Source organism: Pseudomonas crudilactis, from assembly GCF_013433315.1.
Lineage (GTDB): Bacteria > Pseudomonadota > Gammaproteobacteria > Pseudomonadales > Pseudomonadaceae > Aquipseudomonas > Aquipseudomonas crudilactis.
In genome coordinates, this window is sequence record NZ_WXVV01000023.1 from 1 (window position 1) to 115,343 (window position 115,343).

Below are 115,343 nucleotides of genomic sequence, written 5' to 3' on the forward strand. Positions count from 1 at the left end.
TCGCACTAGCCCGCAAGCTTGCCCGGGTGGTATTTGCTCTGTTGAAAAACCAGAGCGAATACTCACCTAAAGCCGTTTAGGGGCTAGGCATGAACCATAGAATCTCCCACATTGGATATTTGTCACACCACAAATCCCAAGCCAACCACAAATCCCCTGTAGGCCTTCGCCTGCTCGCGATAGCGTCCGTACAGTCGACATCCCCGTTACCTGACCCACCGCCATCGCGAGCAGGCTCACTCCTACATTGGCTATCTGTCGCCCCCAAAATCCTGGAGCAATCCCGAATCCCTGTGGGAGCGAGCTTGCTCGCGAAGGCGTCAGCCCAGTCAGAATCATCATTGCCTGACCCACCGCCATCGCGAGCAAGCTCACTCCCACAGGTCTTTGTATCCCTCCACAATCCACTCCCGCTCCCAAATCCCACGCACAAAAAAGGGGACTTTCGTCCCCTTGCGGTATACAGCTTCGAACCTCAGTAAATATCCTTCGACAGCAACGTAAACGGCGTCTTCACCAGGATCTTCAGATCCAGCCACAACGACCAGCTGTTGATGTACTGCAGGTCAATCTCCACACGCTTCTGCATCTTGTCGATGGTGTCTGTCTCACCGCGGCAGCCGCTGATCTGGGCCAGTCCGGTGATCCCCGGTTTAATCCGGTGACGCGCCATGTACGCGAGGATTTTCCCCGAGTAGTAGTTGTTGTGCGCGACGGCGTGCGGGCGCGGGCCGACCAGGGCCATATGCCCCTGCAGCACGTTGAACAGTTGCGGCAGTTCATCCAGCGAAGTGCGGCGGATAAAGCGACCGACTGCGGTAATGCGCGAATCATTACGGCTGGCCTGCTTCACATCACGGTCATCGTGAACACGCATCGAGCGGAACTTCCAGACCTTGATTACCTTGCCGTTCCAGCCATGGCGATCCTGCTTGAAGAACACCGGACCAGGCGAGTTAATCTTCACCGCCAAGGCAATGATCAGCAGGATCGGACTCAGCGCGATGATCGCCAGAAACGCCACGGTTTTCTCGACCAGGCTCTTGCTCAAAGCAGCGGTAGGGCGGCTGGTCAGCGGGCTCTCGTTCAAGTAGATCGCCGGCAAGCCGTCCACGACCTTCACCGAGTGATTGAGCAGGGTCAGACTGTTCAAGTCCGGCACCCACACCACATCAACGTTGGCCCCTAGCAAGTCACCATAAATCGCCTCGATTTTCGCTGCTTCACACAGCGGCAGGGTGATGTACAAGCGACGGATGTCATGCGCCTCGATCAGTTCCAGCAACTGCTCCTGATCGCCGACCACGCGCGGTGCATCCGAACCCAGCGCAGACACATCACCATTGCTGACCAAACCTACCAACGGCAGATTCTCCAGTTGGCTGAGCTTCTTCGCCAGACCCAGCGCCAGTTCGCCGGTGCCGACGATCAGCGTCTTGTGCTCGCTTTTGCGCGAGCGCTGGTAGTACTTGGAAAACGCATGCAGTGGAGCGTAGAGAAATGCCTGACCGAGGAAGCCATACACCGCCCAGCTCAGGATCACCTGCCGCGAAAACAGCTCATCAGCCTGGCAGACAAAAGCGATGCACGCCAGCGCCGCCATGGTCATCGACCAACCCATGAACAGTCGACCGAGCCCGGTCAGGTAGTTGTCACGCTTGCGATAAACACCGCTGAACGTATAAGCCGGCACCGACGCCAGTACCGCCAGCGTTGCACACATCCGGTAGTAAAACGCGACCGTCCCGGTGTGCTGCTCGGCGAGTATGAACAACAGCGTCACCACAAAGCCTTGTGCCAGCGCCCATTGGCCCCAAAAGGTCAGTCCCTTGAGGCCTGTGCTTCGATTGATACTTAAAGAAAGATCCATACGGTATCCCCAAAAGACGTCCATTCAGGTTTCAACAGTTGAAATCCGAGTTGTTATGCAGACTTATTGTTTTTGTTCTAACGAGTGTCCTGAGGTAACAACATCGATATGCCGAACTGTCGTCAGTCAATAGACTAAGTTATTGGCTGGAATGGTGTCTGACGAGTTCTAACAAGATGGCACAGTGCCAACTTTTTAATAATTAAATAGAAGGGTGTTAGAAAAGGTCGTAGAGCGAGGGGTGAATAAAGTATGTTGTATTTGTTACTGTTGGAGGGGTGGAGGCAGGGAATGTTTAATTCAGGGAGGAAAATCTAGCCAAACAGAGTGCTCTTGTTGTTTTTGTAATCGCACTTTTTCTGTTTGTTCTGTTCGTGGAGGTCTTGCGGGTTACGCGACGACTTCCTGAATCAGGCAATAACCGCGATTTCTGACGGCACGAAACAGTCGCTCACCATTACTGGCGCTTTTGAATTTGTCTTGCAGGCGACTCAGGCACATTTCCAGACCGCGATATTGTTCCGGTTCTCGACCGATGCTGAGAATCAGCTCGTCACGACTGACAACACGTTCTTCATGGCTGAGCATTTTCCTGACCAATGCTGTTTCCAGGCCAGTCAGGTTGATTTCGACACCCTCTTTGACCAGTGCGCCCTGAGTCGGATCAAGATGCCAGGTTTCATTGCCGGGCATATCACCTTCAATGGCAGGCGGCATATTGCGGGTTTCCCCGGTAATGGCCGGGACATTCTGGAAAGGATTGGCCGATTGCGCTGCCCGCCATTCGGACTCGAGCGTGGCCAATATTCGCTGAGTATCGTGTTCAATACTGCGCGGGGCATTTTTGCGACTGATGCCTGGATATGTGAACTCCATCACCATTGGAGCGGAAGAGGGCGAATCCACCCCTTCAAACGAATTGAAACGTTCACTGGACAGCATGCTCTCCAGTTCACGTTGCGACGTTGTACTGTGAGTCACGACAACAAAATATTTCCTTGGGAGGGTTGTACTAGTTTCCATGTCTCTCTCCTAAATACACACCAAAATTGGCTAAAAGAAAAATCGGCAGGCGAGCAATGACTTCCTCGGAAGTAATCGATAGGCAGGGTCTGGGCCCAAGATTGGCCCTCGATAAATTCCACTCGATCTGCTGCTATGTTATGGAGTTTTATTGTTATGGGTCGTGTTGTCGCGCTCATTCAATTGCTTGATTTCAAACAGGCGTGAAGCAGAACGGGAGCTATATGGTTGCATCAGACGATCCTTCGTACGTATGCAAAAGGGAAGGCTGCCCGAGAGTCAGGCAGTCGATATCAGACCCCGCAGCAGGCGATAGCCATAGCCGCGAATGCTCTGAATCGCGTTTGTACCATACATGTCCTTGATTTTTCCACGCAAGCGACTGATTGATTTTTCCAGTGCTCGAGGGTCGTAGAAATTGGTGTTGAGGCCCATGATGCTGGCGATTTCATCATGGCTCAGAATGTGATTACTGGTTTGCGCGAACGCTTCGAGGATTTTCATTTCGGCAAACGAGATGTCGAGCTTCTTGCTGGTGCCCATCAGGCAGATACGGGTTGGATCAAGCGTCAGATCGATATCGCGTTGCCATTCTTCACTGTTGAAGAACTCGCCCAGCAACTCGGCGCCATCGTCGGAAAGGGTATTGAGCTTGATACAAACATCCGCGCCAGCCAGATAATATTTGATCTTGTTGAAGGCGCCGCGACCGGTGATGACCGCACAAATGATCGGCTTCAAGTTGTCGCTGCGCAGGTTCTCGATCAGGGCAAGATTGTCTTCGAGGGCCTGAGGGCTGTCGATAACCAGGAAGATCGCTCGATACGAACCAGACTGTTCATTCAACTGATATGAACTAGTGTACGCATCGGCTTCGAGCGCCATATCAGTGCGTAAATGCTGGGCGACTAGCGCTTTGAAATGTTCAGCCACGCCACGGGTACGACCCAGAGTAAGAACACCAGGTTCGTCGTTTGTCGGGCGCGGGCTTCTAGTCGCTAAGTTCCCTGAGAGCATCATGCATTGACTCGAATTAAGTGCTGACATCGGGATGTTAAAGCACCGGTTCTCATCTGTGACTGACAATTGGTAACATTCACGCGATTTTTAGACGTGGCTCCCGAGTTTTCTAACAATAATTAAGCTTTTCAAGCTTTTAGTTGATTTTCTCGGAGGGGTGAACTACTGCTTAAATGGTGGCGATATGCAATGGTGCCACTATTTTGAGCTTATTGCGATAGCCATGTCCATGTCTAATTGCCACTGTCTGGCCATCGCTGAATAATGTGATATTGATCACACTTTATTGCCAGAGCAACTTTTTTCTGCAAAAAGGCCTAAATATTTTCTGCGTAGTTCGTCAGCCGACGATTACTAACATGGCTTGAGTGTGTCTTTTAATAAGACGTAATCTTTATGGCTGATGAACTTTTGCGTTTATGTATGTCAATGGTCTCACTGCAGATACTCAACCCCTGAGTGTTATTACCCGGTCGCTCGCCAAGAGCGCTCTGACGGAGGATTAATGGATTTCTGGACCCTTTTCCAGGTGTTGATATTAGGAGCGGTAGAAGGCCTGACCGAGTTCTTGCCGATCTCGAGTACCGGCCACCAGATCATCGTCGCCGACTTGCTGGAATTCGGCGGTGAACGCGCCATGGCCTTCAACATCATTATTCAACTGGGTGCCATACTTGCCGTCGTCTGGGAGTTTCGACCGAAGATCTTCGACATCATCAAAGGCCTGCCCACTGAACGTAAAGCCCAACGTTTCACCCTCAACTTGCTGATCGCCTTTCTTCCCGCCGTGGTCTTGGGTGTGTTGTTCGCCGACGCCATCCACGAATACCTGTTCAACCCGATCACCGTCGCCGTGGCACTGGTCGTCGGCGGCATCATCATGCTGTGGGCCGAACAGCGCAGTCATGTGATCAGCGTCGAACACGTCGACGACATGCGCTGGTCTCACGCACTGAAAGTCGGATTCGTACAATGCCTGGCGATGATTCCCGGCACCTCACGCTCCGGCTCGACCATCATCGGCGGCCTGCTCTTCGGCCTGTCGCGCAAAGCCGCCACCGAGTTCTCGTTCTTCCTCGCCATGCCAACCATGGTCGGCGCCGCCGTGTACTCCGGCTACAAATACCGCGACCTGTTCCAGCCCGACGACCTGCCAGTCTTCGCCCTCGGCTTCGTCACCGCGTTCATCTTCGCCATGATCGCCGTGCGTGGCTTGCTGAAGTTTATTGCCAACCACAGCTACGCCGCGTTCGCCTGGTATCGGATCGCGTTTGGTTTGTTGATTCTGGCAACGTGGCTGTTTGGCTGGGTCAACTGGACCGCCGCAGCGGCCGCCTGATCACTGAGCGCTGATCAACGCCGCAATGGCGAGATCGTTTAACGCCGAATCCGGCGACTCCTGTCGATAGCGCTGCAAGGCCGAGGTGAAATACGCGGCCTGCAGCATGCCGTCGCTGGCCAGATAGAGTCGCGCGTCTTCTTGCTCCTCGGCGGAGTAAACGCGTTTAAAGCTTTCCGTGGTGTTATTGGTGGCAGAGAAGGGCGTCAGCAACAGCACCATGATCGACAGGCCAGAGAACTGCGTCACCTCCCACGGCGTTTCGGTCCGGCCCATACAAAAGCCATCGCAGTGCGCATAAACGTCGGAAGTGAAGCTGAACAAGGCAAGAAAGGCGTAACGCTTGAAACCGGAAAAACTAAACGCGGGCATAAACAAAAGACATCCTGTCAGTACAACAAAACGCCGGGCAACGCTCATGCGTCGCCCGCACACTCAAACCATCAATCAACGACCTTCAAGCAACTCAGCCGCCTGATCCAGCAACGCCAGCGGATCCTTGGCCTTGTGAATATCCACCGACAACAACTGACGGAATTTCCGTGCCCCCGGGAACCCCGTGCCCAGGCCCAGCACATGCCGGGTGATGTGATGCATCGCACCACCGGCCTGCAAATGCTCGGCTATATAAGGACGCAACTGCGCCAACGCCTCAGCCCTACTGATCACCGGCGCCGAACTGCCGAACAACTGCTGATCCACCTCCGCCAGCAAATACGGATTGTGATAAGCCTCACGCCCCAACATCACACCGTCGAACGTCTGCAAATGCTCATGGCAAGCCTCCATCGTCTTGATCCCGCCATTCAGCACAATCTCCAACTCCGGAAAATCCGCCTTCAACTGCGCCGCCACGTCATAGCGCAACGGCGGAATGTCACGATTCTCCTTCGGCGACAACCCCTCCAGAATCGCAATCCGCGCATGCACGGTAAAACTGGTGCACCCGGCATCACGGACGGTGCCGACGAAATCGCATAACTCCGCGTAACTGTCCCGACCGTTGATGCCGATGCGGTGCTTAACCGTCACTGGAATCGACACTGCGTCTTGCATTGCCTTCACACAATCCGCCACCAGTTGCGGGTGACCCATCAGGCACGCGCCGATCATGTTGTTTTGCACACGATCGCTTGGGCAGCCGACATTTAGGTTTACTTCGTCGTAACCGTGTTCCTGAGCCATGCGGGCGCAGGCGGCCAGATCCAACGGAACGCTGCCACCTAACTGCAAGGCGAGAGGGTGCTCGGCTTCGTTGTGACGTAGGAAGCGTTCGTGATCGCCGTTGAGCAGCGCGCCTGTGGTGACCATTTCGGTGTAGAGGAGGGCGTTCTTCGACAGGAGGCGTAGGAAGAAACGGCAATGGCGGTCCGTCCAATCCATCATTGGGGCGACGGAGAAGCGGCGGGAGAGTGGGGCGGGTTGTAGAGACATTGGGGGAATCTGGATCAGAGAGGTGAAGGTTGGGGAGTTTATCAGGATTAGATAGGACGGAGGCTTACGCGTCTTTACCACGTGCTCTTGCTTGCAGCTGAAGCGAGACAAATCGACTGAATATTGTGGTCTGGCCCCTAATTTCCTGCAGCGATCTTTCCGGCTAGAACTTTGGCGGTGAGTTTTCTCATGTCCCCTAGTTTCGGTGTGGTGGGGTAGTGGCGAGCCAGAACCACCGAAGGGAGGGTTCAGTCTCCGCGAACCAAGCTGCGCGCATGCATAGCGGGCACCAAGCGACCGAAGCCGCCTCGATGCCGCTGCACACGCTTCCGTAGGTGATCGGCATTGATATAATCCCTTTTTCGAACGATGAGTAGCGACATGGAATCCGCAGAAGTAGTTGAGCTAAAAGAAAAGTTGGCGAATATTGAAAGTATTCTAAAGGGGCGAACCGAACAACTTCATCGTGTGGATTTGGATGAGCGCAGGTATGAGCGAAGAGTAAGATCTGTAAAGATTGCAGTCACACTTTCTCTACTCATCATGCTCGTCTTTTCGATTATTCCAGTAGGGTATAATCTTTTTAGGAGTAATCCTTCTCTTCGTACCGCAGAGATAAATGGCGATTCAAAGTTGAATGAGCTTTTCAGGAATACGACTGCTAAAGAGTTGCGTGAAATTAATGCGTTTGTTGCTAAGCTCCGAGCTGATAGCGACAAGTCGAGCCCAGAAGAAATATCTCGCGCGCTCTTTGAGACTGATCTCAGGCTTCTCAAGGAACGGATCATCTTGTTGGAAAAATCTATTTCAGATTCTCCTGAGAAGGCTTTGTCTATTCCGCTTCTTAGGCGGGATCAAGAAAGTATGAGCAAATCAATTGAGGCGAATAAATTTGCTATTAGTAATGAGCTTTCTAGGATTTACGACCAACAAAAATGGATGTTGACGGGGATCGGAACGGCTTTGCTTGCAGCTCTCACTGCATTGGCTGGAGCTTTGTATAAAACCGTCGGCCGTGCGCCTGATTGACCGCATTTGAAATGGACATTATTTGGGAGGGAGTGAAATTGCGGATAGATGGGTTAGTGATTGTTCTTTGTGTGCTGCTTTTTATGGCTGGTGTTGTATGGTCGCCAATTCTCATCAATGTTCCAAGTGCAGCCTTCAAATGGCAGTCGATAAAGGATTTTTTTGAGATGTTGAGCTTTATTGCCACTATTGGCGCTGCGATATATGCAATATCTTCATTTAACTCATGGCATAAACAGTTTCATCACGATAAAAGTTTCGATGCGTTAGAGCAGCTTGGTGCTTCATCTGAGCAACTTCTTGCTGTGGGTGAGGTGATTTATAGCGAAAGTACTTTTGAGTTTCTCAGGGCGTATGAAGTTCGGGGGAATTTTAAGTTTGAAGAGTTAAGCGCTGCGTGCGATGAGGCAAAAAGAAGGTGGGCTCTTATCGAAAGAGGTGTAAAAACCCGAATCGAGGAACTTTCTGTTTTTGTGAGTGAGGATGATCTTGAGCAACTATCAACTGCATTTTTTAATCTTCAAAAAAAACATCGAAACTGCAGGGAGATTTTTCGCGCGCACCTTGTTCGTGATACCCCGATTGAAAAAATAGAAGCGGGGGCATATCACATCGAGTGGATAAAAATCATGTACGCTGAGGTTAATGAATTTAGAGATGTAATAAGGAAACTCAAAAAGCGTAAAGTCTGATGTAGGTGGCGTGTTGAGTCGCCTCCGGTTTTCTAGGCGCTCTCTAGGCTCGCTGCGTAACGCTTTTCAAATGCTACATGTGATAGCTGGTTGTTGAAACTGTGGCGTCGTTTTGGGTTGTAAAACATCTCGATGTAATCGAAGACATCATCCCGAGCCATCTTGGCGGGTAGGGTAGATTTTACGCCTGATCCGTTCTCGCTTTAGCAACTGGAAAAAGCTTTCCGCCCCAGCTTTGTCGTGGCAATTACCTCGACGACCGATGCTGGCAACCAGGTTGTTAGCTTTCAAGACGGTTCGCTAGTCAGAGTTGCTGTGTACTGACTGCCTTGATCCGAGTGGATCATCAGCTCTCGCTTCGGCTTGCGTCTTCAAACCGCCATTAGCAGCGCATCAATGGCTGCGTCGCTGGTCATCTGCGACTTGATTGACCAACCAATGATCTGGTGTGGAAAAAGGTTGAGCACCACTGCTAAATACAGCCAGACTTCATATGTTCGGATGTAGGTAATGTCTGTGGCCCAGACTTTGTTGGATTCTCTTACATCGAATTGGCGCTACAATAAGTTTGGTGAGGCAGCGGCTGGTTAACCGGCATATTTCCCCGGCCTTCGTCGATACACAGTCTGAGACCGTAAAGGAAAAGGTGACGGGTTTATATAGAAGAAAGGGGCTTGGAAGTAAATAAGTCCGCCCCTTTTTTCGTCCCCTTTTTTGAATCCGGAGGACGCTTTGGCTCTCAGGAAGAAGGCTATAACGGCTTTGTTTTTGGCAAAAAACTTAATATCATCACGCTATAGTCGATTAGCCCACACCTTCCAGCTACTAATAAATAAACTGGCATAGTAGTAGCCATAATCAAGTGTGGCTAAATGGTGGATATTGTAGTTGTGAACTACTTACAGGATGTCGTTGATGTCTATCTTGTAACCGGAGCTCTTTAACTCTTTAGCGACTGAAAAATGCCAGGCAGAGTTTTCGTCGAGAGGTACGTATACAACGCCGCTAATGTCGTTCGGTATCTCTATATCACCTTTGACTAGGGCGCAAACATTTTTTCTACCCAGCTTTGCTGTTAAATATCCGTGCTCGAATACCACATTTTGGCGAGCTCTCAATTTCTGAACGGTTTGATCAGCAAGGCCGCCAACATCGCATGGCGTGTATAGTACTAATGCAAATCCGACATTGGTATGTTCTTCTATTTTTTCAATAATAGTTTTCCCAGAGTTGGGTTGCTCATGGAGGATGACCGCAGTCAACCCAAGTTTCTCGATAAATCGAGCTGCCTCGATTTTTGAAAGATTGTCCCTTCCATGTACGATGAAAACTTTGGATTTGTCGGCTGGAGACTTTTTCTCCACGGTCGCCGGGGTGGCGGTGGCTATAACCGCTCTAGCACGGGCAAAAACTTCAGTGGTTATGTCTCTGGTAAGTCTTTCGTAACTAACAATGCTGCTAGGGGATACATACATAAGTATATTCGCCGGCATGTTATCATTTTCGTATTTGGCTAATTCAGATGTTGTTTTTTGCGTTTCCTTGATGGTGAGCCTTTTTATTTCATTAGGACTCAAAAAATAGCCATTAAATTGAAAATCTTCTTTGCGGAGGAATGGCAGGACAATTCGTGCTTCAATCTCAGCGAGATCTGTGCCGTCTAGCTCAAAGAATTGTTTGTACTTGTCGCTCTTTGAAAGCTTTTCCTTTGTCTCAATAAGGACGTGGTAATACATGATTTCCCCTGCTTATTTAATGGCGTGAGGTTATGCGCCTCTACCTACGAAATTGTACTTGTTATAATTTTTTAGGTTTCTTGGTTTGATTTAAAAGTTTGATCGGGCGGTAAAGAAACGGTTTATTGTTTCAAGGCTGTTAGTACATGCCCCGGATCATTATGTATAGCCCATAACAGCGCTCGCGCGGTCCCTCTGGGGCGCGGCGACCTTGCTCTCAATTACGTAAACAACCAACAGCCACATCAATGGTTTCGGCGAAGCAAGTTTGAGAGAGCCCTGTTGCCATACGTATTTTATTGACCTGCGCGGCATCGTTATAGAATTCGCGTGATGGTTAACGCTCACCACGATTAATCTCGTCCAATCGGCTTAAGCTTTCTACAAGACGGTTGAAGAGATTCTTTTCTCCCGACGTCCTCGGTAAAAATTAGTGTCCCGGTGAATATCATACAGTCCCTTGCATGCGTCATTGACGTAGCCTGACTATAGCTCTGCATCCTAGACCACGCAATGGATGATGTTAAAAACCTGCCGCCAAATGATCGATAGCAATATTGATGGAAAAAACCTTCTACTAAGGAAAAATCGACCAAGAAAAGTACTTTTCCCGTTCCCTCCGACGGGCTTTGCGTCCTTTTTCTGTGCAACTCCAGACGTAGCGTAAACGAAAAGCTGCAGCCCGAGCGAGCATTGGGGCTTCGCTGGGAATCGGCCATTGCACATAGTGCAAGGTTTGGAAGGGAAATGCAGCGCGGTTGGATAACGTCTAGCGGGGGGCATTGGAGGGGGCGTTGAAGCCCCCGGTTTCATTGGGGGAGAATTCCGAAAACCTTTAATGGGATGGATTTTCAGACTCCTGATCGGTCTGTCTGAAGAGATCAGCTAGGAAAAGGTGACGGATTTATATGGAAGAAAGGGGCTTGGAAGTAAATAAGTCCGTCCCCTTGTTTGTCCCCTTCTTTCGGCTCCCTTGTTCCGAATTTTTTAAGGGTGACTAATCTTGGTTGGACTTTATTGTAAATTTTTCAAGTTTTATGATTCTTATGCCTTTAGCCCCTTTAGTAATCAATCCGTTGTTTTCTAGCTTTACGAAGGCGTCATTAATAAAGCCTTGCCATTGTTGAAAAGAAAAATCATGGAGTTTTTTATTCCAGCTGTATGTCTTCTTTGAAATCTCACTTATCTTGAATTCGGTTTTGTTTTTATTGTGTCCAATCGTCAAGTCCCTAATTGCCAATGCCATGGCAACTCTGCCTTCAAGGCTCAATTGGCTAAAGGCTGTAATTAACTCGCTTTGGGTGGTGTCGTATTTGCTTTTTAATAGTGCGCCTATTGAATATATTTGAATGGGAAGATTTTCAACGGATTCAGTAGAATGCTTTGTTCTATTGGTAAGTATGCCTATTATTTGAAGTGTATGGTTTTCAAAATCTGAATTTCGCTCATTGCGAGGATTTATGCACGCATTGCATATTCCAGTTGACGAATTACCTACATTGTGAGGGGTTAGTTCAAGGCATGTGTGGCAGTATTTTAGTTCTAAGGTCAATGAGTAGGTGTTCTCTTCTGCACCTATCATCGAGACTGTATTTCTTGAGTCCGGTCTCCAAGTATATATCGTGGGAGTGTCGGAATGGATAAGAAAGGCTTCAACTAGGAGCCTGGTTATTTCGCATTTCTGAACGGGTAATATGTATGCGTGCCAGGTTTTCGACCATGCAATGTGGAATACGGAATTTTGCGGAGTGATATCGATAGTTGAATGGCTTTCGATCATTGTATTTGTTAGTGACTTGGATGCTTCAGAATCAACATGTTCCATGTTTTTCAGATAAAGTTCTCTACCTAAATTTTCGTATTTTCCTTTTTGGACATCATAGGCATCTAAAATTACGATGCAGCGCGATGTTGAGCGTGAGTAGGCGCAAAAGAATTCTATATTTGACATGTCTGTAGATGCCAAAATAATTATAACAGGGCTTTCCATTCCCCTGAATCGTCCTATGGACTCAACTTTAATGCCTTGAGGAACTAAGCTTTCGGGGATTCGCATGTAAGTGGGTGTTAGTACGATAATATGCGCGGGCAGCAACCCTTGAGCTAATGTTTGGGCGATTATTTGGCGCAGAATGTTTGTTTGGTTGCTGGTGATTATCTCTGTAAGGGTGTCTTCATCATTTTGTCTTGAGTTTATAATGGAGTGCGTAGGATGTTGAAAAATTTTTAACCGTTCGCAAACGCGTTTAGGCATGCGGAGACTTTCAGTAAGAAAGTATGCTTGCACCTCAAGATATTCTTCTATCTGTGCAAGGCTGACTGGTTTTTCGTATGGAAATGCTTGCGCTGCATCACACATGGCGATAATTTTTTTAGTTGAGAAATTCTCTATTAGTATTTCCCAAAGTTCTCTCCGGATTACTTGACCTTCATCAATGATTAGAGCTGAATATTTATTCAGGAATCCACTATCGCAAGCTTTTTTTAGACTAGTTGCTGCTTGCTTCTCAAACCACTCGGCCGTAAAAACCGCTTTTTCACCATTGTAAGTTGAGGCTTTTGAGCATAAAGAGTAGATAGTTGTTGCATAGGTGTTGGAGTGGTCAAGTAATTCGCTTGATATTTTTTTGGCAAGGAGCGAGTTGAATGTAATGCAGAGTACTGATGCTTCTGAAGTGGATAGCCTTCGTGCCGTTTCAATTGCTATAATTGTTTTTCCCGTACCTGGCCAACCGCTAATTAAAAACCGATCCTTTTCCAATGCCCAATCGATGCACTCTTGTTGTTCGGGCGTCAGCCGAAGCCATAATTTGTTGTCGCTATTTATTTTTGAGTGCCAACAAGGCGTATAGTTGGCTGTCGGGATCAGCATTTCAATGATTGTTTCAATTTTGAGCTTGCTGGTCGGTGCGGTGTTTAGAAGCCTTTGAAAGTAATTCATGATTGAGCGGATTCTTTCGTCAACTCGATCTAGATCTTTAATGTCCAGGATTAATTTGATTGGCATTAGGTGGTTATTGTCTACCACGCTGGGAGGCAATTGTGAGGTATTCGTTTCTGAGCCTGGAAAGAAATAAGCACGTCCAATTTGAACCGTCACGCCATTGTTTCTCATCCATTCTTGAATGGCAAATATACCGCGGTTCAACTGGGCTACAGGGTCAACGCTTGTTTTACTGTAATAAAATCCTGATGAGTTATGCCCGATCACACCTCCTTTTACCTCAAGCGCAAGTATTCCGAGGTCTGGATGTAGTATGAGGAAATCAATTTCTCCAACTGGGCTTTTGTTGTTTTGTAGCTCATCTATAAATGAAGATAGCCATGGAATGCTATGGATAATATGGAAATCATCATTTAACTGCTCTTCAAGTAGACGATAAACAATAGGCTCTGCCACATGGCTGTCGTTGAATTTTGGTCCGTGGGGGGATGCATTATTGCCATGTGATTATCCGTATCAATAAATACAGCGTCATTTGTGCGGGGTTGTTTGTTTTGTTCGGGGGTAAGCAACTATTTGCACGACTCGTTGAATTGCGTTGTTTGCATTCGTAGAATTTCGAATTGCTCGTATCTTAGTCAGATTTCATGTGATTCTATGTTGCTTGGTTTTCATCGTCCAGTCGAAAGTGTTTTTGTCATTTTAACGGGAATTGTAACTCGTAAGGAGATGCTGGATTTTTAGTCTCTACATGTAATCGCCCAGAGGCTCATGAATGGCTGGCAAACGTTGGCTGGATCAGTGAAGTACCACGATATCTCAATCTAAACAGAAAACAGGTTATGTTTAAGCTGTGCCAGTCTGCTCGGCCTCTACCCTACACAACCTTGCGCCACCCCCTACACCTAAGACAGAATCCGCCGGCTTGTACGTCTAGCCCGCAGGCTCTATCGTCCCCACATCACTGAAAACCAGTGATCGGGTTTGGTAGCCCGCTTCGTGTCTAGATGCATCGCATCACCAATTTCAGTCGCTTTCGCAGGACTCGGATTTCATGGTGGTCATGCGTGGGGCCCATTCGTGGGCGCCGGGTTCTAGTGCGACCGGTCTACCAACCCGCGTATGGCCGCCACCCATCGTTTGGTAGCGTGGGTGATGGCTCCTTTTAGTAATCGCGCTAGAGGTACCATCTATGTTCAAAGTAACGCCCAATCCACCAGAAACCGATCCCGCATCCCCCTACGAATCCCTCAACTCCAAAAAACTCCACGAAGCCGCCGAACGCGCCCTCGATCACTACCTCCTTCCCGCCGGCCACATCATGGCCAGCGTCAACGAGCCCGAGCGCATGTACATCGCCAACCCAAGGTACGACTCGGAATCCCTATTGGCCAATGCCAGTGAAACGCTGAGTTCTGCCTCGGAAATGCTCAACAACTTTGCCGCAGTGCTCGACCCCTCGCACCGCAAAACCGCGCTGGGCATTGCGCAGGTGGTGATGTTGGGTGAGTTGGCGGTGAATCAGGCGTTGGATAACGTTGAGGTGAAAGCTTAAATCCTGTCCCACTGTGGCGAGTGGTTTAACCGTCGCCACGGTGGGACTGGTAGCGCGCTGTGATCGAGAGGGTTCACATGTCACTGCTCGGTGGTAACCGGGGGCTGTCGAGCACGGCAGCGCTCACTTTCGGTAATGCTTGGAGATCTCTTTCCATATGTATTTGTATCGAAACTCAAGCCAGCGAATCAGCAGTTTGTCTAGCTGACGTCTGAAACGGCTTCGTTCTCGCGCTTTTAATGATTCTGCGATGTCAGCCTTCAATTGCTCCAGGTTGAACGCCGACCAAATCATCGGGATCACGGTCTCGAGATTCGTATGGCAAACCGGTGCTACTTCTTCATAGAGGATTCGCTTGATCTCTTGCCGATCGTAATCCTCGGTTTGGCGCGCGATGAATTCGTAGTTGACCTCATTGTCGACAAACGCGTCGGATAACGACCAATAGACATCGGAGCGTTCTTTTTCAGTCGCCGATGCCCAGCTTCGCTTGGCGGGGGCAGTGTTGGAGGAGGTTGGTTTGTCCATGTTTGACTTCCTGTCTCAATGGGAGCGAGCGTATCAAGCCTGAGCGACCCACACCCCAATAAAACAATCTTTGGTATGTCCATACTCGCGCAGTTAAAGCCAACCGTCAGGATGACGGTCAGCGCGAGAGCGTGGTCAGCGGATTATCCAAACCGGATGGCATGGTGGCGGCTCGGGGTGGCTGGGTGTTCAGTCTCAAAGCACCACAATTGATCGTCGCCAGTGGCCGGGGGACTTATCTATTGGCCGAGGACAGGCGAGATCGGTAGTTGGAGCTGATTCCGCCCTCTGATCATGCGGGTTAAAACATGCACTGAAAAAAGCCGTCACTTCCAAGTGACGGTTTTCGCTTGCAGATCTAGCCAAACTGCCCCGCCGATTCAACCGCAGATTTCGGCTTCCTCAACCGCGTCAACTGGTAAGCAATCGCCAACCAGACAAACCACCCCGGCATCACCATCAGCGCAATCCGCGTATCAGGCCGCAACGCCAGCAGCCCCAGCACAAACCCCAAAAACGCCAACGAGAACCACGCCATCGGCACGCCGCCGGGCATCTTGTAAGCCGACTTCGCATGCAGATCCGGGCGTTTTTTCCGGTAGGCGATGTAAGACGCGAGGATGGTCGACCAGGTGAAGATCACCAGAATCGCCGACACGGTGGAGACGATGGTGAACGCGGTCATGACTTCCGGCACGATGAACAGCACCAGCACACCCACCAGCATCAACAGCGTGGTGAACGCCAGGCTCAGCAGCGGCACGCTGTTGTTCGACAGTCGGCGGAATAGGCTGGGGGCGTTGTCCTGATTGGCCAGTCCGAACAGCATGCGGCTCGATGAGAACACGCCGCTGTTGGCCGATGAGGCCGCTGAGGTCAGGACCACGAAGTTGACGATACCGGCCGCTGCGGGGAAACCGGCGACGAGGAACAGTTCGACAAAAGGGCTTTTGACGGGGGAGACCTGCTGCCACGAGGTCACGGCGATAATGCAGGTCAGTGCCAAGACGTAGAACAGGATGATCCGCAGCGGAATCGAGTTGATCGCTTTGGGCAGGGTCTTCTCCGGCGAGCGGGTTTCGGCGGCGGCGGTGCCGATCAGCTCGGTGCCGGCGAAGGAGAAGATCGCCATTTGAAATCCGGCGAAGAAGCCGAACAAGCCGTTGGGGAACGCCGCCTGTTTGTCCACCAGGTGACTCAGGGACGCGGTGACGCCACTGGGCGAGACGAACGAGCTGGCGATCAGCACGGTGCTGACGCCGATCAGGGTTACGACGGCAATGATCTTGATGATCGCGAACCAGAATTCCACTTCACCGAACAGCCTGACGGTCAGCACGTTTAGCGCGAACAGGGTTGCCAGCATACCGACGGCGGGTATCCACGCCGGTACGTCGGGGAACCAGTACTGGAAGAATCCGCCGACCACGACGGCGTCGCCGATCACCGCCACGCTCCAGCTCAGCCAGTACGACCAGCCGAGGAAGAACGCCGCGCGCGGGCCGAGGTAGGCGCCGGCGAAGTCGGCGAAGGTTTTGAAGTTGAGGTTGGACAGGAGCATTTCGCCCATGGCGCGCATGACGAAAAACACGAACAGACCGATGATCATGTAGATGAGGATGATCGACGTCCCGGAGAGCGCGATGATCTTTCCGGAGCCCATGAACAGGCCGGTGCCGATGGCGCCGCCCATGGCCATTAACTGGATGTGGCGATTGCTGAGCGTGCGCTGCAGCGCGGGCTGTTCAGGCAGCCCGGAAGGGGTCGATTTCATTGCAAAACCTCTTGATTTTATGTTTTTGAGTTTTGGCAGAAAGTAGGTGTCGAGCGTTCTTGTTAGAGGTGCAGCGGCTAATCACAAGGTGAATCGCCCCCTGTGGCTGGGGGCAGTCATTAGCGATCAACTGACGGTGCGCAGACGCGAGGCTTTGGCCGGTTGCGGATCGAGCAGTTGAAAGAGGTTTTTGATGTTGGCCGGCGTCGGCACCAGGTGGATGCGCTGGCCGATTTGCTGTGCCTGCGCCAGGTCTTTCAGGTAGCGCAGTGAGGAAAAATCTTCCAGGGCAAAACCCACCGAATCGAACACCGTCACCTGCGCATCGTTCTCGCGCCCGGCGACGTCACCCTGCACAATCCGGAAAAATTCGATCACCGGGGAATCGCCTTCCAGTTGCTGAATGTCGCCCTCAATGCGCGTTTGCGGCTCGAACTCGACGATGACCCGGGCGTTGCGCAGGATGTCGGCGTGCAGTTCGGTTTTACCCGGGCAGTCACCGCCGACCGCATTGATGTGCATGCCGGGCTCGATCATTTCGGGCGTCAGAATGGTTGCGTAAGCTTTGTCGGCGGTGACCGTGGTGACGATGTCCGCACCCTTGACCGCGTCCTTCACCGAGCTGGCCAGAATCACGTCGATGTCAGGGAACGCCGCGAGGTTGTGCTTCAACTTGAGTGAAGCGTCGCGATCGATATCGAAGATACGGATTTCGTTGATGCCCAACATTTCATGAAAGGCCAGCGCCTGAAATTCACTCTGCGCACCGTTACCGATGAGGGCCATCGAAGTCGCACCCGGACGAGCCAGCGATTTCGCCACCAGCGCCGAGGTTGCGGCGGTACGCACGGCGGTGGTCAAGGTCAGTTCGCTGAGTAGCGTCGGATAGCCACTCTGCACATCCGCCAGAAGACCGAAGGCCATGACCGTCAGCAGGTTCTGCTGGCCGTTGTTCGGGTGGCCGTTGACGTATTTGAACGAGTACTGCTGGCCGTCGTCGGTGGGCATCAACTCGATCACGCCGTCTGCCGAGTGATTGGCCGTGCGCGGCGATTTATCAAACTGCGCCCAGCGTGCGTAGTCCGCTTCGATGTAGCCGGCCATTTCGCGAATGGCGCGGCGGATACCGACTTGGGTGAACAGGCGTTCAGCATCATCGACATCAATAAAAAGCGTCATGGTCTTATTCTCCGATCCAGTCATTGAAAGGTTGTAGAGCGGGGCCGGCTCAGCTGCGTTTGCTCTCGAAACCGTGCAGCACGTTGACGGCATTGATGCCGATTTCATCGACCATGTAACCGCCCTCCATAACGAACAGGGTCGGGCAGCCGACGCTGGCGATCAGTTCACCGATGCCGATGAAGTCCTCGCTTTCCAGCAGGAAGTGGCTGATGGGATCGTCCTTGAACGTGTCGACACCGAGGGAAATCACCAGCACTTCAGGCGCGAACTGCTGGAGCTTTTTGCAGGCGTGGAGCAGGGCGTTGCGGTAGCTCTCCCAGGTGGTGTTTTTCGGCAGGGGATAGTTGAGGTTGTAACCCTCGCCGACACCCGCGCCGACTTCGTGGCTGTAGCCCGAGAAGTACGGATAGGACACCGCCGGTTCGCCGTGCAACGAGACGAACATGACGTCACTGCGCTGGTAAAAAATGTTCTGCGTGCCGTTGCCGTGATGGAAGTCGACGTCGAGCACCGCGACACGTTTGGCGCCTTGGGTGATGGCTTGTTGCGCGGCAATGGCGGCGTTGTTGAGGTAGCAATAACCGCCCATGTATTCGCGCGCGGCGTGATGGCCGGGCGGGCGGCACAGGGCGAAGGCGCTGTCGTGGCCTTCGTCGAGCAGGGCCAGGCCGGTGAGGGCGATGTCGGCGCTGGTTTTCACCGCTTGCCAGGTCGTCGCGGTGATCGGCGAGCCGGCATCCATGGCATAGAAGCCGAGCTTGCCGTCGATGAACGTCGGCACGTGCTCGTTGGCCAGATCGCGCACCGGCCACACCAGCGGCAAGGCGTCGTGGGTGCGACCGGTTGCGCTCCATTCGGCCCAGGCAGTTTCGAGAAAACTGACGTAGCGCTCGCTGTGTGCGTTGACGTAGCACGAGCGATCAAAGGCGCGCGGTTCGACGATCTGCCCGAGGCCGACTTGCTTGACGCGGTTGTGCACGGTGTCGGCCCGACTCGGTTGTTCGAACGACGGTTTGAGCACGCCGTCTTTCAATTCGGTGCCGTGGTGCAACCGGTGGGAATCACTGAAAACTGTAAACATTGTGCGCATCCGTTATTGTTGGCCAGTGCAAATATTCTGTTCCGGCTGGGCTGCGCTTTCTTTGCTTTGTGTTCGTGGTTTTGTCGATTAATCGGGCGTTTTTACTCAGGAATAGCGTCATGCAGAAAAAAATATCCAAACGCATCAGCCTCGACGAAACCGACTTGGCGATTCTTGAGTTGTTGCAGGAAGACGCCAGTATTTCCAACGCTGAACTCAGTGAGCGGCTGTCGCTGAGCCTTACGCCGTGCTGGCGGCGGCGCAAGCGCATGGAGGAAGCCGGGGTGATCAAGGGCTATCAGGCCAACCTCGATCGGCGAATGCTCGGGCTGGATATCATGGCGTTCGTGCACATTCGTTTTTCCACCCATGCCGACCACGCACCGGACGCCTTCGAGGCGGTGATTGCGCAATTGCCGCAGGTGGTGGCCTGCCACAAGATCACCGGCGATGCCGATTATGTGTTGCAGGTGTTGGCCGAGGATCTTGATAGCTACAGCGACTTCATTGAGCAGGTGCTCAGGCGTCAGGTGGGGATTGCCTCCATTCAGTCGAGTCTGGCGTTGCGCGAGGTCAAGACTGGGAGCCGGATTGCGATTCCCAAGCCAGTAAGGGACTGAGTCGGCAGGCGCCTGAATCAGCATTTTCAGCCTGGTTTTGCGCCAGTAGCGATGTGCCATAAATCATGATGGCAATGCGTCATCACGCCGCTCAAAAAGTTCAACGATTGTACAAAAATATAAAGTTGTACAAGTTTTCGCAAAATTACTAGCATCCCTCCAGACACCTTTGCTGAAACGATAAATCCAGTGTGCAGACGCCCTGTCTGCGACGTGATGGGTTTGTCTGCCGGTGCTCGCGTCGGGTGTTTCTCGACGCTTCAACAGCATCTGCATTTGCATTTCCGGGACAGTTGGAGCGTCCCGTATTACGCCTTGGATGACGACCCCCGAATGTCTGGACGGTGACTGTGGTTACCAGAGATCAATTTTTTGTGCCTGGCGTTTCGCGTCAGGGCATTTGAGGCTGAATATGGCAGTAGCATCGAATTTCCTGGGTGACATCAAAGTTTCCCGCAAGCTGGGAACCGGCTTCGGCATTCTTCTGCTGGCCGTTTTGGCGGTTGCCTTCATTGGCTATAACAGCAACAGCGTGCTGGTTGATCGCTTGAGTACGACGCGTCTGATCGGCACGTTGAATGACGCGACGCAAGATATGCGTCTGTCTGAGAAACAGTACGAAGCCGCGGCTGACGCAGCGTTCGCCGAGTCCTATAACGCGCAGTTGAATGTCTTGCAGGGCCTTGTGAGCAAGGCGCTGGACACGTTGACGCGCGCTGAAAACCAGCAAGCCTTGAAGGCGTTGCAAACCACGATTGTCACCTACGACCAGAAGGTCAAACGGCTGATCGCTGCTGATCAGTCGACCACCGATGCCCTGAAACCGCTGACTGCGCTGTCGGACAAGTACGCGCAAACTTTTGCCGGCATGCTTGAAGCCTCCACGACCAGTGCGCTGGCGTCTGCCGATGGCGAACGCGTTCGGGATCTGCGCACGGTGGCCGACTTGCGCAATGGCATGACCACGTTTCGCCTGATGTTGCGTCGTTACATTGCGGTGCCTAACGACGCGAACAAAAAACTGATGATGGAAACCATCGATACCTTCTTGAGTGATATCACCAACGCGCGTAGCAACTTGCCGGCGACCCTGTCGAGTCAACTGGAAGATGCGCATGCCGGGATGCGTCGTTATCGCGAAGTATTGGTGGAAGTGGCCGGGCTGTTTGAGCAGAAACAGAACATGCGCGACCAGGTCGACCAGGAAAGCAAGGCGATGGACAAGATCATGAATGGCCTGATGGACACCCAGCAGCGCCTGGCGCGTGAAGATCAGCACTCAGCCTTTGTTCAGATCGCCGTATTGACCGTGTTGGCGCTGGTGATCGGGCTGTTTGCTTCGGTGGTCATCTCGCGCCAGATCACTGCACCGCTGGCGCTGACGGTTGAACTGGCTCGACGGATTGCCAAGGGCGATCTGACGGTACAGGCCAAATCAAACCGCAAAGACGAGTTGGGCGATCTGCAAAATGCGATGCAGGACATGGCGCAAAACCTGAACACACTGGTGCAAGGTATCGGCAATGGCGTGACGCATATTTCCACTTCTGCGGAAAAGCTCTCGGCCATGAGCGAGCAGACCAGCGCTGGCGTGCGTCAGCAAAAAAGCGAAGTGGATCAAGTCGCCACGGCGATGCACGAAATGGCTTCGACGGTGCAGGAAGTTGCGCGTAACACGACCGATGCGTCCGCCGCCGCGACCCTGGCCGATCAACAGGCGCGCCACGGCAGTACGGTGGTGAAGCAGGCGACGTTGCAGATCAGTGAACTCGCGGTGGCCATTGAAGAGTTGGGCGGCGCGATGAACGTGCTGTCTCAGGACAGTGAGCAGATCGGCAAAGTGATCGATGTGATCAAAGCCGTCGCCGAGCAGACCAATCTGCTCGCGTTGAACGCCGCAATCGAAGCCGCGCGGGCGGGAGAACAGGGGCGTGGGTTCGCCGTGGTGGCAGACGAAGTGCGCTCGCTGGCGCAGCGGACACAGGACTCGACCAAGGAAATCGAAGCGCTGATCGTCACCCTGCAACAAGGCGCGCAAGCGGCCTCGACACTGATGGCCTCCAGCCGCGAGCGCACCCTCGATACGGTGGTATTGGCGCAGAAGGCCGAGTTGGCGATTACCGAGATCAATCAGTCCATCGGCACGATCCAGGAAATGAGCCTGCAAATCTCGGCCGCTGCCGAGCAGCAAAGTGCCGTGGCCGACGAAATCAATCGCAGCATCGTCAGCGTACGGGATGTGGCTGACCAGTCGGCGGTTGCCAGTGAGGAGAGTGCGGCTGCGACGGTCGAGTTGGCGTCACTGGGGCAGGACCTGCAGCGAATGACCGCGCATTTCCGCACCTGATTATTTGTATGTAGAGCACGCGGCGCCTTCGAATATTCAGGCGCCGTCGGGCTGCAGTTGTCGCCTGGTTTGCAGATGAGTCAGTCCTGCGGCTGTTTATTAACCGCCATGGAAGGTTACAACCCGTTATCAGAGGGTGTCATGACCGACTTTCCAAAATCATTCACGTCTGCCGGAGGCTGCCTGGGCTGTAAGAGCAACGGCATGCCGGACATGGATTTTGCCTTCGCCTTTCAGCCCATTGTGGATCTGCGCGATCAAACGACGTTTGCCCACGAAGCGTTGGTTCGAGGCGTAAAGGGTGAGGGCGCCTTATCTGTCCTGGAGCAGGTGGACGATCAAAACCGTTATCGATTCGACCAACTGTGTCGAGTGCGGGCTATTTCCACGGCGGCTGAGTTAGGGATGACGCAGTACCTGTCGATCAACTTTCTGCCGAATGCCGTTTACCGTCCAGAGATGTGTATTCGCAGCACGCTGGAGGCAGCACGCACTTACGGCTTTCCGCTGGAGCGGCTGATCTTCGAAGCGGTGGAAGGCGAGCACGTTGAAAGTAACAAGCATTTGATGGCGATCTTGCGTGAGTATCGTGAGTTTGGGTTCAAGACGGCGATCGACGACTTTGGCGCAGGCTATTCCGGCCTTAACTTATTGGCGGATTTTCAACCGGACTTGATCAAGCTGGATATGGCGCTGATCCGCAATATTCACCGTGACCGAGTGCGCCAGATCATCGTGCGTAACGTGGTGAACATGTGTAGAGAGTTGGGCGTGGAGGTGATCGCCGAGGGCATAGAAGATGCCGAGGAACGAGATTTTCTCGCCGATTGCGGTATTTACTTGATGCAGGGTTACTGGTTCGCCAGGCCTGCTTTCAAATCATTGGCGCAGATCCCGACGAGTGCGTGGCTGAAGAGCTGATCGCTTTCAGCTCGCACTGATCCGCTCGATAACTTGGCTCAGCGCCGGACGTTTGTTGAGCCATTCAGCGTTGGTAATCTCCCTGGCGATGAGCAAAGTTTCATCTTGCCGGGTGCGGCGCAGGCCTAGGATGTTCAGACAAGATCGTCGCTGTTCATCCCGAGGGGAATCGTGCCATGCGGCTTAATGTCGTCAAAGTGCTGTTGATTGCTGCTGCAGTATCGGTGTTGAGTGCCTGTTCGGGCACGGGTGGTTTGACCACCACCAGTTGTTTCTCCAGCGACTGTCAGTCGCCGGAGGGGCGCAACGCCAATACGTTGAAGTTTGGTGGCAACAGTATCGGTAGCAGTCTCAATCAATACAGCTCCGGCATGTTGCATGACGATTGAGGATTACTGCGCGGCCGGTACGGCAATCCACTCGCTGAGGGTTTGCTGATACTTGCCGGTGACTTTGCTCAAGTGCAGCCACTGATCGACGTACAGTTTCCAGCTGATGTCATCGCGCGGCAGCAGGTAAGCCTTCTCGCCGTACTGCATGTACTGATGCGGATTCACCGCGCACAGGCCCGGTTTGAGTTTCTGCTGATACAGCGCTTCCGAGGCGTCGGTGATCATCACGTCGGCCTTGTTGTCGAGCAGTTGCTGGAAGATCGTCACGTTGTCGTGCAGGGCCAGTTGCGCCTTGGGCAGGAAGGCGTGGACGAAGGCTTCGTTGGTACCGCCGGCGGGTTCGACCAGGCGCACGTTGGGCTGGTTGATCTGTTCGACCGTCTGGTACTTGCTGACATCGGCGCAGCGCACCAGCGGGATCTTGCCGTCGGTGTCGAGGGTGTTGCTGAAGTAGGCTTTTTTCTGCCGTTCCAGGGTCACCGAGATACCGCCCATACCGATGTCGCACTTGCCGGCCTGCATGTCCGGCATCAGGGTTTTCCAAGTGGTTTGCACCCATTGCACTTTGACGCCGAGGCTGTCGGCCAGCAAGCGGGCCATGGCGATGTCGATGCCTTCGAAGTCGCCGTCGGGGCGTTTGAAGGTGTAGGGCTTGTAGTCGCCGGTGGTGCACACGCGCAGTTCGCCCTGTTGTTGGATGGTGTCGAGGTGTGAAGGGTTTTGTTCGGCGTGGGCAGCGCAGGACAGGGCGAAACCAGCACCCAGCACCATGATTTTTCTTATTGATGATTGCATGTCGTTTTCTTCAAGCTGATTGCAGGAGCAACCGATTTTAGTAGCACGAGCGCACGGTGCAATGAGCAGTTGGTACGCTGATCGGATCAGCGTGGGTTGATGGCGATTTAAGCGTGACTTGGTTACTCTTCATTTTTTCTGCCCAAAAGGGCTAAGGACGGCGTGAGTATGAAGAGTCGGCTACGGTCGTGGCTGCATCAAGCCATTGCAGTTGTTTGTTGCGGCTGTGCAGACCGGGTGTCCGCCAAAACGGACTATTACTATCGATTTGAGACGGCAAAAGGTTGGTCGAATTTTTTCAAAACTGGTTTTACGATAACCGAGCGAAAAGGTAATGCCGGAGATCTCAGAAACTCTCCCGAATACGCCAAGAATCTGAAGAACACCGGAAACGATCGGGCGTTTTATTTCTACGATACGTACGAAAACGCCCTGCTCCAGTTGAAGCAAAGATTACCGCTTGGCAGTACCGCGTATAACCGCGTTCATGATGAGTTTCAATTGGCCTTTCTCAGTCGAATCAAAAAATGTACGCCAGCACTAAAATGGCGAAAGTCCCACGTCGATCGTTCCGACGAACGGCGGGGAGCCAAATACATTCTTCCCTCCTTGAAATGTTTTGAGATCCCCGCTTCACATATTGAAATTTACCTGGACGGTCAGTGGTGGCCGAAGAATGGGGATGCTGAACACGTGATTTTGAATGCATATGAGAACATTCAATCTATGCCATATGAGGAGTTTTGCTCCCGATTACGTCCGCTGTCTTAATTCTGACCTGAGTGCTATTAGGGTCATGCATCAATATGTATGAGCCCGGTCACGTGTTTCACCAGCGCGGGGACGCCAATTTCGCTTACAGCCCCAACCCTTCTTGCACCGCCAACAACAGATTATTTTCCGTCAGCGCAATGGCATCCAACTGCTGCCCGGTTTCAATCGACTGCACCCACCAATGGCTTTCACCGTGTTCATCCACGGTGCGCAGCAGATAGGTGTCCGTGGCTGACGGGATGATCTGCACCCGCCCGGCGCCATCCTCGGTAAACCGCGCAATGGGATCAAATGTCAGGCTTTGATGATTGGCTTCGATCACCAGTTGGTCGATGGCGTAATCGTGGGATTCACCATCGGGTGAGGTTTCACAAACGTGGGTCGGATTGCGCCGAATCTTCAACCCAACCTCGGTGACCGGCTGCAGCCACGCCTCGATGCGGTGGTACAAGTCGTACACCTGCGCCGGCCAGCAATCGATCTCCAGCGCGGCATCCGCGTGGGTGTGCCGGGTTTGCTTGAGTTTGGCGGCGAGTTCGTCTGCTTTACTCATTTCGGATCCCTTGGTTTGATGTCTGCCTGTTAATCGTAGACCTTTCAACGGCGTACGGCGTTGCCTTGCGTCATGCGCTTGCAACACAAGCGTGTCGAAATCAGCGCTGGCCAAGTCTGGTCAGGATCGAAAACCACGGACGCAGGCGTCCCAAGGAGCGGGTAGATGAAAAAGCTGTTTACAATTTTGGCAGTGATTGCGCTGACGGCCGGTAGCATCGGTTTGAGTTCGGCGCGCCAATCGCAATCGAGCAACGCGCAGGCGGAATCGGTGGCGGGGGTGTTCGATTACTACCTGCTGGCGTTGTCCTGGTCGCCGACCTTTTGTTTGACGCACAAGGACGACTCGCAGTGCACGGGCAAGGGCTACGGCTTCGTGCTTCACGGTTTGTGGCCGCAATACGCCAAGGGCGGCTGGCCGGAATCCTGCCCGCCGCTGACCACGCTGAACGCGGCGCAAACCAGCCAGGGCCTGACGCTGTTCCCGACCAAAAAACTGCTCGACCACGAATGGTCCAAGCACGGTACCTGCAGCGGCCTCGGCGCGATGGGTTATCTGGATGAAGCGGACAAAGCCGTGGCGGCGGTGAAAATCCCCGATGAACTGCAACCGTTCAGCAGTTCCTATTACTTCGAAGCCCAGGAAATCGCCGACCTGTTCCGCAAGGCCAACCCGGGCATTCCGGCGGATGGCATCGCTGTCATTTGCAGCGGCCCGGAGTTGTCGGAAGTGCGCGTGTGCATGGGCAAGGATTTGCAGTTCGGCGCCTGTGGCAAAGGTGTGAAATCCCAGTGTCGCGCGGGGGATATCCGGGTGCCGCCGTCGCGCTAACCTGAGCGGTTTCCACGTATCAAAAAGGCGCCCGATCGGGCGCCTTTTTTGGTCTGAAGATTTGAAGTACCCGGCGAACTCCCGCATGCTTGCGCTCCCGAAAGGATGACCACGTTACATTGCAAGGAGCTGTTCATGAGCGGAAAACCCGCCGCCCGCGTCACCGATCCAACCGCCTGCCCATTGCCGGGACATGGCACCAATCCCATTGTCAGTGGCTCCCCGAATGTGAATTTCGACGGCTTGGCGGCTGCGCGGATGACTGACAAATCCGCCTGCGGCAGCCCGATTACCGGCGCTGTGGCGTCGACGGTGTTCATCAACGGTTTGAACGCCGCGACACTGGACAGCACCGGTGGGCACGGCAACGTCGTCATCGGCGGTTCAGGCACGGTCATCATCGGTGACACGGTGACGTCGGCTCCCTTCAGTGGTTTGCTGCCGATGCCGGTGCATTTCACTGACCGGTTGAAACTGGTCAATGACGTGACCGGTGAGCCCATGCCAGATCATCCTTACGTTATTCAGCGCGCTGACGGGCGTCTGGAACATGGAGTGTCTGACGCGAACGGATTCACCCACCAAGTAAGCTCGCATCTGCCGGAAACCATCAAGTTGTTTTTGGAGGAGTGAGGCATGCCTGCTGAAACGGTAACGTGCGCGAAGGGCAACAATTACAAGCTGCACAAGGAACATGCGCTGACGGACAAGAAGGATGTCAGTGACAAGCCGGTACCGGTGGAGAGTACCAAGGCGATTGTTGTATTTGTTGGTGGGGCTGGCGACAAAGAGAGTTATTACTTTTCCGGACCGTATAAAAATATCCGAGAGGCATGGGTGACATTTGATGACCGCACCCGAAAGTTGCAAGAGCAGGGTAGATATAAGTCAGATTGGTTGGGCTACAACGAGGTCAGAGGTAAACAGGATATTCAGCGTCATGTCTTGAGCCTTATTCCTTACAAGAGTTGTCCTGTTTATATCGTCGGACATAGCCTCGGTGGATGGAATGGCGCTCATCTGACAAAAATCATGTCGGAATGGGGCTACCGGGTTCAGATGCTGATCACTCTTGATCCGGTAGGAGAGGGGGCTTTGGTTTGGCTGGGGTCGGATATTTATCGCGAGCGACCTGAGCCAATTACCAATGACTGGATAAATATCAAGGCTGCACCCACTCAGAGAGACCCGTCAGATGGGGTGGCTGACTTTGGCGAGAAATGGCTTGTTTCATGCGGTCCCTCGGTGAATGTCAGTGTTGATACGAACCATGCCAATGCATTCGGGCTATTCAATGCGCCCATAGCAGGCAGGAAATCGGCGAGCGACTTCTTGTTTGAATCCATCATGAAGGAGTTTCCGGGTGAATAAGTTTTTACTTTGCATATTTCTATGTATTTGTTCCGGGTGTGCTAAAGATCATATAAAACCACCTGCGAACTTGGTCTTCCGTTCTGTTGAGAGGGATGATAGTTCGCTTTTGTATGTCATTCGGTATCAGTCGGATGTCGATGTCCTTAATCTTTTTGATCGAGGAGAAAGGGTGGGGATGGCGTCAGGCATGTTTGAGTGCGGTTTGTCGGATGACCAAGATTTTTCTATTAAGAAATTCATGCGATTTACTGCATTTGGTGTAATAGAACCCGAAAAAGACGTCAGCAGAAAAATGGGGTTCTCCTACTTGACCCGTACTTTCATGAGTGAACTTTCAAACGGTGGCGGTTCGCGGCGAGACTTGTCAGTGGCAGAACTGAACCAACTCCTCTCCAACAAACAACAGATCCCCTGCAAAGTCGTCGTCACCGCCTACGGCTACAAGCCCTACTACTCAAACACCATGAACATTCCCGTCGCGGACCTCCTACGGGAAATCAACAAACCCCAATGATAAAAACGGGAGGATTTCAGGCGAATCCCCCCGCATCCACCCCCAACTCCCCACGCAAAAACTCCACCAGACCGCGCTGTAACCCGCTCAACACACCCTCACGACTAACCAATGCCAATTCCGTCGGCGCCAGTTCCGGCAGATCCGTACACACCTGATGCTCAGGCAATACCGCCGACACCGGCAGCACCGACACCCCCAATCCCGAAGCCACCGCTGCTTGAATGCCGGTCAGGCTGTGGCTGCCAAACGCGACCCGCCAGGGGCGCTGGGCAACATCGAGCAAACGAATGGCGCGCTGCCGATACAGGCAGCCTTGCGGAAACAACGCCAACGGCAACACGCCGATCGACGAATCAAACTCCGCACCTTTGACCCACACCAGCCGCTCCGGCCAGGTCGCCCACGCCGGGCCGCTGTCGGGTTCGCGTTTGATCAGGGCGATGTCGATGTCGCCGGCATCGAGGCGCTGGCGCAGATCAAGGCTCATGCCGCTGAGGGTTTCCAGCCGTGCTTGCGGATGGCTGCGGGTGAAGCCTGCAAGGATCAGCGCCATGCGCCGCGCGTCGAAGTCTTCCGGCATGCCGATACGGAGGATTTCCAGATCGAGGTCGCTGGCCAAGGCTTCAGTGGCTTCGGCAGACAGCGCGAGCAAACGGCGCGCATAGTGGATCAGCAGTTCGCCGTGCTCGGTGACGGCGACATTCAGCCCGGTACGGTCGCGCAGCAGCAGGGCGTGGCCAACGAGGTCTTCGAGTTTGCGTACCTGCTGGCTGACCGTCGATTGGGTGCGGTGCACGCGATCGGCGGCGCGGGTGAAGCTGCCTTCGTCGACCACGCAGACAAAGGTTTTCAGCAATTCCAGGTCCAGCATGGCGGTGCTCTCGATAGTGGTTTTTCAACTGACGATTGGCTATTTATTTAATTTCACACTATCACCGTGCGCTCATAAGCTGAAGTCCTCACCACGGAGGATTCGACCAATGACACTCATCAACACACCGCGCCCGCAATGGCTGACCTTCGATTGCTACGGCACGTTGATTCAATGGGACGAAGGCCTCAAAGCCGTCGTTGGGGAAATCCTCAGCGAGAAGGGCGAGCATCAGGTCGACGTCGGGCACCTGATCGAAGTCTATGATCGCCATGAACATCGCCTCGAACAAACGCCGCCGCACCGTTCGTTCCGCGAGCTAAGTACCCTCGGCCTGCAATTGGCCCTGGAAGAATTGGGCCTGCCCAGCCTGCCCGAAGACAGCCAGCGTCTGGCCGCTGCGATCCCGAAAATGCCGCCGTTTGCCGAGGTGATCGAGACCCTGCGTGAATTGAAAAACATGGGTTTCAAACTGTGCATCGTCTCCAACACCGACGACCAGATCATTGCCGGCAACGTCGCGCAACTCGGCGGCCACATCGACCGCGTGATCACCGCGCAACAGGCTGGCGCCTACAAGCCGGCGCCGCGCCTGTTCGACTACGCTCATGAGCAGTTGGGCGTCAGCCGCACAGAGGTGGTGCACATCTGCGCCAGCCCGATGCTCGACCACACGGCTGCGCGGGACATGGGCTTTCGCTGTGTATGGATCGATCGCGGCACCGGTCGCCAGTTAATGCCGGACTATCGCCCCGACGCGATCCTCAACAGCCTCGATCAAGTGTTATCGCTGTTCAAATCCCTCGGTTGGTAACGGAGAATCGTCATGGCTCACACCCTGACTGCCAGTGCGCGGGCCTCACGCCTGACAGCGCTGAACCTCGACACGGAAGCGATCATCACCGCCCGCAACGAACTCGCAGCGTGTTTTCAACTGGCCGCGCTGCATGGCCTGGAGGAGGGCATCTGCAATCATTTTTCGGCGATGGTGCCGGGGCATGACGATCTGTTTCTGGTCAATCCCTACGGTTATGCGTTTGCTGAAGTGACCGCGCAGAATCTGCTGGTCTGTGACTTTGACGGCAACGTGGTTGAAGGCAAAGGCCAACCGGAAGCCACGGCGTTTTACATTCATGCGCGTCTGCACAAGCAACTGCCGCGAGTGAAAGTCGCCTTCCACACCCACATGCCCCACGCCACGGCGTTGTGTCTGCTGCAAGGTCCGCCGCTGTTGTGGCTGGGGCAAACCGCACTGAAGTTCTACGGGCGCACGGCGGTGGACGAGGACTACAACGGCCTGGCGCTGGACGCGTCCGAAGGCGACCGTATCGCCAGTGTCATGGGCGATGCCGACATTCTGTTCCTGAAAAACCACGGCGTGATCGTCGCCGCCCCGACCATCGCCGAAGCCTGGGACGACCTCTATTACCTGGAGCGCGCCGCCCACGTGCAACTGCTGGCGATGGCCACGCAACGGCAATTGAAACCGCTGCCCCACGCCATTGCGCAACGAGCCTATGAGCAGATGCGCGAGGGCGACCCGCAAAGTGCGCGGGCGCATTTGCACAGTGCGATGCGGCGCCTGGGCCTTCACAACTGACTAACCCGAAAGAGGCAATCGAAAATAAATCGGCGAACAGCGATCATCCAAACTCGTTGTGCGCCGATATACCTGGGCGGAAGCGGGGCGTTTGCCCCGTAGATTCCGGTGGGCTACGCTCACAAACATAAGGGTTTCCCCGCTGGCGCCCTTGTCGTACCTGCCCAGGACTTGCTTTTGCCTATCCCTATTCACGACCCGCAACAGGCCCCCGGAGGCACCCTTAAACGCCTGCCGCTGCGCAAAGCGGCGGTGCTGTTTATCGTTGCGGTGGGGCTGTGCCTGTCCGGTTTGCTGTACCTGCAACTGGAGCAGTCGCGGCGTCAGGATCTGGCGGTGGCAAAAGTGGCTTCAAGCAACCTGACCCGGGCCATGGCGCAGCAAGCGGAGGACACATTCCTTGCCGCCGATCTGGTAATGACCAGCCTGGTTGACTGGATTCAGGATGACGGCTACGGCGCGGCGCAGCGACCGCGCCTGCAGAAAACCTTCGCCCGGCGCGTGCAGCAACTGGATCAGTTGCACGGCATGTTCCTCTTCGACACGCAGGGCCAATGGGTGATTACCTCGTTCGCCGATCTGCCCCGTGGCAATGGCGTGGCCGACCGCGAGTACTTCAGGTTTCACCAGCAGAACGCCTCGACGCTGGCGCACATCGGCCCGGCGATTCGCAGCCGCGAGAACGGCGAGTGGATCATCCCGATCTCCAAGCGCATCAATGATCACGCCGGCAATTTCCAGGGTGTGCTGCTGGCCGGGATCAAGATGTCGTACTTTGATCGTTTCTTCGAAAGTTTCAGCCTTGATGACCAAGGCATCATGTTTCTGGGGCTGAGCGATGGCACCTTGCTCGCTCGCCGTCCGTTTGATGAAAACCTGATCGGCACGTCGCTGGCGCAGGGGCGGATTTATCGCACGTTGCTCCCCGAAGCCTCGGCCGGCACCGCAATGATCGATTCGGTGGTCGATGGGGTTGTGCGTTTGTACGGCTATCGGCGCTTGGCGGCGTATCCGTTGGTGGTGTCGGCGGCGACCTCGCGCGACACGATTCTCGAGGGTTGGTACGCCCGCGCATTCCAGTCGAGTGTGATCGTCGCCTTGGTGATTCTCGGCATCGGCCTGTTTGGCTGGGTGTTCATTCACCAGGTGCGCGACGGCGAACGGATCGAGAAAAATCTGCGCAAGGCCCAGCGCACACTGGAGCAGATTGCGACCCACGACAGCCTGACCGGGCTGGCCAATCGACGTCTGTTCGAGCGTTCGCTGGAGATCGAATTCGCCCGTGGCGCGCGGCAGGTCAGCCCGGTCAGCCTGATCATGCTCGATATCGATTTCTTCAAGCGCTACAACGATGCCTACGGTCATGTCGCCGGGGATCATTGTCTGACCCAGGTCGCACAGGTGCTGCAGACGTGCTGCCAGCGCAAGTCGGATCTGGCGGTGCGCTACGGCGGTGAGGAATTTGCGGTGCTGTTGCCGGACACTGACATCAACGGCGCGCTGGCAATTGCCGGGCAGATCCGCCGCAGTGTGATCGATAAGCACATCATCCACAGCGGCTCGCCGACCGGGTATCTGACGGTGAGTCTGGGTTGTTATTCGTTTATCCCCAGCGGCAATGACAGCCCGGAAGTGTTTATCCAGCGCGCCGATGCAGCGCTGTATCAGGCGAAAAATGCCGGGCGCAATCGTGCGGCGGTGCTGTCGCTGGACAGCGGCCTGGCCGAGTTGATGCGCTCTGATCGCTGATCCAATCGCTGACACAAACCCTGTGGGAGCGAGCTTGCTCGCGAAAGCGCCGTGTCAGCCGATGAAGATATTGGCTGATCTACCGCCTTCGCGAGCAAGCTCGCTCCCACAGTGATTTTCATCAAGCCAAGGTTATGTGAGTACCCATACAACCGAGGGTTTTCACCACGGGTGGCTCTTGTTCGTTCAGCCGCCAGTGCCACCGCCCGCACCGCCAGTGCCGCCTCCGGCCGAACCGGTGCCGCCGCCAGCCCCCGATCCCGAACCGCTGGCGCCGCCATTGGTGCCAGTCCCGGAACCGGCACCGTTGGAGCCATTACCGCCCGAAGGCGCGCCCGGCGTGTTATCGGGTGGCATGGTCGAACCGCTCGTCGCACCGGATTTGGTGCCGGTGGCGTCAGCGCCATCGTTGGCGGCGAAGCTGGCGGCCGATGCCGTGGCCAGCAGGCCGGCGAGCAATAACGAGGTGAGTTTGCGCGTGATCATGATCCGTCTCCAGAAAGGGCATGTACCTGATATTGGTCTGATGCGCAGAACCCTTGGTGCCGATTGGCTGACGAGCGGTCAGCCGAGAAAACCGAAGTGGCCTCCTGATCTTCGGGAATATTGGCTATTTGCCGAACCGGGTGTGAGGGCTAACGTAGCCACACATTCACTTGTTGCCCGGAGCCACCATGAAACCTCGTACCGATTTCTATACCGCTTCCCCAGACGCCCTGAAAGCGATGATCGCGCTGGAAACCGCGGTGTCCAAACTGCCGCTGGAGAAAAACCTGATCGAACTGGTCAAGCTGCGTGCTTCGCAAATCAACGGCTGCGCGTTCTGCATCGACATGCACACCACCGATGCGATCAAGGGCGGCGAAACCCCGCGCCGGCTGTTCGCGGTGACTGCTTGGCGTGAAGCGCCGTTCTTCAGCGACCGCGAACGCGCCGCGTTGCTGTGGACCGAATCGCTGACCCAACTGAGCCTGACCCATGCGCCGGACGAAGATTACGAAGTGGTCGCGGCGCAATTCACCCCGAAAGAAATGGTCGACCTGACTGTGGCGATCAACACCATCAACAGCTGGAACCGTCTGGCGGTGGGCTTCCGCAAAATCCCACAGGCTTAAGCTGCCCACAATCCTCTGTAGGAGCTGCCGAAGGCTGCGATCTTTTGACTTTGCTTTTAAAAGACAAGATCAAAAGATCGCAGCCTTCGGCAGCTCCTACAGGGGCCGGGAAAACTTCAGAAAGCTGGATCAATGCCCATCCGCACTCGGCGCCGCCGGTGGTTGCACCTTGCGCATCAAGGGCACCATCGCGGTGGCGATGACGAAGCACGCTCCGATCATCAGAAAGGTGTCGCCGTAGGTCTGCGTCTGCGCCTCACGGTAAGTGAGCAACCACAACTGGCGCAGGCTGGCGGTGACGCCGACGTCGCCGCTCTGGCCCAGACTCGCGAGGTTGCCGCCGACCTGCGACAGCCACTGATTCATCGCCTCATTGCTGCTGTTCAGATGCTCGGCCAACCGCGTGAAGTGCAGGTTGGTGCGGTCATTGAGAATCGTCGCACACGCCGCAATACCGATGGCACCGCCGAGATTGCGCATCAGGTTGAACAGGCCCGACGCATGCTTGAGCCGTGCGGGTGCCAACCCTCCCAAGGTCAACGTCACCGCCGGCGGCACTGCCAGTTGCTGAGCAATCCCGCGCAACGCTTGCGGCAGCATCAACTCGCCGGCGCCCCAGTCGTGGGTGATCGGGCTGAATTCCCACATCGACACCGCGAATAAACCCAGGCCGATCATCATGATCCAGCGCAGGTCCATGCGATTGGCCAGAAAGGCATACAGCGGAATCGCCATGATCTGGAACACGCCGGTGGAGAAAACCGCCAGACCAATGTCCAGCGCGTTGTAGCCGCGTACGCGGCCGAGGAACAGTGGCGTCAGGTAAATCGTTGCGAACAGGCCAATGCCGGTGACGAACGAAAAGAAGCAACCGAGGGCGAAATTGCGATCTTTCAAAGCACGCAGATCGACGATCGGATTGGCCACGTGCAAGGTGCGGCCAATGAACGCCAATCCTGCCAAGCCACTGATCCACGCGGTGGTCAGAATGGTCTGGTCGCTGAACCAGTTCCAGCGCGGGCCTTCTTCCAGGGTGTATTCCAGACAACCGAGAAACAGCGCGAGAAACACCATGCTCAGGTAGTCCGCGCCTTTGAGCAGGGACAATTCCGGCTGGTCGATTTTCACCAGCATCGGCACCGCTACGGCAACGAAAATCCCCGGCACCAGGTTGATGTAGAACAACCAGTGCCACGAGGAAATATCAGTAATCCAGCCACCGATCACCGGCCCCATTGTCGGCGCCAAGGACGCGACCGCACCGATGGTCGCGGCGGCGATCACCCGTTGTTTGCCGGTGAAGAAAAAGAACGCCGTGGTGAACACCAGCGGAATCATCGAACCGCCGAGAAATCCTTGCAGCGCGCGAAAGGCAATCATGCTCTGGATGTTCCAGGCCACGCCGCAGAGCAGGCTGGCGAGGGTGAAACCGACTGCCGAAGCACAGAACAACCAGCGCGTTGAAAACACGCGCGACAGCCAGCCCGACAATGGAATCACAATGATTTCAGCGATCAGGTAACTGGTCTGCACCCACGCGGTTTCATCGGTGCCGGCAGACAGTCCGCCGCCGATATCGCGCAGCGACGCCGAGACGATCTGGATATCCAGCAGCGCGATGAACATGCCGATGCACATGGTCGCGAAGGCGAACACCTTGGTCACGGTCGCCATGTCCGCCGGGTTGAATGGCTGTGCAGGGGCGGCGAGGGTGCTGCTCATGGCGCGACGGCCACGGCGCTGGTTTCCGGTTGCGCGCGGGTGTCGACTTCCGCGGTCACCGACAGGCCCGGACGCAAGTGCCCGAGCACGCCGTCAGCCGGGTCGAGGAGGATGCGCACCGGCACACGCTGGACGATTTTGGTGAAGTTGCCGGTGGCGTTTTCCGGCGGCAGCACGCTGAACTGGGAACCGGTGGCAGGGGCGAGGCTGTCGAGACGGCCGTGGAATTCCTGACCGGACAGCACGTCGGCGCGGATGCTCACGCGCTGGCCGGGTTTCATCCGCGCCAATTGGTCTTCCTTGAAGTTGGCATCGACCCATAAACCGCTGGCCGGTACCACGGACAATTGTTGCGAACCGGCCTGGGCATAGGCGCCGACCCGTGCGCGACGGTTGCCGATCACGCCGTCGACCGGTGCGCGCAGTTCGGTGTAGCCGAGGTTCAGTTGCGCCAGATCACGCTCGGCTCGGGCTTGTTGAAGGGCGGCGCGGGCCTGTTGTTTCTGAGTGTCGATCACCGCCAGTTGGCGTTGTGCGGCGAGCAGTTCGGCCTGGGCGCGGGCGCTCAAGGCTTGTGCAGTTTTGAAGGTGGCGTCGGCGCGTTGTGCGCTTTCTACCGACACCGCGTTGGTGGTCACCAGGCGTTTGTAGCGCGCGTTGTCATCCCGCGAGCGCGCGGTCTCCGCACCGGCGGCGTCGATGCCGGCGCGGGCCTGACCGATCACTGCTTGTTGCAGTTGTTCGGTGGCGTCGAGGTTGGCCAGCAGGGCTTCTTCGGCGGCCACGGCGCCTTCGGCCTTGGCGAGGTTGGCGCGATAGTCGCGGGCGTCGAGGCGGATCAACACGTCGCCGGCCTTTACGTGCTGGTTGTCGCTGACCAGCACTTCGTCGATGTAGCCGGCGACTTTCGGCCCGATCACCGTAACATCGCCACCAATATAGGCATCGTCGGTTTCTTCAAGAAAACGCCCGGCGCCCCACCAGTGCACGGCGTAGACCCCGGCGAAGATCAGCGCGAGCAAACCCGCGCCGGGAAGCAGCAAGCGTTTAAGCAGGGGCGGCTTGGACTTCACCACAACAGGTTCGAGGTTGGGCATGCTGGTCATGGCGGATTACCTGGGTAAACGGGTAGTTATTACGGCTGTAATATGACGCAGGTAATATTTAGTCGCAAATGATTTCTGACGCCGATCGTCAGTTGTTCATTTGAGCCAGTGGCCCGGTGTGCTGCCGGTCATGGATTTGAAGAAGGCGATGAAGGCGCTGTCGCTGGCAAAACCCGTTTCAAAAGCGCAGTAACTCAGGCTGCGTCCGGTGGCGAGCAATTCCATCGCGCGCATCAAGCGCCACTGCTGGCGCCATTGCTGATAACTCATGCCGGTTTCGCGCTGGAAGATTCGCCCGATGGTGCGGCTGCTGGCGCCGATCTGCTGTTCCAGCACTTGCAGTTCCGGTGGCAGTCGATCCGGCGTTTTCAGCAGCGGCGCCAGGCGCTTGTCCTGAGGTAACGGCAACAGCATCGGTTGCTGCGCCGCTTCGACGATTTCGCTCAGGCACAGGCCGAGCAGGTGGGCGAATTTGCCTTGCTGCCAATCGGTGGCGAAATCCGCCAGCGCCATCGGTTCCAGCACCGCACGCAACAACGGGCTGACTTCGATCACGCAAACCTGCTGCGGCAGTGCAGCGCACAGTTCGGCGATCAAGTAGATGGAGCGGTAATCGACACTCTGCTGCATCACCGCCCGATGGCTGACACCCGGCGGAATCCACGCCGCCCGCGACGGCGGCAGCAGACACAATTGCTGCGCCAGGGTAATTCGCGTACAGCCTTGTCGCGTGTACAGCAGTTGCCCGCGTTGATGACGGTGCAGGCCGGAATCGTGATCGCCCAGGGTCGAGGCGATACCGATCACCGGTGCCTGAAAGCGATCAGCGTCAAACGTTGCATGGGCGTCGAGCCAGACCATGGGTTGTCCGATTTCAGCGATTAGTTGTCAGGGTTCGGATAATACGCCACTCCTCGATTCTTAAACTCCTCGGCGGTTTATGTGAGGAGTGATGAACAATGAACAACAGACATTTCCTGTGGCTGGCGATTGCGTTGCTGATGTTTCCGCAGATCGCGCAAACCCTGTACAGCCCGGCGCTCGGTGATATCGGACGTGTGTTTAACGTTGGCCCGCAAGCAGCGGCGCAGACGTTATCCGTGTATTTCCTCGCGTTTGCCGCCGGGGTGGTGGTGTGGGGGCGTTTATGTGATCGCATCGGTCGGCGCCCGGCGATGCTCGCTGGCCTGGCAATCTATGCGATTGCCACGTTTTTAGGCCTGCGGGTCAGCAGTTTCAACGGCTTGTTACTGGCGCAGATGTTGGCGGCGTTCGGTGCGGCGGTGGGCTCGGTGGTCACGCAAACCGTGTTGCGCGACCGCTTCAAAGGCGCCGAACTGGCGCAGGTGTTTTCGTTGGTGGGCATTGCGCTGGCGGCCAGTCCGGCGATTGGTTTGTTCAGTGGCGCCGGTCTGGTTCAGGCCTTTGGTTATCGCGGTGTGCTCGGCGCCTTGCTGTTATTGGCCACGCTGCTCTGGTTGTGGAGTGTGTACGCCTTGCCGGAAACCCGAGCGGAACAACCACCGCACGTCTGCCTGTTCGAAACGTCAGGGCGCATGTTGCGTGACCCGGGAATCTGGCGCTCGGCGCTGTGGATCGCGTCATTCAACGTGGCGCTTTTCAGTTATTACAGCCTCGGCCCGTTCATGTTTCAGCGGCTGGGGGTGGACGCCAGTGTGTTCGGTTACAGCGGTGTGATCCTCGCGCTGGGTTCAGGTTTTGGAGCATGGCTTAACCGGCGTTTATTGACAGCCGGGTTCAAGGCATTGCAGTTGATTCGCCTCGCGGGTGGCATCGCGTTGCTCGGTGGCGTGGGCGTGTGGTCGCTGCAGAACAGTGTCGCGTTCGTCCTGCCGATGTTGTTGGTGGTATTGGCGTTCGGCTTGGCGATCCCCAACATTCTCGGTGCGGCGCTGGCCGATTACGCTGATCGATTGGGCACCGCCGGGGCGTTGTTGGGCTTGATGTATTACTTGCTGATCGGCACAGGGCTGATGCTCGCCGGCTGGTCTCAAGCTCTCGGGGAAACCCTGATAGTGTGCAGCGCCGTGGCCTTGCTACTGACAATAAAGCCAGGCAAAGCAATTGTTTAAGAAATGTAAGCGCTGTAGGAAGCGTCTTGCATTTGTGTAGGAGGGCTCCGACTATCACGATCATTGATGACATGGCATTACGCCATTTTATGATCGCAAGGATGTTGCGTGCCGTATCCGTTTCGCGCTGTTTTCCGTCGTCGTTCCACGCTTTGCCCGCTGTTGTCGGCCTTTGTGTTGAGTGTCTGTGCCTCCTCGATTGACGCGGCCGAACCTGTCGCGCCGGGTCAGGAAGTGCTGCGCCAGCAGCAACAGCAACAGCGCGATCTGCAACAACTGCAACTTGAGCAAAGAAAACGGCAATTGGAGCGCGGCGCGTTCGGCCCGACGCCGATCATCCCGGCCATCCCGCAAACAGTTGCTCCCGATGAACGTTGCTGGCCGTTGAGCGGCACGCGGATCGGCGGCGTTACGCTGATCGACAGCGACAAACTCAACGCGCGGATCAAACCGCTGCTGGCGCCGTGCATGGGCGTCGGCCAGATCAATCATCTGCTGGCGACCATCACCGCGAGCTACGTCGACAAGGGCTACATCGCCAGCCGCCCGTATCTGCTCAGCGCACCGGTAGCGGGGCAGTCGCTGGATATCCGTGTTGACGAAGGCTACATCGAGTCTATCGAACTGGCCGATCAAAGTCTGCCGGTTTCGTTGGGTGGCGCGTTCCCGGGAATGCTCGGCGAGCCGTTGAACCTGCGCGATCTGGAACAGGGCCTCGATCAACTGAATCGCCTGCGCTCGATCGATCTCACCGCCGACATCGCCCCCGGCAGCCAGCCCGGCGCCTCGCGAATCATCCTGCGCTCACGCACCTCCGCGCATTCGCGCTGGGCCTTGAATGCCGGTTTCGACAACCTCGGCAGCGCCAGCACCGGACGCGACCGCGATACGGTCAGCCTCAGTCTCGACAGCCCGTTGCAACTCAACGACTTGTTGAGCCTCAGCGCCAGCGACACCCTCAATCAGGGTGACCGCTACAGCCGCAATGCCAGCCTGTATTATGCGATCCCTTACGGCTACTGGACCTACAGCGTGTTTGCCAGCCATGCCGAATATCGCGCGCCATTCAAACTGCCGAGCGTGACCTTTCACAGCACCGGCATCACCGACCAGGTCAGCCTGCGCGCCGACCGTGTGTTGTGGCGCGACCAGAGCCGTCAACTCAGCGCCAACCTGCAACTGGCGCACAAGGATGTCGACAGCTATCTGCAAGACGTTCGCCTCGGCATTCAGAGCCCGACCCTGACCGTGGCCGAGGCCGGGCTCAATCTGTTCTGGCTCGACCGCGCGGTGTGGAACCTCGACGTCAATTACGCCCAAGGCCTGCGCTGGTTTGGCGCCGACGACGATTCACAGCAGCAGATCAACAATTTGCCCAAGGCGCAGTTTCGCAAGTACCGCGCCGGCCTCAGCCAATGGCGTAACGGTCAGTTCGGCGCGCAGGCCTGGCAGTGGCAGAGCCAACTCAATGTGCAGTACAGCCCGGACCCGCTGCCAGCGATTGAACAGTTGCTCGGCACCGACGATTCGGCGGTGCGCGGCTACCGGGTCAGCAGTGCCTCCGGCGCCAGCGGCGCGATCTGGCGCAACACCTTGCGCCTGCCGATGCGCATTGAGTGGCCGCTGCAGATCACCCCGCGTGTGGGCCTCGACCACGGCTGGATCAAGGCTGATCACGGCGCGCAGGGCCAACGCCTGAGCGGCGCCAGTGTCGGCCTGAATCTGGGCTGGAAGAATCTGCAAGTCGACGTCGATTACCAGCGCGCCCTCAACACCCCGAACGGTCTGCAGCACGAGCCAGAGACCTGGCTGATGCGCGTGGGCCTGCAAATCTGAACAACGCAGTGAACAAACAGCCGTCGGATCTGAGCGCGTCAGCCACGGCCAAGACTAAACGCGCAACGTGATGCCGTACTCACATGGAGACGTTTTTATGCCAGCACACACCTTTGCATTTCATCTTTCCCCTCGGGGCAAATTGCGCTGGGCGATTGCCAGCCTGTTCTTCGCCGTGCATCTGCCGAGCGCGCTCGCCGGCGGCGTCGTGGTCGCACCAGGACCCGGCGGCACTGCGCAATTGCAGACCCAGGGCGGTGTGCCCATCGTCAACATCGTCGCACCCAACGGTTCGGGCCTGTCGCACAACCAATTCCTCGACTACAACGTCGACCGCCAAGGCCTGGTGCTGAACAACGCCCTGCAGGCCGGGCAGTCGCAACTGGCCGGGCAACTGGCGGCCAACCCGCAACTGCAAGGCCAGGCCGCGAGCGTGATCCTCAATGAAGTGATCAGCCGCAATCCGTCCGCCATCAACGGCGCGCAGGAAATCTTCGGCCGGCCTGCCGATTACGTGTTGGCCAACCCCAACGGCATCTCGGTCAATGGCGGCAGTTTCATCAACACGCCGAATGCCAATCTGGTGGTCGGTCGCCCGGAACTGAATGACGGCAAACTGCAAAGCCTGAACAGCCGCGACGCCAGTGGTCAGTTGCAGATTCAAAATGGCGGCCTGCGCAACGGCGAGGGCTCGATCAACCTGATCGCCCCGCGTATCGACAGTCAGGGCGCGATCACTGCGCGCGATCAATTGAACCTCACGGTCGGGCGTAATCAGGTCGACTACGGCAGCGGCCAGGTGAAAACCGTTGATCCGGCGGGCAACACCGCTGATCAACGCATCGACGCCAGCCTGTTCGGCGCGATGCAGGCCGGGCGCATCAACATTGTCAGCACCGCCGAAGGTGCCGGCGTGCGGGTGGGCGCGGTGCAAGTGGCCGGGCGTGACGGCGTGCAGATTCGCTCGGCCGGTGACTTGAGTGTCAGCGGTGAAGCGCTGGCCAACAGCCTCGACGTGACCCGCGCCGGTATCCGCAGCAGCCAGGGCGATGTCGCTTTGCACAGCGGCAAGGATCTGGCCCTGGCTGCCACCGATGTCAGCGGTCGCGACGTCACCGTCGACGCGAAACGCAATCTGACCCTGTCCACGGTCGAAAGCCGCAAACTTCAAGAGAAGCGTGAAAACTGGAACAACAGCACCATCGGCATCACCTGGGAAACCTACGATCGCACCCAGACCGACAGTGAATCGCGCCAGCACGGCAGCCAGATTATCGCCAGCCGCGACGCCAAGTTGGCGTCCGGCAAAGACACTGAACTGAAAGCCGCCAAAGTCGAAGCAGCGAAAAATCTCGACGTGCAAAGCAGCGGCGATCTGCGTCTGACTGCTGCCACTGAAAGCCATACGCAAACCGATCAAGGCAACCACCGCAAACACCTGTGGAAAGCCGATTGGAACAGCAGCAGCGAAGAGCAGCGCAGCGTCACCAGCCAGTTGAAGGCTGGCAATATCGCCCTGCAAACCGCCGCGCTGTTGCGCTCCGAAGGCGCCGAATTGAGCAGCGCCGGAGACGTGCAACTGGCCGGCAAACAGGTGGAAATCACCACGGCAACTCGTACCAATCGCAGCAGCGACAACCGATATTCCGGCGATCTGGTTGGCGGTGGTTTCTTCGGCAAGACCGGTGATGCCGACAAGGGCAAGACCCAGCATCAGGGCAGCAAGGTCAACGCCAGCGGCAAGTTGATCGTCAAGGCTGACGACGTGCGCATCAGCGGCAGTCAGGTGCGGGGCGGCACCGACGCCAGCGTAATCAGCGACAAGGGTTCGTTGATCATCGACGGCGCGCAGGACACCTCGCACAGCAACAACCACGACAAGGACAGCAAGTTCTTCGGCATCACCAAGGACGAGTCGCGGCAGAACAGCCAAGACAGCAGCACCGTGCGCAGTGAACTGGTATCTGACAGCAACCTCAAGCTCAAGAGCGCCAAGGATATCGAGGTCGCGGGCTCGACGGTCAAGGCTGACGGTGCGCTGACCGCCGACGCGGCGGGTGACGTCAATGTGCATGCTGCGCAGAACACTCACGACAGCACTGACACCACACACACCCGTGGCTTCGATGCGTACGCCAAAGAGCAAACGCCGGAGCAGTATCGCGCCGGGGTTCACTACCAAGACAAACAGCAAACCGTCACTAGCAACGACGTCACCCAGCAAGGCTCCAGCCTCAGCGGCGGCAGTGTGCAGGTGAGGGCGGGCGGTGACGTGACGCTCAAAGGCGCGCAAGTGAAATCCACTGCTGGCGATACCACGCTGAGCGGCAAAAACGTCTCGTTGCTCGCGGAAGCAGACAGCCATAAAACTTCGACCGATACCTCCAGCACTGGCGGTGGTTTCTACTACACCGGCGGCCTCGACCGTGCTGGCAGTGGCGTCGATTTCGTCCACAGCACGGCACAGGATTCGACCAGTAAAACCACCGCGCAAACTACCAGCGTAGAGAGCAGCGCTGGCCTGACGATCAATGCCGACAAACTCGCCACCGAAGGTGCGCAACTCAAGGCCGGCAACGGTCTGAACGTCGCCGCCAACGAGATCGACAATCGCGCGGCCAGCAACAGCGAAAGCAGCACGCACAACGACAGCAATTGGTCGGCGGACATCGGCGCCAACGTCGAGTACAAGGACATCGCCCGGCCAATCGCGGGCGCGGTCAAGGACGTGCTCAACGGCAAGGTGCCGGACAAGGACGCACTGGCCAATCTCGGTCAGCCGAATGTCGGTATCGACGTCGCGGTGGGTCACGGCAGCGCCAGCAAAACTGAGCAGAGCAGCAACGCTGTGGTCAGCCGTTTTGACGGCGGCACTGTCGATGTGAAAACCACTGGCACGCTGCATGACCAAGGCACTCAATACAACGCCAGCGCCGACCAAGTGAACATCAGTGCAGACAAACTGCTTGCCGATGCTGCGAGCAATACGCATAGCAGCAGCGCCAACGCGGTGGATGCCAAGGTCGACGTGCGCGTCTACACCAAGACCGGTGAAGACGTGAACGTCGCCGGCAGCGGCGCGGGTGGCAGCAGTGCGTCGAGCAAGGACAGTTCCACCGCCGTCGTCGGCGCTTATGCCGGCAGCCAGGGCGTGAACATCAAGGTCGGCGGCGATGCGCAGTTCGCCGGCAGTCGTTTCGACGGCGGGCAGGGCGGTGTAAGTATCAAGACGGGCGGTGATCTGGCGCTGAATCAGGCCAACGACCGCCAGACCAGCAATGACAGCAGCCTGCGTGGCAATGGCTCGTTGACGGTCGGCACCTTGCCGGGCACCGATGGCACCAACGTTGATCTCGGCGCCGGTTTCCAGCTCGATCAAACCGGCAAGCAGACCACTGATACGCAGGCCCACGTCGCGAGCATCACCGGTAACGGCCCTGTGCAGTTGAGCAGCGGCGGCAATCAAGTCCAGCAAGGCACGAAAATCGACAGCGCCGGCGCCATCGATTTGCACGCCGACGGCAAGCTCGATCTGCAAGCGGCCACCGACACGCACACCGCCATCGGCAGCAACCTCGGCGGTGGTTTGAAGGGCGGCGGCAGCAAAACCAGCAGCGAGAAGAGCCGTGATCAGGGCGGCAATCTGAGCGGCAACTTCAACATCGGCCGGGTCAACGAGGATTCGAAAACCCTCAGCGGTGGCCAGCTCAACAGCGAGAACGGCATTGTCCTGAACGGTGATTCGGTTCATCTGCAAGGCACGCAAGTCAGCGCACCGAACGTCAGCATCGACGCGCAGAAGGGCGGTTATGTGCAGGAATCGGCGCAGTCCAGCGACAACCGCAATAACTGGAATGTCGCGTTGAACGCCGGCGGCAAACTGAGCAGCAAGACCCCAACGGCAGCCGATGAAAAGGCCAGCAGCGATCATGATTTCAACGCCGGGGCCAAAGTGGGCGTGGATTACCTGCAAGGCGGCACCCAGCAGAACAGTCAGATCAAGGCTGACAGCGTGGTGTTGAACAGCGCCGGTGATGCACAGCTTTCGGGTGCGCAGATCGACGCGAAAACTGTCAGCGGCAAGGTCGCGGGTGATCTGACCGTCGAAAGCCGTCAGGACAGCAGCAACCACGCCAAGGTCGATGTCGATCTGGGCCTGACTGCGAAGAAAAATCCACCGAGCGACAAAGAGAAGCTCGCCGGCACCGACTACAAACCGACGCTGAAAGTGCAGGGAGAGTACGCGCACAAGGACAGCGTTGCGCAGGCGTCCGGTATCAGTGCCAGCCAAGGCTTGAACCTCGCGGTCGACGGCGCAACACAACTGACCGGTGCGCGCATATCGGCGACGCAAGGGAAGGTCGATCTGGGTGGTTCGAAGGTCAGCAGCACTGATCTGAGCAACCGTGACTACGGTGTGAAAGCGGGCCTTGATCTGCCGCATAAAGCCGAGGAAAACGCACCGAAGGTTTCCCTGGAAAACGGCAACCTGAAAGTCGGTCCGGTCACCCTCAGCGGGCATCTGGATACCCAGACCCTGCAAGCCGGGATCGACGAAAAAGGCTAAAACCAACGGTAGTGGATGTGCCAGATCGGCCATCCACCACCGAACCCTGTGGGAGCGAGCTTGCTCGCGAAAGCGTCCGTCCAGTCACTGCAACCAGTGCCTGATGTACCGCCTTCGCGAGCAAGCGCGCTCCCACTTTGTTTTGCGCCAAGCGTTGAATCTCGCGCATCATGCGCGACCTTAAGACGCCATGGAGGCAAACAATGAAAACAGCATTCGTCGCTGTACTCGGGGCTTTGTTGATCGCTCAACCCTCCGTGTCGTTCGCGGATAACAGCAACGGCAAAAACCTCTATTCACAGCGCTGTGCTGTGTGCCACGGCGCCGATATAAAGGGCACCGGGCCGTTGGCGCATAAAAGCAATCCGCCTACACCTGACCTGACAACGTCCGCTTTCAAGCAACGACTGAATGAATATCCGGGCGTGATTGTGTCGTCGATCATCCTTCGCCCGAACGGCAACCTGATTCCGAAAACGTTGCAGGAGAACGGGGTAAAGATACCGCCACACGCCTGGAGCATTAAGGATCTGCGCGATCTGCATGAATACATGAGCGGCGTGATTGCGCTAAAACGCTGATCTTCAGTTGCTGCGCGGACAGTCGGTCGAGGAATCCATTGCTTCGGCTTAATGGTAACCATTACTATTCACGCCCTTTTCTTTAGCACGCCGCCAATACCCCCATGCGTCCTCGCAGACCCGGCTTTTTCGAGCATTACGAAGAGTTGATCGGCACCTGGACTCGTCGCCTGCGCAATCGCGCGCAGGCCGAGGATCTGGCGCACGACACCTTTGTGCGCGTGCTTGAGTCGGATTCGGCAGCGGTGCAGCAGCCACGGGCGTATTTGCACCAGACCGCGCGCAATATTGCGGTCGACGGTTATCGGCGTGAGGATCGGCGCGGCGCCATGGAGTCACAGGCCCTTGATCACAGTGAGTCGTCATCCGGCGACCCGGAGCATTACATGCAGGCGATCCAGTTGGCCGATTCCATCGAACGGGCGCTCAGCGAGCTGCCGGTCAATTGCCGCAAGATCTTCGTCTGGCAGAAGATCGAAGGCCTGACCCAGGCCGAAATCGCCGAACGCCTGGGGCTGTCCAAGAACATGGTCGAAAAGTATATGATCCGCACCCTGCGGCATCTGCGCGATCGCCTCGACGGGTTGCAGTCATGAGCCGCTGCGACATTTCTTCCCCAGCCCAACAGGACATTCCATGATGGATACGCGTGATTGCGCGTGCGGGCAAACAACGGTGCGCGATGACGCGGCTCGCTGGTTTGTGCGTTTGCAGGAGCCGGCTATTGATGGCGTCGAGCAGCAGCGCTTCGACGCCTGGCTGAATCAACATCCGCAGCACCGTGACGAATTCCAGTTGCTCCAGGGCTTGTGGTCGGCGGCCGATCTGCTCCCGGCGCCACGCCTCAAAGCCCTCGCTGAAACACCGCCAACCCGCCGCGAACGCCGTCCGATGCTGCGTTATGCCGTGGCCGCGAGTGTGCTGGCGGTGGCGCTCGGGCTGGGACTGTTCAGTGGTTTGAATCATCCGGGCGGCTACAGCGCCGAGTTCGCCACAACGTTGGGCGAGCGCAAACATGTGGCGCTGCCGGACGGTTCGGTGATTGATCTGAACAGCCGCAGCCGTTTGCAGGTGCGTTTTGAACAGGATCGTCGCGTCATCGAATTGAGCGAAGGCGAGGCAATGTTCAGCGTCGCTCACGACACCTCGCGGCCGTTCGTGGTCGAGGCGGGCAACGGCAAAGTCACGGTCACCGGCACGCGTTTCGATGTGCGCCGTGATGTCATGCAAACCCGCGTGGCAGTTGAGCAGGGCACAGTGAAAGTGCAGGGTCGTGATGCAGCAGATGATCAGTTCATCAGCCTGACCGCCGGCCTCGGCACCTATGTCGACGCGCAGGGCAAAGTCGCCGCCGCCTATGCGGTCAACCCGTCGGAACTGACGGCGTGGCGCGGTGGCAAACTGGTGTTCAACAACGCCAGCCTCAGCGAAGTGGCGGCCGAAGTGTCGCGTTATCGTGAGAAGCCGCTGACCGTTGCCAATCCGGCAGTGGCCAGTCTGCGCCTGACCAGCGTGTTCAAATCCGACAACACCGACGCCTTGCTCAAGGCCTTGCCGAGCATCCTGCCGGTGGCCGTTCGCACCCTTGCGGATGGCAGTCAGGAAATAATCGCAAAATAAAATTCAGGTTTTTTTCGAGTTCATCGTCTTCCTGTTCAACTGCAACTGGTTTGCATTAACAGCCGCACACTCTTGCGATCCACAGGACTACGTACGACGTGAAAAACACCCCTGCCAACAACAAAAAATCCCCTTGGTTGCCGCTGGCCCTTGCGCTGGCGGTCAACGCGGCGATGCCGCTGGCGTATGCCGGCGAAGCCATTCATATCCGCGCGCAGCCACTGGGTCAGGCCCTCAGCGAACTCGGTCAGCAGACATCGCTGCAAGTGTTTTTCAGCCCGGACCTGGTCGCCGGCAAACAGGCGCCGGCGGTCGACGGCGATATCTCCCCGGAACAGGCGTTGCGCCAATTGCTGCAAGGCAGTGGTCTGGATTATCAGATCAACGAAGGTTCGGTGACGCTGTCGCCGGCCGCGACTTCCGCCGCCAGCAATGGTCCGCTGGAACTGGGCGTGACCGACATCAAGGTGGTCGGCGACTGGCTCGGCGATGCCAATGCCGCCGTGGTGCAGAACCACCCCGGCGCGCGTACGGTGATCCGCCGCGAAGCCATGGTCGAGCAGGGCGCGATGAACGTCAGCGACGTGCTCAAGCGCGTGCCGGGTGTGCAGGTGCAGGACTCCAACGGCACCGGCGGCAGTGACATTTCCCTGAACGTCGGCGTGCGCGGTCTGACCTCGCGTCTGTCGCCGCGCTCAACCGTGTTGATCGATGGTGTGCCGGCGGCATTCGCCCCGTACGGCCAGCCGCAACTGTCGATGGCGCCGATTTCCTCGGGCAACCTCGACAGCATCGACGTCGTGCGTGGCGCTGGTTCGGTGCGTTACGGGCCGCAGAACGTCGGCGGGGTGATCAACTTCGTCACCCGCGCGATTCCGGAAAAAGCCACCGGCGAAATCGGCACCACCCTGGAAACCACTCAGTACGGTGGCTGGAAACACATCGACACCGCGTTCCTCGGCGGCACTGCCGACAACGGCATGGGCGTGGCGCTGCTGTATTCCGGTGTCAACGGTAACGGCTACCGCGAGCGCAACAACGGCAACGACATCGACGACGTGTTGCTCAAGACCCACTGGGCGCCGACCGATCAGGATGATTTCAGTCTCAACTTCCACTACTACGACGCTACTGCCGACATGCCCGGCGGTCTGACACAGAAGCAGTACGACGCCAAACCGTACGACTCGGTGCGGGACTACGACCAATTCACCGGTCGGCGCAAAGACGTGTCGTTCAAGTGGATCCGCCAGATCGACGAGCGCACCCAAGCGGAGATTCTGACGTATTACACCGACAGTTTCCGTGGCAGCACCATCGCCGCCCGCGACCAGAAAACCCTCAGCTCCTACCCGCGCTCGTATTACACGCTGGGCATCGAGCCAAGGGTCTCGCGGGTTTTCGATGTCGGCCCGACCACCCAGGAAGTCAGCGTCGGTTATCGCTACCTGAAAGAGGCGATGCACGAATCGTCGAGCCGTGTGGCGCTGGTCAACAACCAGCCGGTGCTCACGCCGACCTCTGATGGCCATGTGTTCCAGGATCGTACCGGCGGCACCGAGGCCAACTCGGTCTACATCGACAACAAAATCGATGTCGGCAACTGGACCATCACCCCGGGCATTCGCTTCGAACACATCAGCACCGACTGGCATGACCGCGCGGTGCTCGACACGGCCGGCAAACCGGTGCAGGCGAAAAACCGCAGCATCGAAAGCAACGAACCGCTGCCGGCGCTGAGCGTGATGTATCACCTGTCAGACGCGTGGAAACTGTTCGCCAACTACGAAACCTCGTTCGGCAGCCTGCAGTATTTCCAGCTCGGCCAGGGCGGTGCGGGTGATCAGACCGCCAACGGTCTAGAGCCGGAAAAGGCCAAGACCTACGAGATCGGCACGCGCTACAACGACGATGTGTGGGGCGGTGAAGTGACGCTGTTCTACATCGACTTCGATGACGAGCTGCAATACATCAGCAACGACGTGGGCTGGACGAATCTCGGCGCGACCAAGCACCAGGGCATTGAAGCCTCGCTGCATTACGACATGGCGGCGCTGGATCCGCGTCTCGATGGCTTGACCGCCAACGCGGGTTTCACTTACACCCGCGCTACTTATGAAGGCGAGATTCCGGGCTTCAAGGGCCGTGATCTGCCGTTCTATTCGCGGCAGGTGGCGACCGTTGGTTTGCGTTATGACATCAACCGCTGGACCTACAACCTCGACGGTTTTGCCCAGTCGAAACAGCGTTCGCCGGGCACCGGGGTGAACGCCGATGGCAGCTTCAACGGCAATTACATTACCGACGGCACGGCGGACGGGCAGTACGGCGACATTCCGGGTTACGTGACCTGGAACGTGCGTGGCGGGTATGACTTTGGGCCACAGGTGTCGAATTTGAAGCTGGGCGCGGGGGTGAAGAACGTCTTCGACAAGCAGTACTTCACCCGCTCCAGCGACAACAACTCGGGGATGTATGTTGGCGCTCCGCGCACGTTCTTTGTGCAGGCCAGCGTCGGCTTCTGATAGACCGCGTCAGCTTCTTCGCGAGCAGGCTCGCTCCCACATGGACCACTGAAATCCTGTGGGAGCGAGCCTGCTCGCGAAGCTTTTAGACTTTCAGGACTTTGCCGCCGATGGCCACTGCCACCAATAGCACCGCCATCAAGCCAAAGGCAAAGCTCAAACTGCTGGCATGCGCTACAAAGCCGATCACCGCCGGCCCGGCCAGAATCCCTGCATAACCGAGCGTGGTAATGGCCGGCACGGCGATGCTTTCCGGCATCACCGTCTGCTTGCCCACCGCCGTGTACAGCACCGGCACGATGTTCGAACAACCGGCACCGACCAGCGCATAACCGACCAGCGCCGCTTCCCAGCTCGGCGCGAAGGTCGCCAGAAACAAACCGGCCGCCGCCAACAGACCACCAAACAGAATGATCCGCGTGGCACCGACAATCCGCACAATCCGGTCACCCATCAAACGCCCGGCCGTCATGGTCAATGCAAACGCCGCATAACCTAACCCTGCATACGCCGTGTCGATCCCGCGTTCCTGTGCCAGAAACACTGCGCTCCAGTCCAGTGCCGCGCCTTCGGTCAGGAACACGATGAAGCACATCCCGCCGATAAACAGCACGATGCCGTGCGGAATGGCGAATGCCGGGCCCGAGCTTTCACTGCCATAGGGCAACATGTGCGGCACGCACTTGAACAACGCCGCGATCAGCACGACGACCACCACCAGCATGGCGGCCAGTGGTGTCAGACCCAGCCCGAGCAGGGCGCTGACACCCGCCGCGCCGACAATCCCGCCGAGACTGAACAAGCCGTGAAAGCCCGACATCATGTTCTTGCCGCTGGCGCGCTCGACGATCACGGCTTGCAGGTTCACCGTCGAATCCACCGTGCCGAGGCCGGCGCCGAACATGAACAGTGTGGCGATCAGCGCCGGTATCGACGACACCGTGGCCAGTAACGGCAACGCTGCGCAGATCAACATCGTGCCGCCGGTGGCCACCCGCCGACAGCCAAAGCGTGTGGCGAGAATCCCCGCCAGCGGCATCGCCAGAATTGAACCGACCCCCAAGCACAACAACAGCAAGCCCAACGTGCCTTCATCCAGTCCGGCGCGGGCCTTGGCGTACGGCACCAAGGGCGCCCACGCGGCGATGCCGAGGCCGGCGATGAAAAAAGCGATGCGCGTGGACATCTGTTGCAGGCGTCCGGGGACGAAGGTGTCTTGGGGGTTGAGGCTGGTCATATCGATCCTTGGCAAAAAACATCGCGTCCCCGAAGGACAGTGATACGGCAACGAGGTTCGATCGCCGGCCATTCGGGGAAGTACAGGCAACATCCTACCCTGTGGGAACGGAGGCTCACCAATAAGCGGTCATGCACATCTCCCTGTGGGAGCGAGCCTGCTCGCGAAGGCGCAGTGTCAGCTGAAAAATATATTGACTGACACACTGCATTCGCGAGCAGGCTCGCTCCCACAAGGGGTTGCGTTTTACAGTGGCCTTCTTCGGCAACAGGGGACAAACACTGATGACGCAGTTTTACGATGCACGGGGCAATATTTACGGGGTGATTGCGCCGCAGGCACTGCGCGACGCGGGCCTTGCCTTGCCTCCCAGCGCCACCGAATGCGCCTCTTCGCGTCAGTCGTGGAGCGAAGCAGCAATCAAACTTTGCTGCGACTGGCCCGAAGGCCAGCGCCCGGTGAACAGCAAATCCCACCGCAGCGACGGTCTGCTGATCGGTCCGTTCCAGGCGTCGCCGCCGTTCGACGTACTGATCATCAACACCGACGGCACCCTCGCCGAGCGCAGTGGCAATGGCCTGACGATTTTCTCGCAGGCACTGACCGAGCAAGGATTGATGCCGGAGGAGGGTGCGTTGTTGCGCGTGCATCACGACAAGAGTGACGCGGTAGAGACTTCGGTGAAACCGGCTGAAGTCGAAGGCGTTCAGGGTTTCTGGCTTGATTTGGGGCAACCCGATTTCGGGCCTGGCGCAGTGGCTGCGCACAACATGGAAAGCGTCGACTTCAACGGACATGACGTGAGTGAAGTAAAACCACTGGCGACACTCGATCCGGCATGGTCACACAGCCAGTTTGTGCGTATCGGCAATCCGCATTGCGTGACGCTGCTGGATGACAGGGCGGCATTGCCGAGCAATCAACAGATGCGTGAGTCACCGCTGAACGAAGGGTTGACCGAAATCGCCTACGCGATCCCCGCCGGCGCCGGTGATCCATGCCCGGCAGGCGTCAATCTGCAATGGGCGGTGCTGGAATCACCACAGAAAATCCTCGCCCGTGTGTTCGAACGCGGCGAGGGGCCGACGGCGTCTTCCGGCACCAGCGCCAGTGCCGTGGCCTGCGCGGCCTGGCGTGTGGGATGGGTGGCGGCCGGTGAAGTGCAGGTGGTGATGCCCGGCGGCACGGCGCCGATCCTGCTTGACGCAGAACATGGTCAATTGCGCGGCGTCAGACTGTTTGGCACCGCGCGACGGATGGCGCACTGAAGCACGGAGAACAACAGCCATGCGGTGACTGAAGCGCCGGTCCCTGGTGGCGGATCGGTGCAGATTCGCTGTTTACAGGAAGAACTATTGCGAGCTGATGCTCTGCGTCAGCTTCAGAAATTTGGGAATCACCGCTTCGGGCGCAGGTGTGAAGTCTTTCAGGCCGTCGGTACCTTTCTGGAACGTGAACATCTGCGCCGCGATCAAAGGACTCGCCAGACCGCCGACATGGGCGATGGCAAACCAGGCGCGATCTTGCTCTTTGGATTCAGGTCGCGGGTCCAGGCGCCAGCCTTCGAGGGTGGTCATGCGCTCGCCGATGTAAAACTTCTCCATGATTTTCGACTTCTTCCAGATTTCGGCGTCATAGCCGGGGCGGTAGTCGGTGTCGTAGGTTCCACGGGTCGGTTTGGTCGGATCGTTTTGTGAGGCATTGATCAAACTCATGATCACGTTTGGTGTACTGGTAAACCGCAAGCTGTTCTTGACGCTGAAACCGGTTTTGCCATCGTCATGGATAAAGCCGTAAGGCATACAGACGCCGGGGCCTTCGGGCACTTGATAGAGGTCGCGGGCTTCGAAGCGGGCGGCGAGATCCTTGATACGTTGCGCGGAGTTTTCGGCGGGTTTGTTCATGTTGAAGTAGAACACCCGGTTGTTGCGCCAGAGCAGGAATTCGTAGGGCGTTTCTTTACTGCCCAGGACATGGGAGTCGGGGATGCCCAGGTCGTGTTCATAGGTTTTGGTCTGTCGTATCTGGTCTTTCAGTTTGCTGATTTCGGATTCCTGGTTTTTGACGATGTCGGCGCTGTATTTCATTCTCTTGATCGTTTCCAGCAGACGCTCGTTGGTTTTGAGATCGTCCTGAAGGATTTTTTTATAGGCTTCGGTTTCGTGAATGATTGCGTTCCGTTGTCGATCAAAGTTTTCGAGTGTAGTGACATCGCTGACTCTGATCGTCATTTCGTCATAGTTGTAGCTGACGTAGTCCCCCACAGCGTGAACGTTCTTCGAAAAAACATGGCCTCCCGCCGATGCAATCTTACTGCGTTCAACCGCGAAGGTTGCCCATTCGAATGATTCTGGCGACTCGAATCTGGTGCGTCCCAGGCATTCCTTGAAGGCGGGCTCAGCAAGGGCTGATTGGTTGCATAGCAGCAGGCTGGCAAAAGAGAAGATGATACGTTTCATGAACTGTGCTCATTTCGATGGGACGTCTCGCTCACACTTGCGATTTGCACGTCGTTCTTTTTGTCTTGGGTGTGAGCAATGATTGTCAGGTTCAAGCCCGAGTCATTGTTTTCGCCCTTGGTCCAGTAAATGGGTAGAGCAGTGATAAACCCTTCAACCCCGATAGGTGCTGGATATGCCTTTACGCCAGCCAAGGTTTTACTTTCCCAAAAGCCTTGCTCATGGGGCAGTGGATCTGAAATCTGACCACCAAGATTCAAATCGCGAGTTGAGCGGTAGGTCCAGGTAGGCCATATGGATGCTGGAAAACCATTCTTGAATTTGCTGGCAGTGGACGATTCGATCACTTGTGAGCGATTTAAATTCCGGGGAATGAAATTGAATGACTTTTCATAGGCCTTCGAATTGTTCGTGGCTTGCTCCTGAATTTTCTTCCACGTTTTTTCTGACGCAGGCTCATCCAGCAAGTCTTTCAAACCTGTAAAGGCTGGCACAGAGCCTTTTTTGGTCTGGCCCATACCAAAATGCTTTTTCCATAAGTCTTTACGTAGCTGATTTATGGTTTTTCCAACTTTTTGAAAGTGTTTGCCATCCAGTTTTGCGTCAGTTGATTCACTGTCCCGAATAATCACCGCCAGCTCTGAATCGCGCGTACCGCACTGGCTGCGGTCGTTGATATTGGCGCTGCCCAGAATCGCCACCCTGTCGTCTGCGATCAACAGTTTGCTATGTACATAAATCTGTTCCGTGACGACTCTATCATCAAGGGTATCCCAGGTTCGAAGGTTCAGCAGGGTCAAATATTTCGACCAGTCCTGCTGTACGTAAACGGGATCTCCATTCGTATCCACCCGCTCAATAATTTTCCCGGCCTCTTCCTTGCTCGCACCCCGATCCATCATGTCCTTCATCGCCATGTGCCGTTGAATGCGTTTGACCAGACTCTGCTCGCCAAACACCAGACTCTGCATGGTCAGGTGAACCTGGTGCATGAGGTTCAGCACATTCAGCGCGCCTTCCGGGTGCACCGGCAAAATCAGGTACACGTGAAACGGACGGTTTTCTGCAATCGCCCGGCCTATGCGGTCGGCCAGCGCCTTGCCGATGCTGTTGGTGAGCTTCTGTTCTTTCCCCAGTTTCTGCGTCAGCCAGCCCTGTGCGTTGGTCTGCCAGATCGTCAGGAAACTTTTGAGAAAGGTGCGGGCCTCTTCGCCGGGCTCCTTGCTAATGGCGTTGACTTCTTTCCAGTCGATTTGGGTGAAGTCCTCGTCTTCCAGCGCTTCACGCAATTTGATCCGGGCGACGAAATTCTCGTTCAAAGTGGACGGGTCGCGCAGGCTGGCCATCGGGCCGGACAGTGGCCGGCCTTCCGCCAGTTCGCCCTCATCACCGAAATCGGTCTGGAAGAACTGGTTTTCGATGTAGATGAAGTGCTGGGCGCTGGAAATGGTCTGCAGCATGGCGCGCAGGCAGTTGTCCTGAACGCCGCCAACGTTGAAACCTTCGGGCAGCGGCAGGTTCACCTTGGCCAGGTTTCGACCCTTGGCTTCCTGAGTGGTCATGGTGGCTGAAGCGCTGCGCAACACCTGCACGCTGACCCCGCCTTGCGCAGTTTGTGGTGGTGTCGGCAGGGTCGGAGCCTGATCGATCCAGACCGGTTTGGGCATTGGCAGCTTCAGGTTGATCTGATTGTTGACGTCCAGGTGGTGGGGCAGGCCGGCGTCCCGGACCAGGGTGTTGACCCACTCCATCAGGGCGACGATGACGGTGGTTTTTTCCAGGCTTTTGATTTCGGCTATGTAGGCCTGTTGTCCGTTCCAGCGGTCGATGAAATTGCGCGACAGGTCGTACACCGACGGCCCTTCGATGCGACTGTGAACGTCCTGCCACGGCATGCGCGGCTGATCCTTGTCCAGCCGGCTGTAATCTGCAGACGCCAGCGGTTGCGGTTCGTGTTTGAGATAGACAAAGGGCTCCCGGTGATTTGCCAGACGGTCTTGCAGCAACGCGTAAAAGTGCCCGAGCAACGAAGTGGTCAATTGGCCGATGTTGTTCAGCCAACCCATTTTCTCCGCCGGCATGGCGTCGTAACCCTTGTCGCAGAACATCGCGACAAGGCGGCCGAGATCGGTCGAATTCGTCCAGTTGTTGATCAGCTCGTAACTCTTCAGGCGCAGCGCGGCTTGCAAGTTGCCGGCGCTGGTTTCCACTTCACGAATCCACACTTGAACCCGACCTTTGAGCGGTTCGGCAAGCGGCAGGCGCGTCCAGTTGTGCTTAATCAGCGCGGTGATATTGCGGATGGCCGCGTCGGTCAGATATTCCTTGGGTCTGGCCAAAGGATCGATGGAGGACGCGTACTCCTTCAGGCTGGCGCCAGCCTTCATCATCCGATCCAGAACGGGCAGGGGCGGGCTGGCGAAGAAGTTCTGAATCGCCGCGCCGACGTTGATCAGGGTATCGCGACGCGGCAACGCTAGTGTGACGTGGGTGCTTTCTGTGCCAATGGTCGTTTCGGCCAGCGGCTTGGACAGGTCGAACAGTGTGCCCAACAGCAGGCCGGCTCGACTGACGTGCTTGTTCATGTCCATCCAGCCCAGATGCGGAATCCCCGGGTTGTACGCGTCATTGCCCTGGCGGTCGCTGGCATCCAGGCTGAAGTTGTTGTCGTCGCGACGCCCATACGCCAGGTCGATACCGCCGACATAACCGATCTTGTTGTCGATCACTACGCACTTCTGGTGGTGGGAAAACGTCGAGCCCAGGCCCTTCATGTCGCTTTGCTGGATGGCCGGTGTACAGAAGGCGCGCGGCACCTTCAGCCCGGCGTTGAGCTGGAAAACCGCGAGCATGGTTTCGAAGTCATGGGTGCCGACGCTTGCCGCCGGACTCAGCCATGGCATGACAAACACTTTCAGTGACGAGTGCGCTTTGAGGGCGTTGTACAAGCACTCCCACAAGGTCTGCTTGCCGTCCAGGGTCACGTCATAGTTTACCTGCCAACCGGTAATGAAAATCGAGGTTTCAGCCTTGGCAATTTCCTTGGCCAGATCCTTGTAGTAGTCCTCGCCAGTGGTGAAAAAACGCACCTTGTTGCCACTGCGTTTGGGGGCGAAGGCGGACGTGTCCTGAATGAAAAAGTCTGGCGCATTGACGGCGGGCAGGGCTTTGCCGGCGGCCGTGTTGATCTGGCTGATTTCTTTGTGGCGAATGCCGTTATAAGGCGTTGCGGAGTCCGTCATGCTCATTCGTCCCTGGTTTGCAACTGGCTGTACAGATCGCCGTCGGCGAGCAGATCCTGTTTGCTGCGTTCACTGTTCGCGGTGCTGATCCGGCCTTTTTTGGCGCTGTCGTGGAAGTCGAGGGCGGCGAGGGCAAAGCGTTCCTTGTCGGCATCCGATGGTTCGTCGTGCAGCGCCACCGGCACCCGTTGCCCGGGATAACACAGCCACAAGGCGCCCTTGGTTGCGTAGGCTTTGGACAATTTCAAGCGCTGCGCATCATCGATATTGACCCGTCCGTCATCGTCAGTCCGACCTTCGAGCAGCGGGGCATCTTCGCCGTCCTGCACGATAGACCAGGCTGTGTGCGCCAACGGGAAACCGTCGTCACCCGGAACATCGGTCAACTTGATGTCGAAGAAATACTCCCTGGGTTCCGGCGGGGGGGCGAGCACGCCGGGTTGGGCGCTGCCGAGCAGGTTGCCGGGCTTGGCTGACGGCGGAGGTACCGGCAGTTTTGGCAGCAGTATCGCAATCCCCGAACCACTTCCCGCCGCGCCCCCGGCATTGATTTTCACCACTGGCCCGATCACGGTGATGCCGCCGCCATCGAGTTTGATGAAGCTGCCGCCGGCCTTGATCGTCAGTTCCGTACCGGCCTCGATGACCATTTTTTCGCCGGCCCTGAGGTGTATTTCCTGGCCGGCGCTGGTCAGTTGGGCGGTGCCGAGTTTGACGTGCTGGTTCTGGCCGACGGTCAGGTGATCGTTGGCTTTGACCTCAACCTTGCGATCGGAAATCGTGGTGCGGTGTTCCTCGGCCTTGAGCTCGGTGTAAGTGTTCTTCACCACCGTGTCGTGGCGTTCATTCCCGACCCGAATCTTCTGGTCATGCTCAACGTTCTCATCCCAATCACGCTGGGCATGAATGTAGATCTGCTCCGCACCTTTCTTGTCTTCAATACGCAGTTCGTTATAACCACCGCCCCCCGGTGAGCTGAGCGTTTTGAACACGCTGCGAGTCTTGTTCGCCGGCAAGGCGTACGGCACCGGGTTTTCCTTGTGGTACAGGCAACCGGTCACCAGCGGTTGGTCGGGGTCGCCTTCGAGGAAGGTGACGAGGACTTCCATGCCGATGCGCGGGATGCTGATGGCGCCGTAGCGGTCGCCGGCCCAGGAGCTGGAGACGCGCAGCCAGCAGCTGGTTTTGTCGTCGGCGAGGCCTTCGCGGTCCCAGTGGAACTGGACTTTGATGCGGCCGTATTGGTCGCAGTGGATTTCTTCGCCTTTGGGGCCGGTGACCATGGCGGTCTGGCTGCCGAGGACGCGCGGTTTCGGGTGTTCGAGGGCCGGGCGGTAGAACACGTCCCACGGGGTGGCGAGGAAGGTGTTGCGGTAGCCTTGGTGGAAGTCGTCTTTGTTGTCGGTGGTGTCGCTGGTCACGCCTTCTTCGAGGACTTGCGGTTGTTTGCCTTCGTGGAAGATTTCGGTGAGCAGCCACAGGTCGTTCCACTCGCTGCGCGGGTGGTCGGACATGGCCATGAAGTGGCCGCTGACCAGTTTGGTCTGGTCGCCGCGACCTTCGGCCTGGCGGTAGTCGGCGCGGTGGCGTTCGAGGGCGCGCTGGCTGAGGAACTTGCCACGGGCGCGGTCGATGAAGCGGCCGGGGTAGTCGTAGTCTTCCAGATCTGGCTCAGTGCTCTCGCCTTCGGGTTTATAAGCCGCTTCCATTTGCAGGCGCGGTTTTTCGAAGTCGTAGTCGCGGCGCGTGGTGCGGCTGGTGCGAGTTTCCAGGCGCAGCTTGAAGCCTTTGATTACCGGTTCTTCGGCGACCATGCCGCTGCCTTGCACGTACGCGGTCGGCTGGCCGAGGTCGGGGAACACGGTCTGGTCGTCGCCGAACACCAGCAGGTGGCCTTTGTCGCTGTGCTGGAAGTGGTAGTGAATCCCTTCCTCTTCGCACAGGCGCTGGACGAAGTGCAGGTCGGTTTCGTCGTATTGCACGCAGTAGTCGCGATCCGGGCATGGCTGGCTGAGCTGGAAGCTGTAGGCGTTACCCTTGATGCCGTGCTCTTCGAGGATCAGCGCGATGATTTTCGGCGCCGACATCTGCTGGTAGATGCGCTGGTTGGTGCGGTGATGCAGGTATTGCAGTTGCGGCACCATCGACACTTTGTAGCGGGTCAGGCGCTTGCCGGCATCGCCTTGGGCGACGCGGTAGATCTGCCCGTGGATGCCGGAGCCTTGCGGATCGAACGCCAGAAACGCCTGCTTGTGCAGCAGTTGTTCGAGGTCCAGATCAGGGTTTTCGCTGACCAGTTCGAGGTCGAAACGAAACGGCTGGCTGATGCCTTCGGTGCCGGTGAACGACAGCACTTGCAGGTCGCCGACGTAGTCTTCGACCTTGAGGCTGAAGTGGGTTTCGTTTGCGGGGTTGAACATCTCAGGCTCCTTGAGATTTACGCCGGTCATCCACGGGCGTTTTGCATCGGTCTGGAGAACGCAGACAGGAGCTGGATGTTAAAGGGAAAAAGTTGCGCAAAAAGTTGCGCACATGGGAGGAGGCCCCCGGTCTATAAGGGTAAAAAGGAAGTGATTCAGAATGTTTCTTGGCGATGTGCCATCAGTCAAGCCCGAAAAGAGGTGGTTTTCGGGCTTATTTTGTAGGTTCGTTCAGATCAGTTGCGGGGCAAATTCCACCACCGGCATTTGCCGTTTCATCAACACCTTGCCGCTGCGAATCGAATACAACGGCAAGCCTTGGCTGCGAATGACCTCGTAATCACTGTCCGCCGACAGAATCAGCAGATTCGCCGGACGCCCCTGTTCCAGGCCATAGCGCTCACCCAGATGCATGGCTTTGGCGCTGTTGTCGGTGACCAGGTCCAGCGCACTTTGCAGGTTGCGATAACCGAGCATGTGGCAGATGTGCAGCCCCGCTTCGAGCACCCGCAGGATATTGCCGTTGCCCAGCGGATACCAAGGGTCGACGATGGAATCCTGGCCGAAACACACGTTCATCCCGGCTTCGAGCAGCTCATTCACGCGGGTCACGCCACGGCGTTTCGGGAAGTTGTCGAAGCGTCCTTGCAGGTGGATGCTTTCGGTTGGGCAGGAGACAAAACTGATTCCGGAATGACCGAGCAGGCGGAACAGTTTTGCGCAGTAGGCGTTGTCATAAGAGCCCATCGCTGTGGTGTGGCTGGCGGTGACGAGGGCGCCCATGTCGCGGCTGCGTGCTTCTTCGGCGAGTACTTCAAGAAAGCGTGAGTGCGGGTCGTCGGTTTCGTCGCAATGCACGTCGACCAGACAACCGGTGCGCTCAGCCAGATCCATCAGAAACTTCACCGAACTGACGCCCTGATCGCGGGTGTACTCGAAATGCGGAATGCCGCCGACCACGTCGGCGCCCATGCGAATCGCTTCTTCCATCAGCTCGCGACCGTTGCGGAACGACTCGATGCCTTCCTGCGGAAACGCGACGATTTGCAGGTCGATGAGGTGACGGCTTTCCTCGCGCACTTCGAGCATGGCTTTGAGCGCGGTGAGTTGCGGGTCGGTGACGTCGACGTGGGTGCGCACGTGCTGGATGCCGTGGGCGGCCAGCGTCTGAATGGTTTTTTTCGCGCGGGTCTTGGTGTCTTCTTCGGTGATGGTGACCTTGCGCTCGCCCCAGCACTCGATGCCTTCGAACAGCGTGCCGCTCATGTTCCAGCGCGGCTCGCCGGCGGTGAGGGTGGCGTCGAGGTGAATGTGCGGTTCGACGAAGGGCGGCACCACCAGATTGCCGCCGGCGTCGAGGTCATCCGGGCCGAGTGTCGGCGCTTCGGTCTGGCGGGCGATGTTGCGGATCAGACCGTCTTCAAGGTGCAATTCGTGCAAACCTTCCTGGTTGCGCAAACGGGCGTTGATGATGTGCATCAGGCGAATCCTTTTTTTATAGGTCTTGTAGTGGCGCGGTCGCGCTGCGAGCGCCGAGCACGCCGGTGACGATGACATACGTTAGCGCGGCAGCGGCGATGCCTACCAGCGGCGCGATCCACGGCGAGCTGAACGCGGCGATGGTGCCGACCGCATAGGCCCCGAGCCCCGGCCAGTTGAACGCCGGCAACCGTGCGTCGGCCAGACGCGGATAGTGCCCGCGCCAGCGGTAGAAAAAGTCGGCCATGATCACCCCGCCAATCGGTGGAATCACCGTGCCGAGCAGAATCAGATATGGCACGAGCATGTCGTACATGCCCAGCAGAGCGAGCAGGGTGCCGATCACCGCGCCGGCGAGGGTCACGGTTTTACGCCGACCGGTGCGCAGCAGGTTGCAACCGGCGACGGCGAAGTTGTAGATGGTGTTGTCCTGAGTGCTCCAGATGTTCAGCAACAGCATGGCCATCGCGGCCATGGCGAAACCTTGCAACAGCAGCACTTCAACCACGTCCGGTTGCTGATAGACGATGGCGCCGTACGCGCCGATCAGCACCATCAGGCCATTGCCGATGAAGAAACCGATCAGGCTGGCCAGCACTGCGACCCGGGCCGAGCGTGAGAAACGCGTCCAGTTGGTCGCTTGCGTCGCGCCGCTGACGAAGGTGCCGAACACCAGGGTGATCGCGGTCGACCAGTCCAGCGAACCGCTCGGCACCACGCTGAGCAAACCTTCGAAACCGCCGACTTTCACCGTCGCCACCCACATCGATAGCATCAGCAGCAACATCATCGCTGGCACGGCGATGTACGACAGAATTTCCAGCCCGCGATAACCGACATAGGCCGTGGCGCAGAACAGCAGGCCGAACAGCACCATCAGGCCGAGCACCGTGCCTTCGTCGAGATCGAAATATTTACCGATCACAACGGCAGCCGTCGCCGTGCCCCAGGCATACCAGCCGATCTGGGTGAAACCAAGGATCAGGTCACTGAGCTTGCTGCCGACTTCGCCGAAACAGAAACGGCCCATCAGTACCGAGTTGAGGCCGCTTTTGAAGGCGATGTAGCCCAGTCCTGCCGCATACAAACCCAGCAGCAGGTTGCCGACGACGATCACCGCCATCATCTCGCCGAAACTGAACGCCACGCCGAGCTTGCCGCCGGCAAACATGGTCGCGGTGAAAAACGTGAAACCGAGCAAGACCATGGCCGTGGAGGCCAGACCTTTGCGTGCATGCATCGGCACTTCGCTGAGGGGGTAATCGTTGCCGGGATCGTTCTGCGTCATGGGGCGGTCCTTGCTGGAATAGAGGAGACGCGGGGGAGGGTTGCAGTGGTCGTGCCAAACGCCGGATGGCGCGGGTTATGTATAGACGAGTCGCGTCGGCAAGCGCGAAAACAGTGCACCTGAATACACCGGAGCCCCAATGTAGGAGCTGCCGAAGGCTGCGATCTTTTGATCTTGTTTTAAAAAGCAAAATCAAAAGATCGCAGCCTTCGGCAGCTCCTACAGGTGGATAGGTGTTGGCTCAGAGGAAGCGCAGCAGGGCGGCGACGATGGCTTCGGGGGCGTCTTCCTGGACGAGATGACCGGCGTTGGCAATCGGGTGGAATCGTGACCCCGGGATCATTTGCTGTAACGCACGGCCACGTTCGATGGGTATCCACTGATCGTCTTCACCCCAGAGAATCTGCACCGGGCAGCGGATCGTCGGGTACAGCGGTTCGGCCTCGCGGGTGTAGCGCTCGTCCATCTGCGCAATCTGCCGATAGAACGCCGCTTGTCCCGGATCGCCGAGCCACGGTTGCACGTAGGGAGCGAGTTCGTCGTCAGGAATATCCCGGTGAATCGCCCCGCGAATATAGGTTGGCACGATGGCGCGCTGGATGTAATCGGGCAGGCCACTGAACGCCGCTTCATGCTGACGTACATGTTGCACGAACGGCGAACCCCACGGCGTCAGCGCCACCGGATCGATCAGCGTCAGGCTGCGGTAATCCTTGCCGTTGAGCAGGTGTGCGCGCAGCACGGTGGCGCCGCCGAAGTCATGAGCGACGACGTCGGGGTTTGCAATATTCCAATGCTCGAGCAACTGCGCCAGCAGTTGGTTTTGCACGCCGAGGGAGACGTCGGCGTCGGGTTGCTCGGAGCGCCCGTAGCCCAGCAGATCGAAGTAATGCACGCGATGCGTGGCGAAAAAATGCGGCGCGATCCGATGCCATACGTACGACGAAAACGGCGTGCCATGCACGAACACCAGCGGCGGGCCGTCGCCGCGCACGGCGTAACGAATGTGGTGCCCGTTGAAGTCAAAGACCTGATCCAGCAGCCAGTCTGTCATGGGCCTGTCCTCTTGGCGGGTGGGAGCCAAAAAGCATAGGCGTAAAAAAACAGCCGTGAAGGCTGTTTATTCATTCACTGACACGCCGCCTATCCCTGTGGGAGCGAGCTTGCTCGCGAAGGCATTGTGTCAGTCAATATTTATTTCACTTGCAAACCGCATTCGCGAGCAAGCTCGCTCCCACAATGGTCTTCAGTAATCTCTGCATTACTCACCGCGATAGATGCAACCGCTGGTGCACGTCTCGTGAATCCGGATCGCGCTCAATTCCGGCAGCAACGGCTTCATTTCATTCCAGATGAATTTGGCCAGCACTTCGCTGGTCGGGTTTTCCAGGCCGGGAATGTCATTCAGATAGTTGTGATCGAGACGCTCGTACAGCGGCTTGAAGATCGCTTTGATCTCGGAGAAATCGCGGATCCAGCCGGTGTGCGGATCGAGGTCGCCGCTGAGGTGAAGCGCCACTTTGAACGAGTGACCGTGCAGACGTCCGCACTTGTGGCCGTCCGGGACGTGCGGCAGGCGGTGGGCGGATTCGAAAGTAAATTCCTTGAAGATTTCCACGGTATTTTCGGCTCTGTTCAGATGGTGTTCGCCGCAGCGATTCGGGCAGGCGGCGAGTTTACCAGCTTGTGTTTGGCCGTGCTGACTAAAGGGTCAGCAAGCGCTCGGCGAGGCGACCATTGGCAGTCAGTTCAAGGAATTCGTCGCCGAGGCGGCGGCTCTCTTCCATCGCCGCGTGCCAGTATTTCTGCCGGCCCGGCGCATCCCCCATAAAGCGCTTGAAGTCATTGCGGTCGGGCAGTTTGCCGAAGGGAAGGCGCGCCAGATACTCCTTCGACGGCGCGAGCAACAGCACGTCCTGCAGGCGCTCCACCGAGGCCTTGCGCCACGGCAGGGTCTTGTCGAACCAGCCGGGAATCACCCGATCAGTGAAGTGCGGATAGAGCACGATGCCGTCACCGCTGTAGGGCAGGTCCAGATGATAGTCGAGCAGACCACCGTCGCGGAAAGTGCCGGCACCGGCGCCCGGCAGGTCGCGCACACCTTCCATGACCATCGGTATCGACCCCGAGGCCAATAACGCTTGGCGCAGATTGCCGGCATTCAGCGCAACGAAGCGTGACGGGAAATCGTTCATCGCATTGACCGGTGGGGCCAGACGCGGGTCGTGGATGATCAGCCGTTCGAAGTGCCGCGACAGCCGTGCGCGGCCGCGCAGGTTGTCGGCGATCACCGAGCCCAGCGCCAGACCCAAGCGCCCGCGATGATCATCGGCCAGACGCCCCTGACTTTTCACCACCATGATGTTCAGACGGTAATGCGCGTTATCGAGGATGCTCGCGTCGCGGCCATCGAGCAGGTCATTGAGCATGCGCTGCGAGCTCTGACTGATCTCGGCCATGGTCACGCCTTTGTTGAAGTTCTGCTCGGCGTACAGATGGCCAAGACGGCGGATGCCTTCGGCGGCGTCCGGCAAACAGGCACTGGCGAAGCGCCAGGAACCAACCGAGGCGCCAATCAGCGAGCGCTCACGCGGTGCGCTCGGCAGCCATTCGCCGAACAATGCCAGATCCAGCCCCTGAATCCCCAACGCCTTTGGCCCACCGGCAGCGCCGGGCAGGGTGCCGACGTCGGCGGCATCCAGGCCTTGCGCACGAATACGCGCCATCGCGCGTGGGCCGGCCTTGAGGGTGAGGGCGGGGAATTTGATGTGGATGGCGGTCATACCGGTCTCGATCGTTAGCAAGCGAAGGATTATAGAACGATGATGTCCCCTGTGGGAGCGAGCTTGTTCGCGAAAGCGTAGGGTCAGTCAACGATGATGTGTCTGATACACCGCATTCGCGAGCAAGCTCGCTCCCACAGGGGGGCCTATGTTGAGCTGGGGCAATGATGGCAATTCAGTTTCAGTTAAGTTCATCCCGCTAAGGTGCCCACCGTGAAGCAACACATAAAAATACGGAGACACCATGAAAACCCTGACTGCCCTGTCCATTGCCTCGATCATCGGTTTCACTGCCAGCCTCGCCCACGCCCGCGATCTCGGCCCTGACGAAGCCCTGCGTCTGCGCGACGCTGGTACTATCGTCTCCTTCGAGAAGCTCAACGCCACCGCGTTGGCCAAACACCCGGGTTCGACGATCACCGACACCGAGCTGGAAGAGCAGTATGGCAAGTACATCTACCAGATCGAAATGCGCGATCCGCAGGGGCAGGAGTGGGATCTGGAATTAGACGCGGTGACTGGGCAGGTTCTCAAGGATCATCAGGATACGTAATGAAGGTTAATGTTCGCGCCACTCGCCGCACGGCGTTGGCGCTGGTGATGTGTTGCTCGACGGCGATGGCCCGCGACCTCGGTCCGGACGAAGCCCTGAATCTGCGCAAGCAGGGCGTGATCCTGCCGCTGGAGCAAGTGCTGCAGCAGGCGATGGACCGCTATCCCGGCGCAAAACTGCTGGAAGTCGAGCTGGAAGAAAAACACGACGTCTACATTTATGAAGTCGAGTTGCTGACCGTCGAAGGTGTCGCCCGTGAGCTGCACTTGAAGGCCGATACCGGCGAACTTGTGAAAGACAAGGAAGATTGATCGATGCGTTTGCTATTGGTGGAAGACCATGTACCGCTGGCCGACGAACTGCTCGCCGGCCTGCAACGCCAAGGCTACGCTGTGGATTGGCTGGCGGACGGTCGTGATGCGCTGTATCAGGGCAGCAGTGAGCCCTATGACCTGATCATTCTCGACCTCGGCCTGCCCGGCGTGCCGGGGCTTGAAGTGCTGGCGCAGTGGCGCGCCGGCGGTCTGGCGATCCCGGTGCTGATCCTCACGGCGCGCGATTCCTGGGCCGAGCGCATCGAAGGCCTGAAGGCCGGCGCCGATGATTACCTGACCAAACCGTTCCACCCCGAAGAGCTGCAACTGCGCATTCAATCGCTGTTGCGCCGCTCCAAAGGCCAGTCCAATCAGCCGACATTGCAGGCTGCCGGACTGCATCTGGACGAGGGCCGCCAGTGTGTGGTGCGCGACGGTGCCGACATTCAACTGACCGCCGCCGAATTCCGCCTGTTGCGCTATTTCATGCTGCACCCGGAGCAGATCCTCTCCAAAAGCCACCTCGCCGAACACCTCTACGATGGTGAGACCGAGCGCGATTCCAACGTCCTCGAAGTGCATGTCAATCACCTGCGGCGCAAGCTCGGCAAAAGCGTGATCGAAACCCGTCGCGGTCAGGGTTACCTGTTTGGCGGACAAGCTTCGTGAGGTCGATCCAGCGCCGCTTGAGCCTGGGTTTGATCAGCGTGATGGTGGTCGTCGGTGTGGTGGTCGCGCAAACCAGCCTGTGGTTGTTCGAAGTGGGTTTACAGCGTTATCTCGAAGCCGGTCTGCGCAACGACAGCGAAAGTCTATTGGTGGCGCTGGTGCGTGGCCCGCAGGGTTTGCAATTGGATGAGCGGCATTTGTCGCCGGCCTATCAGCGACCGTTTTCCGGGCATTATTTCCGCATCGATTTCGCCGACAGCCATTGGCGTTCGCGCTCGCTGTGGGATCAGGATCTGCCGTTGCTTGACCATCCCGGTCTGCACAGCAATCTGCAACTGGGCCCGGACGGCCAGCAATTGCTGGTGCTGCGTTCGGACTATCGACGCTTGGGTCAGTCGATCTCGATCAGCGTCGCCCAGGATTACACGCCCGTGCGCGAGAGCTTTCAGCGCATGCGCCAGATCGGCCTCGGCCTCGGTCTGGCGGCGTTGCTGTTGATTCTGTTCTTGCAGCGCTTGACCGTGCGCCGTGCGTTGAAACCGCTGGAAAGGGCTCGCGAACAGATCGCGCAATTGCAGCAGGGCCAGCGTTCACAGCTGGATGATCAGGTGCCGGTGGAGCTGGAGCCATTGGTGGCGCAGATCAACCATTTGCTCGCACACACCGAAGACAGCCTCAAGCGCTCACGCAATGCCTTGGGCAACTTGGGACACGCCTTGAAAACGCCGTTGGCGGTGTTGTTGAGCTTGGCCTCAAGCGAAAAACTCGATGCTCATCCAGAGTTGCGCAAGGTGCTCAAGGAACAGCTGGAGCAGGTGCAGCAGCGGCTCAATCGTGAATTGAACCGTGCGCGACTGTCCGGGGATGCGTTACCGGGCGCGCTGTTTGATTGCGATGCGGAACTGCCGGGGTTGCTCGCCACGTTGAACATGATTCATGGCGAGCATCTGGCCTTGAGTTATGTCGCGCCGGCGGGGTTGCAACTGCCGTGGGATCGGGAGGATTTGCTCGAGTTGCTCGGCAATCTTTTGGACAACGCTTGCAAGTGGGCGGATGCCGAGGTGCGCCTCAGCGTGATCGAGCGCGCGGATGGCTTTGCCCTGAGCGTGGAAGATGACGGCCCGGGGATTCCCGAAGAACAGCGCACTGAGGTGTTCAGCCGGGGGACGCGGCTGGATGAGCAGACCCACGGGCATGGCCTGGGGCTGGGGATTGTCCGCGACATTGTCGAGACCTGGGGCGGGTTGCTGGTGTTGGGCGAGAGTGAGTGGGGCGGGTTGAAGGTGGTGATCGAGTTGCCTCGGCGGTGAGCCTTTTAGAAGCCCCTCACCCTAACCCTCTCCCGGAGGGAGAGGGGACTGACCGCGTTGTTTGGGAGAGGTACGCCGACGTGAGATACCGAGTCGAGCTCAGGGTTTGAAAGCCTTCCCGTGATCTGAAATACCGAGCCGAACTCAGGTTTTGAAAGCGTTACCGGGATCTGGAAAATCGAGTCGAACTCAGGTTTTGAATGGCGTGGAGATCGGCTCCCTTTCCCCCTCGCCCCCTTGGGGGAGAGGGCTGGGGTGAGGGGGTAAGGATTTACCTGACACCCTCCAATCTTGAATCAAACCCGAAACTGATCCATCAAACTCTGCTGCTGATTCGCCAGACTATTGAGCGACTGACTCACCCGCGCCGACTCATTCGCCTGCCCGGACAACGACTCCGTTACATCACGGATCGTCGCCACGTTGTTATTGATCTCCTCGGCCACCGCGCTCTGCTCTTCCGCCGCGCTGGCAATCTGCAGGTTCATGTCGCTGATCACCGTCACCGCATCGCCAATCTGGCGCAGCGCAGTCACCGCTTGGCCAACCTGTTCAACGCTACCCTGAGCCTGACGATGGCTGTTGCCCATCGACCCGACCACATCCTGGGTACCGCTCTGCAACTGCTCGATGACCTGACGGGTTTCTTCCACCGACTCCTGTGTGCGGCGGGCGAGGTTACGGACTTCGTCGGCAACCACGGCAAAGCCACGTCCGGCCTCACCGGCACGCGCCGCTTCGATCGCAGCGTTGAGCGCCAGCAGGTTGGTCTGTTCGGCGATGGCGCGGATGGTTTCCAGCACGGCGCCGATCTTCTCGCTATTCGCCGCCAGACCTTCAACTTGCACCATCGCTGCGCTCATGTCAGCGGCGAGGGTGTCGATGCTGGCGGTGGTGCGGTCGATCACGGTCAGGCCCTGGCGGGTGGCGCGATCAGCATCCTTGGCGGCTTCGGCAGCCTGCGCGGCGCTGCGGGCGACGTCTTGCGCGGTGGCGCTCATTTCGTGGGAGGCCGTGGCAACCTGATCGACCTGGCGGTATTGCTGCTCCATGCCGGCGCTGGTCTGGGTGGCAATCGCTGAGGACTGGTCGGCAGTGTTGCGCGCATCCTGCACCGAACGTTTCACCTCGGCGATGATCGGCTGCAACTTGTCGAGGAATTTGTTGAACCAACCGGCCAACTGACCCAGTTCGTCCTTCTTGTCATAGGCCAGACGGCGGGTCAGATCGCCTTCACCGCTGGCGATGTCTTCGAGCATGTGCGCCACGCCGAGGATCGGTTTGGTCACGCTGCGCGCCATCAGCCACACCAGCAGCAGGCCGATCAACGCGGCCAGCACGCCGAGACTCAATTCGATCAGCGTGCCGGAGGTGTTGCTCGCGTCCAGTTGTTGTTTGAGCGCTTCGGCGCGGCTGACCAGGACTTTCTCTGGCACATCGAGCAAGACGCCCCACGACGGACCACCCGGAATCGGCTGGAACGGCGACAGCACTTTCAACTGGCCGTTGCTGTGCAGGCTGCTCACGCTGGTGCTTGAGGCGAGCTTGCTCAGCAGTTCGGCGCCGCTGATTTTGTCGACAGCATCCAGACGCTGGCTGAGTTTGCCGGCATCCGGGCTGTACCCGGCGAGCAGGCCGGCGGGGCTGATGATGCTCACGGCGGTCTGGCCGTCGTAGAGCTTTTTGCTCGCGCCCTGGCTGATCGCTTGCAGGCTGTTGAGGTTGATGTCGACCGACAGCGAGGCGATGACTTTGCCGTTGACCATCAACGGGAAGACGATGCTGGTCATCAGCACCTTCTGTCCGTCGATCACATAGAAGTACGGTTCGATCACGCATGGCTTGAGCGTGGCGCGCGGGCAGGTGAACCAGGCATTGGCCGCTTGGCCGCTGGGGCCGGTGCTGGTGTCGGCCATGTCGCTTTCCGGCAGGGCCATCGAGGTGACCTTGCCCGGTGTTGGTTGCGACCAGTACAGGGCGAAGCGGCCCTTGTCGTTGCTGCCCAGTTCAGACTGACCGGCGAACAGTTCGTCTTTGCCGTCCAGTGCATTGGCTTCGAACACCAACGACAGGCCGAGCAGATCCGGGTTGGCTTGCAGCGCCGATTTGACCTGTCGGGTCATGTCTTCGCGCAGATCGAAGGCATCGAGAAAGCGCTTCTCGGCCTGCTCGCGCAGGAACAACACCTGCCGCGAGAAGCCATGGCCGTACTGATAAGCGTCCATGAACTGCTGGCGGATACCGGCGGCCTGCACTTCACCTTGCGATTCGATGCGTGCCTGCGCCGACTCAGTGAGCATTTCCATGCTCGAAGCTTTCACCAGTTCGGAACTGTGCTCCATGCGATACAGCGAAAGACCCACCAACAGGGTCACGATACCGGCCAGGCACAGGCCGGCGAGCAGGGTGATTTTCCATTGGATGGAAAGTTGTCTGAGCGACATGGAGACGTCCTTATTCGATAAATATCTGAGACTTTGCACTGTAACGGCCGTGTTTCGGCTTTCTTTATCCTTGAAACACAATATGGCGGATTGCCGCACCCGAAATCGCCGGCTCACTTTGACACTGCGACCACTCTGCGGCACAGTGCGCGCCCTTCTAATAAGACCCTCTTTGCAAATCCGCCGGTTAAGCTTTGGCGGACTCATTCTGTCTGGCGGTCGGTTTTCCACCGCAGTGTTTTTCGAGGAAGTGAAATGAATGCAGTCATAGCGGCGGTCGGCGTCATGCTGGTGCTCAGCCTGTCCCGCGTGCATGTGGTGATCGCTCTGATCGTTGGTGCGCTGGTTGGCGGCCTGACCGGTGGTCTGGGCATCGATGCCACACTCAAGGCCTTCAACAGCGGCCTGGGCGGCGGTGCCACGGTGGCGCTGTCCTACGCGTTGCTCGGCGCTTTCGCTGTGGCGATTGCCAAGTCAGGCCTGGCCCATGCCTTGGCCGACAAGGCGCTGGCGATGGTTGACCGTCAACATGCGACCGGCGGTGGCAGCGTCAAATGGCTGCTGATCGGCTTGCTGTGGGTCGTGGCGATCGCTTCGCAGAACATCCTGCCGATCCACATTGCGTTCATTCCGCTGCTGGTGCCGCCACTTCTCTATGTACTGACCAAGCTGCAACTCGACCGTCGCTTGATCGCCTGCGTCATGACGTTCGGCCTGATCACGCCGTACATGTTTCTGCCGGTGGGTTTCGGCAACATCTTCCTCAATGAGATTTTGTTGGCGAATGTTGCGCGCAGTGGCGTCGACATCAGCGGCATCAACGTTACCCACGCCATGGGCATTCCGGCGCTGGGCATGGTCTTCGGCCTGGCGATGGCGTTCATCACTTATCGCAAACGGCGCGTGTACGACCTGGCGAAGATCGAGCAGGTCGAGCAAGTGGCGGTGCAGTACAACCCGCTGAGCCTGATGATTGCCGGTGTGGCGATTGCCGCCGCCTTCATTGTGCAGCTGCTGCTGGACTCGATGATTATCGGGGCACTGGTCGGTTTTCTGATCTTCTCGGTATCGGGCATCGTGAAATGGCGCGAGACCGATGACCTGTTCACCGAAGGCATGAAAATGATGGCGATGATTGGCTTCATCATGATCGCCGCGTCCGGGTTTGCCGAAGTGATGAAGGCCACTGGCGAAGTGCAGACGCTGGTTGAATCTTCGGCGTCGTGGATCAATCACAGCAAGGGCATCGGTGCGTTGTTGATGCTGCTGGTCGGGTTGCTGGTGACCATGGGCATCGGTTCGTCGTTTTCTACCGTGCCGATCCTGGCGGCGATCTTTGTGCCTTTGTGCGTGCAACTCGGGTTCAGCCCGATTGCGATCGTGTGCATCGTCGGCACCGCCGGCGCGTTGGGTGATGCCGGTTCGCCGGCCTCGGATTCGACCCTCGGGCCGACCTCCGGCCTGAACATCGACGGCCAGCATCACCACATCTGGGACACCGTGGTGCCGACGTTCCTGCACTATAACTTGCCGTTGCTGGCGTTCGGCTGGGTGGCCGCGATGGTCCTCTGAACCCCGCCGATCTCCTGTGGGAGCAAGCTTGCTCGCGAAAGCGGTGTATCAGCGACTTAATGGTTGACTGACACGACGCCTTCGCGAGCAAGCTCGCTCCCACAGGGGAATGGGGTAATCCCTTTGCTCAACTTTTGTGATGGCGTGCCGTTAAAGCCTTTAACCACGCCAATAAAATCAAAAGAGTGAGCTCCCACAATGCGCCTGAGCCTCAAGGCTAAAGTCCTCTCCCTCGCCGTTCTCCCGGTGTTGCTCTTTGCCCTGGTCATCAGCCTGACCACGCTGTTCATCCTCCAGGAACAGGCGCACAAAGAGGTCGAACAGACCCGCGAGCGCCTGCTCGGCGATGCCAAAGCGACCCTGCAAAGTTATGTCGCCGTGGCCATGACCACGATCAAACCGCTGTACGACGCCGCGGCGCCGGGTGACAACGAGGCGCGGGCGCAAGCGATCAAACTGCTTTCGGGCATTCGCTACGGCAAGGACGGCTACTTCTTCGGCTACGACTCCGAGACCGTGCGCCTGTTCAAGGCCAACGACCCGGAAGGCGTGGGCAAAAGCTTCAAAGACAACCGCGACCCGAACGGCGTTTACGTCAACCGCGGCCTGGTCAGTGTGGCGAAGGACGGCACGCACTATCTGCAATACAGCTCGCCGCTGCCGGGCAATGCGCAGGTGTTGGTGCCGAAACTCGGTTACACCGAATATCTGGCGAAGTGGGACATGGCAGTCGGTACTTCGGTCAACCTCGACGGCATCGAAGCGCAAGTGGCGTTGGTCGAAGCGCAGGTACAGGAGCGTATGCAAGGCGTGGTGCTGAGCATCGTCGGCGTTGCGGTGGTGGTGTTGTTGGTGATTGCGGCGGCGGGAATGCTGCTGGCCAATACCATTTTGCGTCCGCTGACCCTGATGAAAGCCAACCTCGATGACATCGCGGCAGGCGAGGGCGATCTGACCCGTCGACTGAATATCACCAGCCAGGACGAACTCGGCGAACTGGCCGGCTCGTTCAACCGCTTCGTCGACAAGATCCATGGCCTGGTGCGGCAGATCACCGAGATGACCACGCAACTGACCGGGCTGGTGACGCAAGTGTCCGATCAGGCCCAGCGTTCGGATCAGGCGATGGAGCGTCAGCGCCATGAGACTGATCAGGTCGCTACCGCGATCAACGAAATGTCCGCCGCCGCACAGGAAGTCGCCAAAAGCGCGCAGAACGCCGCCGTCGCCGCCCAGCAGACTGATGAAGAGGGCCAGAGTGCCAAGCGCGTGGTGGCCGGCAGCATCAAACAGATCCATGCGCTGGTCGATGACATCCGCAGCAGCGGCGTGTCACTCGACAGCCTGCAGCAGGACGTGACCTCGATTGTCGGCGTGCTCGGAGTGATCCGCTCGATTGCCGAGCAGACCAACCTGCTGGCGCTGAACGCCGCGATCGAAGCGGCGCGCGCTGGCGAGGCCGGACGCGGCTTTGCCGTGGTGGCGGATGAGGTGCGGGCATTGGCCAGTCGTACGCAGATCAGTACCCAGGAAATTCAGGGCATGATCGATCGTTTGCAGGCGGGCACGCAATCGGCGGTCGAGGCGATGCGCCGTTCCAGCGAAGCGGGTGACGGCACTTCACAGCAAGCCAATCAGGCCGGGGCTTCGCTGGATGCGATGGCCGAACTGATCGCGACGATCAACTCGATGAACGCGCAGATTGCCAGTGCGGCGGAAGAGCAGACGGCGGTGGCGGAAGAGATCAATCGCAGCGTGCATCAGATTGCGGTGGCGGTGGACAGCGTGGCCGATGAGACGCAGCTGGGTGCACAGACTTCGCGTAGTTTGGCGGAGCTGGGGCAGCGCCTGGGCAAACTCGTGGGTCAGTTCCGTATTTGACCGCTTGAGAAGCCCCTCACCCTAACCCTCTCCCGGAGGGAGAGGGGACTGACCGAGGTGTCTTGTGTCATCCATCGACCTGAGAAATCGAGTCGATTATGGATTCACAGCAGAGCTTTCAGGTCAGTGCATGCCTGCAATATCCCCCAATCAGTCCCCTCTCCCTCCGGGAGAGGGCTAGGGTGAGGGGCTTTTGATTTTCAGCTTTCAGGGACGATCCCAGTACGGCACTTCGCCGAAGCATTCGACAAAGAAATCAATCACCGTCCGCACCTTCACCGACAACCTGCGGCTCCCCGGCCACAACACCGCAATCTGCTGCGGCTCCAGGCTGTTCGACACCTGATACTCCCCCAGCACCGGCACCAGCGTGCCGTCGCGTACCGCTTCGCCAATCAGCCACGACGGAAACATCACCAGCCCCAGGCCTTGCTCGGCGGCTTGGGTAAGGGTGTCGGCGTGGTTGCCAGTGATCGGGCCTTTCACCGAGTACGGCGTCCATTCCTCACCATCACGACGGAAAAACCAGCGCTGCTGGCCGGTCGCGCCTTTGTAGGCCAGGCATTGGTGTTGCGCCAGATCTTCGGGTTTGTGCGGCGTCCCGTGGCGCTTGAGATACGCCGGACTGGCCGCGACCTGAAAGCGATGCGGCGCCAGAATCCGCGCCTGCATGCTTGAGTCGTGTAATGGACCGATGCGGAACAGCAAGTCCGCGCCTTCCTGCAACGGGTCGACGTAATGGTCGGTCTGCTGGATATCCAGTTGCAGCTTCGGATAACGCGCACACAACTGGCCCAGCCACGGCGTCAGATGCCGTTGGCCGAACACCACCGGGGCGTTGATCCGCACCAGACCGGTGGGTTCGCTTTGCTGTTCCTGCAACGCCTGTTCGGCTTCTTCCAGTTGCACCAGCACCAGCCGCGCATGGTGACCGAGCATGCGCCCGGCTTCGGTCGGCGTCACTGCGCGAGTGTGGCGGTAGAGCAATTGCTGGTTCAACGCCTGCTCCATCAACTGGATCTGCCGGGAGATCGAGGAGGGTGCCACACCTTCGCGACGGGCCACTTCGGAGAAGCTGCCGTGATCGAGCACTGCCACAAACAGCCTGAGTGCCTTGAATCCGAGTTCATTGAGCCCGTGCATGATGCGTCCTGCTGTGCGTATTGCGCAAAAGTGTTGTCCGGATGCTCCCATTTATCGCACAGCTTCGCCAGCCGATAATCCGCGCCATCGTTTACTTGAGTGGAATGTTGTTTATGCAGACGTTGGATGAGGTGAGCGTTAGCGCGCCGGCGACGAAATCCGGATTGCGCTTGTTGTTGCTGCCGCTGGTGATCCTCGCGGGGATGGGCTTGTCGGTGGAGGCCGGATTGCTTGGGCCGTTGGGTGTGCAGGTCGGACATCTGTGGGCAACCTTGAGCATCTTTGGGGTGGGTTCGGCGATTCTGTTTTTGCTGCTGCTGTTTGCCGGCCCGCAAAAAGGCCCGGCACTGACCGATCTGCCGCGCTGGCAGTTGATCGGCGGGTTTCTGGGGCCGATGTATGTGGTGGTGCTGACGTTGGCGACACCGCATATCGGCATTGCCATGACGATGATTGCGATTCTGTCCGGGCAGGTTGGCAAGAGTGTGTTGATTGACCATTTCGGCTGGTTCGGGGCGACGCGCAAGAAGGTCAACGCCGAGCGGTGGCTGGCGTTGGGGTTGATTGTGGCGGCTTTGGTTTTGATTGCGCGGGGGTGAGTGATGAGTCTGGTTATTTTGTTGGCGGTGGTGGTGTTGGCCGGTGCGGTGTTGAGTGTGCAGGCGGCGATCAATGGGCGTTTGGGCGAGAGCGTAGGGGTGTTGCGCAGTAGTTTGCTGACCTTTGTTGTAGGTGCTGTGACGACGGGGTTGTTGATTTTGTTTTTTGAGCCGGCCCATGCGGTGAGCCTGTTGGATGTGCCGAAGTGGCAGTTGACCGGGGCGTTGTTTGGCGTGGTGTACATGATGGTGATGGTCGGGGCGGTGCCGGTGGTGGGGACGGCTGTGGCGACGGTGGCGGTGATTGTCGGGCAGTTGGGGATGGGGATGTTGATTGATAATTTTGGCTGGTTGGGGAATCCGGCGATTGAGCTGTCTGGTTCGCGGATTTTGGCGATGGTGTGTTTGGGGGTGGCTTTGGTGTTTATGTATAGGAGTTCGCGTCAGGCTGGGTGAGTTGAGTGCATATCCGTTGCTGCGGGTGTTGCTGATTAGGGTTCCGCCCTGACGGCGGGTCACCTTTTCCAAACGCCGAAAAGGTAACCCAAAAGGCTTGCTCCTACGTGCGGCCCGCTCGCTGGAGCTCGGGGTCCCTTCGCTGCGGGATCGATCCGGGCGCAGCGTCTCCGGTTTGCTTCGCTGCACCTACTCTCGCTGTGTTTGGCTGCGCCAAACGGTCGCTGCGCTCCCACGCCCGGATCAATCCCTCCACTCAGCCTTCCGACGTCGCCTTACAGATCAAGAGCTGCAGCCGAGCTAACGCTCATCCTATTGAGTGGTGAAGAGCGGGTGTTCGGCTTTTGATTTGTGGTGTGTTTGCCCCTCATCGGAACGCCGCCCGCCCAGCCCTCTCCCGAGGGAGAGGGAGCCGATTTTTGGGCCGTTCAAAATCTGAGTTCAACGCGGTATTTCACGTCGGCGTAGCTCTCCCAAACAACTCGGTCAGTCCCCTCTCCCTCCGGGAGAGGGCTAGGGTGAGGGGCTTTTGATCTGTTTCAAAACCTGAGTTCAACACGGTATCGCACGTCGGCGTAGCTTATCCAAACACCACGTTCAGTCCCCTCTCCCTCTGGGAGAGGGCTAGGGTGGGGGGCTCTTGATCTGGCTCTTGATCTTGCTTCGGCTTTTGATTTTTTGCCCCTTCGGCAGGCCGAGCGTAGGTGTTCATCCGGGGGTTAGGCGCGCAGCGCCGTGCGGCGAAGCCGCACACATCGAGAGGAGGTGCAGCGAAGCAAACCGTAGGCGATGCCCCCGGATGGACACCGTAGCGAGGGAACACTGAGCCTCAGCGAAGTGCCGTACGCCGGGGCAAAGCCTTTTGGGTTACCTTTTCGGCGTTTGGAAAAGGTGACTCGCTGTAAGAGCGAAACCGCCAGCGGCAACACCCACAGCAACGGATATGCCCCCAATCCCAATCCCAATCCCAATCCCAAACAAAATCAAAAGATCGCAGCCTGCGGCAGCTCCTACACTGGTTATCAAGGCTTGCCCTTCAAGCCCCAGACAACCCCCACCCAAGGAGTCTGTCCCATGCCCGATAGAAAATGCGACTGCCCCAACTGCAAATGCACGATCAAGGAAGGCGATCATTCCTACGCCGTCCACGGCAAACACTATTGCTGCGAAGCCTGCGCCCACCACCACAAAAGTGGCGAAGAATGTTCAAGCAAAGGCTGCCATTGCGCCCATCCGAAATAACAGCACGCATAAAAAAGTGGAGCCTAATCAGGCTCCACTTCCAGTTTCAGGCTCTCATCATCCAGCCGCTCTGCATGCCTTACCGTACCTTGCAGCCTTCGCCCTTCAACCCTGACCACCACGGTTTTCGCCTGGTCGAGGTCTTCCGGCAGCGGCGCCGGCACACGCAAGGCAAAGCAAAACGGATCATCCGCGACCGCCTCCAGCCCAACGCGGCAGTCCACGCTTTTGGTGATACGCCCGAACAACGTATCAAGGCCGTAGTCCAGATGCGCCGGGCTGATGATGTTGCTCATGATGCATTCCCCCGAATGATGCCGATCGCCAGGCAGAGCTTAGCTGGTCGGTCGCCACACGACGTTTTCCACGCCGAATTTTTCCGCCATCGGTTTGCTGGTCTTCTGCACCTTCTCACGGCCAAAGCGCGGGATGCGGCCGACCCCGGCGTCGCAACTCGCCCAATGCCACGCCTCGGTGTTGTCCATTTTGTCCGAGCGGATAATGAACGACTTGGGCGTGCCGTGAAGGGTGTATTCGATGACATAGAGTTTTGCGTTGTTCATAAAGCCCGTATTCCTCCCTGTGGTAATAGAGGGATCGCGGCGCATCGGGAAAATTCACTCGGATTGTCCGACGGTATCTATCGTTGGCGACGCTGTGGCGCACTGGTTACCATGGCGTTCCCGCCAAGCCCAATGAATGCTCGCCATGGCCCTCGCCACGCCCCCCGATCTCAGTGATACCGATGTGCCCGTGCAGCCGCTGGCGCGTACCTATCCGCGCGGCTTGTTTATCGAGCCGCACGAGCATGTCTGGGGGCAGTTGCTGTATGCGATGAGCGGGGTGATGTGGGTCGAAACCCCGCACGAGGCGTTGGTGGTACCGCCGCAGCGCGCGGTGTGGTTGCCGCCGGGCGTGCCGCACGGGATCCGCGTGGTGTCGGATCTGCAGATGCGCAATATCTACCTGCGCCCGGCGCTGGCGGCGACGCTGGATCAGACTGTGCAGGTGATCGAGGTCGGCGGTCTGCTGCGCGAGTTGATTGTCGGGCTGGTGGGGCAGGGTGATAGCGGTGATCCGGCGTATTACGAGGCACTGGTCGGGTTGGCCTTGCTGGAGCTGAAACGCGCACGGCGTTCGCAGTTGAAGATCCCGATGCCGGACGACTCCGACCGGCGCTTGATGAATCTATGTCAGGCAGTGATGGCGGCGCCGTCGCTGGAGATTCCGTTCGAGCAGCATGCGGAAAATGCCGGAGCCAGCGTGCGCACGCTGGCGCGGTTGTTCAAGGACAGCCTTGGCATGGGCTTCGCCGAGTGGCGGCGGCAGGTGCAGCTGGCGACGGCGGTGGCGGAGTTGATTCAGGGGGTGGCGGTGAGTGTGATTGCTCGGGAGCTCGGCTATTCACCCAGTAGTTTCAGCGACATGTTTCGCCGCGAATTGGGTATCGCCCCCTCGCAATTCATAGTGGAACAGGATTAATCAAACCAGCGCAGATCCAATGTGGGAGCGAGCCTGCTCGCGAATGCGGTGGATCAGCTGACTCATCCTTCACTGACACACCGCATTCGCGAGCAGGCTCGCTCCCACAGGGTTTTGTGGTGTGCATCCGATACTTGTCCGAAATTCAGAAGTCCTTGGCCGATACCGCACCTGCCGATTCCCTAGACTCTGCCCATTCCCTTCAAACGGCGGAGTTCCTCCCCATGAACTACCTGATTTCGCTGGCCATCGGTCTGGGCGTCGGCCTGTTGTACGGCGCGCTGGATTTCCGTTCTCCGGCGCCACCGGCCATCGCGTTGGTGGGTTTGCTCGGCATGTTGGCCGGTGAACAGTTGTGGCCGATGGGCCGACAGCTGGTCGCGGGTTGGTTGTCCTGAATTTCCTCTTTTCCTTTGGTGGATGTCCCCATGAAAGCACTGCAATTCGATAAAACCGGCGACCTGTCTTCCTTGCGCTGTGTCGAGGTGCCGACCCCGGTACCCGGCGCTGACGAAGTGCTGGTACAGATCAAGGCTGCCGGCCTGAATCCCAGCGATGTGAAAAACGTCCTCGGCCGTTTTCCCTACACCACGCTGCCGCGAATTCCCGGTCGCGATTTCGCCGGCGTCGTCGTCGAAGGCCCGCAGGCGTTGATCGGTCAGGAGGTCTGGGGCACCGGCCGTGAGCTGGGCTTTTTCGCCGACGGCACTCACGCGCAATTCGTCAAACTGCCAGCCAATGGCGTCGCACACAAACCGTCGCACCTGAGTTTTACTCAGGCCGCCAGCCTCGGCGTGCCGTACACGACGGCGTGGGATGCTTTGGAACGCAGTCTGGTAACGGCTGAAACACGTTTGCTGGTGATCGGTGGGGGTGCGGTGGCCACGGCGGCATTGGCTCTGGCAAAAGTGCGTGGCGCGCAGTTGCTGGCGGCGGCGCGGCGCCCGGAGCAAGTGGTGGAGCTGCAAGCGCAGGGTTATCAGACGATTCAGCTGGATAAACCCGAAGACCTCGGTGCGCAAGTCAATGCGGTGTATCGCGGCGGCGCCGATGTGATCTTCGACACCACTGGTTTCTGGCTGCCGGCGTCGGTGGCGGCATTGGCTAGCTTCGGCCGGATCGCGATCATCGCCGCGCCGGTGGACGGGCATGTGCAATTGCCGGCACTGGCGCTGTATCGCAAGGGTGGTTCGGTGGTCGGGATCAATTCGTTGTTGTATGGAGTTGAAGCGTGTGCGGCGATGCTCGAGCAGTTCGGGCGGTTCTTCGATGAAGGCTCGCTGCCGTTGCCGCAAGGGTTGGTCGAGGCGCCGTTGGCTGATGGTCTTCAGCGTTATGCGGATGTGAATCAGGGCAGCGGTGACAAGGTCATCCTCATTCCCTGATACACCGCAAAAAACCTGTGGGAGCGAGCCTGCTCGCGAAAGCGGTCTGTCAGCCAATATCTACATCGACTGACACAGCCTCTTCGCGAGCAGGCTCGCTCCCACATTTTTTACTGTGTCGAGCTCAGGATTGCGGGACGCCGTTTTCCCACGCCGACCAGTTCTTCAGGATGTCCTGCACCAGCGGATTACCCGCGCGATAGAGGTTCTCCAGCGCCGGCACAAAACCGCCCTGATCGGCGTACTTGAGCAGGTTGTCCACTTCACTGCCACCCGGCTCCGGGCGGTCAAAGTCGGAGCCGGCGCGCACTACGGCCAGACGTTGCACATCGACCAGACCTTCACGACCGGCACGCAGCAACGCCTCATAGGTCGAGTTGTCTTCCTGTTGCGTCGTGCAATATTCGCCCTTGTTGTCGGTCAGCAGTTTGGTCCAGACCTCGGCCCGTTCGCTCAGGCGCGTGCCGGAAAACCAGGTGTTGCCGGCCAGTGTGTCGCAACGGGTAACCACCGGTGGCTGGTTGGCCGGGGCCGCCGGGTATTTCAGGCGCCACGCAGCGGACTCCTTGCTTTCGCTCAGTTCGACTTTATGGCTCAGGGCGAACGCCTTGGCCTGCAGTTTCGGGTTGAGTTCAAAGACTTCGGTCTTGTAATCCAGCGGCGGTTTTTCGTCCGGGCCTTTGGTGTTGATGCCCAGGTAGCCGGTCGGCCAGGTCGACGGCGCATCCCGCGAATCGATCTCCCATTGCGTGCCGAACTCCACCAGATAATGCGCCCATGCGGCGGTGCCGATAGTCCCGTGTTTCGGGCTGATCCCGGCAATGCCAGCGATCAGGAAGTAGCTTTTGCGCAGGTCGAATTTCGGCGACAAGGCCAATGCCAGCGTTGAGGCAGCGGCGTTGGTCTGGCCCATGCCGGTGGTCAGCAGGCAGACCTGCTGCGCGTTGCAGCGGATGTTCGGGTACTCGGCGGACAGGCCCGCCACGCGGATTTCCTGTTTCAGTTGCAGGCGGTCGATCCAATGCTGCGCCTCGGGGGCGAACATGGTGATCAGCATGACTTTCGGTTGAATCGGTGCTTCGGCCGCCCACGCGGTGGAGGAGAGCAGGGCCGCACCGGCCAGGGTCAAACGCATCATTGTTTGCATGGAAAACTCCTTGATTCAGAACTGATAACCGACGCCGGCGTAGTAACCCCAGCCGTTGGAGCGCGCGCGGAAATTGCCGTCGCCAAAATTCAGCTCGCTGCCGTCTTCCCAGTTGCCGCCGTTGTGGAAATAACGGCCGACCAGGGTGAAGCGCAAGTGCGTGAACGAGTAGAGCAGGACGTTGGTCGCCACCGTCGCATTGGCGGTGCGCGCCGGGTTGTCCTTGTGGATGTCCGAGCCGAAATCGAAGTTGGTGAAGCCGATGTAAGTCAGCGATGCGCCGTTGCTGAATTTGTCGATCGGCACGATGTACTTCAGTTGCGCGCGATAGCCATCCCAGGAATATTCATTGCTGGCGCCGTAGTTTTCCCACTGATAGCGACCGTAGAGGTTGGCCGACAGATTGACCCGCGAGTGCGTATCGATGTCGGTGCCGAAACCGCTGTAGAGGGTGTTGGCGCGGTTCTCTTTGCGGCTGCCGTGGTCGTAGATCCAGTCGAACGCCACATACCATTCCTTGAATGGACCGATGGCCAGGCTGCGGCCGGCGAGGTAGTCGATGGATATGCGCGGTTCGTGTTCCATGAACACCGGCGAGCCGTGATCCCACACGCCTTTGTCGTGGCTGTTGCCGATGTTGAAGATCTTCGGGATGTCGATGTAGCCGTACAGTTCGAACGGACCTTTGCGGCCGAAGTACTCGTATTCCAGATAGATGTCGTCGGCCGGTTGCGGGCCGAAGCTGATGTCTTTGCTGCCGATCAGCATCAGGTCCTGGTTGTACCAGTCCGACAGGTAGGCGCCTTTTTTCGGCGGGCTCGCTTCCGGGCTGAGCGCTTCGCCCTGGGCGGATTCTTCGGCGGGCGCCGGTTGCGCGAGAACGCTTTGACTGAGAAGTCCGGTAACGCCAGTCAGTAGCAGGGAAACAGCGAGCGTGCGCGCAAAAGGTGCGCGAAAAGGCGAGGCGGCGTGCATTCAAAGTCCTTTTTTGCGGATCGAGGCCCGTGTTCCGTGGGCTTGTACGGTTTTGTTACGAAAACGTTGGTATCGACGTTACGCAAACGTTTGCACAAGGCGTACCAAAACCTTCAATGGGCTGAAAAATCTGTCCTTTTTCAGTATTTCCTGATGGATCGGTCAGGCGCGGGTTTGCAGACCCTACAGTTCCCTGTGGGAGCGAGCTTGCTCGCGAAGGCGGGGTATCAGAAAAGTATCCGCAAGCTGACACAACGCATTCGCGAGCAAGCTCGCTCCCACAGGTGTTGTATCGCCCTCAAGACCAGCGCTTGCGGGCTGAAACCCTGATCCCAGACCCCTCTAGTATTAAAGTATTAACACCATTTAATCCGTGCCCCATTGCCGGGCGTCTACTAGCTTTGTCCCCAATAACGCGGTTTTGTGATGACCGTCGCAGTCTTGATTCGCGTGTGGAATAAGCACGGCTCTTCGCGCGCTCAAGGAAGAAATTGGCCACGACAAGGAGTAGCCCGTGGAAGCAAGGTTTGGTGTCGCCCTCGTTTCGCGCTTTTCCCCTCTTTCCCTTGCTGTGCACTTGAGCGTTGCCGGGCTGTTGTTCGGCGGCGTCAGCGCACCTGCGTTGGCCACGTGCTCCACGGCGGGTTCAACGGTGACCTGTACCGGCGTGCCGAGCCTGCCGCTGTTTCTCAATAATTTTTCCAGCGCCACCAGTGGCCTGACGGTCAACGTCAACAGCGGCGCGCAGATGAACGCGACCCTCGGCGGCCATGTGATGGACCTGACCGGGGTGAACATTTCCCTGAACAACTCCGGCACTATCGACCCGGCGCTGCTCGGCCTGGTCTCGGTATTGAGCGGCGGCGCGTTCATCGGCACTGGCGCAACAAGCACGGTCAGTGTGCTTAACAACGCCAGCGGGATCATCCGTGGTACGGGCATGCTGCTCGGGCTCAACCTGACCAGCATCGACGGCCTGGCCCTTTCGGTTAACAACGCGGCAACCGGCACCACCAGCATCACCAACAACGGCACCATCACCTCGACCGGACTCTCGATCGGCGGAATCACGTTGGCGGATACCCCGGTGATCGGCGTCTACGGTGGTTCGCAGGTCAACATGACCAACAGCAGCACCGGTGTGATCAACGGCCGGATCGCCTTCGAAACCTCGGCGGCGGGCAACACTTTCACCAACGCCGGTGCGATTACCGGCGGTGTGTCGATGGGCGCGGCCAGCACCAACACCTTCACTGCGGTGACCGGCTCCAGCGTCAACGTCGGTGACGGCGTGCAGATCAGCGTCGGCCTCGGCGGTTTGATCGGCATCAACCTGACCTTCGCGCCGACCGGCACGGTCGATGGCGGCGCGGGCGGCACCAACAGCCTGATCCTGCAAAACCCGGCTGGCGTCGGCGGCGGTATCACCGGGACTGGCACCGCATCGAGCGCCACCTACATCAACTTCAACAACCTGACCCTCAACAGCGGCACCTGGACCTTGCAGGGGCCATTGGTCAGCGGCGCGACCACGCTCAACGGCGGTGTCGCGAACTTCAACAACAACGCCACCTTCGGCAGCGGCGTAATCACCTCCAACGGCGGGATTCTGCAGGCCAGCAATGCCGGGTTGAACATCAGCAATCTGATTTCCCTCGGCGCTGGTGGCGTGACGGTGCAAGGCACCAACGCGACCACCCTGAGCGGGGTGATTTCCGGCAGCGGCGGTTTCACCAAGGCCGGTACCGGCCAGCTAAACCTCAGTGCCGCCAACACCTATCTGGGTAACACCACGCTCAATGGCGGCACGGTGCAGTTGGGCAACAATCAGGCGTTCAGTACTGGCACCCTCAACGTGACCGGCGCGACGACGTTGAGCGCACCGGGCACCATCAGCCTGGCCAACGCCATCAGCCTCGGCGGCACCTTGACCGCCGGCGGCACCGGCGCACTGACCCTCGGCGGTTTGATCAGCGGCAGCAGCGGCCTGACCAAAACCGGCAGCGGCAGCCTGACCGTCAGTGGTGCCAACAGCGGTTTCACCGGCACCACCACCCTGAGCGCCGGTAGCCTGCTGGTGACCAATAACAACTCGCTCGGCAGCGGTGCGCTGAATACGGCCGCCGGTACCAGTCTCGACAGCACCGCCAACGTCACTCTGGCCAACAACATCGCGATGACCGGCGCGCTCAACGTGCTCGGCAGCAATGCGCTGACCCTCGGTGGCGTGTTGTCCGGCACCGGCGGCATCACCAAATCCGGCAGTGCCAGCCTGACGTTGACCGGCAACAACACTAACAGCGGCAACACGTTGCTCAATGCCGGCAGCCTGTTCGTTGGCAGCAACACCGCGCTGGGGACCGGCGCGCTGAATGCGGCGGCGGGCACCACGCTGGATGCGACCACGGCGGTGACCCTGGCCAACGCCGTCGCGCTGGCAGGCGATCTGACCTTTGGCGGCACGCAGGCATTGGGCCTGAGCGGCGTCGTCAGCGGCGCCGGCAATCTGATCAAAAACGGCACCGCGAACCTAAGTCTCAGCGGCAACAACACCTTCTCCGGCGGTACTGCGCTGAATGCCGGCACGCTGATTGTCGGTTCCAACACCGCGCTGGGCACTGGCGCCTTGACCACGGCAGCCGGCACTACGCTCGATGCCAGCACCGCCGTTGCGTTGACTAACGCCGTCTCACTCGGCGGCAACCTCAACGTCGGTGGCAGCGCCAACCTGACCTTGGGCGGGATTGTCAGCGGCAGCGGCGGGCTGACCAAAAACGGCGCGGCCAACCTGATTCTCAACGGCACCAACACCTTCCTCGGTGCCGTAGCGTTGAACGCGGGCACGATCACCGCGGGCGCCAACGCGGCGCTCGGCAGCGGCAACATCACCGTTGGTGGCGTGGCAACTCTGGACAGCAATGCGGCGGTGACCCTCAACAACGCGGTCATTCTCAACAACAGCCTGGGCATTGGCGGCAGCAACGCGCTGACCCTCGGCGGGGTGATCAGCGGCGCCAGCCAACTGGTGAAAAACGGCGCGGCCAATCTCACGCTCAACGGCACTAACACCTACAGCGGCGGCACCACGCTGAATGCCGGCAGCCTGACGGTCGGCAACGGCGCAGCACTGGGCACCGGCGCGTTGTCGGTGGAAGGTGCGGGCACGCTCAACAGCAGCTCCGCCGTGACCCTGAACAACAACGTGATTCTCAACGCCAACCTCACCGCTGGCGGCGCCAACGCACTGACTCTTGGCGGCGTGATCAGTGGCAGCAATGGTTTGATCAAGACCGGCGCATCCAGCCTGACCCTCAACGGCAACAACACCTACACCGGCACCACCGCCCTGAACGCCGGTTCGCTGGTGGTCGGCTCCAACACAGCACTCGGCACCGGCACACTCAACGCCTCGAACGGCACCACCCTCGATGCCAGTACCGCCGCGACGCTGGCCAACAACGTCAACCTCGCCGGCACCCTGACTGTGGGCGGGACCAATGCGCTGACCCTCGGCGGCGTGGTCGCCGGTATCGGTGGGCTGACCAAGAACGGTGCTGCCGACCTGACCCTCAACGGCGCCAACAGTTATTTTGGCAACACCCTGTTGAACACCGGCAAACTAACCGTCGGCAGCAACACCGCGTTGGGTTCCGGCACGTTGAACGCGGCGGCCAACACCACGCTGGACGCCAACACCGCCGTCAGCCTGAACAATGCCGTGGCGCTGGCTGGCGCTTTGAACGTCGGCGGCACGGCGAACCTGACCCTGACCGGTCTGGTCAGCGGCGCCGGCAGTCTGGTGAAGGACGGCGCGGCCAATCTGATTCTCAACGCCGCCAACAACTACCTCGGCGGCACCACGCTGAACGCCGGTACCCTGACCGTCGGCAACAGTTCGGCGCTGGGTTCCGGTGCGCTGACCGTCGCTGGCGCGGCAACGCTGGACAGCAACTCGCCACTGGTCAGCCTCAACAACGCCGTTGCCCTGAATGCCGCGCTGAGCGTTGGCGGCACGCAGAACCTCACCCTCGGCGGCGTCACCAGTGGCACCGGCCAGTTGATCAAGGATGGCGCTGCCAACCTGACGCTTAACGGCAACAACACCTTCAGCGGCGGCACCACGCTCAACGCCGGCACGCTGACCCTAGGCAATGCCAACGGCCTGGGCAGCGGCGCATTGGTCGTCGGTGGCGCGGCAACGCTGGATAACAGCGCTTCGTTCGGCATCGGCAACGCGATTACGCTGAATGCCGGACTGACCGTTGCCGGCAACAACGATTTGAGCTTGAACGGCATCATCGACGGCGCCGGCAGCCTGACCAAAAATGGTTTGTCTGACCTGACTCTGGCCGGCAACAACACCTTCACCGGCGCGCTGAATATCGTCTCGGGCAGCGTCACCACGCTCAATACCAACGCGTTGGGTAACACCTCCGGCGTCAACATCAGTGCCGGTGCAGGGTTGAATCTGGGCAGTGACGCCAGCCTCGGCGCGCTGACCGGCAGCGGCAGTGTGCAACTGACCGGCAGCAACCTGCTGACCGTCGGCAGCGGCAACGTCACCAGCACCTTCGACGGTGATCTCAGCGGCAGCGGCGGCTTGGTCAAAGTCGGCACTGGCACGCTGAACCTCACCGGGATCAACGGCATTACCGGCAACACCGCGATCGATGGCGGTATCGTGAATCTCACTGGTTCGCTGGGCAGTGCGCAAGTCAACGTCAATACCGGTGGCACGCTGACCGGTACCGGCTCGGCGCTCGGCGCGGTCAACATCAACAACGGTGGGCACCTAGCGTTGTCGTCGGGCAACACCTTGTCGGCGGGTGCTCTGACGCTTGGCGCCGGCAGCAACGTTGATGTGGCATTGGGCACACCGTCGACCGCGTCGCTGATGAATGTCGGCGGCAACCTCACCCTCGACGGCAATCTCAACGTTACTGATGCCGGCGGTTTTGGCGTCGGCGTGTATCGCCTGTTCAACTACACCGGCGCCCTGACCAACCTCGGTCTGGACGTGGCCAGCGTGCCGGTCGGCTACGGCCTCGGCGATCTGCTGGTGCAAACCGGCGTGGCCAATCAGATCAACATTCAAGTCTCCGCGCCGAACAGCAACATCCGTTATTGGGACGGCAGCCAGACCATCGCCAACGGTGTGGTCGATGGCGGCAGCGGCACGTGGAATGCGGTCGGCACCAACTGGACCGATGCCAACGGTTTGGTCAACCAACCGTGGGCCGGTGATTTCGCGGTGTTCCAAGGCACCGCCGGCACGGTAACGGTGAATGGCACTCAAGCGTTTACCGGCATGCAATTCCTCACCGATGGCTACAACGTGGTCAACGGTGCGGCGGGGCAACTCACGGCGGTCAACGGCACCGGCGGCACCACTTCGTTGCGCGTCGATCCGGGCGTGACGGCGACCATCAATGCCAATATCGATGGCAGCGGCATCCTTAATAAGCTCGACGCTGGCACCCTGGTGCTCGGCGGTGCCAACACCTATACCGGCGGCACGCAACTGGACGGCGGCAAGATTATCGTCGGCAGCAACACCGCGCTCGGCACCGGCACATTGACGGCGAATGCCGGTACGCAACTGGACAGCAACGCGGCGGTGACACTGGCCAACGCGGCGACGCTCAACGGTAACCTCACCGTGGTCGGCAGCAATGCACTGACCCTCAACGGCGTGATTGGCGGCACCGGTGGCCTGATCAAAACCGGCACGGCGAACCTGACCCTCGGCGGCAACAACGCCTTCCTTGGCCCGGTGGCGCTGAACGCCGGCGGACTGATTCTGGCGTCTAACTCGGCGCTCGGCTCCGGCACGTTGAACGCGGCGGGCGGCACCACGCTGGATGCGAGCACTGCGGTTTCGCTGAACAACGCGGTCAACCTGGCCGGCAACCTCGGCGTCGGTGGCACAGCGGATCTGACCCTGGCCGGCACAGTCAACGGCGCCGGCAGCCTGAGCAAAAACGGCGCCGCCAACCTGACCCTCAGCGGCAATAACAACTTCCTCGGCGGCACCACCCTCAACGCCGGCACACTGACCGCCGGCAGCAACTCGGCGCTGGGTCTGGGCAACCTCACCGTAGCCGGCGCCTCGGCGCTGGACAGCAACAGTGCGCTGAGCCTGGGCAACAACGTCGTGCTCAACGCCAACCTGAGCAACACCGGCAGCAACAATCTGACCCTCGCAGGTGTGGTCAGCGGCGCGGGCGGGTTGATCAAGAACGGTGCGTCGAACCTGACCCTAAACGGCATCAATACTTACTCCGGTGGCACCACGCTGAATACCGGTACGCTGACCCTTGGTACAGGCGCGTCGCTGGGCAGCGGCGCGCTGACCGTGGCCGGTGCTTCCACCCTCGACAATTCCGCGCCACTGGTGCTGGCCAACAACCTCAACGTCAATGCCAATCTGGCCCTGGCCGGTAACAACAATCTGACCCTCGGCGGTGTCATCGCCGGTGCCGGCACGTTGACCAAAAATGGTCTGGCCGACGTGACGCTGAGTGGCAACAACACCTTCAGCGGCACCTTCGATGTGGCGTCCGGCAGCCTGACCACGCTGAACGGCGCAGCGCTGGGCAACAACGCTACGGTCAATCTCGCGGGTGGCGCGGCGCTTAATCTCGGTGCTTCCGGCAGCCTCGCCAGCCTGACTGGCAGCGGCACGGCGCTGATCGGCACTGGCAATACGTTGAGCCTCGGCGGCAACAATGTCAGCAGCACCTTCGCCGGCATCCTCAGCAGTGACGGCAGCCTGAGCAAACTCGGCAGCGGCACCCTGACCCTCAGCGGCATCAGCGACCTGACTGGCGACACCAACGTCAACGCCGGCACCTTGCAGGTCAACGGCTCACTGGCCAGTGGCAACGTGCTGGTCAACAGCGGCGGCACCCTCGGTGGCAGCGGCACGTTGACCGGTGCCGTGACGGTGGCCGATGGCGGTCATCTGGCGGGCGTCACCGGCAGTACGCTGAGCGTCAGTTCGCTGCTGTTCAACGGCAATTCCAACTTCGACGTCGGCCTCGGCACACCGGTGTCCGGCGGCGGCAATGCGCTGGTCAATGTCGGCGGCAACCTGACCCTCGACGGCACCCTCAACGTCAGCGACATCGGCGGTTTTGGCAGTGGCGTCTATCGCCTGATCGACTACACCGGCGGCCTGACCGACAACGGCATGCTCTTCGGTACGCTGCCGGGCAGCGTGACGCCGGGCGATCTGACCCTGCAAACCGCACTGGCCAATCAGATCAACCTGCTGGTCACCGCACCGGGCGTCACCGTGCAGTTCTGGGACGGCAACCAACTGGTGGCCAACGGTTCGGTGGAGGGCGGCAGTGGCACCTGGGGTACCGGCACCACCAACTGGACCGACGTCAACGGCACCACCAACCAGGCCTGGACCAACAGCTTCGCGGTGTTCCAGGGCGCGCCCGGCACAGTGACCGTCAATGGCGCGCAAACCATCACCGGCATGCAGTTCGTCACTGATGGCTACAGTCTGGTGAATGGCACAGCGGGTTCGCTGAACCTGGTCAATGGTTCACTGGGCAATGCCACGGTGCGGGTTGACCCGAACGCCACGGCGACCATCGGCGTCGCGCTTAACGGCAGCGGCACGCTGGGCAAATACGACAGCGGTACGCTGGTGCTCAACGCGGCCAACGGCTACACCGGCGGCACTGCGCTCAACGGCGGCAAGATCGTGGTCGGCAACAACGCGGCGCTCGGCACTGGCGTGTTGACCGCTGCTGACGGCACAGCGCTGGACAGCAACGCGGCCGTCAGTCTGAGCAACGACGTGGTCGTCAACGGTGGTTTGACCGTTACCGGTTCCAACGCCTTGACTCTCGGCGGCGTGGTCAGCGGCAGCGGCAGCCTGATCAAGTCCGGCGCCTCGAGCCTGACCCTCAACGGCAACAACACTTACAGCGGTGGCACTCAGCTTGCGGGTGGCACGCTGATTCTCGGCAACAACAGTGCGATCAGCAGCGGGGCGCTCAACGTCACCGGCAATGGCATCCTCGACAGCACTTCAGCGCTGCAACTGGCCAACGCCGTCAACCTTGGCGCGCAACTGACCCTTGCCGGTAATCAAAACACCACGCTGATCGGTGCGGTGACCGGCACCGGCAGTCTGCTGAAAAACGGTAGCGGCGATCTCGTTCTCAGTGGAGCTAACACTTACAGCGGTGGCACCACGCTGAACGGCGGCACGACGCGCGGTGACACCAGCAGCCTGCAAGGGGCGATCGTCAACAACGCGACGCTGACCTTCGAGCAAAACGTCGATGGCAGCTACACCGGCAATCTCACCGGCGCCGGTACGCTGAACAAAACCGGCAGCGGCCAATTGCTCCTGACTGGCAACAACACCTTCACCGGCAACACCTCGGTGCAGGCTGGTCGCTTGACCGTCAATGGTGTGCTCAACAGCGCCAACGTCAATGTCGCCAGCGGCGCAAGCATCGGCGGTGGCGGCCAGCTCGGCGGCGCTGTGCAACTGGCCAACGGCGCGACGCTGGCCGGCGGAGGCACCGCGACGCCATTGTCAGTCGGTTCGCTGGCGCTATCGTCGGGGACCAATCTGGACTTCAGCCTCGGCTCGGCAGTGAGCTCGACCACCGTGGTCAACGTGGCTGGAAATCTGACCCTCGACGGCACATTGAACATCAACAATGCCGGCGGTTTTGGCACCGGTGTCTATCAACTGTTCAGCTACGGCGGCAGCCTGACCAACAACGGTCTGGTGTATGGCAGCCTGCCGGTGTCGGCGGCCAATCTGACGCTGCAAACGGCTATCGCCAATCAGATCAACCTGCTGGTGCAAGGCACGCCGGGTGAGGTGCAGTTCTGGAACGGTGGCACCACCAATCCGGACGGCAGCATCGGTGGCGGCAACGGCGTGTGGGGGCCGGGCACCAACTGGACCGATCCGAGCGGTACTCAGGCCCTGGCTTCAAATGGTCAGTTCGCGGTGTTTGGCGGCCAGGCGGGTACTGTGACCGTGCAGGGCAATCAGAACTTCACCGGTCTGCAATTCCTCTCCGGCGGCTACAACCTGGTTCCGGGGGCTGGCGGTACGCTGACGCCGGTCAATGGCGCGGACGGCAGCCTTGCACCGGTGCGGGTCAATGCCGGCGCGAGTGCGGAAATTTCCGCGCCGCTGGTGGGCACGGGCGGTATCGAGAAGCTTGATTCCGGCACGCTGGTGCTCAGTGGCGTCAATACTTACAGCGGCGGCACCACTGTCAGCGGCGGTACGTTGATCGGTAATACCACCAGCCTGCAAGGCAACATCCTCGACAACGCCACGCTGGTGTTCCAACAAAACGGCAATGGTCTGTTCAACGGATCGCTGAGTGGGCTTGGCGCGATGCTCAAACGCGGTACTGGTACCTTGCTGTTGACCGGTGCTAACCCCTTCAGCGGCACGGTCGCGGTCGATCAAGGCGTGCTGCAAGTCGGCAGCCGCGCCGCGCGAGCTTCGTTGGGTGCGCAAGTCACCGTGGCCAACGGCGCGGGTCTGAGCGGCAACGGCAGCGTCGGCTCCGTGGTCAACCATGGGGTTGTCGCTTCGGGGGCCGAAGCCGGAACCCTGAGCGTCGCCGGTAACCTGACCAACGCTAGCGACGGCGTGCTGGCGCTGACGGTCAGTTCGCCAACCGCAACGCCACTGGCCGTCGGCGGCACGGCAACGTTGGGCGGCGCCTTGCAAGTCAACTCGCTGGCACCGTTCACCGGCAACACCACGTATTCGCTGATCACGGCGGGCGGAGGCGTGAACGGCTCCTTCAGCGCTGCGGACCTGCCGCAATACGCGTTCCTCAACAGCGCACTGGTGTATGACGCCAATGCAGTCAACCTGGTGGTCAGCCGCAACGGCAATTCGTTCGCCGATGTCGCCGCCACCGGTAACCAGTTCAGGACCGCCACCGCGCTCTCGAACAACGGTCCGGCGGGTGCAGCGTTGCAGAACGAGATCGTCAACCTCAGTGTCGCCGGTGCGCGTAATGCCTTCGACAGTCTGTCGGGTGAGATCCACGCCAGCACCGCCAGTGCGATCCTCGAGGATTCGCGTTATGTGCGTGACGCAGTCAACGATCGCATGCGCCAACCGTCGTGCAGCGCGGCGGATGATCCACGCCGTGCGCTGGCGCCAAGTGACAATCAACTGAGCAGCAACGGTTGCCACGGTGAAATGGTCGGCTGGGCCCGTGCACTCGGTGCCTGGGGCGAGTCGGATGGCGACAGCAACGCGGCGAAACTCGACCGTAACCTCAGCGGCTTCATGCTCGGCACCGACAAGCAACTCGATGACCAGTGGCGCGTGGGCATGGCCGCCGGTTATACCCGCAGCGACCTCGATGCGCATGACCGTCGCTCGGATGCCACCGTCGAAAGCTACCACCTGGCGGCGTACCTCAACTCGCAGTTCGACGCCCTGGCGGTGCGCCTCGGCGCGGCATACAGCTGGCACGACATCGAAACCAAACGCAACGTCAGCGTCGGCAGCTACAACGATCGCTTGAAGGCCAATTATGATGCGCGCAGCGCCCAGGTATTCGGTGAAGTCGGTTACACCATTGAAGCCGGTGGCATTGCCCTTGAGCCGTTCGCAGGGCTCGCCTACGTCAACTACGACACTGACAAAGCCAAGGAGAAGGGCGGAGTAGGGCGCCTGGAGGCCGATGCCGATCAAGACATCACTTTCTCGACCCTCGGCGTGCGCGCCGGCAAAGTCATCACCCTGGCCAACGGCGGGCAATTCACCCCGCGCGCGGCCATCGGCTGGCGCCATGCCTTTGGTGAAACCAAGCCTGATGCCGACCTGACCTTCATCGACGGCGGCGCCTCGTTCAGCACCCAAGGTATGCCGATCGCCAAGGACAGCGCCATCGTTGAAGCGGGTGTCGACTTCCAGATCAGCCCGACCGGCAAACTCGGCGTCGGCTACTCGGGCCAGTTGTCGAACGACAGCAACGACCATGCGATGACCATCAGCTTCAGCCTTGGCTTCTGATTTAGGGTCGAAGCACTTTTAGCCGCCCGTAAGGGCGGTTTTTTTTGCCTGTAAATTCTTTGGCAACCCGATGCTTGTGGTGACTGTTCGATTGCCTTCGCGAGCAGGCTCGCTCCCACAGGGGAGTGCGGTGCAAATGTGGGAGCGAGCCTGCTCGCGAAGGGGCCGCTCGGTCAGTGCAAAAATCTGCTGCCTCGTGCTCTGCTAGAATCGGCCCCATCAACAGCCTGAGACTCCCCCATGAGCGAGCCGATTCGTCTGACCCAATACAGCCACGGCGCCGGTTGCGGCTGCAAGATTTCCCCGCAGGTGCTGGAAGTGATTCTGGCCGGCAGCGGCGCACAGAACCTTGATCCGAAACTGTGGGTCGGCAATGCCTCGCGCGATGACGCGGCGGTGTACGAGATCGATGCCGAGCGCGGTGTGGTCTCGACCACGGATTTTTTCATGCCGATCGTCGACGACCCGTTCGACTTCGGCCGCATTGCCGCGACCAACGCGATCAGTGACATCTATGCGATGGGCGGCGATCCGCTGATGGCGATCGCCATTCTCGGCTGGCCGGTTAACGTGCTGGCGCCAGAAGTGGCGCGCGAAGTGATTCGCGGTGGTCGTGCCGTATGCGACGCCGCGGGCATTCCGCTGGCGGGCGGGCATTCGATCGATGCGCCGGAGCCGATCTTCGGCCTCGCTGTCACCGGTCTGGTGGAAAAGCGCCACATGAAGCGCAACGACACCGCCACCGCAGGTTGCCTGTTGTACCTGACCAAACCGCTGGGCATCGGCATCCTCACCACCGCCGAGAAGAAGGGCAAATTGCGCGCCGCCGATGTCGGCGTGGCCCGCGACTGGATGTGCACCCTGAACAAACCCGGCAGCCGCTTCGGCAAGCTCGCCGGCGTTACAGCGATGACCGACGTCACCGGTTTTGGTCTGCTCGGGCATCTGGTGGAAATGGCCGATGGCAGCAAGCTCACCGCACGTATCGCCTATGACCGCGTACCGCGTCTGGACAGCGTCGAGTATTACCTCGATCAGGGCTGTGTGCCCGGCGGCACGTTGCGCAACTTCGACAGCTATGCGAGCAAGGTCGGCCGCGTGCAGGAGTTGCACAAACGCGTGCTCTGTGACCCGCAAACCAGCGGAGGTCTGCTGATCGCCGTTACCCCTGAAGGCGATGCCGAGTTCCTCGCCGTCGCCGCCGAACTGGGCCTGAACCTTGCGCCAATCGGCGAACTGGTTGAGCGACAGACGAACGCAGTCGAGGTGATTTGATGCTCCGCGACTGCACTGACTACCGTGACATTTTTCTCAACGACCGGCCCATGATGGATGCCCGTGCGCCAGTTGAGTTTTCCCACGGTGCGTTCCCCGGCGTGGTCAATCTGCCGCTGATGAACGACCGTGAGCGCGAACAGGTGGGTACCTGTTACAAACAGCACGGACAGCAAGCTGCGATTGCTTTGGGTGAGCGGCTGGTGTCCGCCGAGGTCCGGGAGCAGCGCATTCAAGGCTGGGTCGAGTTTGCCCGTAACAATCCTGATGGCTATTTGTATTGTTTTCGCGGCGGCCTGCGTTCACAGATTGTTCAGCAATGGATCAAGGACGAGGGCGGCATCGATTACCCGCGTGTCGGCGGCGGTTACAAGGCCATGCGCACATTCCTCCTGGAAACGGTCGATCAGGCTGTTGCCGAATGCGAACTGGTTCTGCTCGGCGGCATGACCGGCACCGGCAAAACCGAAGTGCTGGTGCAGTTGAGCAATGGCCTGGATCTGGAGGGCCATGCCAATCATCGGGGCTCGAGTTTCGGCAAGCGCGCCACCGGGCAACCGACCAACATCGATTTCGAAAACCGCCTGGCCGTTGACGTGCTGAAAAAACGCGCTGGCGGGATCGGGCAATTTGTTCTGGAGGACGAGAGCCGGGTGGTCGGCAGTTGTGCCTTGCCATTGCCTTTGTACAGGGGCATGCAAGCGGCCCCGCTGGTATGGCTGGAGGACAGCCTCGACAATCGGGTCGAGCGAATCCTGCAGGATTATGTGATTGATCTGCATGCCGAATTCGTTGCGGTGCATGGTGAGCAGGGCTTTGCGCTGTACGCCGAGCGATTGATTTCCAGCCTGAACAATATTCAGCGTCGCCTGGGTGGCGAGCGTTATCAACGCATGTATTTGCAGATGGAAGCGGCACTGGCCGAACAGGCGCACAGCGGTTCGGTCGAGCTGTTCCGTGAGTGGATCGGCGTATTGCTGCGCGACTATTACGACCCGATGTATGTGTTTCAGCGCGAGAAGAAGGGCGGGCGGATCGAGTTTGCCGGGGAGCGTGGGGCGGTGCTTGAGTATTTGCGCGTGCGGGTCAGCCAGAAAGATTGAGGTTGTAGCGACTGGCCTCTTCGCGAGCAGGCTCGCTCCCACAGGGGATTTGTATTTCACGCAGATCCAATGTGGGAGCGAGCCTGCTCGCGAAGGAGTCGGGTCAGGCCATACAAGACTCAGGTCGGACAGGTTTCCTTGCCATGATCCAGCCCCTGCTTGTAGCTGTGGCTCTGCAGACTGGCCTTGCCGTTGTGCCAGGTCAGGGTCAGTACATACAGCGAGTCAAAATCGTTGCCCGCCCAGTCCTCGGTGATGTTCTGTTTCTCGCCGACCGCTTTGCCGGCCACCTTGTTGATCAGCTCCGGCAGATAGCCGTGGGACCACGCGGTGTAGATCGTCGAGTTGTGATACTTGTCTTCCAGCAGTTCGCGGGCCAGGTCACTGGTGTCGTTGGCCGAAAACTCGATATTCACCGGCAGGCCGAGCTTGATCGCGGCGGGGCTGATGGTCATCAGTGGGCGAATGTAGCTGTAGGAATTGTCCAGCTCTCCTTCCTCGACATTGCGCGTAGGGTTGGCGGCGAACACGTAGTCAGCCTTGCCGAACTTCTCCGGCAGCAACGTCGACAGGTCGATGGCGCGGTTCAGGCCCTGGCAGTTGAGCTGGCCGAGACCGCCTTCGGGTTTCTCCGCATGGCGCAGGAACACCAGTGTCTGGGTGCCGTCCGCCGGTTGCGCGCGACTTTCGCTGGACTCAAGCGAGAGGAACAGCGCACTGACGGCCAGCAGGGAAGGCAGGGCCACATACGCGCGATGTTTGAAACGTTTGGCGAAACGCATAAGGTTCGTCATCAAATAGAAAGTTCTTCAGCTGATTCAATTAAGGCTGACAAACCTTTACACCGCGGGCTCCCAGCACCGGGTGTTTTCCCTGTCGTGAACAGCTTCCTCTGCGAGAAAGACATAGCTCAGAGTCCTCTGAGGCCCGTTGGTTCGATCCGAGCGAGTGCGTGGCACTCTAACGGCATCTTTCAAGGGCTTGGACGCAGGTTAACGACAGGATGTTACCGTTCGTGTAGGCGCTGCAGCAGGCCTACATTATGATCAGGCTTTAATTTGTGACTGGATGCTTCCCATGACCGATCTGTCCGCGTTCCCGATCACCCAGAAATGGCCGGCGCAGTACCCAGACTGGATTCAGCTCTATTCCTTGCCCACGCCCAACGGCGTGAAAGTCTCGATCATGCTCGAAGAAATCGGCCTGCCGTACGAGCCGCACAAGGTCGCTTTCGATAGTAATGATCAGTTGTCACCGGAGTTCCTGTCGCTGAACCCGAACAACAAGATCCCGGCAATCCTTGATCCCCATGGTCCCGAAGATAAGCCGCTGCCGCTGTTCGAATCCGGTGCGATCCTGATTTATCTGGCCGACAAAAGCGGCCAGTTGCTGGCCCAGGAAGGCGCGCTGCGCTACGAAACGATTCAGTGGCTGATGTTCCAGATGGGTGGCATCGGCCCGATGTTCGGCCAGCTCGGTTTCTTCAACAAATTCGCCGGCAAGGATTACGAGGACAAGCGTCCGCGTGATCGTTATGTCGATGAAAGCAAACGCCTGCTCAAAGTGCTCGATGGCCGGCTCGAGGGCCGTGACTGGATCATGGGTGAGCGCTACACCATTGCCGATATCGCCACGTTTCCGTGGGTGCGTAACCTGATCGGGTTTTATGAGGCCGGTGATCTGGTGGGCATCAGCAACTTCCCCAATGTCACTCGTGTGCTTGAGCGTTTCCTCGCCCGCCCAGCGGTCATTCGCGGCCTGACCATCCCCTCGTAATCTCAGGGCTGCACACATAACCCTGTGGGAGCGAGCTTGCTCGCGAAGGCGTCGTGTCAGCCAGCATTTCTATTGCTGATACACCGACTTCGCGAGCAAGCTCGCTCCCACAGGGGATTTGTTGTGTCACAGCGATTATTGCACCCCCGGTAATGCACTCTTGATTGATCCAGGTTTGTACCCCAACCCCCGCAAGGCATAAGCTTCGCCCCCTACGACTTTCGTCTCATCTGCCGTTTTCAGGAAAGGCCCTCATGTCCAGTCAGTTCCCCGAAGCACGTCCCCGCCGTCTGCGCCGCAATGCGAGCCTGCGCAGCCTGTTCCAGGAAACCGAATTCAGCCTGAACGATCTGGTCCTGCCGATTTTCGTTGAAGAAGAAATCGACGACTTCGTGCCGATCAACAGCATGCCCGGGGTGATGCGCATTCCCGAGCGCAAGCTGGCCAGCGAAATCGAGCGCTATGCCCGTGCCGGCGTCAAGTCGGTGATGACCTTCGGCGTGTCCCACCATCTGGACAGCAACGGCAGCGACACCTGGCGCGAAGAAGGCCTGGTCTCGCGCATGTCGCGCATTGCCAAAGACGCAGTGCCGGAGATGATCGTGATGTCCGACACCTGCTTTTGCGAATACACCGATCACGGCCACTGCGGCGTGATGCACAACCATGAAGTCGACAACGACCAGACCCTGATCAACCTCGGCAAGCAAGCTGTGGCGGCGGCCCGCGCCGGTGCTGACGTGATCGCGCCGTCGGCGGCGATGGACGGTCAGGTGCGAGCGATTCGCCAGGCGCTGGACGCGGCCGGGTTCACGCAGATTCCGATCATGGCTTATTCGACCAAATTTGCTTCCGCGCTGTACGGCCCGTTCCGCGAGGCCGGTGGCAGCGCGCTGAAAGGCGACCGCAAAAGCTATCAGATGAACCCGATGAACCGTCGCGAAGCCCTGCGTGAATCGCTGCTCGACGAGCAGGAAGGCGCCGATGCGCTGATGGTCAAACCGGCCGGCGCGTACCTCGACATCATTCGCGACATCCGCGAGGCCTCGAACCTGCCGCTGGCGGCGTATCAGGTCAGCGGCGAGTACGCGATGATCAAGTTCGGCGCACAGGCCGGGGCGATTGATGAGGATCGTGTGGTGCGCGAGAGCCTGGGCGCGATCAAACGGGCGGGTGCGGATTTGATCTTCACTTACTTTGCGATGGATCTGGCATTGGCCGGTATCTAAGCAACACCGCAAACCCAAATGTAGGAGTGAGCCTGCTCGCGATAGCGTCTTGTCAACCGACATCAATGTTGACTGATACGACGCTATCGCGAGCAGGCTCACTCCTACAGGGGATTGTGGTGGGTCAGGGGCAGTTGAAGAACGGCCGGATGCCGTGATCGCGGAAATAGCGTTCAATCACCTTCGGATCGGCACTGTTCTCGGCAATCGCCACATAGGTATCCGGGCGCAGCAGATAAAAGCCGTTGCGCCCCAATCCCGCCGTTTCAAACGCCGGGCGCCAGTCGAACACATGCAGCGGTAAATGGTGTTCATTGCACCAGGCAATCATTTCGTCGCTGGTGTCGCCGTACACATGCACCTGCCAGCACGGCTGTCTCAGCGGTTCGTAATTATCTCCCTCACCATCATGCGCCCAGGGCAAACGGTCACCGCCGTGGACGTGACCGGCCGCGCCTTGGCTCAGCGGCATGCCGCGATAGTTGAGGGTGACTTGCGACACCGTGCGAAAAAGGAATTCGCGACTGGCCTCGAACGAGGCCATTTTCGGGATCAGGAACGGTGCCACACGCATGCGCAGCAGATCGGCTATGCGCCCCTCGGCGGTGACGAAACTGAAGACTTTATCGGTGGTCGACACCAGCCTGCGGGCGAAGGCAATGCGTTCGGTTTCATAGCTGTCGAGCAGGCTCGGTTCGGCGGCGCCGCTGAGCACTGCAGCGAGTTTCCAAGCCAGATTGATCGCATCGCCGATACCGGTGTTCATGCCCTGACCGCCCGCCGGGCTGTGCACATGCGCGGCATCGCCAAGCAGAAACGCGCGGCCGCTGCGAAAATGCTCGGCCACGCGGTGATGCACACGGTAGGTCGAGAACCAGTGGACGTCTTCGATATGCACTTTCAGGTGTTCGATGGCGCGGCTGCTGACATCGGAAAATTCCAGGGTTTCGGCGCGATCCGCACGTTCATCACGCACGGTGCCGATCAGCCGCGCGCGGCCTTCGCCGGCCAGTGGAAACACGGCGAGGAAGTCCGCTTCATCCAGATCCAGATGCAACTCGCCGTTCATCGCCGGGCCGCTGGCCTTGACGTCGGCGACGTAGAAAATCTGCTGATAAGTGCCGCCGGGAAAATCCGTGTCGAGGGTTTTGCGCACCACTGAGCGGGCGCCATCACATCCGGCCAGATAACAGGCCTGGCAGATTTCCTGTTCACCGTCGGGCAGGCGCAGATGTGCGGTGAGGCCGTCGCCGGTTTCCTCGAAACTTTCCAGCATCGTGTCGCGTTCGACCGTGACGCCGTAGTCTTCGAGGCGCTCGATCAACAGCCGCTCATGCTCGTCCTGCGGGAAGATTTCGACGAACGCGTAGGGCGTCAGGCCTTCGCCGATGCGGTTCAGCGGCAATTGCGCGACCGGTTTGCCGTTGACCCAGAAATTCGCCGCCGCCACCCGATGACCATTGCGCACCACGGTGTCGGCGAGGTCCAGTTGCCGGTAGAGCTCGAGGGTGCGCGCCTGCACCGCCAGTGCTCGCGAAGTGGTGCCGGGTGCAGAGGTTTTATCGATGATGCGCACGCGTACGCCGAGTTTGCTCAGCCACAGGGCCAGCACCAGACCGGTCGGGCCGGCGCCGATGATTAGAACGTCGCTGCGGTTCATGGGGCTGTCCTCCGTTTGCTGTGGAGCAAGTATGGATCAGCAGGATAGGGTGGCCAGTGGATCGGCCAGACGGGGCTGTTTTGATGGTGTTCGGCTGGGGTGCTGTTGTGTGACGTAAATAGTGGCCCCTCACCCCAGCCCTCTCCCGAGGGAGAGGGAGCCAATTGGGGGCCTTTCAAAACATGAGTTCGACTCGATGTTTCAGGTCGGTGTAACTTGCAAGAACACCACGGTCAGTCCCCTCTCCCTCCGGGAGAGGGCTAGGGTGAGGGGCTTTTCAGCCTTAGAAATCGATAGTCCCGGACAACTTGGCAACCCGCGGCTCACCCTGAGTCAGGTACCCACCCTGAGCCGATTCCCAGTACTTCTTGTTCGCCAGATTCTCCACGCCCAGACGCAACGTCACGTCCTTTTCCGAGACCTTGAACGCATAACGCGCACCGGCATCGAAACGGTTCCAGGTCGGCAGACTGAGGTTGTTCGCCGCATCGGCATATTGACCGCCGGTACGCAGCATCCGCGCGTTCAGCGCTACGCCTTGCAGGCCGGGCACGTCCCAATCCGCACCAGCGTTGAACTGGAAGGTCGGCACGCCGATCGCACGGTTACCGTCGTTGGCGCCGTTGAGGGTGTTCTTCAGTTCGGTGTCCATCAGGGTCAGGCCGCTGATCAGACGCAGGCCCTGGATCGGCTCGCCGAACACGTTCATTTCCACGCCTTTGTTGACCTGCTCGCCTTCACGCACGTAGGTGCAGGTGGTGGCGCTGTCGATTTCGCAGTAACCATCGCTTGGCTGTTCGATGCGATAGACACCCAGGCTGGCGCCGTAAGTGCCCATGTCGACTTTTACCCCGGCTTCGGTCTGTTTGGAACGCGCGGGTGCATAGACTTCGTTGCCGTTGGTCACACGGAAACCACCGGAACTGGTCGGCGAGGTCGGGCCCTGGGCCAGGCCTTCGATGTGGTTGGCGTAGAACGACACATGTTCCCACGGTTTGAACACCACGCCGTACACCGGGGTGGTGATCGATTCGTCGTAGCTCGACTTGCGATCGCCGCTGCCCCAACTGGCATAGTTGTAACCTTGCACCACCAGTTGCTGACGGCGCAGGCCGGCGGTGACCAGCAGGCGATCGTCGAAGAAACCGAGGGTGTCGGAAATCGCAATGCTGCGGTTGAAGGTCTTGCCGACGATGCCCGGATCATTCAAGTTGCCGCCGGCAAAATTGCCCACTGGCGACGGTGTTTGCACCGGGTGATAGATGTTGTTGGCGTATTGGGTCAGGTCGAAATCATAGGCACTGCGCTGTTCGGCCCAGATGCCGGTCAGGCCGAAGTTGAGCTTGTGGCTGACCGGACCGGTATCGAATTTACCGTTGAGGCCGGCCATCACACTGGTGTTGTCTTCATCGTGGGGAATGAACGAGCCGGTGGTGAACGAGGCGCCGTTGTTACCGACCAGGGTGGTCGAGTTGTAATTCCCGACTTCACGGGTGTGCTTGGCGCCGCCGGCGGCGTAGGCGGTCCAGTTGTCGTTCAGGTCGTACTCGGCGCGGAGCATGCCGAAGGTGTCTTCGATGTCGGTGTAGCCCCACTTCGGCGCGTAGTTGGTGTCGGCCGACGGCGCGTCCGGAATGTGCGTGGCGGTGCCGAGGTTGACCGAGTTGCGGCCACCGTTGACGCGTTCTTTCTGATAGGCGAAGTCGCCAGAGATGCGCAGGGCATCACCGCGATAGTCGAGGCCGATGGCGAACAGTTTCGAGCGCTGGTTCTCGTGATCGATACCAGTGTCGCCTTCGCGCTGGGACAGGTTGATCCGGGCGCCGAAGCGGTTGTCTTCACCGAAGCGCTGGCCAATGTCGAAGTGATGACCGATACGGCCTTCGCTGTTGATGTCGGTGGTGTAACGACGCAGCGGCACGTCACCGGCGCGTTTCGGTTGCAGGTTGACGCCACCGCCGATGCCGGAACCGGTCGGGGTCACGCCGTTGATAAAGGCGTTCGGGCCTTTGAATACTTCCACGCGCTCCAGTGCGTCGGTGGAAATGATCTGCCGTGGCAGCACGCCGTACAGGCCGTTATAGGAAATGTCGTCGCCGTTCAGCGGCAGGCCACGGATCATGAAAACCTGCGCCTGGTTGGAGAAACCCGAGGCCTGCCGTACCGACGAATCGTTGAGCAGCACGTCGGCGACGTTTTCGGCCTGTTGATCCTGAATCAGCTGTTCGGTGTAGGACGCGGCGCTGAACGGCACGTCCATCATGTCCTGATTGCCGAGCACGCCGAGCTGGCCACCACGGGCGACCTGACCACCCGCGTAAACCGGGGGCAGGGCGTTTGGCGTCGGTGCCTGAGCATTGACGTTGACATCGTCCAGCACCAGCGCCTTGTTATCGCCTTCGGCGGCGTAAGCGGTGACAGTCAGGGAGCACAGCAGGGCGAGAAGCGTCGGGCGAAACGGGACGGCGAGTCGAGCTGGAGCGGACATGTATGTACCTGGAGGCGCACGGCCAGTGAGAAAAATAAGGGCGGCGCGGGAACTCCTTGCGCAAATGCGACTCCAGGTGCAAATGATAGGTTTTCTCAGTAACGTTTTGCAATCAGTTTGTCATTAGTCTTGGAGAGCTCTATTTCAAGGCACTTGGCGACACAGGGAGATGAGCATCCAGGGAACAGCGCCAAATCAGCGCAGTCCTAGCCTGCGCCACACCATTGATCGTATGGTGAACCCGGCACAACGGACTGGATGAGGCTTCATGCACAACTTTCAATTACCGATCACCCTCGCCGCATTGCTGGTGCTCGCCGGTTGCGCGGGGCAGCGCGGCCAGGAACCGGTGCCCCGTGCGCCTGCTGAAGTCAAGGCCGAGATCGTGCGGCTGATGCCGGCCAAGACTGCCGATCGCCAAGGCTGGGCCTCTGATATCTATGCCGCGTTTGCCGCGCAGAACATCAGCCCGACCACGCAAAACCTCTGCTCGGTGCTGGCCGTTGCCGAACAGGAATCCACTTTTCAGGCCGACCCCACGGTGCCCGGCCTGGGTAAAATCGCTCGCGACGAAATCGACCGCCGCGCCGCCAAAGTGCACATCCCCAGCCTGTTGGTCAGCGGTGCTCTGCAAGTGCGTTCAACCAACGGCAAGACCTACAGCGAGCGCCTGAACGCAGCGCGCAGTGAAAAAGAACTGAGTGCAATCTTCGATGATTTCATCGGCAGGGTGCCGATGGGCCGCACGCTGTTCGGCGGCTTCAACCCGGTGCACACTGGCGGGCCGATGCAGGTCAGCATCGAGTTTGCCGAGCAGCACGCCAAGGATTATCCGTACCCGGTGGACGGCACGATCCGCCGTGAAGTGTTCAGCCGTCGCGGAGGCATGTATTTCGGCATCGCGCATTTGCTCGGCTATCCGGTGAGTTACCGCGAGCCGCTGTATCGGTTTGCTGATTTCAATGCAGGCTGGTACGCCAGTCGCAATGCCGCGTTTCAGAATGCGGTCAGTCGCGCCTCGGGCATCCCACTGGCGCTCGATGGCGACCTGATCCGCTACGACTCGATCATGCCCGGTGGCACCGAACTGGCAGTGCGCACCCTCGGCAAGTCGCTGGGCATGCGCAACCCGACCATTCGCGATCAACTGGAGAAGGGCAAAACCCTGGAATTCGAGGAGACCAAGCTCTATCAGGGGGTATTCGAACTGGCGGAGCAGGCGGAGGGGAAAAAGCTGCCACGGGCGGTGTTGCCGGGGATTGTGCTGCAGAGTCCGAAGATCACCCGCAAGCTCACTACAGCGTGGTTCGCCAAACGGGTGGATGAGCGCTACAAGCGCTGCATGGCCAAGGGCAGTTAAAACAGACGGACATAAAAAACCCGGCTGACTGCGCCGGGTTTCTCTGGGTTGCTGCGATGTTCCACTTCATTCAAGCGTTGCGAAGTTCGTTCAAACGATCTGCGCCACCTTCGGCGACGGTGTTGCCTTGCAGACGATCAGAGCCATCGGCGGCGACAGTGTTGCCCTGCAGACGATCAGAGCCATCGGCGGCGACAGTGTTGCCCTGCAGACGATCAGAGCCATCAGCGGCGACAGTGTTGCCCTGCAGACGATCAGAGCCATCGGCGGCGACAGTGTTGCCCTGCAGACGATCAGAACCATCAGCGGCGACAGTGTTGCCCTGCAGACGATCAGAGCCATCAGCAGCGACAGTGTTGCCCTGCAGACGATCAGAACCATCAGCGGCGACAGTGTTGCCCTGCAGACGATCAGAGCCATCAGCGGCGACAGTGTTGCCCTGCAGACGATCAGAACCATCCGCCGCAACAGCGTTCTGGTACAGACGATCGGAGCCGTCGGCGGCGATCATTGTGTGGGCCGGGGTAGCGGCGAAAGCGTTAACTGCGAAAACCGAGAAAGCGATGCTGAGAAGAGTCTGGCGTTTCATGATGGTGTGCTCCGGGGTGTTATTGGTTGGTATGGAGCAGATGTTACCCCCGGGATTTTTTATGAGAACTTCATTGCCGTGATTGTAAACATCGATGCCGATGATGTTTGCCAGAAGCCGCAGAGCAGAGCCTTACAGCACCTTCACCGCGCGCCCGATCGCCTGAATCGGCCCGGTCGGTTTGCCGATCGGCGAGCCGTTGGCGCCCTCTAGCGTCAGTTCGAACAACTGGTTCGGTTGCAGCGGCGGCAGCTTGTCCAGCGGCACCGACAGGGCCTGCCCCGGCTTGACCAAACCTAGCGAAACCGGGCCCTGCCAGCCATCAGCCTTGGTCCAGAATTCCAGTGCCTTGTCCGCCGGGACTTCGACCACACCCAGCGGTATCAACTGAATCTCCCGCGAATTGCTCGCCTGGATTACCCAGCCCGGCGCCTTGTCCTGCGGCGCGACCAGCACCACCAGAAAGCTTGGTTTCGGCGTGGTCTGGGTCAGCAGGATCGAACCCAGAATCAATGTGGCGACCAATCCGGCCGCGCTTAACCCGCGCCATAGCGGCAGCAGGTTCCACCATGAAGTCGAGGGTGCTTCCTGCGTCAGACGCCCGACACTGCGCTCAATGCGCGGCCACAACTGCGCCGACGGTTGTTGCGGTTCGGCCAGATCCGTCAGCTCCAGCAGGCGCCGTTCCCAGGCATCCACCGCGGCACGCAACTCGGGTTCATTCGGCAAGCGCCGTTGTACTTCGATCCGCTGTTCGGCAGGCAATGTGCCGAGCACATATTCGCCGGCCAGTTCATCCCGTTCCTGTGCCGATTCGCTGGTCATCCCATGCACTCCCGCAAGGCGTTGAGGCTGCGTTTGATCCACGCTTTGACCGTGCCCAGCGGCGTGTCGAGGCGCGCGGCAATCTGCGCGTGGCTGTAACCGTCGACATAGGCATGCAGGATGCAGTGGCGGCGTTGCGGCTCCAGTTGTTCCAGGCAACGGTGGATGCGCGCCGAATGTGCCTGGGCGTCGAAGTCGTTATCCTCCGCAGCCACCTCGTGAGCTTCGTCGAATGGTGTTTCCCGTCCGTGATCGCGCAGCAGATTCAGCGCCAGATGCCGGGTCACGCTGAACATCCAGCCACGCGCCGAACCGCGCGCCGGGTCAAACCCCGCCGCACCGTTCCAGATCTTGATAAACGCCTCATGGACAACGTCCTCCGCCAGCGCCGTGTCGCGCACCAGGCGCTTGGCCACACCGAGCAGACGCGGGCCTTCCTGCACATACAAATCGCGCAGGGCCGACCGCTCGCCGCGGGCACAGGCAGCGAGGCGGGCTTCGTAATCGAAAACGGATTCGGCTAAAGGCATGTCGTGCAATCTAGCTCACATTCCGCAAACATCCAGAACACATTGTCCACTGTGGGAGCGAGCTTGCTCGCGAAGGCGGCCGGTCAGAGAAGACTGTGTTGACTGACACTCCGCCTTCGCGAGCAAGCTCGCTCCCACAGGGTTTATCAGTGGTGCTGGGAATCAGTTCGCCGCCCAGAAGATGTAATCGGCCTGGTACTTCACCACTTCCTGCTTGCCCTTGTTCGCCGCCGTACATTCGCTGCCCGGCGCCACGCCGCCCTTGAGCGCGACCCGCTGGATGTAACTCACACCCGTCATCGCGCCTTTGCCTTCGGCGGGATTGGCCTTGACCAGTTGATAGGGCAGGTTGCCCGGAGTCGACGGCGCTACGGCCAATTGTGTGCCGGTGACTTTCGAACCGTCCTTGGCCTGCCAGGTGGCCGGCGGGCCGAAGTAGGTGCCGACCTGTTTGCCACTGCGATCATTGAGCACCGCTTTCGGGCCGACAAAGGTCCACTCGGTCTGTCCCGGGGTATTGGCTTTGTCACGGCATTCGTAGGTGATCTCGCCGACCCCGGTGGTCTCCATCGCGATCTTGTGGCCGTCCGGGACTTTGATCGCGTCGGGATAGCTGCTTTGGGCGAAGGTTGAGGCGCTGGCGGTGAGCAAACCGGTGAGGCAGATCAACTGGGTGATGTTCATCAGTATGTTTCTCCGAAAAGGGTAGATCGCTGGCAGCCGAAGAGGGCTGTTACAGGGACTACCCGTGACGGAGGCGTTTGGATGCAGTGCCTGAAAAATAAATTTCAAACCCCACCGATCCCATGTAGGAGTGAGCCTGCTCGCGATGGCGTCGTGTCAGCAAAATCTATATCACTGGAATACCGCTATCGCGAGCAGGCTCACTCCTACAGGGTTTTGTGTCGGACTTGAGGCCGGAGGCGTTCAGGAGTTCCTGGGTGTAGGGGTGTTTGGGCGCGGCAAAGATTTCCCGCGACGAACCTTGTTCAACCACCTTGCCATCCTTGATCACCATCAAGTCATGCGCCAGCGCATGCACCACCGCCAGATCATGGCTGATAAACAAATAGGTCAGCCCATGCCTGATCTGCAATTGCCGCAACAACTCGACCACCTGCTTTTGCACCGTACGATCGAGCGCCGAGGTCGGTTCATCAAGCAGAATCAGCGCCGGTTCCAGCACCAGTGCGCGGGCGATGGAAATGCGCTGGCGCTGCCCACCGGAAAACTCGTGGGGATAACGATGCCGGCTCTGTGGATCGAGGCCGACTTCCTCCAGCACCCGAATCACTGCTGCTTCCCGCTCGGCTTCAGTGCCGATGCCATGGGTCAGCAACCCCTCGGCAATGATCTGCTGCACCGACATCCGTGGGCTGAGGCTGCCGAACGGATCCTGGAACACCACTTGAATCTGCCGCCGCAACGGCCGCATCAAGCGCTGATTGAGCAGGCTCAGTTGCTTGTTGCCGAAACGGATATTGCCCTCCGATTCGACCAGTCGCAGGATCGCTTGGCCTAACGTTGATTTGCCCGAACCCGACTCGCCAACAATCCCCAGCGTCTTGCCCCGTTGCAGGGTGAAACTGACGCCGTCCACCGCTTTGATGTAATCCTGCTGGCGACTGAACAACGCTTTGGGCAACGGAAACCACACCTTTAAGTCATCGACTTCGAGCAGGTTGTGATCGTACTCACTCGGCACCGGCGCGCCGCTCGGTTCGGCCTCGATCAACAAACGACTGTAAGGATGCTGCGGCGCGCGAAACAACGCTTCGCAATCCGCCTGCTCAACGATCTCACCGTGACGCATCACGCACACGCGCTGCGCGATGCGCCGCACCAGATTGAGGTCATGACTGATCAATAGCAGCGACATGCCCAGCCGTTGCTGCAACTCGATCAGCAACTCGAGAATTTTCTGCTGCACCGTGACATCCAGCGCCGTAGTCGGCTCATCGGCGATCAACAGTTCCGGCTCGTTGGCCAGCGCCATGGCGATCATCACTCGTTGCCGCTGCCCACCGGAGAGCTGATGCGGATAGGCTTTCAAACGCTGCAATGGCTGGCGAATACCGACCAGCTCCAGCAACTCCAACGTCCGTTCGCGGGCAGCACGTCCCTTCAGACCTTTGTGAATCTCCAGCACTTCGCTGACTTGCTTTTCCACTGTGTGCAACGGATTGAGCGAGGTCATCGGTTCCTGAAAAATCATCGCAATGCGGTTGCCGCGCAAACCGCGCATCTGCTGCTCGCTGGCGTGCAATAAATCCACGCCGTTATAGCGAATCGCGCCGCTGCTGCTGACGTTCTTGCCCGGCAACAAACGCAGGATCGAATGCGCCGTTACCGACTTGCCCGAACCGGATTCACCGACCAGCGCCAGGCACTCGCCCCGGCGAATATCCAGGTTCAAACCGTGCACTACTTCCTGCCCGGCGAAGGCCACGCGCAGATCGCGAATCTCGATCAAATTGTCTTTCATGTCAGCTCCGGGGATCGAATGCATCACGGCAAGCCTCACCAATAAAAACCAACAAAGACAGAATCAGCGCCAGGGCAAAAAACGCCGTCAGCCCTAGCCACGGCGCTTGCAGATTGCGCTTGGCCTGACCGATCAATTCGCCCAGCGATGCAGTACCGGCCGGCATGCCGAAGCCAAGAAAATCCAGCGCAGTCAGCGTCGCAATCGCACCAGTCAGAATGAATGGCAGATAGGTGAGGGTGGAGGTCATCGCGTTGGGCAGGATGTGCCGGCACATCAGTTCGTTGTCGGTCAGGCCCAGCGCCCGCGCGGCTTTGACGTATTCCAGATTGCGTCCACGCAGAAACTCGGCACGCACCACATCGACCAGCGCCAGCCAGGAAAACAGCGCCATGATCCCCAGCAACCACCAGAAACTCGGCGAGACGAAGCCGGACAAAATGATCAGCAGGTACAGCACCGGCAACCCCGACCAGATCTCCAGCACCCGTTGCCCGAGCAAGTCCACCCAGCCGCCGTAATAACCCTGCAATGCCCCGGCAACGATGCCGATCAACGCACTGATGCCAGTAAGGATCAGCGCGAACAGGATCGAAATCCGCGTGCCGAAAATCACCCGCGCCAACACGTCGCGCGCCTGATCATCGGTGCCCAGCCAATTGCTCGATGACGGCGGACTCGGCGCCGGTTCGCTGAGGTCGTAATTGACCGTGTCGTAGCTGAACGGGATCGGCGGAAACAACATCCAGCCGCCCTGATCCTCAATCAGCTTGTGAACATAGCTGCTGGCGTAATCCGGTTGAAACGGCAGCTCGCCGCCGAAATCGGTTTCCAGGTAATCGCTGAGGATCGGAAAGTAGAAAGCGTCGTGATAACGAATCACCAGCGGCTTGTCGTTGGCGATCAACTCACCTCCAAGGCAAATCAGGCACAGACCGATAAATAGCCATAACGACCAGCGTCCGCGCCGATTGGCTTTGAATTGCGCAACGCGACGCTGACCGAGAGGAGAAAAAGTGAACATCAGGCAGTCCTCGCCGAGAAGTCGATGCGCGGGTCGAGCAGGGTGTAGCAGAGGTCGCCGATCAGCTTGATCAACAGGCCGAAGAGGGTGAACAGAAACAGCGCGCCGAATACCACCGGATAGTCGCGCGACACCGCCGCTTCGTAGCTCATGCGCCCCAAACCATCGAGGTTGAAGATGGTTTCGATCAGCAGGGAGCCGGCGAAAAATACCTCGATCAGCGCCGACGGCACACCGGCCACCACCAGCAACATCGCATTGCGAAACACGTGGCCGTAGAGGACGCGGCGCTCGGTCAAACCCTTGGCCCGCGCGGTGATCACGTACTGGCGGCTGATCTCGTTGAGGAAGCTGTTTTTGGTGAGGATCGTCAGCGTGGCGAAGCCACCGATCACCAGCGCCGTCACCGGCAATACCAGGTGCCAGAGGTAGTCGCCGACCTTCCCCAGCGTGCTGAGGCTGTCGAAGTTATCCGAGACCAGCCCCTGCACTGGAAACCAGTTGACGTAGCTGCCACCGGCAAATACCACGATCAACAGAATCGCGAAGAGGAACGCTGGCATCGCGTAGCCGATGATGATTGCCGTGCTGCTCCAGACATCAAACGCGCTGCCGTTCTTGATCGCTTTGCGAATGCCCAGCGGGATCGAAATCAGGTAGGTGATCAGCGTCGCCCATAAACCCAGCGACAGCGACACCGGCAACTTCTGCACGATCAGATCAGTGACCTTGGCGCCGCGAAAAAAACTGCTGCCCAGATCCAGCTGCGCATAGTTTTTCAGCATCAGCCACAAACGTTCGTGCATCGGTTTGTCGAAGCCGTAATGGTGTTTGATTTCCTCGATCAGCGCCGGGTCGAGACCACGGCTGCTGCGCCCGGCGCCGCCAATCGCGGCAACCTCGCCACCGCCGCCCATCCTGTGCCCGCCGAAGCCTTGCAAGCGGGCGATGGCTTGCTCCACCGGGCCACCCGGCGCAGCCTGCACAATCAGAAAATTCACCACCAGAATGCACAGCAGCGTCGGGATGATCAGCAGCAAACGTCGACTCAGATAACGCAGCATGTCACTGGCCTCCCGCGAGCTGAGTGTGCATCTGCTGGGTGGTCAGCGCCTTGGCCGATACCTCCCACCAGGTGTTGAGGCCTTCGTCGTAGGCCGGTTGCACGGGCGGCATGCCGAAGCGGTTCTGATACACCGTCGGCGTGCCTTTGGAGTAGTAGTTGGGAATCATGTAGTAACCCCATTGCAGCACCCGGTCGAGGGCGCGGGCGTAATGCACCATGGCGTCGCGGGTGTTGGCCTGCACCAGCCCGTCGATCAGTTGATCGACCGCCGGATTGGCCAGCACCATCGAGTTGGAACTGCCGACTTGCGTGGCACTTTGCGAGGCGTACAGGCTGTACAACTCGCGGCCGGGGGAGACGATCGGATCGCCGCTGCGCGGGAAACTGGTGACGATCATGTCGTAGTCGCGGGCGTTGAGGCGGTTGACGTATTGCGCCGAATCGATCCGTCGCAAATTCAGCGTGATGCCGATCTGCGCGAGGGTGCGTTTGAACGGCAGCAACATGCGGTCGAAGCCGCCCTGACCGTCGAGAAAAGTGAACTCAAGTGGCTCGCCAGCAGCATTGACCAGGCGATTGTGTTGCGGCGTCCAGCCAGCCTCGGCGAGCAGCTTCAGCGCTTGCAGTTGCTTGTCGCGGATGTAGCCGCTGCCATCGGTTTTTGGTGCCTGATAAACCTCGGTAAAGACCTCGTCGGGAATCTGCCCGCGGAGCGGTTCGAGGATCTTCAATTCTTCGGCGTCGGGCAGGGTGGTCGCGGCCATTTCGCTCTTTGGCCAGAAGCTGTTCTGGCGCACGTAGAAGCCGCGCATCATCTGCTTGTTGGTCCACTCGAAATCCCACAGCAGGCTGATCGCCTGACGCACGCGGCGATCCTGGAAGATCGGGTTCTGCAGGTTGAACACGAAGCCTTGCGCCGCCGTCGGTTTCTCCGGCGCCAGGATCGACTGCTGCAAGCGACCATCACGCAATGCCGGGCTGTCGTAGCCGACCACGTAACCGGACGAGGAAAATTCGCGGTTGTAGTCGAACGCGCCGGCCTGCAACAACTGGCGGGCGACGTCGGTGTCGCCGTAGAAATTCACCGTGAGGGTGTCGAAGTTGTACATGCCGCGACTGACCGGCAGGTCCTTGCCCCACCAGTCCGGATCGCGCTGGAAACTGATGCTGCGCCCGGCGTCGACCTTGCTTATCCGGTACGGGCCGCTGCCCAGCGGTGGCTCGAAACCGCCGCCATTGGCGAAATCGCGGGTCTTCCACCAGTGTTCGGGGACCACGCGCATCGTCGCCAAGTCTAGCGCCAAGGTGCGGTTGAGGTTGTTTTTGAAGGTGAAACGCACCTGTCGCGGGCCTTCGATCAGCACGTCCTGGACGTCGGCGTATTGCTGGCGATAACTCAGGCTGCCCTTGGTCATCAGCAGGTTGTACGTGTAGCGCACGTCTTCAGCAGTGATCGGCGTACCGTCGGCGAAGCGTGCTTTTGGATTGAGGGTGAAGCGCACCCACAAGCCATCCGGATCGCGCTCGATCTGTTGCGCGACCAGCGCGTAAACCGTGTACGGCTCGTCGAGCGAGCGGAACGCCAGCGGCGCATACACCCAGTCGTTGACCTGCACCACGGAAATGCCCTGATCGGCGTACGGGCTGATGTAGTTGTACTGGCCGATTTCCATCGACGCGCGGCTCAGCGAACCGCCCTTGGGCGCGTTGGGATCGACGAAATCGAAATGCTGGAAATTCGCCGGATACTTCGGCGCCTCGCCGTATACCGTCAGCGCATAACTGCCAGCGGCCAGCGCCGAGGTGCCAGTGCACAGCAGCGCACTGCCGAGCATCAGGCCAGCCATGTTGCGCAAAAAACTCATGAAGTCACTCCTCGAAACCCCTGATAGAACCCGGACCCCATGTGGGAGCGAGCCTGCTCGCGAAGGCGTCTTGTCAGCCGACATCTCTCTTGCTGATCCACCGCTTTCGCGAGCAGGCTCGCTCCCACAGGGGGAGATGTGTTCTGTTTCCGGTTAGAAGTGGTAAGTCATGCGCGCAAACAAGGTGCGCCCCAGCGGGTCGGTGTAACGCGGGTCATAGCCGCTCTGGAAGTTATAAGCCTGGTTGGAGAACGGCGGGTTGCGGTCGAACACGTTCTTCATCCCTGCATCGACATCCAGCACCTTGTTGAAGGTGTAGCCGGCCGACAGGTCCCACACCGAATACGACGCCACGCGCGCGTGGGTATCGCGGTCGTAGTCGTTGTAACCGGTGGTGAAGCGGTTGGTCAGCGCCGCCCGCGCCGCGCCGAAGGTCCAGCTGCCGGTGAGGTTGTGCTTCCAGCGCGCGATCACGCCGTCACCCTGGAAGTCGCCGACCTTGTCAGTGAACGGGCCTTTGATGGTGCTCTGAAAGTCGTACTCGTCAACATAGGTGCCTTGCAGGCCCAGACCGAACTGACCGTACGGCGTGTTCGGGAAGCGATAATCCAGCGACACATCGACACCGTTGGTTTCAACGATGCCAAGGTTGGCGTTGCCGGTGACGATGTAGTTGAGCGTGCCGTCGGCGTTGCGCACGAAGCGATCGGGGTAGGAACCGGCCTGATCAAACACGGTGGATTCCGGGAACGGCTGGATCTGGTTGGAGATGTGAATCCACCAGAAATCCAGACCCACCGACAGGTTATTGATCGGCTGATAGACGAAGCCGAGGGTCACGTTGCGCGCCTTTTCCGGGGCCAGATCTTCGTTGCCGCCGATCTGGTTTAGGAACTGCTGACCGCAATCGCGGCCGCCGTTGCCGCCCGGCTGCACGACGCCGCCGGTACACAGCACCGGGTCGTTGTAGTAGCCCTGAGTGAAAGTGATGCTGCGCGGCGAATACAGCTCGTACAGCGATGGCGCACGGAAGCCTTCGCTGTAGGCGCCACGCACCACCAACTCTTTCAATGGCTGATAACGGAACGAGTATTTCGGGTTGGTGGTGCTGCCGAAGTCGCTGTATTTGTCGTGACGCACGGCGGCGGACAGTTCGAGGCTGTCGAGCACCGGCACGTTGATTTCTGCGTAGGCGGCTTTGACGCTGCGGTCGCCCTCGACGCTGCCGGCCGGGTCGATGCCGAGGCTCTGGATGTCGCCGGCAAACGATTCGAAGTCCTGATGGAATTTCTCTTTGCGGTACTCGCCACCCAGGGCCAGACCGGATGGGCCAGCGCCGAACCAGTCGCCGATTTCACGGCTGATACGACCATCAAAACCGGCGACACGACCCACAGCGGTGGAGTAAGCACCGTGATACGCCGAGTTATCGATGTACTGCTGACCGGCGGCGGACTGTGGGCCGAACGGGTTGAGCAAACCGCTGGCCAGACCGTCGATCATTGCCTGATCACTGACATAACCGCTGGTGACGCTGGAGACGATTTTGTTCTGGTTGTACGAGGCACCGACGTTGTAATCCCAACCGCCGACCAAGCCATCGAAGCTGAGCAAGAAGCGCTGGCTGGTGTTCTGGTCTTTCGATTCGCGCGGGCCGGCAGCAGTTTCACGCCAGTTCACATCGACGGGTTGAGTCGGGTCGAGGGCGAAATCGGTCGGCGCCGGGGTGATGCCATTGCCGGGGTAGTAGGGCGATGAGCCGTCGAGGCTCAGACCGGTCAGTGGTGCAGGGCCGATCGCCGTGGCGTTGTTGTTGCGCGACCAGAAGTATTCGAGGTTGACGTTGTGATCGTCGCCAAGCTTGCCGGTGGTCTTGCCGAAGAACGAGGTCTTCTCGGTCTGTGGCACCAGGTCGATGAATTCACGGGTGCTGAAGCGGCACAAGCCGTCGCGGGCGATCAGGTTCGGCCCGTTGCAATTGCTGTTGGCCAGCGGGTTGGTGGCGTTGCCGTTCTGGCTGTAGTTGCCAGGAAACGCGGTGCCGGAGGTCTGATCGAGACCGCGACCGGGGGCATAGTCGGTGGCGAACGAACGGTCGTTGGCGTCGAGGTTCTGCTGCTTGTTGTAGTTGAACACGCCGAGCACGTTGAAGCGGTCTTCTTCCAGATCGCCGTAACCCCAACTGGCGCTCATGTCTTTGGTTGCACCGCCGCCGCTGTGAGTCGGGGTTTCGCCGCCGAGGGTCAACTGGCCGTCGGTCAGGGATTTCTTGGTGATGAAGTTGATCACGCCGCCGATGGCGTCGGTGCCGTACAGGGCCGAGGCGCCGTCACGCAGCACTTCCACGCGTTCGATGGCGGCAAACGGGATCATGTTCAGATCCACCGCGCCGCCGGCCGAGTTGGTGCCGGACAAGGCGTTGTTGGCCAGGCGTCGACCGTTGAGCAGCACCAGCGTCTTGTTCGCGCCGATGCCGCGCATGTCGGCGAACGAGGCGCCGCCAGTCGCCGCGCCGACCGAGCCTGCGCTGTTGTTGATCGACTGGCTGCCGGTGATGCGCTGCACCAGTTCGGCGGTGGTGGTCACGCCCTGTTTGCGCAGCTCATCGGCCTTGAGAATGGTGATCGGCACCGCCGTTTCCGCATCGACCCGGCGAATCGCCGAGCCGGTCACTTCCACCCGTTGCAGTTGCGTGGTCGGCGCCACCACCGCCGCAGCTGCCGGGACGTTAGCGTTGTCGTCCTCGGCCGCCTGCACAGTCCCGGCGCCCATCCCCATGGCCACCAGATACAACGGAACAAAACGGTGGCGAGAAATCGTTGCCACCAAGGGTTTGAGCGTGAAGCGTGGAGTGTTCATCAGCATGGTTATTTCCGACTTTTTAGACGTTATCGAATTGGCCTTGTGAGCCCCTCATTGCTCCGCTATCGGTGATACCGCGTGCGGAAAACCACTTTCTTCAAGCAAGCCGATCCCCTCCGAAGACGCGTGGCGTTTTTTCGGTCGGCTGGTTGCGACGGGAGTCAGCGAACGGTGGCGGGCGTGTCCCTCAATGCGCGCCCGCCACCGCACTCAATGGGTGGTCATCACCGAAATCTTGGTAATGCCCGAGCGTTCGATCGACGCCATGGCTTTCGCCACCTGGCCGTAATTGACGGCGGAGTCGGCCTGCAACTGCACGCGCACTTCGGCGTCCTTGGCCTTGACCTCCTTGAGGCTGGCCTCCAGCGATTC

The 115,343-nt window shown here is 58.8% G+C and carries 88 protein-coding genes and 7 pseudogenes (1 of these 95 running past the window's edge); 45 read left to right on the forward strand and 50 right to left on the reverse strand.

The genetic code is table 11. The features are described 5' to 3' along the window. Positions 1-475: 475 nt before the first annotated feature. The 3 genes from GTU76_RS22715 to GTU76_RS22725 all read right to left on the reverse strand — a co-directional run bounded on the left by GTU76_RS22715 (position 476) and on the right by GTU76_RS22725 (position 3,913). Positions 476-1,870, reverse strand: a complete 1,395-nt coding sequence (locus GTU76_RS22715) for an undecaprenyl-phosphate glucose phosphotransferase (RefSeq protein ID WP_007950006.1) — start codon at positions 1,868-1,870, stop codon at positions 476-478. Between the two features lie 390 nt (positions 1,871-2,260). Then, entirely contained in the window at positions 2,261-2,893 is a 633-nt protein-coding gene (locus tag GTU76_RS22720; RefSeq protein ID WP_180699641.1) for a winged helix-turn-helix domain-containing protein, read from the reverse strand. Between the two features lie 279 nt (positions 2,894-3,172). After that, on the reverse strand, positions 3,173-3,913 hold the full coding sequence (locus GTU76_RS22725; RefSeq protein ID WP_180699642.1) for a winged helix-turn-helix domain-containing protein: 741 nt from the start codon (positions 3,911-3,913) through the stop codon (positions 3,173-3,175). A 505-nt stretch (positions 3,914-4,418) separates the two neighbouring features. Here GTU76_RS22725 and GTU76_RS22730 point away from each other — a divergent pair. Then, positions 4,419-5,252 carry an undecaprenyl-diphosphate phosphatase gene (locus GTU76_RS22730; RefSeq protein WP_180699643.1) on the forward strand — a complete coding sequence of 278 codons (834 nt, stop codon included), beginning with the start codon at positions 4,419-4,421 and terminating at the stop codon, positions 5,250-5,252. On the opposite strand, the gene GTU76_RS22735 is transcribed toward GTU76_RS22730, so the two are convergent. The 3 genes and pseudogenes from GTU76_RS22735 to GTU76_RS30095 form a co-directional block, all read right to left on the reverse strand. Further along, positions 5,253-5,624 (reverse strand): DUF2388 domain-containing protein, encoded by a 372-nt coding sequence (locus GTU76_RS22735; RefSeq protein WP_180699644.1) that lies wholly within the window; start codon positions 5,622-5,624, stop codon positions 5,253-5,255. A 75-nt stretch (positions 5,625-5,699) separates the two neighbouring features. Further along, positions 5,700-6,686, reverse strand: coding sequence for a tRNA dihydrouridine(20/20a) synthase DusA (gene dusA / locus GTU76_RS22740; protein WP_180699645.1), 987 nt, complete (start codon positions 6,684-6,686; stop codon positions 5,700-5,702). Positions 6,687-6,832: 146 nt separating this feature from the next. Next, positions 6,833-7,032 (reverse strand): annotated as a pseudogene (locus GTU76_RS30095) (DNA cytosine methyltransferase); the annotation flags it as partial. Between the two features lie 35 nt (positions 7,033-7,067). Here GTU76_RS30095 and GTU76_RS22745 point away from each other — a divergent pair. Next, positions 7,068-7,715 (forward strand): hypothetical protein, encoded by a 648-nt coding sequence (locus GTU76_RS22745; protein WP_180699646.1) that lies wholly within the window; start codon positions 7,068-7,070, stop codon positions 7,713-7,715. After that, positions 7,712-8,407 (forward strand): hypothetical protein, encoded by a 696-nt coding sequence (locus tag GTU76_RS22750; RefSeq protein ID WP_180699647.1) that lies wholly within the window; start codon positions 7,712-7,714, stop codon positions 8,405-8,407. The genes GTU76_RS22745 and GTU76_RS22750 overlap by 4 nt, the downstream gene beginning before the upstream one ends. Positions 8,408-8,439: 32 nt before the next feature. Here the strand turns inward: GTU76_RS22750 and GTU76_RS22755 are convergent. The 4 genes and pseudogenes from GTU76_RS22755 to GTU76_RS22765 all read right to left on the reverse strand — a co-directional run. Next, positions 8,440-9,045, reverse strand: a pseudogene (locus GTU76_RS22755) (IS3 family transposase); the annotation flags it as partial. A gap of 261 nt (positions 9,046-9,306) precedes the next feature. Next, positions 9,307-10,143 (reverse strand): TIR domain-containing protein, encoded by an 837-nt coding sequence (locus GTU76_RS22760; RefSeq protein ID WP_180699648.1) that lies wholly within the window; start codon positions 10,141-10,143, stop codon positions 9,307-9,309. A gap of 122 nt (positions 10,144-10,265) precedes the next feature. Then, positions 10,266-10,510: pseudogene (locus GTU76_RS30100) on the reverse strand (helix-turn-helix domain-containing protein). A gap of 630 nt (positions 10,511-11,140) precedes the next feature. Next, positions 11,141-13,543 carry an AAA family ATPase gene (locus tag GTU76_RS22765; RefSeq protein ID WP_180699649.1) on the reverse strand — a complete coding sequence of 801 codons (2,403 nt, stop codon included), beginning with the start codon at positions 13,541-13,543 and terminating at the stop codon, positions 11,141-11,143. A 736-nt stretch (positions 13,544-14,279) separates the two neighbouring features. Here GTU76_RS22765 and GTU76_RS22770 point away from each other — a divergent pair. Beyond that, positions 14,280-14,642: a DUF6124 family protein gene (locus GTU76_RS22770; RefSeq protein WP_180699650.1), complete on the forward strand. Its 363-nt coding sequence runs from the start codon at positions 14,280-14,282 to the stop codon at positions 14,640-14,642. Between the two features lie 123 nt (positions 14,643-14,765). On the opposite strand, the gene GTU76_RS22775 is transcribed toward GTU76_RS22770, so the two are convergent. From GTU76_RS22775 to GTU76_RS22790, 4 genes are all read right to left on the reverse strand, one after another. Beyond that, positions 14,766-15,170 carry a DUF7079 family protein gene (locus tag GTU76_RS22775; RefSeq protein WP_180699651.1) on the reverse strand — a complete coding sequence of 135 codons (405 nt, stop codon included), beginning with the start codon at positions 15,168-15,170 and terminating at the stop codon, positions 14,766-14,768. 358 nt (positions 15,171-15,528) lie between these two features. After that, positions 15,529-16,944 carry an amino acid permease gene (locus GTU76_RS22780; protein ID WP_180699652.1) on the reverse strand — a complete coding sequence of 472 codons (1,416 nt, stop codon included), beginning with the start codon at positions 16,942-16,944 and terminating at the stop codon, positions 15,529-15,531. 126 nt (positions 16,945-17,070) lie between these two features. Next, the gene (locus GTU76_RS22785; RefSeq protein ID WP_180699653.1) at positions 17,071-18,123 is read right to left on the reverse strand and encodes an ornithine cyclodeaminase; all 1,053 of its coding nucleotides are present in this window, start codon (positions 18,121-18,123) and stop codon (positions 17,071-17,073) included. A gap of 49 nt (positions 18,124-18,172) precedes the next feature. Beyond that, entirely contained in the window at positions 18,173-19,207 is a 1,035-nt protein-coding gene (locus GTU76_RS22790) for a histone deacetylase family protein (protein WP_180699654.1), read from the reverse strand. 119 nt (positions 19,208-19,326) lie between these two features. Here GTU76_RS22790 and GTU76_RS22795 point away from each other — a divergent pair, with 119 nt between their 5' ends. From GTU76_RS22795 to GTU76_RS22810, 5 genes and pseudogenes are all read left to right on the forward strand, one after another. Next, complete coding sequence (locus tag GTU76_RS22795; RefSeq protein WP_180699655.1) at positions 19,327-19,827, forward strand: Lrp/AsnC family transcriptional regulator; 501 nt, start codon at positions 19,327-19,329, stop codon at positions 19,825-19,827. 412 nt (positions 19,828-20,239) lie between these two features. Further along, positions 20,240-21,316 (forward strand): annotated as a pseudogene (locus GTU76_RS30615) (methyl-accepting chemotaxis protein); the annotation flags it as partial. A gap of 78 nt (positions 21,317-21,394) precedes the next feature. Continuing rightward, entirely contained in the window at positions 21,395-22,174 is a 780-nt protein-coding gene (locus GTU76_RS30620; RefSeq protein ID WP_371857719.1) for a methyl-accepting chemotaxis protein, read from the forward strand. Positions 22,175-22,315: 141 nt separating this feature from the next. Beyond that, entirely contained in the window at positions 22,316-23,095 is a 780-nt protein-coding gene (gene rimA / locus GTU76_RS22805) for a S6 modification regulatory phosphodiesterase RimA (protein WP_180699698.1), read from the forward strand. Between the two features lie 176 nt (positions 23,096-23,271). Then, positions 23,272-23,484 (forward strand): hypothetical protein, encoded by a 213-nt coding sequence (locus GTU76_RS22810; RefSeq protein WP_180699657.1) that lies wholly within the window; start codon positions 23,272-23,274, stop codon positions 23,482-23,484. A 3-nt stretch (positions 23,485-23,487) separates the two neighbouring features. Here the strand turns inward: GTU76_RS22810 and GTU76_RS22815 are convergent, their stop codons facing one another. Further along, on the reverse strand, positions 23,488-24,258 hold the full coding sequence (locus tag GTU76_RS22815; RefSeq protein WP_425503663.1) for a transporter substrate-binding domain-containing protein: 771 nt from the start codon (positions 24,256-24,258) through the stop codon (positions 23,488-23,490). Positions 24,259-24,450: 192 nt separating this feature from the next. Here GTU76_RS22815 and GTU76_RS22820 point away from each other — a divergent pair, with 192 nt between their 5' ends. Beyond that, the gene (locus GTU76_RS22820) at positions 24,451-25,053 is read left to right on the forward strand and encodes a hypothetical protein (protein WP_016984582.1); all 603 of its coding nucleotides are present in this window, start codon (positions 24,451-24,453) and stop codon (positions 25,051-25,053) included. A gap of 85 nt (positions 25,054-25,138) precedes the next feature. Here GTU76_RS22820 and GTU76_RS22825 read toward each other — a convergent pair whose 3' ends face one another. Then, positions 25,139-25,609, reverse strand: a complete 471-nt coding sequence (locus tag GTU76_RS22825; protein ID WP_016984581.1) for a hypothetical protein — start codon at positions 25,607-25,609, stop codon at positions 25,139-25,141. A gap of 165 nt (positions 25,610-25,774) precedes the next feature. On the opposite strand from GTU76_RS22825, the gene GTU76_RS22830 reads away from it, so the two are divergent. The 4 genes from GTU76_RS22830 (at position 25,775) to GTU76_RS29905 (ending at position 28,328) form a co-directional block, all read left to right on the forward strand. Beyond that, positions 25,775-26,440 carry a ribonuclease T2 gene (locus tag GTU76_RS22830; RefSeq protein ID WP_180699659.1) on the forward strand — a complete coding sequence of 222 codons (666 nt, stop codon included), beginning with the start codon at positions 25,775-25,777 and terminating at the stop codon, positions 26,438-26,440. Positions 26,441-26,575: 135 nt separating this feature from the next. Beyond that, the gene (locus GTU76_RS22835) at positions 26,576-27,073 is read left to right on the forward strand and encodes a PAAR domain-containing protein (protein ID WP_150811783.1); all 498 of its coding nucleotides are present in this window, start codon (positions 26,576-26,578) and stop codon (positions 27,071-27,073) included. 3 nt (positions 27,074-27,076) lie between these two features. Then, positions 27,077-27,811, forward strand: coding sequence for an alpha/beta fold hydrolase (locus GTU76_RS22840; RefSeq protein WP_180699660.1), 735 nt, complete (start codon positions 27,077-27,079; stop codon positions 27,809-27,811). Then, entirely contained in the window at positions 27,804-28,328 is a 525-nt protein-coding gene (locus tag GTU76_RS29905) for a hypothetical protein (protein WP_180699661.1), read from the forward strand. The genes GTU76_RS22840 and GTU76_RS29905 overlap by 8 nt, the downstream gene beginning before the upstream one ends. Before the next feature lie 16 nt (positions 28,329-28,344). On the opposite strand, the gene GTU76_RS22850 is transcribed toward GTU76_RS29905, so the two are convergent. Then, a complete protein-coding gene (locus GTU76_RS22850; protein WP_180699662.1) occupies positions 28,345-29,202 on the reverse strand; it encodes a LysR substrate-binding domain-containing protein in 858 nt (285 codons plus the stop codon). 109 nt (positions 29,203-29,311) lie between these two features. Here GTU76_RS22850 and GTU76_RS22855 point away from each other — a divergent pair, with 109 nt between their 5' ends. The 3 genes from GTU76_RS22855 to GTU76_RS22865 all read left to right on the forward strand — a co-directional run bounded on the left by GTU76_RS22855 (position 29,312) and on the right by GTU76_RS22865 (position 32,551). Beyond that, positions 29,312-30,016: a haloacid dehalogenase type II gene (locus tag GTU76_RS22855; protein WP_016984575.1), complete on the forward strand. Its 705-nt coding sequence runs from the start codon at positions 29,312-29,314 to the stop codon at positions 30,014-30,016. Positions 30,017-30,028: 12 nt separating this feature from the next. Continuing rightward, positions 30,029-30,802 carry an aldolase gene (locus tag GTU76_RS22860; protein WP_180699663.1) on the forward strand — a complete coding sequence of 258 codons (774 nt, stop codon included), beginning with the start codon at positions 30,029-30,031 and terminating at the stop codon, positions 30,800-30,802. A gap of 177 nt (positions 30,803-30,979) precedes the next feature. After that, positions 30,980-32,551 (forward strand): sensor domain-containing diguanylate cyclase, encoded by a 1,572-nt coding sequence (locus GTU76_RS22865; RefSeq protein WP_180699664.1) that lies wholly within the window; start codon positions 30,980-30,982, stop codon positions 32,549-32,551. A gap of 186 nt (positions 32,552-32,737) precedes the next feature. On the opposite strand, the gene GTU76_RS22870 is transcribed toward GTU76_RS22865, so the two are convergent. Then, the gene (locus GTU76_RS22870) at positions 32,738-33,037 is read right to left on the reverse strand and encodes a hypothetical protein (RefSeq protein WP_180699665.1); all 300 of its coding nucleotides are present in this window, start codon (positions 33,035-33,037) and stop codon (positions 32,738-32,740) included. A 188-nt stretch (positions 33,038-33,225) separates the two neighbouring features. Here GTU76_RS22870 and GTU76_RS22875 point away from each other — a divergent pair, with 188 nt between their 5' ends. Then, on the forward strand, positions 33,226-33,666 hold the full coding sequence (locus GTU76_RS22875; RefSeq protein ID WP_180699666.1) for a carboxymuconolactone decarboxylase family protein: 441 nt from the start codon (positions 33,226-33,228) through the stop codon (positions 33,664-33,666). A gap of 129 nt (positions 33,667-33,795) precedes the next feature. Here GTU76_RS22875 and GTU76_RS22880 read toward each other — a convergent pair whose 3' ends face one another. From GTU76_RS22880 to GTU76_RS22890, 3 genes are all read right to left on the reverse strand, one after another. Next, positions 33,796-35,388, reverse strand: a complete 1,593-nt coding sequence (locus GTU76_RS22880) for a DHA2 family efflux MFS transporter permease subunit (protein WP_180699667.1) — start codon at positions 35,386-35,388, stop codon at positions 33,796-33,798. Further along, a complete protein-coding gene (locus tag GTU76_RS22885; protein ID WP_180699668.1) occupies positions 35,385-36,494 on the reverse strand; it encodes an HlyD family secretion protein in 1,110 nt (369 codons plus the stop codon). Before GTU76_RS22885 ends, GTU76_RS22880 begins: the two co-directional genes overlap by 4 nt. A gap of 96 nt (positions 36,495-36,590) precedes the next feature. Beyond that, the gene (locus tag GTU76_RS22890) at positions 36,591-37,355 is read right to left on the reverse strand and encodes an AraC family transcriptional regulator (protein ID WP_180699669.1); all 765 of its coding nucleotides are present in this window, start codon (positions 37,353-37,355) and stop codon (positions 36,591-36,593) included. 98 nt (positions 37,356-37,453) lie between these two features. Here GTU76_RS22890 and GTU76_RS22895 point away from each other — a divergent pair, with 98 nt between their 5' ends. The 7 genes from GTU76_RS22895 to GTU76_RS22925 all read left to right on the forward strand — a co-directional run bounded on the left by GTU76_RS22895 (position 37,454) and on the right by GTU76_RS22925 (position 49,716). Next, positions 37,454-38,587 (forward strand): MFS transporter, encoded by a 1,134-nt coding sequence (locus GTU76_RS22895; RefSeq protein ID WP_180699670.1) that lies wholly within the window; start codon positions 37,454-37,456, stop codon positions 38,585-38,587. 108 nt (positions 38,588-38,695) lie between these two features. Then, positions 38,696-40,423 carry a ShlB/FhaC/HecB family hemolysin secretion/activation protein gene (locus GTU76_RS22900; RefSeq protein WP_180699671.1) on the forward strand — a complete coding sequence of 576 codons (1,728 nt, stop codon included), beginning with the start codon at positions 38,696-38,698 and terminating at the stop codon, positions 40,421-40,423. A gap of 97 nt (positions 40,424-40,520) precedes the next feature. After that, positions 40,521-44,990: a hemagglutinin repeat-containing protein gene (locus GTU76_RS22905; RefSeq protein ID WP_180699672.1), complete on the forward strand. Its 4,470-nt coding sequence runs from the start codon at positions 40,521-40,523 to the stop codon at positions 44,988-44,990. A 203-nt stretch (positions 44,991-45,193) separates the two neighbouring features. After that, positions 45,194-45,571: a c-type cytochrome gene (locus GTU76_RS22910; RefSeq protein ID WP_016984564.1), complete on the forward strand. Its 378-nt coding sequence runs from the start codon at positions 45,194-45,196 to the stop codon at positions 45,569-45,571. A 104-nt stretch (positions 45,572-45,675) separates the two neighbouring features. After that, on the forward strand, positions 45,676-46,167 hold the full coding sequence (locus GTU76_RS22915) for a sigma-70 family RNA polymerase sigma factor (RefSeq protein ID WP_095121112.1): 492 nt from the start codon (positions 45,676-45,678) through the stop codon (positions 46,165-46,167). A 40-nt stretch (positions 46,168-46,207) separates the two neighbouring features. Next, positions 46,208-47,191, forward strand: coding sequence for a FecR family protein (locus tag GTU76_RS22920; RefSeq protein WP_180699673.1), 984 nt, complete (start codon positions 46,208-46,210; stop codon positions 47,189-47,191). Positions 47,192-47,289: 98 nt separating this feature from the next. Further along, positions 47,290-49,716: a TonB-dependent siderophore receptor gene (locus GTU76_RS22925; RefSeq protein WP_180699674.1), complete on the forward strand. Its 2,427-nt coding sequence runs from the start codon at positions 47,290-47,292 to the stop codon at positions 49,714-49,716. An 85-nt stretch (positions 49,717-49,801) separates the two neighbouring features. On the opposite strand, the gene GTU76_RS22930 is transcribed toward GTU76_RS22925, so the two are convergent. Further along, complete coding sequence (locus GTU76_RS22930; RefSeq protein WP_108225707.1) at positions 49,802-50,953, reverse strand: MFS transporter; 1,152 nt, start codon at positions 50,951-50,953, stop codon at positions 49,802-49,804. 284 nt (positions 50,954-51,237) lie between these two features. Between GTU76_RS22930 and GTU76_RS22935 the strand changes: the two genes are divergently transcribed. Next, positions 51,238-52,221 (forward strand): diaminopimelate epimerase, encoded by a 984-nt coding sequence (locus tag GTU76_RS22935; protein WP_016984559.1) that lies wholly within the window; start codon positions 51,238-51,240, stop codon positions 52,219-52,221. An 84-nt stretch (positions 52,222-52,305) separates the two neighbouring features. On the opposite strand, the gene GTU76_RS30110 is transcribed toward GTU76_RS22935, so the two are convergent. The 8 genes from GTU76_RS30110 to GTU76_RS22975 form a co-directional block, all read right to left on the reverse strand. Next, positions 52,306-53,412, reverse strand: a complete 1,107-nt coding sequence (locus GTU76_RS30110) for a hypothetical protein (protein ID WP_246376112.1) — start codon at positions 53,410-53,412, stop codon at positions 52,306-52,308. Continuing rightward, positions 53,409-56,264: a phospholipase D-like domain-containing protein gene (locus GTU76_RS22945; RefSeq protein WP_281368108.1), complete on the reverse strand. Its 2,856-nt coding sequence runs from the start codon at positions 56,262-56,264 to the stop codon at positions 53,409-53,411. Before GTU76_RS22945 ends, GTU76_RS30110 begins: the two co-directional genes overlap by 4 nt. Before the next feature lie 392 nt (positions 56,265-56,656). Then, positions 56,657-59,074, reverse strand: a complete 2,418-nt coding sequence (locus tag GTU76_RS22950; RefSeq protein WP_180699675.1) for a type VI secretion system Vgr family protein — start codon at positions 59,072-59,074, stop codon at positions 56,657-56,659. Positions 59,075-59,305: 231 nt separating this feature from the next. Beyond that, the gene (gene codA, locus GTU76_RS22955) at positions 59,306-60,553 is read right to left on the reverse strand and encodes a cytosine deaminase (RefSeq protein WP_180699676.1); all 1,248 of its coding nucleotides are present in this window, start codon (positions 60,551-60,553) and stop codon (positions 59,306-59,308) included. Between the two features lie 16 nt (positions 60,554-60,569). Next, complete coding sequence (codB, locus tag GTU76_RS22960) at positions 60,570-61,841, reverse strand: cytosine permease (RefSeq protein WP_180699677.1); 1,272 nt, start codon at positions 61,839-61,841, stop codon at positions 60,570-60,572. A gap of 241 nt (positions 61,842-62,082) precedes the next feature. Further along, entirely contained in the window at positions 62,083-62,895 is an 813-nt protein-coding gene (locus tag GTU76_RS22965) for an alpha/beta fold hydrolase (RefSeq protein WP_180699678.1), read from the reverse strand. 207 nt (positions 62,896-63,102) lie between these two features. After that, a complete protein-coding gene (gene queD / locus GTU76_RS22970; RefSeq protein WP_007915588.1) occupies positions 63,103-63,459 on the reverse strand; it encodes a 6-carboxytetrahydropterin synthase QueD in 357 nt (118 codons plus the stop codon). A gap of 85 nt (positions 63,460-63,544) precedes the next feature. Beyond that, positions 63,545-64,624, reverse strand: a complete 1,080-nt coding sequence (locus tag GTU76_RS22975) for a patatin-like phospholipase family protein (protein ID WP_180699679.1) — start codon at positions 64,622-64,624, stop codon at positions 63,545-63,547. Between the two features lie 244 nt (positions 64,625-64,868). Here GTU76_RS22975 and GTU76_RS22980 point away from each other — a divergent pair, with 244 nt between their 5' ends. Genes GTU76_RS22980 through GTU76_RS22995 form a run of 4 tightly spaced genes read left to right on the forward strand, consistent with a single transcriptional unit; the run spans position 64,869 to position 67,470 of the window. Continuing rightward, the gene (locus GTU76_RS22980) at positions 64,869-65,177 is read left to right on the forward strand and encodes a PepSY domain-containing protein (RefSeq protein ID WP_016986293.1); all 309 of its coding nucleotides are present in this window, start codon (positions 64,869-64,871) and stop codon (positions 65,175-65,177) included. After that, positions 65,177-65,488: a PepSY domain-containing protein gene (locus GTU76_RS22985; protein WP_064118601.1), complete on the forward strand. Its 312-nt coding sequence runs from the start codon at positions 65,177-65,179 to the stop codon at positions 65,486-65,488. The genes GTU76_RS22980 and GTU76_RS22985 overlap by 1 nt, the downstream gene beginning before the upstream one ends. 3 nt (positions 65,489-65,491) lie before the next feature. Then, positions 65,492-66,160 (forward strand): response regulator transcription factor, encoded by a 669-nt coding sequence (locus GTU76_RS22990; RefSeq protein WP_016986295.1) that lies wholly within the window; start codon positions 65,492-65,494, stop codon positions 66,158-66,160. Then, positions 66,157-67,470 (forward strand): sensor histidine kinase, encoded by a 1,314-nt coding sequence (locus GTU76_RS22995; RefSeq protein ID WP_016986296.1) that lies wholly within the window; start codon positions 66,157-66,159, stop codon positions 67,468-67,470. Before GTU76_RS22990 ends, GTU76_RS22995 begins: the two co-directional genes overlap by 4 nt. 296 nt (positions 67,471-67,766) lie before the next feature. Here the strand turns inward: GTU76_RS22995 and GTU76_RS30625 are convergent, their stop codons facing one another. Continuing rightward, the gene (locus GTU76_RS30625; protein WP_371044236.1) at positions 67,767-68,522 is read right to left on the reverse strand and encodes a methyl-accepting chemotaxis protein; all 756 of its coding nucleotides are present in this window, start codon (positions 68,520-68,522) and stop codon (positions 67,767-67,769) included. Positions 68,523-68,624: 102 nt separating this feature from the next. After that, a pseudogene (locus tag GTU76_RS30630) lies at positions 68,625-70,229 on the reverse strand (methyl-accepting chemotaxis protein); the annotation flags it as partial. Here GTU76_RS30630 and GTU76_RS23005 point away from each other — a divergent pair. The 3 genes and pseudogenes from GTU76_RS23005 to GTU76_RS30640 all read left to right on the forward strand — a co-directional run. After that, the gene (locus tag GTU76_RS23005) at positions 70,170-71,486 is read left to right on the forward strand and encodes a Na+/H+ antiporter family protein (protein ID WP_175553753.1); all 1,317 of its coding nucleotides are present in this window, start codon (positions 70,170-70,172) and stop codon (positions 71,484-71,486) included. The pseudogene GTU76_RS30630 and the gene GTU76_RS23005 sit on opposite strands and share 60 nt — an antisense overlap. A gap of 198 nt (positions 71,487-71,684) precedes the next feature. Beyond that, positions 71,685-72,461, forward strand: a pseudogene (locus tag GTU76_RS30635) (cache domain-containing protein); the annotation flags it as partial. Positions 72,462-72,773: 312 nt separating this feature from the next. Beyond that, positions 72,774-73,367 (forward strand): annotated as a pseudogene (locus GTU76_RS30640) (methyl-accepting chemotaxis protein); the annotation flags it as partial. A gap of 207 nt (positions 73,368-73,574) precedes the next feature. Here the strand turns inward: GTU76_RS30640 and GTU76_RS23015 are convergent. Beyond that, positions 73,575-74,510 (reverse strand): LysR family transcriptional regulator, encoded by a 936-nt coding sequence (locus GTU76_RS23015; protein ID WP_150694531.1) that lies wholly within the window; start codon positions 74,508-74,510, stop codon positions 73,575-73,577. A 113-nt stretch (positions 74,511-74,623) separates the two neighbouring features. Between GTU76_RS23015 and GTU76_RS23020 the strand changes: the two genes are divergently transcribed. The 3 genes from GTU76_RS23020 (at position 74,624) to GTU76_RS23030 (ending at position 76,807) form a co-directional block, all read left to right on the forward strand. Further along, the gene (locus GTU76_RS23020) at positions 74,624-75,109 is read left to right on the forward strand and encodes a DMT family transporter (protein WP_095051024.1); all 486 of its coding nucleotides are present in this window, start codon (positions 74,624-74,626) and stop codon (positions 75,107-75,109) included. Between the two features lie 3 nt (positions 75,110-75,112). Beyond that, on the forward strand, positions 75,113-75,565 hold the full coding sequence (locus tag GTU76_RS23025) for a DMT family transporter (protein WP_180699681.1): 453 nt from the start codon (positions 75,113-75,115) through the stop codon (positions 75,563-75,565). 1,074 nt (positions 75,566-76,639) lie between these two features. Continuing rightward, the gene (locus GTU76_RS23030) at positions 76,640-76,807 is read left to right on the forward strand and encodes a metallothionein (RefSeq protein WP_016982823.1); all 168 of its coding nucleotides are present in this window, start codon (positions 76,640-76,642) and stop codon (positions 76,805-76,807) included. A 23-nt stretch (positions 76,808-76,830) separates the two neighbouring features. Here the strand turns inward: GTU76_RS23030 and GTU76_RS23035 are convergent, their stop codons facing one another. Beyond that, entirely contained in the window at positions 76,831-77,103 is a 273-nt protein-coding gene (locus tag GTU76_RS23035; RefSeq protein ID WP_016982824.1) for a hypothetical protein, read from the reverse strand. 39 nt (positions 77,104-77,142) lie between these two features. Further along, entirely contained in the window at positions 77,143-77,370 is a 228-nt protein-coding gene (locus GTU76_RS23040) for a DUF6555 family protein (protein ID WP_007919026.1), read from the reverse strand. Between the two features lie 136 nt (positions 77,371-77,506). Here GTU76_RS23040 and GTU76_RS23045 point away from each other — a divergent pair, with 136 nt between their 5' ends. The 3 genes from GTU76_RS23045 (at position 77,507) to GTU76_RS23055 (ending at position 79,674) form a co-directional block, all read left to right on the forward strand. Further along, a complete protein-coding gene (locus tag GTU76_RS23045) occupies positions 77,507-78,289 on the forward strand; it encodes an AraC family transcriptional regulator (protein WP_049802091.1) in 783 nt (260 codons plus the stop codon). Between the two features lie 224 nt (positions 78,290-78,513). Continuing rightward, complete coding sequence (locus GTU76_RS23050) at positions 78,514-78,687, forward strand: DUF1427 family protein (protein ID WP_007969534.1); 174 nt, start codon at positions 78,514-78,516, stop codon at positions 78,685-78,687. Between the two features lie 30 nt (positions 78,688-78,717). Continuing rightward, positions 78,718-79,674 carry a quinone oxidoreductase family protein gene (locus GTU76_RS23055; RefSeq protein ID WP_180699682.1) on the forward strand — a complete coding sequence of 319 codons (957 nt, stop codon included), beginning with the start codon at positions 78,718-78,720 and terminating at the stop codon, positions 79,672-79,674. Positions 79,675-79,798: 124 nt separating this feature from the next. On the opposite strand, the gene GTU76_RS23060 is transcribed toward GTU76_RS23055, so the two are convergent. Both GTU76_RS23060 and GTU76_RS23065 read right to left on the reverse strand, forming a co-directional pair. After that, on the reverse strand, positions 79,799-80,821 hold the full coding sequence (locus GTU76_RS23060; protein ID WP_180699683.1) for a purine-nucleoside phosphorylase: 1,023 nt from the start codon (positions 80,819-80,821) through the stop codon (positions 79,799-79,801). 15 nt (positions 80,822-80,836) lie between these two features. Beyond that, positions 80,837-81,796 carry a nucleoside-specific channel-forming protein Tsx gene (locus GTU76_RS23065; RefSeq protein ID WP_016987339.1) on the reverse strand — a complete coding sequence of 320 codons (960 nt, stop codon included), beginning with the start codon at positions 81,794-81,796 and terminating at the stop codon, positions 80,837-80,839. A 514-nt stretch (positions 81,797-82,310) separates the two neighbouring features. Here GTU76_RS23065 and GTU76_RS23070 point away from each other — a divergent pair. From GTU76_RS23070 to mnmH, 3 genes are all read left to right on the forward strand, one after another. After that, positions 82,311-92,834 (forward strand): autotransporter-associated beta strand repeat-containing protein, encoded by a 10,524-nt coding sequence (locus GTU76_RS23070; protein WP_180699684.1) that lies wholly within the window; start codon positions 82,311-82,313, stop codon positions 92,832-92,834. Positions 92,835-93,074: 240 nt separating this feature from the next. Continuing rightward, positions 93,075-94,109, forward strand: a complete 1,035-nt coding sequence (gene selD / locus GTU76_RS23075) for a selenide, water dikinase SelD (protein WP_016985324.1) — start codon at positions 93,075-93,077, stop codon at positions 94,107-94,109. Then, complete coding sequence (gene mnmH / locus GTU76_RS23080) at positions 94,109-95,212, forward strand: tRNA 2-selenouridine(34) synthase MnmH (RefSeq protein WP_180699685.1); 1,104 nt, start codon at positions 94,109-94,111, stop codon at positions 95,210-95,212. The genes selD and mnmH overlap by 1 nt, the downstream gene beginning before the upstream one ends. Before the next feature lie 119 nt (positions 95,213-95,331). On the opposite strand, the gene GTU76_RS23085 is transcribed toward mnmH, so the two are convergent. Further along, positions 95,332-96,006: a hypothetical protein gene (locus GTU76_RS23085; RefSeq protein WP_016985322.1), complete on the reverse strand. Its 675-nt coding sequence runs from the start codon at positions 96,004-96,006 to the stop codon at positions 95,332-95,334. 283 nt (positions 96,007-96,289) lie between these two features. On the opposite strand from GTU76_RS23085, the gene GTU76_RS23090 reads away from it, so the two are divergent. Together GTU76_RS23090 and hemB are read left to right on the forward strand one after the other, a co-directional pair. Further along, positions 96,290-96,988, forward strand: coding sequence for a glutathione binding-like protein (locus tag GTU76_RS23090; RefSeq protein ID WP_095121143.1), 699 nt, complete (start codon positions 96,290-96,292; stop codon positions 96,986-96,988). 254 nt (positions 96,989-97,242) lie between these two features. Beyond that, positions 97,243-98,217, forward strand: coding sequence for a porphobilinogen synthase (gene hemB / locus GTU76_RS23095; RefSeq protein ID WP_102902429.1), 975 nt, complete (start codon positions 97,243-97,245; stop codon positions 98,215-98,217). Positions 98,218-98,341: 124 nt separating this feature from the next. Here the strand turns inward: hemB and GTU76_RS23100 are convergent, their stop codons facing one another. Together GTU76_RS23100 and GTU76_RS23105 are read right to left on the reverse strand one after the other, a co-directional pair. Next, on the reverse strand, positions 98,342-99,877 hold the full coding sequence (locus tag GTU76_RS23100) for an FAD-dependent oxidoreductase (RefSeq protein ID WP_180699686.1): 1,536 nt from the start codon (positions 99,875-99,877) through the stop codon (positions 98,342-98,344). A 283-nt stretch (positions 99,878-100,160) separates the two neighbouring features. Beyond that, on the reverse strand, positions 100,161-102,365 hold the full coding sequence (locus tag GTU76_RS23105) for a TonB-dependent receptor (protein WP_180699687.1): 2,205 nt from the start codon (positions 102,363-102,365) through the stop codon (positions 100,161-100,163). 268 nt (positions 102,366-102,633) lie between these two features. On the opposite strand from GTU76_RS23105, the gene GTU76_RS23110 reads away from it, so the two are divergent. After that, entirely contained in the window at positions 102,634-103,725 is a 1,092-nt protein-coding gene (locus GTU76_RS23110; protein WP_180699688.1) for a DUF1615 domain-containing protein, read from the forward strand. A 70-nt stretch (positions 103,726-103,795) separates the two neighbouring features. On the opposite strand, the gene GTU76_RS23115 is transcribed toward GTU76_RS23110, so the two are convergent. The 10 genes from GTU76_RS23115 to GTU76_RS23160 all read right to left on the reverse strand — a co-directional run. Further along, a complete protein-coding gene (locus tag GTU76_RS23115; protein WP_150694894.1) occupies positions 103,796-104,314 on the reverse strand; it encodes a hypothetical protein in 519 nt (172 codons plus the stop codon). A gap of 132 nt (positions 104,315-104,446) precedes the next feature. Then, a complete protein-coding gene (locus tag GTU76_RS23120) occupies positions 104,447-105,139 on the reverse strand; it encodes an anti-sigma factor (RefSeq protein WP_180699689.1) in 693 nt (230 codons plus the stop codon). Continuing rightward, the gene (locus GTU76_RS23125) at positions 105,136-105,669 is read right to left on the reverse strand and encodes a sigma-70 family RNA polymerase sigma factor (protein WP_026000513.1); all 534 of its coding nucleotides are present in this window, start codon (positions 105,667-105,669) and stop codon (positions 105,136-105,138) included. Before GTU76_RS23125 ends, GTU76_RS23120 begins: the two co-directional genes overlap by 4 nt. A gap of 162 nt (positions 105,670-105,831) precedes the next feature. Next, the gene (locus GTU76_RS23130; protein WP_175553763.1) at positions 105,832-106,353 is read right to left on the reverse strand and encodes a DUF3455 domain-containing protein; all 522 of its coding nucleotides are present in this window, start codon (positions 106,351-106,353) and stop codon (positions 105,832-105,834) included. A gap of 166 nt (positions 106,354-106,519) precedes the next feature. Further along, positions 106,520-108,154 carry an ABC transporter ATP-binding protein gene (locus tag GTU76_RS23135; RefSeq protein ID WP_180699690.1) on the reverse strand — a complete coding sequence of 545 codons (1,635 nt, stop codon included), beginning with the start codon at positions 108,152-108,154 and terminating at the stop codon, positions 106,520-106,522. Between the two features lies 1 nt (position 108,155). Next, complete coding sequence (locus tag GTU76_RS23140) at positions 108,156-109,178, reverse strand: ABC transporter permease (RefSeq protein ID WP_180699691.1); 1,023 nt, start codon at positions 109,176-109,178, stop codon at positions 108,156-108,158. Beyond that, positions 109,178-110,242 carry a microcin C ABC transporter permease YejB gene (locus GTU76_RS23145; RefSeq protein WP_180699692.1) on the reverse strand — a complete coding sequence of 355 codons (1,065 nt, stop codon included), beginning with the start codon at positions 110,240-110,242 and terminating at the stop codon, positions 109,178-109,180. Before GTU76_RS23145 ends, GTU76_RS23140 begins: the two co-directional genes overlap by 1 nt. A 1-nt stretch (position 110,243) precedes the next feature. Beyond that, positions 110,244-112,109: an extracellular solute-binding protein gene (locus GTU76_RS23150; protein ID WP_175553767.1), complete on the reverse strand. Its 1,866-nt coding sequence runs from the start codon at positions 112,107-112,109 to the stop codon at positions 110,244-110,246. 153 nt (positions 112,110-112,262) lie between these two features. Continuing rightward, positions 112,263-114,974: a TonB-dependent receptor gene (locus tag GTU76_RS23155; RefSeq protein WP_180699693.1), complete on the reverse strand. Its 2,712-nt coding sequence runs from the start codon at positions 114,972-114,974 to the stop codon at positions 112,263-112,265. Positions 114,975-115,181: 207 nt separating this feature from the next. Beyond that, positions 115,182-115,343, reverse strand: partial view of an ExbD/TolR family protein gene (locus GTU76_RS23160; protein WP_007918272.1) — the end only. The gene runs 240 nt beyond the window's last position; the window shows 162 of its 402 coding nt (coding positions 241-402); its start codon lies beyond the right edge, outside the window; its stop codon occupies positions 115,182-115,184.

Bases quoted from the DNA above. Each gene is read 5' to 3' on its own strand.
- codA (WP_180699676.1), bottom strand. From the start codon at position 60,553: ATGCACATCATCAACGCCCGTTTGCGCAACCAGGAAGGTTTGCACGAA.
- codB (WP_180699677.1), bottom strand. From the start codon at position 61,841: ATGACGCAGAACGATCCCGGCAACGATTACCCCCTCAGCGAAGTGCCG.
- mnmH (WP_180699685.1), top strand. From the start codon at position 94,109: ATGCTCCGCGACTGCACTGACTACCGTGACATTTTTCTCAACGACCGG.
- GTU76_RS23155 (WP_180699693.1), bottom strand. From the start codon at position 114,974: ATGCTGATGAACACTCCACGCTTCACGCTCAAACCCTTGGTGGCAACG.
- GTU76_RS22945 (WP_281368108.1), bottom strand. From the start codon at position 56,264: ATGCTCGCGGTTTTCCAGCTCAACGCCGGGCTGAAGGTGCCGCGCGCC.
- GTU76_RS23130 (WP_175553763.1), bottom strand. From the start codon at position 106,353: ATGAACATCACCCAGTTGATCTGCCTCACCGGTTTGCTCACCGCCAGC.
- GTU76_RS23030 (WP_016982823.1), top strand. From the start codon at position 76,640: ATGCCCGATAGAAAATGCGACTGCCCCAACTGCAAATGCACGATCAAG.
- GTU76_RS22785 (WP_180699653.1), bottom strand. From the start codon at position 18,123: ATGACGCTTTTTATTGATGTCGATGATGCTGAACGCCTGTTCACCCAA.
- GTU76_RS23060 (WP_180699683.1), bottom strand. From the start codon at position 80,821: ATGCAAACAATGATGCGTTTGACCCTGGCCGGTGCGGCCCTGCTCTCC.
- GTU76_RS22735 (WP_180699644.1), bottom strand. From the start codon at position 5,624: ATGCCCGCGTTTAGTTTTTCCGGTTTCAAGCGTTACGCCTTTCTTGCC.
- GTU76_RS22790 (WP_180699654.1), bottom strand. From the start codon at position 19,207: ATGTTTACAGTTTTCAGTGATTCCCACCGGTTGCACCACGGCACCGAA.
- GTU76_RS22950 (WP_180699675.1), bottom strand. From the start codon at position 59,074: ATGTTCAACCCCGCAAACGAAACCCACTTCAGCCTCAAGGTCGAAGAC.
- GTU76_RS23055 (WP_180699682.1), top strand. From the start codon at position 78,718: ATGAAAGCACTGCAATTCGATAAAACCGGCGACCTGTCTTCCTTGCGC.
- GTU76_RS23145 (WP_180699692.1), bottom strand. From the start codon at position 110,242: ATGCTGCGTTATCTGAGTCGACGTTTGCTGCTGATCATCCCGACGCTG.
- GTU76_RS22875 (WP_180699666.1), top strand. From the start codon at position 33,226: ATGAAACCTCGTACCGATTTCTATACCGCTTCCCCAGACGCCCTGAAA.
- GTU76_RS22850 (WP_180699662.1), bottom strand. From the start codon at position 29,202: ATGCTGGACCTGGAATTGCTGAAAACCTTTGTCTGCGTGGTCGACGAA.
- GTU76_RS23150 (WP_175553767.1), bottom strand. From the start codon at position 112,109: ATGAGTTTTTTGCGCAACATGGCTGGCCTGATGCTCGGCAGTGCGCTG.
- rimA (WP_180699698.1), top strand. From the start codon at position 22,316: ATGACCGACTTTCCAAAATCATTCACGTCTGCCGGAGGCTGCCTGGGC.
- GTU76_RS22815 (WP_425503663.1), bottom strand. From the start codon at position 24,258: ATGGTGCTGGGTGCTGGTTTCGCCCTGTCCTGCGCTGCCCACGCCGAA.
- GTU76_RS23120 (WP_180699689.1), bottom strand. From the start codon at position 105,139: ATGACCAGCGAATCGGCACAGGAACGGGATGAACTGGCCGGCGAATAT.
- GTU76_RS30110 (WP_246376112.1), bottom strand. From the start codon at position 53,412: ATGAAACGTATCATCTTCTCTTTTGCCAGCCTGCTGCTATGCAACCAA.
- GTU76_RS22890 (WP_180699669.1), bottom strand. From the start codon at position 37,355: ATGGTCTGGCTCGACGCCCATGCAACGTTTGACGCTGATCGCTTTCAG.
- GTU76_RS22990 (WP_016986295.1), top strand. From the start codon at position 65,492: ATGCGTTTGCTATTGGTGGAAGACCATGTACCGCTGGCCGACGAACTG.
- GTU76_RS23050 (WP_007969534.1), top strand. From the start codon at position 78,514: ATGAACTACCTGATTTCGCTGGCCATCGGTCTGGGCGTCGGCCTGTTG.
- GTU76_RS23085 (WP_016985322.1), bottom strand. From the start codon at position 96,006: ATGACGAACCTTATGCGTTTCGCCAAACGTTTCAAACATCGCGCGTAT.
- GTU76_RS23015 (WP_150694531.1), bottom strand. From the start codon at position 74,510: ATGCACGGGCTCAATGAACTCGGATTCAAGGCACTCAGGCTGTTTGTG.
- GTU76_RS22720 (WP_180699641.1), bottom strand. From the start codon at position 2,893: ATGGAAACTAGTACAACCCTCCCAAGGAAATATTTTGTTGTCGTGACT.
- GTU76_RS23045 (WP_049802091.1), top strand. From the start codon at position 77,507: ATGCTCGCCATGGCCCTCGCCACGCCCCCCGATCTCAGTGATACCGAT.
- GTU76_RS23100 (WP_180699686.1), bottom strand. From the start codon at position 99,877: ATGAACCGCAGCGACGTTCTAATCATCGGCGCCGGCCCGACCGGTCTG.
- GTU76_RS22725 (WP_180699642.1), bottom strand. From the start codon at position 3,913: ATGATGCTCTCAGGGAACTTAGCGACTAGAAGCCCGCGCCCGACAAAC.
- GTU76_RS22830 (WP_180699659.1), top strand. From the start codon at position 25,775: ATGAAAAAGCTGTTTACAATTTTGGCAGTGATTGCGCTGACGGCCGGT.
- GTU76_RS22775 (WP_180699651.1), bottom strand. From the start codon at position 15,170: ATGGACAAACCAACCTCCTCCAACACTGCCCCCGCCAAGCGAAGCTGG.
- GTU76_RS30625 (WP_371044236.1), bottom strand. From the start codon at position 68,522: ATGGAGCAGCAATACCGCCAGGTCGATCAGGTTGCCACGGCCTCCCAC.
- GTU76_RS22820 (WP_016984582.1), top strand. From the start codon at position 24,451: ATGAAGAGTCGGCTACGGTCGTGGCTGCATCAAGCCATTGCAGTTGTT.
- GTU76_RS22730 (WP_180699643.1), top strand. From the start codon at position 4,419: ATGGATTTCTGGACCCTTTTCCAGGTGTTGATATTAGGAGCGGTAGAA.
- GTU76_RS22880 (WP_180699667.1), bottom strand. From the start codon at position 35,388: ATGAGCAGCACCCTCGCCGCCCCTGCACAGCCATTCAACCCGGCGGAC.
- GTU76_RS23035 (WP_016982824.1), bottom strand. From the start codon at position 77,103: ATGAGCAACATCATCAGCCCGGCGCATCTGGACTACGGCCTTGATACG.
- GTU76_RS23110 (WP_180699688.1), top strand. From the start codon at position 102,634: ATGCACAACTTTCAATTACCGATCACCCTCGCCGCATTGCTGGTGCTC.
- GTU76_RS22965 (WP_180699678.1), bottom strand. From the start codon at position 62,895: ATGACAGACTGGCTGCTGGATCAGGTCTTTGACTTCAACGGGCACCAC.
- GTU76_RS22895 (WP_180699670.1), top strand. From the start codon at position 37,454: ATGAACAACAGACATTTCCTGTGGCTGGCGATTGCGTTGCTGATGTTT.
- GTU76_RS23025 (WP_180699681.1), top strand. From the start codon at position 75,113: ATGAGTCTGGTTATTTTGTTGGCGGTGGTGGTGTTGGCCGGTGCGGTG.
- GTU76_RS22905 (WP_180699672.1), top strand. From the start codon at position 40,521: ATGCCAGCACACACCTTTGCATTTCATCTTTCCCCTCGGGGCAAATTG.
- GTU76_RS22985 (WP_064118601.1), top strand. From the start codon at position 65,177: ATGAAGGTTAATGTTCGCGCCACTCGCCGCACGGCGTTGGCGCTGGTG.
- GTU76_RS22760 (WP_180699648.1), bottom strand. From the start codon at position 10,143: ATGTATTACCACGTCCTTATTGAGACAAAGGAAAAGCTTTCAAAGAGC.
- GTU76_RS23040 (WP_007919026.1), bottom strand. From the start codon at position 77,370: ATGAACAACGCAAAACTCTATGTCATCGAATACACCCTTCACGGCACG.
- GTU76_RS22975 (WP_180699679.1), bottom strand. From the start codon at position 64,624: ATGACCGCCATCCACATCAAATTCCCCGCCCTCACCCTCAAGGCCGGC.
- GTU76_RS22745 (WP_180699646.1), top strand. From the start codon at position 7,068: ATGGAATCCGCAGAAGTAGTTGAGCTAAAAGAAAAGTTGGCGAATATT.
- GTU76_RS22980 (WP_016986293.1), top strand. From the start codon at position 64,869: ATGAAAACCCTGACTGCCCTGTCCATTGCCTCGATCATCGGTTTCACT.
- GTU76_RS23140 (WP_180699691.1), bottom strand. From the start codon at position 109,178: ATGTTCACTTTTTCTCCTCTCGGTCAGCGTCGCGTTGCGCAATTCAAA.
- GTU76_RS23115 (WP_150694894.1), bottom strand. From the start codon at position 104,314: ATGAAACGCCAGACTCTTCTCAGCATCGCTTTCTCGGTTTTCGCAGTT.
- GTU76_RS22910 (WP_016984564.1), top strand. From the start codon at position 45,194: ATGAAAACAGCATTCGTCGCTGTACTCGGGGCTTTGTTGATCGCTCAA.
- hemB (WP_102902429.1), top strand. From the start codon at position 97,243: ATGTCCAGTCAGTTCCCCGAAGCACGTCCCCGCCGTCTGCGCCGCAAT.
- GTU76_RS22715 (WP_007950006.1), bottom strand. From the start codon at position 1,870: ATGGATCTTTCTTTAAGTATCAATCGAAGCACAGGCCTCAAGGGACTG.
- GTU76_RS22860 (WP_180699663.1), top strand. From the start codon at position 30,029: ATGGCTCACACCCTGACTGCCAGTGCGCGGGCCTCACGCCTGACAGCG.
- GTU76_RS22885 (WP_180699668.1), bottom strand. From the start codon at position 36,494: ATGACCAGCATGCCCAACCTCGAACCTGTTGTGGTGAAGTCCAAGCCG.
- GTU76_RS23125 (WP_026000513.1), bottom strand. From the start codon at position 105,669: ATGCCTTTAGCCGAATCCGTTTTCGATTACGAAGCCCGCCTCGCTGCC.
- GTU76_RS22810 (WP_180699657.1), top strand. From the start codon at position 23,272: ATGCGGCTTAATGTCGTCAAAGTGCTGTTGATTGCTGCTGCAGTATCG.
- GTU76_RS22935 (WP_016984559.1), top strand. From the start codon at position 51,238: ATGACGCAGTTTTACGATGCACGGGGCAATATTTACGGGGTGATTGCG.
- selD (WP_016985324.1), top strand. From the start codon at position 93,075: ATGAGCGAGCCGATTCGTCTGACCCAATACAGCCACGGCGCCGGTTGC.
- GTU76_RS22795 (WP_180699655.1), top strand. From the start codon at position 19,327: ATGCAGAAAAAAATATCCAAACGCATCAGCCTCGACGAAACCGACTTG.
- GTU76_RS23065 (WP_016987339.1), bottom strand. From the start codon at position 81,796: ATGCACGCCGCCTCGCCTTTTCGCGCACCTTTTGCGCGCACGCTCGCT.
- GTU76_RS23005 (WP_175553753.1), top strand. From the start codon at position 70,170: ATGAATGCAGTCATAGCGGCGGTCGGCGTCATGCTGGTGCTCAGCCTG.
- GTU76_RS30620 (WP_371857719.1), top strand. From the start codon at position 21,395: ATGAGCGAGCAGACCAGCGCTGGCGTGCGTCAGCAAAAAAGCGAAGTG.
- GTU76_RS22840 (WP_180699660.1), top strand. From the start codon at position 27,077: ATGCCTGCTGAAACGGTAACGTGCGCGAAGGGCAACAATTACAAGCTG.
- GTU76_RS23090 (WP_095121143.1), top strand. From the start codon at position 96,290: ATGACCGATCTGTCCGCGTTCCCGATCACCCAGAAATGGCCGGCGCAG.
- GTU76_RS22855 (WP_016984575.1), top strand. From the start codon at position 29,312: ATGACACTCATCAACACACCGCGCCCGCAATGGCTGACCTTCGATTGC.
- GTU76_RS22930 (WP_108225707.1), bottom strand. From the start codon at position 50,953: ATGACCAGCCTCAACCCCCAAGACACCTTCGTCCCCGGACGCCTGCAA.
- dusA (WP_180699645.1), bottom strand. From the start codon at position 6,686: ATGTCTCTACAACCCGCCCCACTCTCCCGCCGCTTCTCCGTCGCCCCA.
- GTU76_RS22915 (WP_095121112.1), top strand. From the start codon at position 45,676: ATGCGTCCTCGCAGACCCGGCTTTTTCGAGCATTACGAAGAGTTGATC.
- GTU76_RS23105 (WP_180699687.1), bottom strand. From the start codon at position 102,365: ATGTCCGCTCCAGCTCGACTCGCCGTCCCGTTTCGCCCGACGCTTCTC.
- GTU76_RS22770 (WP_180699650.1), top strand. From the start codon at position 14,280: ATGTTCAAAGTAACGCCCAATCCACCAGAAACCGATCCCGCATCCCCC.
- GTU76_RS22780 (WP_180699652.1), bottom strand. From the start codon at position 16,944: ATGAAATCGACCCCTTCCGGGCTGCCTGAACAGCCCGCGCTGCAGCGC.
- GTU76_RS22825 (WP_016984581.1), bottom strand. From the start codon at position 25,609: ATGAGTAAAGCAGACGAACTCGCCGCCAAACTCAAGCAAACCCGGCAC.
- GTU76_RS22920 (WP_180699673.1), top strand. From the start codon at position 46,208: ATGATGGATACGCGTGATTGCGCGTGCGGGCAAACAACGGTGCGCGAT.
- GTU76_RS22835 (WP_150811783.1), top strand. From the start codon at position 26,576: ATGAGCGGAAAACCCGCCGCCCGCGTCACCGATCCAACCGCCTGCCCA.
- GTU76_RS23020 (WP_095051024.1), top strand. From the start codon at position 74,624: ATGCAGACGTTGGATGAGGTGAGCGTTAGCGCGCCGGCGACGAAATCC.
- GTU76_RS23135 (WP_180699690.1), bottom strand. From the start codon at position 108,154: ATGAAAGACAATTTGATCGAGATTCGCGATCTGCGCGTGGCCTTCGCC.
- GTU76_RS22870 (WP_180699665.1), bottom strand. From the start codon at position 33,037: ATGATCACGCGCAAACTCACCTCGTTATTGCTCGCCGGCCTGCTGGCC.